Source organism: Cronobacter sakazakii (assembly GCF_000982825.1).
GTDB lineage: Bacteria > Pseudomonadota > Gammaproteobacteria > Enterobacterales > Enterobacteriaceae > Cronobacter > Cronobacter sakazakii.
Genome location: NZ_CP011047.1, coordinates 2734793 through 2848853 on the forward strand (window position 1 = coordinate 2734793; position 114061 = coordinate 2848853).

The following is a 114061-nucleotide window of genomic DNA, read 5'->3' on the forward strand; positions in this document are numbered from 1 at the left end:
CGCTTAGTCGTAGTATCTAATCGTATCGCCCCGCCGGATGATAAAAAAAGCAGCGCCGGGGGCCTCGCGGTAGGGATACTGGGAGCGCTGAAAGCAGCAGGCGGCCTGTGGTTTGGCTGGAGCGGTGAAATCGGCAATGAGGATGCCCCGCTTAAAAAAGTCACTCGTGACAATATCACCTGGGCGTCATTCAATTTAAGCGAGCAGGATCACGACCAGTATTACAACCAGTTCTCCAACGGCGTGCTGTGGCCCGCGTTCCACTACCGTCTGGATCTGGTGAACTTCCAGCGCGAAGCGTGGGAAGGCTATCTGCGCGTTAACAGCCTGCTGGCGGATAAACTCAAACCGCTGATTGAGCCAGACGATAATCTGTGGATCCACGATTACCACCTGCTGCCGTTCGCAAGCGAACTGCGTAAGCGCGGCGTGAATAACCGCATCGGTTTCTTCCTGCATATTCCGTTCCCGACGCCGGAAATCTTCAACGCGCTGCCGACCAACACTGAACTTCTGGAGCAGCTGTGCGATTACGATCTGCTGGGCTTCCAGACGGAAAACGACCGCACCGCGTTCCTGGACTGCCTGGCGATGCAGACGCATTTTTCTACCAGCAGCGACGGGGAGCATACCGCGTACGGTAAAACCTTCCGCACGGAAGTCTATCCGATTGGTATTGAGCCTGAAGAGATTGCGCAGGCCTCCGCAGGCCCGCTGCCGCCGAAACTGGCGCAGCTTAAGGCTGAGCTTGCCAGCGTGAAGAATATCTTCTCTGTGGAGCGCCTCGACTACTCCAAAGGGCTGCCGGAGCGTTTCCAGGCGTTCGAGACGCTGCTGGAGAAATACCCGGAGCACCATGGCAAAATTCGTTATACCCAGATAGCGCCGACGTCGCGTGGCGATGTGCAGGCTTATCAGGATATTCGTCATCAGCTGGAAACGGAGGCAGGGCGTATTAACGGGAAATATGGCCAGCTCGGCTGGACGCCGCTCTATTACCTCAACCAGCACTTCGACCGTAAGCTGCTGATGAAGGTCTTCCGCTACTCTGACGTGGGCCTGGTGACGCCGCTGCGTGACGGGATGAACCTGGTGGCGAAAGAGTATGTCGCCGCGCAGGACCCGAAAAACCCGGGCGTGCTGGTGCTTTCACAGTTTGCGGGCGCTGCCAATGAGCTGACCGCCGCGCTGCTGGTTAACCCTTACGATCGCGACGATGTGGCGGCCGCCCTTGACCGGGCGCTGAAAATGCCGCTCGCGGAGCGTATCGCGCGCCACAGCGAGATGCTGGAGATTGTCCGTAAAAACGACATCAATCACTGGCAGGAGGCCTTTATTAAAGATCTAAAGCAGGTAACGCCACGTAGCCCTGAACGCGAGCTGCAAAACAAGGTGGCGACCTTCCCGAAACTGGCGTAATACGCCGTCTGCGCTTCCCGGGCGCTCGCCCGGGAACGTCATCCTAATCGAGCGCCACCAGCAGAAGATCGGTTTTGCTGGTGGCGACAATTTTTTTCGACAAACAGACCGCTTTACTGAACAGGTTGTGATTGTGATTGCCGCAGATCACGAGATCGATGTCATCTTTTTCACATATATCGCGAATATATTCTCCAGGCTCTCCGGTAGCGATTATGGTTTTATTAATCGGATATCCGGCCTTGCTTTTCAGGTCTTCCAGAAACGTTTTCGTCTCTTCAAACATGATGTCGCGCAAATTTTCGAGCATTGGCGCTGACATTTGATTAAAGAGTTCCGGATCCGTGGCGATAGTAATAAGAGAGATTTTGCCGTTGACGGGTTTAACGATAGAGACCGCGCGGGTGATAAGCCGGTAGCTTTCTGGTGTCACCGCCACGGCAACGAGTACATGGGAATAGCTCATAGTGATGTCCTTTCGCCAGAGAGAACTGCAGGAAGCAGCCATAATGAAATAGTACGACGTACACGCCCCGAAAGAATGTGAAGCCGCTTTAATAACGGTGAAACACGGCTTTTGAATACATTAGCTATTCTTATCAAAGGAATAATTTAACCATTATTTCCGTTCTGTAACATCTTGTAACATAAGCGCAGGATGCATCCTGACACCGCTTTATCCCCTTTTCGTTCAAAAATGCATCATTAGCATGCTTCTTATTATTTGACGTAACTCACTGTTTTAAATCGGTAAGTTGATTTAAGTACTCCCCGGATAGTACTGTTTCTTTTATAGTGACCACCCGTGATCACGTGATGTTAAATAGTTGCAAATGTAAAGTATGGCCGACTGCTACACCGTAGTTAAGGGTGAATAAATATTCGGAATTTTACGCATTGCCAGGCGTCTGTTTGGTTAATTTTTATACAAAAGAAAAGCAATCCTGATGGTTTTTTAGTGACTTTTTCCGAAAATATGTGATACTCGTCACACTTTTTCTAAAATCTTTTCACAAGCACGTTGTGTGAACGGTGTCCGCCGAGTACGATTTGCTCGATTTAGGAAAAATCTTAAGCAAGTGTAAGGAAATGATGAAAGGCGTGCACGGAGCCTGCCAGGGACAATCGAATTTGACGGGAACACTGTTCACCGACAAGTCTGGTTTCACCGATGCATTTTGGCCGTAACGATTTATTTTTTTACCGGGATTTGCCCGGCGACATCACGGGGTGCGGCTTCGCCGCGTTAAAATAATAGTTTGTTATTGGATGGGAAAAATGCATACATCCGAGTTGCTGAAACATATCTACGACATCAACCTGTCATATCTGTTACTTGCACAGCGTCTGATCAGTCAGGATAAAGCGTCTGCGATGTTTCGCCTGGGAATTAGCGAAGAGATGGCGTCCACACTGGGCGATCTGACTCTGCCGCAAATGGTGAAACTGGCTGAAACGAACCAGCTTGTCTGTCAGTTCCGTTTTCAGGATCATCAGTCGATCACGCGTTTAACACAAGAATCACGCGTTGACGATCTGCAACAGATCCACACCGGTATTCTGCTCTCTACGCGTCTGCTCAACGAAGCCAGCGGCACCGAAGACGTCGCCAGGAAGAAAAGGGCATAACGTATGACCGACAAGAGCATTGTTCAGGAAGCCCGTGATATCCAGCTCGCCATGGAACTCATTACCCTTGGCGCACGTTTACAGATGCTGGAAAGTGAAACGCAACTTAGCCGCGGTAGACTCATCAAACTTTATAAAGAGCTGCGGGGCAGCCCGCCGCCAAAAGGTATGTTGCCCTTTTCCACGGACTGGTTCATGACCTGGGAGCAGAACATCCACGCATCGATGTTCTGTAACGCCTGGCAGTATCTGCTACGCACCGGGTTGTGTTCAGGCGTTGACGCGGTTATCAAAGCGTACCGTCTGTACCTGGAGCAATGCCCGCAAGAAAACGAAGAAGGCCCGCTGCTGGCGCTTACCCGCGCCTGGACGCTGGTCCGTTTCGTGGACAGCGGAATGCTTGAATTATCGCGCTGCAACAGCTGCGGCGGTAATTTTGTTACTCATGCACACCAGCCGGTTGGCAGCTTCGCATGCAGCCTGTGCCAGCCACCGTCTCGCGCCGTAAAAAGACGTAAACTTTCGCGAGATGCTGCCGATATTATTCCACAACTGCTGGATGAACAGGTCGAACAGGCCGTTTAACCGGATAGGTGTGGAAAACCACTCCAGCAGCGGCCCAAAAGGCCGCTGCTTTTTTTTTCCTAACTGAAACCGGCAACGTTTTCTGCTCACCTGAACATCCTCGCCATAGCCAACAGCGGAAGGATGATGTCGTGCTGATTTTAATAGGTTACCTGGTCATTCTGGGAACGGTCTTCGGTGGTTACATGATTACCGGAGGAGAGCTTGGTGCACTCTATCAACCTGCTGAATTAATCATTATCGGCGGGGCGGGTGTGGGTGCGTTTATCGTCGGTAACAACGGGAAAGCCATCAAAGGCACGCTGAAGGCGCTGCCGCTGCTGTTTCGCCGTTCGAAATACACCAAAAGTATGTACATGGATCTGATGGCGCTGCTGTATCGCCTGATGACCAAATCGCGCCAGCAGGGCATGTTCTCGCTGGAGCGTGATATCGAGAACCCGAAAGAGAGCGAAATCTTCACCAGCTACCCGCGCATTCTGGCGGACAACACCATGCTGGAGTTCATCACCGATTATCTGCGTCTCATCATCAGCGGCAACATGAACACCTTTGAGATTGAAGCGCTGATGGACGAAGAGATCGAAACGCACGAAAGCGAGGCGGAAGTCCCGGCCAACAGCCTGGCGCTGATGGGCGACTCGCTCCCGGCGTTCGGGATCGTGGCGGCGGTAATGGGCGTGGTGCACGCGCTGGCGTCGGCTGACCGCCCGGCGGCAGAGCTCGGCGCGCTTATCGCTCACGCGATGGTGGGGACATTCCTCGGCATCCTGCTGGCTTACGGCTTCGTGTCGCCGCTTGCGACCGTGCTGCGCCAGAAGAGCGCCGAAACCACCAAAATGATGCAGTGCGTGAAAGTGACGCTGCTGTCGAGCCTTAACGGTTACGCGCCGCCTATCGCCGTAGAGTTTGGTCGTAAGACGCTCTACTCCAGCGAGCGTCCGTCCTTCACTGAGCTGGATGAACACGTTCGCGCGGTGAAATCGCCTAACCAGCAGCAGGTGACAGAAGACGCATGAAAAACAGCAACCACCCCGTCGTTATCGTAAAAAAGCGCAAGCATAAAGGCCACGGCGGCGGTTCGCACGGCTCGTGGAAAATCGCTTACGCCGACTTTATGACAGCCATGATGGCCTTCTTCCTGGTGATGTGGCTTATCTCCATCTCCAGCCCGAAGGAGCTGACGCAGATTGCGGAATATTTCCGCACGCCGCTGTCGGCCGCCATCACCGGCGGGCATCGCATCGCCGATAGCGAAAGCCCAATTCCGGGGGGTGGAGATGATGTCACGCAGTCGCAGGGCGAAGTAAAAAAACAAGAGCCGAATATCGACGAGCTGAAAAAACGCATGGAGCGTAACCGCCTGCAAAAACTGCGTGGCGATCTGGATCAGCTTATCGAAGCGGACCCGAAACTGCGTGCGCTGCGCCCGCATCTGCGCATCGATCTCGTGCAGGAAGGGCTGCGTATTCAGATTATCGACAGCCAGAACCGCCCGATGTTTAAAACCGGCAGTGCCGAAGTCGAGCCGTATATGCGCGACATCCTGCGCGCCATCGCGCCGGTGCTGAACGGGATACCGAATAAAGTGAGCCTGTCAGGCCACACCGATGACTTCCCGTACGCCAACGGCGAACGCGGCTACAGCAACTGGGAACTCTCGGCAGACCGCGCCAACGCGTCGCGTCGCGAGCTGGTTATCGGCGGGCTTGATGATGGCAAAGTTCTGCGCGTGGTGGGCATGGCCGCCACGATGCGCCTGGCGGAGAAAGGCGCGAATGAAGCCCTGAACCGCCGCATAAGTTTGCTGGTACTCAACAAGCAGTCGGAAGATGCCATCGTGCATGAAAATGCCGAAAGCGAAAATGAGTCACTGAGCGTATTACAACAACCGGGCGCCGTCCCCCCGGCCTCAAACCCAACACCGTCCCAACCGGTTACGAGGTGATAGCGTGAGTATGGATATTAGCGATTTTTATCAGACATTTTTCGATGAGGCTGACGAACTGTTGGCTGACATGGAGCAGCATTTGCTCGATCTGGTGCCCGAAGCACCCGATGCCGAACAGCTAAATGCCATATTCCGCGCCGCGCACTCCATCAAGGGTGGCGCGGGAACCTTTGGCTTCACCATCCTGCAGGAAACCACCCATCTGATGGAAAACCTGCTGGATGAAGCACGTCGGGGTGAAATGCAACTCAACACCGACATTATCAACCTGTTTTTGGAAACCAAAGATATTATGCAGGAACAGCTTGACGCTTATAAAAGCTCTTCGGAGCCGGACGCAGCCAGCTTTGAATACATCTGTCAGGCACTGCGCCAACTGGCGCTCGAAGCCAAAGGCGAAGCGCCTGCGGCGGCGGCGAAACTCTCTGTTGTTGAAACAGAAACTGCGGCACCTGCGGCCAGTGCACCCACGGATGGCGGCAAGCTGCGCATAAAGCTTGGCAAACTCAAAGGCAATGAAATCGAACTCCTGCAGGAAGAGCTCGGTAATCTCGGCGCCTTAAGCCAGATTGAAAAGGGCGCCGATCACCTGATCGCCACTCTTGAAACCAGCGCCAGCGCAGATGACATCACCGCGGTGCTCTGCTTTGTCATCGAAGGCGATCAGATTGAGTTCCTGCCGCTGCCTGCCGCTGATGAAGCGCCTGCTGTCGCGGCCGCGCCGGTGGTGGAAGCCGCGCCTGCGCCTGCGCCTGTGGCCGCACCGGTCGCGAAAGCGCCTGCCGCCAGCGCCCCACGCGCCGAGCAGAACAAACCGGCCCGCGAAAAAGAAAACACCAGTATTCGTGTAGCGGTGGAGAAAGTTGACCAACTGATAAACCTGGTGGGCGAGCTGGTTATTACCCAGTCGATGCTCCAGCAGCGCTCCAATGAGCTTGACCCGGTCACCCACGGCGACCTGATCACCAGCATGAGTCAGTTACAACGTAACGCCCGCGATCTGCAGGAATCGGTCATGTCCATCCGTATGATGCCGATGGAATACGTCTTCAGCCGCTTCCCGCGTCTGGTGCGCGATCTGGCGAGCAAACTTGGCAAGCAGGTTGAACTGACCCTGCAGGGCAGCTCCACCGAACTCGATAAGAGCCTGATTGAACGCATTATCGACCCGTTAACGCACCTGGTGCGTAACAGCCTCGATCACGGTATCGAATCGCCGGAAAAACGCGCCGCTGCGGGTAAATCCCCGGTGGGCAACCTGATCCTCTCCGCAGAACATCAGGGCGGCAACATTTGCATTGAAGTGACCGACGACGGCGCTGGCCTCAACCGCGAGCGTATCCTTGCGAAAGCGATGTCTCAGGGCATGGCCGTCAGTGAAAGCATGACCGATGACGAAGTGGGCATGCTCATCTTCGCGCCGGGCTTCTCCACGGCAGAGCAGGTGACCGATGTTTCCGGTCGCGGCGTCGGCATGGACGTGGTGAAACGTAACATTCAGGAGATGGGCGGCCATGTTGAGATCGCCTCCCGTCAGGGCCAGGGCACGACGATTCGTATCCTGCTGCCGCTGACGCTGGCTATCCTCGATGGCATGTCGGTTAAGGTAAACGAAGAAGTCTTTATTCTGCCGTTGAACGCGGTCATGGAGTCGCTGCAGCCGCGTGAAGAAGATCTGCATCCGCTGGCAGGCGGCGAGCGCGTACTGGAAGTGCGTGGCGAATATCTGCCGCTGGTGGAGTTGTGGAAAGTCTTTGATGTGCAAGGGGCGAAAACCGAAGCGACGCAGGGCATTGTCGTTATCCTGCAAAGCGCCGGTCGCCGTTATGCACTGCTGGTCGATCAGCTGATTGGTCAGCACCAGGTCGTCGTGAAAAACCTTGAGAGTAACTATCGCAAGGTGCCGGGTATTTCGGCCGCCACGATCCTGGGCGATGGTAGCGTGGCGCTGATTGTTGATGTATCCGCGCTGCAAAGTTTAAACCGTGAGCAACGTCTGGCGCCGACCGCCGCCTGAAGCCACTATCGTAGAAAAGGTAAGTAATATGACCGGTATGAGCAACGTCACTAAACTGGCCGGCGAGCCGTCTGGCCAGGAGTTCCTGGTATTCACTCTGGGCGACGAAGAATATGGTATCGATATTCTGAAAGTGCAGGAGATCCGCGGTTACGATCAGGTAACCCGTATCGCCAACACGCCGTCTTTCATTAAAGGCGTCACCAACCTGCGCGGTGTTATCGTGCCTATCGTTGACCTGCGCGTGAAGTTTGAGCAGGGCGATGTGGAATATAATGAAAACACCGTGGTTATCGTACTGAACTTCGGCCAGCGCGTGGTCGGTATCGTGGTGGATGGCGTCTCTGACGTGCTGTCTCTCACGGCCGAGCAGATCCGCCCGGCACCGGAATTCGCTGTGACGCTCTCCACAGAATACCTGACAGGCCTCGGCGCTATTGGCGAACGCATGCTGATTCTGGTACACATTGAGAAGCTGCTCAACAGCGAAGAGATGGAGCTGATTGACAGCGCAACCGCCCGCGTGGCGTGACAACAAGAAAAGCAGTGGCACGGGGCGCGAAAGCGCCCCTTTTTTTCGCCTGTTCACAGGCGAAGGAGGAGCCTGACGACATCGCACCGACAGAGAAAAGAGCCGCACTACCCGCTAAGCAGGGGGGCTTATAATGTGACGTAAATCACATACCAATTAATATATCATTTACCGTTTACATTCTGAAACGTTCAATAAAACCTAACTGTCTGTAATAAAAGGTTTTTCCCTTCTCCTCAGACGCCTCGTTGATGTTTTTAACAACTTTTGTGATGTTTTGAAACATAAACTAAATTTCAGATTAGCGTCTCGTCTGACGCGCTGCGCTTTATGGCTAAGGCCACTTGCCCGGCCTGCCAGCGCGTCACTTCCGTTTTGAGTTTGAGGGGATCCACGATGAAAACACGTCTGTTAGCGGTTATCTTCGGTGCCGGTGTCATGCTGAGCGCGCCGGCAAGTTATGCGGTCACCAGCAGCGGGACCATCGGCGCAACCTTAACGCTGACTAATGGTTGCCTGATCAACGGCTCCCCAAGCCAGAACGGGATCAACTTCGGTACGCTGAACTTCGGGACCAGCCCGGCGACATTCTCCACGCTGACCACCCAGTTAACGGGCGCGGGCGGCGGCAACACCTTCTCCATTCAGTGCACCACGCCGGAATACACCGTGCAGATAACCGGCAGTACCAACCAGGCGCCGGGTACCGTTGTTGGCACGCCGGGCACGCCGGGGCGTTATCTGGTCAATACCACAAACACCGCGCAGGGCGTGGCGTACAGCCTCTACAGCGACAGTGCCTTCCAGAACGTGATCGCGAACAACGCCTCCATTCCGGCCGCGTCGACGACCGGTGGCGTGAGTAACTACACCATCTATGGCCGTATTCAGGGCGGCGGTAACAGCGTGACCGTCGTACCGGGCACCTACACCGACACCATTAACGTCAGCGTCACCTACTAAGCGTCAGCAGGGCCGCGATGAGGATGAAGGGCAACCGGCAGCGGTTGCCCCTGGGGAGCGCTGTGCGGCGCATTCTGTGGGGGACGGCTGGCCTGTTAGCGGTGAGCGGCAACGCGCAGGCCGTCACGACGCAGTCGTTTCAGGTAAGCGCCACTGTCGCCGCCGGGTGTTCGGTCACGACCGGCACGGGCGGCGTCATGGGATCGCTCAACTTCGGCACCCATACCGGCGTCGAAAGCACGCGCGTCAGTACCAGTTTTGTGCCGTCTTCCTCGTTATTGCTCGCCTGTACGCCAGGCGTGGCGCTCAGCATGAGCATCAACGGCGGCCAGAACTACGGCTCATCGGTGCGCAACATGGTGCGCGGCGGCGGTACCGAACGGGTGCCGTATCGTCTCTATACGTCGAGCTCGCTCAATGCGGCGAGTGAAATCGGCGTCAACCAGGCAGTTTCCATCGCCTACAGCAACAGCAATAATATTTCGCTGCCTCTCTTTGGCGCAGCGCAGCTCACGGGCTTTAGCCCCGCCGGCAGCTATACCGACACGCTGACGGTGACATTATCATGGTGATACAGGGAGAGCAGACATGATGCAGTGCGCAACGTCTCTCAGGCGGCTCGGACTGGCCGCCGCGTTTTGGCTGACCACAGGCAGCGCCTGGTCGGCCGGCAATATGCTTATCTGGCCCATCGATCCTTACCTCGCGCCCGGCGACAACGCGGCGGAGTTGTGGATTCAGAATCAGGGCGCCACGCCGATGACCATGCAGGTGCGCATTGTGCGCTGGCGGCAGGAGGGCGGCAACGAGCGCTACCAGCAGCAGCAGGATGTGGTGGCAAGCCCACCGATTGTACGTATCGACGGCGGTAAAAAGCAGCTCATCCGCCTGATAAGCCAGGCGCAGATCCCGACGGGCGTCGAGCAGGCGTACCGTATCGTGGTGGATGAGATCCCGCAGCCCACCGAGCCTGGCAAACCGCAGCTCGGCCTGAAACTGCAAATGCGCTATTCGATTCCGCTTTTCGCGTACGGCCAGGGCGTCGCCACCGAGCGCGCGGGCACGCATCACGCTTATTTACAGCCGGAAAATCTCTCCTGGCGGGTCGTCAGAGATAACGGCCAGCCCGCGATTGAAATTGCCAACCGGGATCAGATCCACGCGCGCATCAGCAAAGTGACGGTACAGCAGGGCGGCAAATCCCGCGTGCTGGCGGAAGGATTGCTGGGTTATGTGTTGCCAGGCCAGACGCGCATCTTTCCGCTGCCAGCGGGCGTGTCGCAGCCGACGCAGCTTAGCGCCTCCGTCAACGCCCGCGAGGGGACATGGCAGGCCGCCGCCCGGTGAGTCGTCGGGGGGTGATAATCAGCCTGCTGTGTGTCGTCTCTCCCGCCGTTTATGCGCTGGAAGGCGACGACGCGCTGCCGCCGCCGCCGGACGCGCAGGCCATTGACCGCCAGGCGGTGTTTCATCTGTCGGTGGTGGTCAACTATTACGATACCGGGCTGGTGGTGCCGGTAACGCGGCGCGGCGGCGCGATGTGGGTCTCGTCGGCCGATTTGCAGCGCGCCGGGCTGCCGGGCGATAAACTCCCGCAGGGCGAGGTTAACATTGATGCGCTTCCGCAGGTGAAAAGCCGCTACGACAGCACCGGGCAGTGGCTGTTGCTGACGGTACCGACCGACTGGGTGCCCGCGCGTACCGTGGCGCTCGGCGAGCAGGAGCGACGGGTGCGCCCGCGCGCCAGCAACGGGGCGGTGCTCAATTACGATTTTTACGCCAGCGACACCAATCACGGTCTGCGTCAGGCGTCGCTCTGGCACGAGATGCGTCTGTTTGGCAATGCGGCCTCGTTTTCCACGACCGGGGCGTTACGGGAAGTGTTCCGCGGTTATCCGGGGCAGGATGAAGGCTATATGCGCTACGACACCGTGTTTAACAGCACCAACGATGACAGCGCCTGGAGCTGGTCGCTGGGCGATGTTATCAGCGACAGCCTGAGCTGGAGCAACAGCGTGCGCATGGGCGGCATTTCGGTCGGTCGCGATTTCTCGCTGCGTCCCGATCTCATTACCTATCCGCTGCCCGCGTTCTCCGGCGAGGCGGCGGTGCCCACCACGGTAGACGTGTTTATCAACGGCTACCGCTCCGGCTCGACCGATCTCGCCCCCGGCCCCTTTACGCTCACCAATCTGCCTTATATTAACGGCTCGGGTGATGCGGTGCTGGTTACCACCGACGCCCTGGGCCGCCAGGTCTCCACTACGCTGCCGTTTTACGTGGCAAGCGAGCTGCTGAAACCGGGCTTAAGCGATGGCTCGTTCAGCGCGGGCGCGCTTCGCCGCAACTACGGCGTGAAAAATTTCGATTACGGCCCGGCGGCGGCAAGCGGCTCCTGGCGCTACGGGATGACGGATTTCTGGACGCTGGAAACCCACGGCGAAGCGGCGGAAAAGCTCAAGCTCGGCGGCGTCGGGTCGCTGGTGAAGCTCGGCCGCTTCGGTGTGGTCAACGGCGCGGGAAGCTGGAGCAAGATGCGCGATAACAGCGGCCAGCAGTGGAACTGGGGCTATCAGTACAACACGGCGGGTTTCAGCATTTCTACCCAGCAGACCCGCCGCACGCGCGGGTTCGGCAACCTGGCGCTCTACGATCAGCCCGTGCGCTACGATCAGTATCAGGAGCCTATCATCACCTTAAGCCGCTCCAGCGCCCAGTATGCGCTGACGCTTAATATGGGCGCGGCGGGCAGCGTCGGCGCGGCCTGGATTGACGTGCAGTCCTTTAACCGCGACCACACCCGGTTGCTGAACCTCTCGTGGAATAAAACGCTGTGGAACAGCAGCCTTTATCTGGCCGCGAGCCACGATTATGAAGGGCGCGACTGGACGTTCGCGCTCTCGCTGCAAATCCCGCTCGGCGAGCAGAGCTCGGTGGCGCTCAGTGCCGAGACCACGCCGGAGAGCGGCTCAACCCAGCGCGTTAACTTCAACCAGGCGATGCCAAGCGACGGCGGATTCAGCTGGAACCTCGCTTACGCCAGGCAGTCGCGCGATGACAACTATCAGCAGGCGACGCTCGGCTGGCGCAACAACCACATTGAGACGCAGGGCGGGATCTACGGCCAGACGAAAAACCTCACGCGCTGGGCTGAGGCCACCGGGTCTGTGGTGACGATGGACGGTGAACTGTTTGCGGCAAACCAAATCAACGACGCCTTCGCGGTGGTCAGCACTGACGGCCAGCCGGGTGTAACGGTGAACTTTGAAAACCAGCCGGTCGGGGAGACCGACGAGGAAGGCTATCTGCTGGTCAGCGGCGTAACGTCCTATTACCCGGCCACCTACAGCATCGACGCGCTGAATCTGCCTGCCGATACCCGCATCCGTGATACCGAACGGCGCATCGCGCTGCGGCGTAACAGCGGTTATCTGGTGACCTTCCCGATGGAGCAGGAGCGGGTGGCGAGCGTGATTTTGCATGACGAAAACGACCAGCCGCTGCCGGTATCAAGCCAGGTGTTTCGTGATGATCGCCCCACTGCGGTGGTGGGGTACGACGGTATCGCCTGGCTTGAGGATATTGGCGGGGTGAACCCGCTGCGCGTCACAAAACCCGATGGCAGCACTTGCCGCGTCACGCTGACGGTGAGCTCGTCACGCTCGCATCGTCTGGAAACCTATGGTCCGCTCATTTGTCGCGAGGGTACGCCATGATTCGTCTGCTGCTGATGATTCTCCTTGTTGTGGCAAGCCTGCCTGCGCTGGCGGATTGTCGCGTCAGCGGCACCGGCGCAGCCTACGGCAGCCAGACGTCATTTGTGATTAACAGCACCGTCCAGACCACAACGGCGACGCTGACGCTGGACTGCGACTCGGTGTTGAACGTGCTCAATAATGACTTCGTGACCCTGACGCTGACCGGCGCTACCACAACCGCCGGCACCCGCGCCACGCTCGGGCGTAGCGGTGATACCACCGACCGCATTCCCGTTCAGGTTTGCGCCCAGAGCGGCTGCCCGTCCGGCAGTGAGCTTGCCATTAACGGCAGCTACCGCTGGACCGGGCAGTCGCTTCTGAATCTCTTAACCAGTAAACGTTACACCTTCCCGATCTATATCCGCACGTTACAAGGGCAGAACGTCGCGGCGGGTGCCTATCAGGTGACGCTCAATTTCAGCGTGAACTACAGCATCTGCGCGGTCGGCATTGCGGTCTGCCTGACGCCGCAGAACGGCACGTCAACCTTCACAAGCCTGGTGACGCTCACCGTCACCAACGATTGCAGTACGATCACCGCGCCGAATCTGAATTTCGCCAGCGCGCCGCTGGTGAAAGACTTCGCGCCGGTGTCGCAAACCATCGCCATCACCTGCACCAAAGGCAGCACCTATACCGTTGGCATCAATAACGGCAACTATGCCGTAGGCAGCGTGCGCAATATGGCGAGCGGCACTAACCGTCTCAGCTATGAGATTTATAAAGGCAGCACCGCGAACCGCTGGGGCGTCAGCGGCACCGAACGCTGGGCCAGCGACACGCCCACGAGGTCAGCAGCGATGGCCTGCTGAAATCCTATCAATACACGGCGCGTATCCTTGCGACCCAGAACACGCCGCCCGCAGGCAGTTACACCGATACGCTGGTGGTGGACGTGGCGTTCTGAGTCCGCCGCCGACTAACGCAAATTTCCTTTACACTACGATAAAGTTCCCCCAGGCCATGCCGATAACCCCTTCAGGAACCAGAAGGAAGGTGTCGCATGTTGAATCGTATCCGCGTTGTCTCACTGTTGATGATGGTGCTGGTGGTCTTCGCACTGCTGCAATTCATTTCCGGTGGGATGTTTTTTTCGTCACTGAATGAAAACCAGCAAAGTTTCGCCGCGTCGCACCAGCTGCGACTGCAACAGGCGCAGCTCAACCAGTCGTGGAACCTGCTGCTGCAGACCCGCATCAACTTAAGCCGCTCAGCGGCGCGGATGATGATGAATGCGAACAACCAGCAGAGCAGCGCGAAAACCGATCTGCTCAACACGGCGAAAAAAGTGCTGGCTGAAGCGGATACCCACTTTAACGCCTTTAAAGCCGTGACGGTGGATGTAGCGGAGATTAACGCCGCCGCGGGCGACGTCGAGCAGAGCTATCGTGATTACTACCAGGCACTGAGCGAACTGGTGCAGTACCTGGAAACCGGCAACATGGACGCCTACTTCGCGCAGGCGACGCAGGGCAAACAGAACGCGCTGGAAAAAGCCGTTATGCGCTATGACGACGTCAACGTGCGTCTGGCACAGCAGGCCTGGGACGAGAGCCGTAGCGATTTCCGTGTGGCCCAGTGGCAGACCGGCATTCTGGCGGTTCTGGTGGTGCTGGTTATCGCGCTGGTGTGGTACGGCATCCGTCACGTTCTGCTCAAACCGCTGGCAGGGGTTATCCACCATATTCGCGAGATTGCGGGCGGCAACCTAACCGAAACCATTACGGTTACCGGGCGTAACGAGATGACGGAGCTTTCCGCGAGCGTTCAGCATATGCAACAGGCGCTGATCCAGACGGTAAGCACCGTGCGTGAAGGCACCGATGCGATTTACAGCGGCACCAGCGAAATCGCCGCGGGCAATACCGATCTCTCTTCACGTACCGAAGAGCAGGCGTCCGCGCTGGAGCAGACCGCCGCCAGTATGGAAGAGCTGACCGCGACGGTGAAACAGAACGCCGAAAACGCCCGTCAGGCATCGCAGCTGGCACTGAGCGCGTCGGAAACCGCGCAGCGCGGCGGCAAAGTGGTGGATGGCGTGGTTAACACCATGCATGACATCGCCGCCAGCTCGAAAAAGATTTCAGACATTACCAGCGTCATTGATGGCATCGCCTTCCAGACCAACATTCTGGCGCTGAACGCCGCCGTAGAAGCGGCGCGGGCAGGGGAGCAGGGCCGCGGGTTCGCGGTGGTGGCAGGCGAAGTGCGCAACCTCGCGAGCCGCAGCGCTCAGGCGGCCAAAGAGATTAAGGCGCTGATTGAAGATTCCGTTTCGCGCGTCGATTCCGGCTCCGTGCTGGTAGAAAGCGCGGGCGAAACGATGCAGGAGATTGTCGGGGCAGTTACGCGCGTCACCGACATTATGGGCGAGATAGCCTCTGCGTCCGATGAACAGAGCCGCGGCATCGATCAGGTGGCGCTGGCGGTTTCCGAAATGGATCGCGTGACGCAGCAAAACGCCTCGCTGGTGCAGCAGTCCGCCGCTGCCGCGAGCGCGCTGGAAGACCAGGCAAGCCGCCTGTCGCAGGCGGTCGCCGCCTTCCGTCTCGCGGCATCGCGTGCCAGCGTCCCGCGCAGCGTCCCGGCAACGGTGCCCGCGAGAACAGACCACGCGCCGATCGTACCGGCTAAACCTGCTGTCGCAGGCCAGGATAACTGGGAAACATTCTGAACAGATTCCGGCGTATGACCGGCTAAGGAAGCAGGCATGTTGTACCAAAGGGGAACGCTGTCGGAAGGGTTTTTGGGAAAAGCGCGCGGCGCGAAAGCATGGGACGTACTGCACAGCTCGTCCATGCAAACGAACAGAGTCGGATGCGTGATCCACGGCGCGTCCGAGAAGAAAAACGTTTCAGTCTTAAACCTTGAACACGGCTTTTGTAAGCGTAACAAGATGGCCGCACCCCCATAAGGGGTGCCAGTAACACTCTGACTGTGAAGAAGAAGGCAACATGACATCATCCATGCCTGCTGGGCAAACGTCATTATTAGTACAAATGACACAGCGCCTTGCGCTGTCCGACACCCACTTCCGTCGGATATGTCAATTGATATACCAGCGCGCCGGGATCGTGCTGGCCGAACATAAGCGGGACATGGTTTACAACCGTCTGGTTCGTCGTCTGCGCACGCTCGGGCTGGATGATTTCGGACGCTATCTCAGCATGCTGGAGGCCAATGCCAACAGCGCCGAGTGGCAGGCGTTTATCAACTCGCTGACCACCAACCTGACGGCGTTTTTCCGCGAGGCGCACCACTTCCCGGTGCTGGCGGAGCACGCGCGTAAGCGTTCGGGCGAGTACCGCGTCTGGAGCGCCGCGGCGTCGACGGGCGAGGAGCCTTACTCCATCGCCATTACGCTTGCCGATACGCTCGGCACCGCGCCTGGCCGCTGGAAAGTCTACGGCACGGATATCGATACCGAAGTGCTGCAAAAAGCACAGAGCGGAATTTACCGGCAGGAGGAGCTGAAAACCCTCTCGCCGCAGCAGATGCAACGCTATTTTATGCGCGGCACCGGGCCTCACCAGGGGCTGGTGCGCGTGCGTAACGAACTGGCGAACCAGATTGAGTTCGCCTCGCTGAACCTGCTTGATAAGCAGTACAACGTACCGGGGCCATTTGACGCGATTTTCTGCCGCAACGTGATGATTTATTTCGATAAAGAAACACAGCAGGAGATCCTCAAACGCTTTGTTCCGCTGCTGAAGCCAGGCGGTCTGCTGTTTGCAGGCCACTCGGAAAACTTCAGTAACCTCAGTCGGGAGTTCTCGCTGCGCGGTCAGACGGTGTATGCCCTGAGTAAGGAAAAAGAATGAGTAAAATCAGAGTGTTGTCAGTAGATGATTCGGCGCTGATGCGTCAAATCATGACCGAAATTATCAACAGCCACAGCGATATGGAGATGGTGGCGACGGCGCCGGACCCGCTGGTGGCGCGCGATCTGATTAAGCAGTTCAACCCGGATGTCTTAACGCTGGATGTTGAAATGCCGCGCATGGATGGCCTCGATTTCCTGGAAAAACTGATGCGTCTGCGTCCGATGCCGGTGGTCATGGTCTCTTCGCTGACGGGCAAAGGCTCTGAAGTGACGCTGCGCGCGCTGGAGCTGGGTGCGGTGGATTTCGTGACCAAGCCGCAGCTTGGCATTCGCGAAGGGATGCTGGCTTACAGCGAACTGATTGCCGATAAAGTGCGTACCGCCTCGCGTGCGCGGATTTCCGCCCGCCTGCCGGACGCGGTGCCGAAAACGCTGAAAGCAGGCCCGCTGTTGAGTTCGGAAAAACTGATTGCCATTGGTGCCTCCACGGGCGGCACCGAAGCGATTCGCCATGTGCTCCAGCCGCTGCCGCTCTCAAGCCCGGCAGTACTGATTACCCAGCACATGCCGCCTGGATTTACCCGTTCTTTCGCCGAGCGACTGAACAAGCTGTGCCAGATTAGCGTGAAAGAAGCCGAAGACGGCGAGCGCGTGCTGCCGGGCCATGCCTATATCGCGCCAGGCGATAAGCATATGGAGCTCGCGCGCAGCGGCGCTAACTACCAGATAAAAATCCACGACGGGCCGCCGGTTAACCGGCACCGTCCGGCCGTGGATGTGTTGTTTCACTCCGTAGCCAAACATGCGGGGCGCAACGCGGTGGGCGTGATCCTCACCGGGATGGGCAACGATGGCGCGGCGGGAATGCTGGCGATGCACCAGGCGGGCGCCTGGACCATCGCTCAAAACGAAGCGAGTTGTGTGGTGTTCGGCATGCCGCGTGAGGCCATCAATATGGGTGGCGTCAGCGAAGTCGTCGATCTAAGCCAGGTCAGCCAGCAGATGCTGGCGAAAATCAGTGCCGGACAGGCAATACGTATTTAACGAGGAGTACAGTTTTTATGGCGGATAAAGATCTCAAGTTTCTGGTTGTGGATGATTTCTCCACCATGCGCCGCATTGTACGTAACCTGCTCAAAGAGCTGGGTTTTAACAACGTAGAAGAAGCGGAAGATGGTGTGGATGCCCTCAACAAACTGCAGACCGGCGGTTTCGGTTTCGTGATTTCCGACTGGAACATGCCCAACATGGATGGTCTTGAGCTGCTCAAAACCATTCGCGCCGACGGTGCTATGGCGTCCATGCCGGTACTGATGGTGACGGCGGAAGCCAAGAAAGAGAACATCATCGCGGCAGCGCAGGCAGGCGCCAGCGGCTACGTGGTGAAACCGTTCACGGCGGCGACGCTTGAAGAAAAACTGAGCAAGATTTTCGAAAAACTCGGCATGTGAGGACAGGCAGATGACGGCATCGATAAAACCGACTGACGAGCATTCGACTGGCGACATTATTGTCCGTATCGGCAGTCTTACCCGCATGCTGCGTGACAGTCTGCGCGAGCTGGGGCTTGATCAGGCGATTGCGGAAGCGGCGGAAGCTATCCCGGACGCGCGCGACCGTCTGGATTACGTGGTGCAGATGACAGCGCAGGCCGCCGAACGCGCCCTGAACTGCGTCGAGGCTTCGCAGCCTCACCAGAACAAACTGGAAAGCGACGCGAAAGCGCTGAGCGGCCGCTGGGACGAATGGTTCGAAAACCCGATCGAACTGAGCGACGCGCGCGAACTCGTGACCGACACCCGCCAGTATCTGGCCGAGGTTCCGGACCATACGAGCTTCACCAACGCCCAGCTTCTGGAAATCATGATGGCACAGGATTTCCAGGATCTGACCGGTCAGGTGATCAAGCGCATGATGGATGTTATCCAGGAGATTGAGCGCCAGCTTCTGATGGTGCTGCTGGAGAACATGCCGGAGCCGAACGCGCGCGCCAAGCGCCCGAACGACAGCCTGCTCAACGGCCCGCAGCTGGACGCCACCGCCGCAGGCGTCGTGGCAAGCCAGGATCAGGTCGACGACCTGCTCGACAGTCTGGGGTTCTGATCCCCGCTAACCCTCCCTTCGGGGAGGGCAGTAAAGCGCGAAACAACCACCGGTTTTGCGCTTTTCTCTTCCCATTAGCTTTTCCCGCCTCTGGCATGCTAGCTGCGTAATAGTAGCTGCGAGAATCGAATCGTGTCAGACGATAGCGACGACAAAACAGAAGCCCCCACACCCCACCGACGAGAAAAGGCGCGAGAAGAAGGGCAGATCCCCCGTTCCCGTGAACTGACCTCCATGCTGATGCTGCTGGTTGGCGTCGCGGTGATTTGGGTAGGTGGTTCGCTGCTGGCACGTCAGCTGGCGGCCATGCTCTCTCACGGCCTCCATTTCGATCACAGCATTATTAACGACCCTAAACTTGTGGTCGGGCAGATCAGTTTTTTGATAAAGCAGGCGCTGATGGCGCTGGTCCCGCTGATTATGGGCGTGGTGATTGTGGCGCTGTTTGCCCCGATGCTGTTAGGTGGCCTGCTGTTTAACCCGAAAGCGGTGGCGTTTAAGCCAGAAAAACTGAACCCGTTGCCGGGCATCAAACGCATTTTTTCATCGCAGTCGCTGGCGGAGTTGCTGAAAGCCATTCTGAAGTCGGTCCTGGTGGGCATCGTGACGGGCTGTTTCCTCTGGTACAACTGGCCAGACATTATGCGTCTTATCAGCGAATCGCCGATAGCCGCCATGCGCAACGCCCTGAATCTGGTCGCGCTGTGCTGCATTCTTATCGTGATGGGCCTGGTGCCGATGGTGGGCTTTGACGTGTTCTGGCAGATAGTCAGCCACACCAAAAAATTACGCATGTCGCGCCAGGATATTCGCGATGAATTCAAGAACCAGGAAGGCGATCCGCACGTGAAAGGGCGCATTCGCCAGCAGCAGCGCGAAGCCGCCCGTCGCCGCATGATGGCGGACATACCGAAAGCCGACGTTATCGTCAACAACCCGACGCACTACTCGGTAGCGTTGCAGTATGACGAGAACAAGATGAGCGCCCCGAAAGTGGTGGCCAAAGGCGCAGGGCTGGTGGCGCTGCGTATTCGCGAAATTGGTAATGAACATCGAATTCCGATGCTGGAAGCGCCGCCGCTGGCGCGCGCGTTATACCGGCACGCGGAAATCGGTCAGCAGATCCCGGGGCAGCTTTACGCTGCCGTCGCGGAAGTGCTGGCATGGGTATGGCAACTCAAGCGCTGGCGTCTGGCTGGCGGCTTGATTCCGAAGAAACCTGAAAACCTTCCGGTGCCTGAGGCGCTGGATTTTTTGAACGAGAAGGACACTGATGGCTAATCTGGTGGCAATGCTGCGCCTGCCTGGCAATTTGAAATCGACCCAATGGCAGATACTCGCCGGGCCGGTTATCATCCTGATGATCCTGTCGATGATGGTGCTGCCATTACCGGCCTTCATCCTGGATTTGCTGTTCACCTTTAACATCGCGCTTTCCATTATGGTGCTGCTGGTGGCGATGTTCACCCAGCGCACGCTGGAATTCGCGGCGTTCCCGACCATTCTGCTGTTTACCACGTTGCTGCGTCTGGCGCTGAACATTGCGTCCACGCGTATCATTCTGATGGACGGCCACACGGGTGCGGCGGCGGCGGGGAAAGTGGTGGAGGCGTTCGGCCACTTCCTGGTCGGCGGCAACTTCGCCATCGGTATCGTGGTGTTCATCATTCTCGTCATCATTAACTTCATGGTTATCACCAAGGGTGCGGGGCGTATCGCGGAAGTGGGCGCGCGCTTTGTCCTTGACGGGATGCCAGGCAAACAGATGGCTATCGACGCCGACCTTAACGCCGGGCTTATCGGTGAAGAGGAAGCGAAAAAACGTCGTACTGAAGTGACCCAGGAAGCCGACTTTTACGGCTCGATGGACGGTGCGAGTAAGTTCGTGCGCGGTGACGCCGTCGCGGGCCTGCTGATTATGGCTATCAACATTATCGGCGGCCTGCTGGTGGGTGTGGTGCAGCACGGTATGCCGGTCGGCCAGGCGGCGGAGAGCTATACGCTTTTGACCATCGGTGACGGCCTGGTGGCACAGATCCCGGCGCTGGTGATTTCGACCGCAGCGGGCGTTATCGTGACCCGCGTCGCCACCGATCAGGACGTTGGCGAGCAGATGGTCGGCCAACTGTTCAATAACCCGCGCGTGATGGTGCTGAGCGCCGCCGTCCTCGGCCTGCTCGGTATGGTGCCAGGGATGCCTAACTTTGTGTTCCTGTTGTTTACCGCCGCGCTGCTGGGGCTCGCCTGGTGGATGCGTGGCCGCGAACAGCAGGCGCCAGCCGCGCCCGCGCCGGTTATCCAGCAGGATAATCCGCAGGCCGTGGAAGCGACCTGGAACGACGTGCAGCTGGAAGATTCGCTCGGGATGGAAGTGGGCTACCGCCTGATCCCGATGGTGGATATGCAGCAGGACGGCGAACTGCTGGGCCGCATCCGCAGTATCCGTAAGAAATTCGCGCAGGATCTCGGCTTTCTGCCGCCGGTGGTGCATATTCGCGACAACATGGATCTGCCGCCGGCTCGTTATCGTATTCTGATGAAAGGCGTGGAAATCGGCAGCGGTGAAGCCTATCCCGGCCGCTGGCTGGCGATTAACCCCGGCACCGCCGCAGGCTCTCTGCCGGGCGAGCCGACGGTCGATCCGGCGTTTGGTCTGGCCGCTATCTGGATTGAAAGCGCGCTGAAAGAGCAGGCGCAAATCCAGGGCTTTACGGTGGTTGAGGCCAGCACCGTGGTGGCAACGCACCTGAACCATCTGATCGCGCAATACTCCGCTGAGCTGTTTGGCCGTCAGGAAGCGCAGCAGCTTCTCGATCGCGTGAGCAAAGAGCTGCCGAAACTGACCGAAGATCTGGTGCCGGGCGTCGTGACGCTCACCACGCTGCATAAAGTGCTGCAAAACCTGCTTGCCGAGAAAGTGCCAATCCGCGATATGCGCACCATTCTGGAAACGCTCGCCGAGCACGCGCCGGTTCAGAACGATCCGAACGAACTGACCGCCGTGGTGCGCGTGGCGCTGGGCCGCGCGATTACCCAGCAGTGGTTCCCTGGCAACGACGAAGTGCAGGTGATTGGGCTTGATACGTCGCTTGAGCGTCTGCTGTTGCAGGCGTTGCAGGGCGGCGGTGGCCTGGAGCCTGGCCTTGCGGATCGCCTGCTTGAGCAGGCGCAAGAGGCGCTGTCGCGCCAGGAGATGCTCGGCGCGCCGCCAGTACTGCTGGTGAACCACGCGCTGCGTCCGCTGCTCGCGCGTTTCCTGCGCCGCAATCTGCCGCAGCTGGTGGTGCTCTCGAACCTTGAGCTCTCCGATAACCGCAATATCCGCATGACGTCCAGCATCGGAGGTAAATAATGCGCGCGCGCTTGTTAATGGCGTTGCTGACGCTGCCTGTGCTGGCGAACGCCGCAGGAGAGGGCGCCTGGCAGGCGAGCGCGATGGGGCCGGTTGTGAGCCAGCGCGGCATGGCGGCCTCGTCACCGCTGCTGGCACCGGATTCCCCGCCGCCGCAGGGCGTGATGACGGTCGTGGTCTGGCGCTATGAGCTGGCAGGCCCGACGCCCGCAGGCATGGTGGCGCGGCTCTGCTCGCAGACCCGCTGTGTGGACGTGGACGACCAGACCGGCACCACGCGCGCCTTTACCAACGTTTCCGCCGCCGAGCCGCTGCGCTTTATCTTTGAAGTGCCGGGCGGCGGCAGGCTGTGGCCGGCGCTGGAAGTGCGCAGCAGCCAGGTCATCGTCAATTACCGTTAACCATCTTCTGTAAAACGCGCCGCCGCGCGTTTTCTTTCTCCGGCCGTCCGATTTTTGGCGGCTGGCTCGCAGTTCTGAACTCCCGCTTTGAACACTTCGAAACGCTGTTTTATAAATCAGTGAAGCCGGTGGCGGCGCTCTTTGTATTTTTGCCAGTATTGCGTTTCAGGTGGCAGAAAAGGAAAGGTTTCCCACCCGCCATACTTTTACTTTAGCCCTGATAGCTCTGCGCCTGGCCGCAGGACTCCACATAAAAACACACAGGGTGACGGCGATGAAAACGCGTAAACCAGGACTGGCAAATTACCTTGCCTACGGGTCAGGAGACTTCCTCGGCGCAGGAACGACCGCCCTCACGGCAGCGTGGCTTCTCTATTTCTACACGACCTTCTGTGGCTTAAGCCCGATTGAGGCGACCTTCATTTTCGCGGCGGCGAGGGTCGCTGATGCGGTGGTCAGCCCGCTGATGGGTTTTCTTACTGACAACTTCGGCACCACCTGGCTCGGCCGCCGGTTTGGCCGCCGGAAATTCTTTATTCTGTTGGGTATTCCCTGTGTCTTTAGCTACTCGCTGATGTGGGTGGGGGATATGGGATTCTGGTACTACCTGCTCACCTACCTGCTGTTTGATATCGTCTACACCATGATTCTGGTGCCTTACGAGACGCTGGTGCCGGAAATGACCGACGATTTCAAACAGAAAACCAAATTCTCCGGCGCGCGTATTTCGATGGCCCAGATGTCCGCCATTCTGGCGTCGTTCCTGCCGGGCGTGCTGCTGACGCACTTCGGTAAAGACAATGCAGTCTCCTTCTTCTATGCAAGCCTGGTCTTCTCGGTGCTCTGCGCGATCATGCTGACGCTGGTGTGGATCTTCATCTGGGAGCGCCCGCGCGAAGAGTGGTCACAGGCCGCGCTGCGCGCCGAAGAAGAGAAGAAACACCTGACGCTCGGCCAGAGCCTGCGCCGTCTGGTGGTTGAACTCTCCTCCACGCTGCGTATCCGTATTTTCCGCCAGCATCTTGGCATGTATCTCGGCGGCTATATCGCCCAGGACGTCTTCAACGCGGTGTTTACTTACTACGTGGTGTTTGTGCTGATGCAGGAAGCGTCTGTCGCCTCTAATCTGCTCGGCACGATGGCGGTTTTCCAGTTTATCGCCGTTATCGCGATGATCCCGCTTTGCATCCGCTTCGGGCCTGCGCCGTCTTACCGCATGGTGGTGGTGCTGTTTGGCCTGAGCTCGCTCTCTTACGCGCTGCTCTATTACACCGGCATGAGCGATATTTACTCGCTGCTGTTGCTGGTCTCGGCGCTGGCGGGCCTCGGGCGCGGCGGCATTAACTATGTGCCGTGGAATACCTACACCTATATCGCCGATGTCGATGAAGTGGTCACCGGGCAGCGCCGCGAGGGCATTTTTGCGGGGATCATGACGCTCACCCGTAAAGCCTCGCAGGCGGGCGCGGTGATGCTGGTGGGAATTGTGATGCAGATGTCCGGGTTTGTCTCCGGTCAGAGCACCCAGGCACCCGCGGTGAGCCATACCATTCTGACCATTTTAAGCGTCGGCACGATAGCCGTGCTGGCCTGCGGTTTCCTGATTTCCCTGCGCTTTAAGCTCAACCTGAAAACCCACAGCATTCTGCGTGAAGAGACCGCGAAGATGCGCGCCAGCGGCCGTGTGATGCCGGAGAGCATCAGCCCCGCGAACCGCGCGACGGTCGAGATGCTGGCGGGCATGCCTTATGAAAGCCTGTGGGGGAATAACAACATTGGCTATCTGAACCGCAATAAGCCAGCTGCACCCCCGCTGAAAATGGTCACTCCCGAATTTGATACGACACAGAGGTTAAGTTAATGATTGTCTGGCCCGTAAAACACAGCCCGCTGCTGCGTCAGCCGGAGCGCTTCATTGCCCGTGATGAACTCAAGGCGATGATCCACAAAATTACCGACAACCTGATCAACATTAAAGATGAAACCGGGCAGTTCCTCCTGCGCCTTGATGACGGGCGCGTGATTGACACCAAAGGCTGGGCAGGCTGGGAGTGGACGCACGGGGTAGGGCTGTACGGCATCTATCAATATTACCGCCAGACCGGTGATGAGCGGATGCGCGCGGTGATTGACGACTGGTTCGCGGCGCGCTTTGCCGAAGGCGCCACCACTAAAAACGTCAACACGATGGCCCCGTTCCTGACGCTGGCGTACCGCTATGAAGAGACGCGCGACCCCGCGCTGTTACCCTGGCTTGAAACCTGGGCCGAATGGGCCATGTATGAAATGCCGCGCACCGACCAGGGCGGGATGCAGCACATCACGCTCGCTGAAGAGAATCATCAGCAGATGTGGGACGACACGCTGATGATGACGGTTCTGCCGCTCGCTAAAATCGGCAAGCTGCTCGGGCGTCAGGCGTACGTTGATGAGGCGATCTATCAGTTCCTGCTGCATGTGCAGAACCTGATGGACCGGAAAACCGGACTGTGGTTCCACGGCTGGAACTACGAAGGTTGCCATAATTTTGCGAACGCCCGCTGGGCGCGCGGCAATAGTTGGGTGACGATTGTTATCCCCGATTTTCTTGAGCTGATGGACTGGCCGGAGCAGCATCCGGTGCGCCGCTATCTGACGCAGGTGCTGGCGCGCCAGGCGGCGGCGCTTGCAGAGTGTCAGGATGAGAGCGGCTTGTGGCATACCCTTCTTGACGATCCCCGTTCCTACCTGGAGGCGTCCGCCACGGCCGGGTTCGCCTGCGGCCTGCTGAAGGCGGTGCGCAAGCGCTATATCGGCAAGGAGTACGGCCTGGTGGCGGAGAAGGCTATCAAAGGCGTAGTGGCGAACGTTTCGCCGCAGGGCGAGCTGTTGCAGGTATCGTTCGGCACCGGCATGGGAAGCGATCTCGACTTTTACCGGCAGATCCCGCTTACGTCGATGCCTTATGGTCAGGCAATGGCTATTCTGTGTCTGACGGAATACCTGCGCACTTATCTGTAACGATATGCGCCGCGTGCCAAATCCCGTCACGCGGCGTACATTTGATTGTTCTTACACTGCTTAAAATGTTTAATTCCGCACCGTCCCGCTCATCACGCTTATCGTATTAGCCGGAAAGCATTTAAGCTATTAGTATTAGCTTATTTATACAGTATGCCTCTTGTTATGGCTCTGATAATATTAATACCGCGCTTATCCAGCTAATATTATATTTTCAATATTAAATTCCTCCAAAAAAGTAATTCATTGTATCTTGTTTCTTTGTTGTCAGTCTTTAAAATGCCAGCCGCACTGCCATTATTGTTGGTTTATTTTTTACAGTAACAATAACCAGGTAAATCCAGCAATGTCGCTGCTATGACGCCGTGATTCTTTGCTATGCGCAAAGAGTATTATTTCGGATGTATTTTATAAATGCATTACGCGACATGTCGTTCTGTCGCCTTAATGTCTCTAAGGTATTAATCAGACATGAAGGTACGGTTTCGTCTGGCTACGCGGTTGCACAATTGATAATGCATTCGCATATCTGCCTGAATTCCGGAGTGCTGCCGGCAGGGATCACCGATCTGCGAAGCCGTTAATTCTGATGGATCATATAAATGAACCACTATCCTTTACCCCCACGGCCGGACGCTCAGATTAATGCGCTGATTAACGCCTTTCATTGTCACGGTACGATTAAAGAATATCCGCGCGGCTCGTGCCTGGCGCAAAATGAAGAGTCTGTAAATATTCTGTTGTCAGGCAGCCTTGCTCTGACGCGGGATTGGGATAACCTCATTTTCTTTGAAACGAATCGACCGAATATTTTTGGTATTTCATTGCAACCTAATAATGCCCGGTTTGAACATTTTTGATTAATAATAAAAGAAGACAGTCTTGTAAAAAGGATCAGTCGTGCTGATTTTCTTGCTGTTATTGAAGAGCAAAAACTCTGGAAGGAACTGAGTCATGTTATCTCGTTTTATTATCATGTTCTGCTCTGGAAAAATTACCATTTCTACGCCGCCGACTCGTATATGCTGGTGCGGAAATCACTCATTACGCTTGGCGAAATGCCGCTGGAGTCGCGCATCAATATAAACGCAAGCCAGTACATTACCAGTACCACCAATTTATCAAAAAGCTATGTGATGAAAGTCATTCAGGAGTTACGCAAAGGCGGGTATATCGAAATCCAGCGTGGCCGCTTGATCACCATCGGCAAGCTCCCGCAAAAATATTAAGCCGCTGCAAAGCGCTAATAAAAAGGCCCGTCAGTGACGGGCCTTTTTTACGCGTGAGAACGGGGTTTACATGCGTTCGACGGTTTCGATACCGAGCGTATCCAGACCGAGCTTCAGCGTTTTCGCGGTCAGCAGCGCCAGCTTCAGGCGGCTCTGGCGCAGCGCGTCGGTTTCAGCGGTGAGAATAGGGCAGTGCTCGTAGAAGCCGGAGAACAGACCCGCCAGATCGTAGAGATACGCGCACATAACGTGCGGCGTACCGTCACGAGCCACCACGCCCAGCGTCTCTTCGAACTGCAACAGGCGCGCGGCGAGCTGTGCTTCGCGGTCGTCCTGAATCACCACCGGTGCCGTCAGTTCACTCTCTTTAACGCCCGCTTTGCGGAAGACCGACAGCACGCGGGTATAGGCGTACTGCATATACGGCGCAGTGTTGCCTTCGAAGGCCAGCATGTTATCCCAGTCGAAAATGTAATCGGTGGTGCGGCTCTTCGAGAGATCCGCATACTTCACCGCGCCGATGCCGACGGCGTTCGCCAGTTTCTCCAGTTCGTCGGCCGGCATATCTGGGTTTTTGCCGGCAACCAGGCGACGTGCGCGATCCAGCGCTTCGTCCAGCAGTTCGGACAGCTTAATGGTGCCGCCCGCGCGGGTTTTAAACGGTTTGCCATCTTTGCCAAGCATCATGCCGAACATGTGGTGCTCCAGCGGGACAGATTCGGGCACGTAGCCCGCTTTACGCACGATGGTCCACGCCTGCATCAGATGCTGGTGCTGACGGGAGTCGATGTAGTAGAGCACGCGGTCGGCATGCAGCGTTTCGTAGCGGTACTTCGCGCAGGCGATATCGGTTGTGGTGTAGAGGTAGCCGCCATCCTTTTTCTGGATGATGACGCCCATCGGCTCGCCTTCTTTATTTTTGAACTCGTCCAGGAAGACCACGGTAGCGCCTTCGCTCTCCACCGCCAGACCTTTGGCTTTCAGATCGGCGACAATGCCAGGCAGCATCGGGTTGTAAAGGCTCTCGCCCATCACGTCGTCGCGCGTCAGGGTGACATTAAGACGCTGATAGGTTATCTGATTCTGCGTCATGGTGATGTCAACGAGCTTGCGCCACATCTCGCGGCAATATTCATCGCCGCCCTGCAGTTTCACCACGTAGCTGCGCGCGCGCTCGGCGAACGCTTCATCTTCGTCGTAATGCTTTTTGGCTTCGCGATAGAACCCTTCGAGATCCGAGAGCGCCATCTCGCCGGCATTTTCCTGCTGCTGTTTCTCAAGATAAGCAATCAGCATACCGAACTGGGTGCCCCAGTCGCCGACGTGGTTGGCGCGAATAACTTTGTGGCCGAGAAACTCCAGAGTACGAACGGACGCATCACCGATAATGGTGGAGCGAACGTGGCCCACGTGCATCTCTTTAGCAACGTTTGGTGCGGAGTAATCCACCACGATGGTCTGCGGCGCGCTGACTTTTTCCACGCCCGCGCGATCGGAGGCGACAGCCGCCTCGATGTTTTTCGCAAGGAATGCCGGATCGAGGAAAATATTGATAAAGCCAGGGCCTGCGATTTCGGTCTTCGCGGCGATCCCGGTGAGATCCAGATGGGCCAGTGCCTGCTCGGCGAATTGTCGCGGCGGCATGCCCAGTTTTTTCGCGATAGCCATCACGCCGTTAGCCTGATAGTCGCCGAACTGCGCTTTGGCTGACTGACGAACCTGCGGTTCGCAATCCGCAGGCGCACCTGCGGCAATCAGCGCCTGACTGACTTTTTCTGAGAGAAGAGCCTGAATATTCACCGGGATACCTTACGTTAATAACGCTGCCAGTCGAAGGCGGCAGCGTGCGGTCTTAAGAAAAAAGAGGGCAAAAGTATACTGCATTTAGGCGGCGGCGTCAGCACCGGCGGGCAGGGTGGTACGTGCTGGAGCGCGGGCGTCAAACAGGGTAGATTAGCGCCTTTGTCACCGTACGGGAAAAGCCAATGACCCACTGGCACACACCAGAAGAACTCCAGGATATCCGCGCGGATCTGCCGCGTTTTGAAGCGGCGTTACAGACGCTCGCCGGGCGTCTCGCGCTCGATATAAAAGGCCTGCACGCCGATCATATTTCGCTGCGCTGCCACCAGAACGCGACCGCCGAGCGCTGGCGTAAAGGGTTTGAGCAGTGCGGCACGCTGCTTAGCGAAAACATCATTAATGGCCGCCCCATCTGCCTTTTTCGCCTTGATGAGCCGGTCTGCGTCGGGCCGTGGCGCTTTACGATTGTCGAACTGCCGTGGCCTGGCGAAAAACGCTACCCGCATGAAGGCTGGGAACATATTGAAATCGTGCTGCCCGGCGCGCCGGAATCGCTCAACCAGCGCGCGCTGGCGCTGCTGGGCGACGAAGGGCTGATGGCACCGGATATTTCGGTGAAAACCAGTTCACCTGCAGGTGAGCATGAGCGGTTGCCGAACCCGACGCTCGCCGTCACCGACCGCATCGTCACCATCAAATTCCATCCGTATTCCATCGAAGAGATCGTCGCAAGCGAGCAGCAGTAACGGTTCGCTGTCACACACGGGGCCAGACTGGCGCAAAGTCTGGCCCCTTTTTTTGTCTATAGTATTCAGGGGACCATTTCCCGCACGCCCCCGCATGAAGAGTAAGGAGAGACCCGACGCCTGTTTTCGACCCGATGGGAGAGACTCATGCAACAAACCGTAAAACGTACCGATCTCTGGATTAACCGTGATGAGCCTGGGCTGCGCCGCTCCCTGCTTATCCATCGCTCCGCCGAGGAGCTGTTTGATTTATGGCGCGCGCCGTCTACCCTGCCACGCATCATGGGACATTTCGCCCACATTACCATTCTCAGCAACACCGCGTCCCACTGGGCCGTGCGAATGCCGCTTGGCAAAACCGTTGAGTGGGATGCCTATATCACCGATGAAGAGCGCGGCCATTACATCAGCTGGGCGTCTGAGAAAAAGGCCACCGTGCCGAACGCCGGCAGGCTGACGTTTCGTCATATCTCCGAGGAGCGCGGCACGGAAGTGACGCTTTCGCTGCATTTCGATCCTCCCGGCGGCTTTTTTGGCGAGTGGTTGTCGAAAAAAATCGATCTGGTGCCGGAGGCGATGCTGAGCCAGGCGCTGCGGCGTTTTAAAAGCCTCGCCGAGACGGGCGAAATCGCGACCAATAAACCGCAACCGGCGGGCCGTCACGGCGGTATGGACAAGGTGGAGGAATAACCGATGCGAGCACTCTGCTGGAACGGCGTCAACGATCTGCGCGTCGAGACCGTGGGCGATCCGACTATCGTCAATCCGCATGATGTGATCCTTAAAGTGGGCCTGACCACGACCTGCGGCTCCGATTTACACGTCATCGACGGACTTATTCCGAGCATGGAAGAGGGCGATATCCTCGGCCATGAATTTATGGGCGAAGTGGTGGAAGTGGGCCCGGAGGTGAAAAACATCCGCCGCGGCGACCGCGTCGTGGTGCCGTCGTTTATCTCGTGCGGCTCCTGCTGGTACTGTAATCACGGCCTGACTTCGTGTTGCGATAACACCAACCCGAACGCGCATCTGCAGGAAAAAATCCTCGGCTACCCGACGGCAGGAATTTACGCCTACAGCCATGCGTTCGGCGGCTATGCCGGGTCGCACGCCGAATATGTGCGTGTGCCGTTCGCCGATAACGACTGCTTTATCGTGCCGGAAAATGTCTCTGACGAGCAGGCACTGTTTCTCTCTGACGCCGCGCCGACAGGCTATATGGGCGCGGATTTTTGCAATATTCACCCCGGCGACACGGTGGCGGTATGGGGCTGCGGCGGTGTCGGGCTGATGGCGGCCCAGAGCGCGTTCCTGCTGGGCGCTGAAAGAGTCATTGCCATTGACCGTTTCCCGGAGCGGCTGGCGATGGCGCGCGACATCGTGGGTGCTATTCCGCTGGATTACACGAACGTGGATATTTACGAAGCGTTGCTTGAGATAACCGGCGGCCGCGGCCCGGACAGCTGCATTGACGCGGTTGGGATGGAGGCGCACGGCGAAGGGCTGGAATATGCCTATGACCGCACCAAACAGGCGCTCAAAATGCACACTGATATTGGCGCCGCGCTGCGTCAGGCGATCCGCGCCTGCCGAAAAGGCGGCACGCTCGCCATTCTCGGCGTTTACGGCATGATGGATAAATTCCCGCTCGGCGTGGCGATGAATAAAGGCTTAACCATTCGCACCGCCCAGCAGCACGGCCAGGCCTATATGAAACGCCTGCTGGATCACGCCTCCCGCGGCGAACTGCGCACCGATTTCCTCGCCACGCACCGTTTCTCGCTGGAAGACGCGCCGCGTGGCTATGAAATGTTTAAAAACAAAGAGGACGGCTGCGTGAGGGCGGTGTTTAAGCCCTGACGTTCGCCGCACTGACCGCCTGTGTCAGACGCGCAATGGCCGTCTCCAGCGTGGCGGCGGTGCAGCCGAAGTTAATCCGCACGTGTTGCGGCGCGCCGAAATCCGCGCCGGGGGAGAAGCCGAGCCCCTGGCGCTTAAAGAAGCGCGTCGGGTTCTCAACGCCAAGTCCGGACGCATCCACCCACGCCAGATACGTCGCCTCCGGCACTACCATCTCAAGCCCCGACAGCCCGCTAATGGCGGCGTATAGCCGGTCGCGGTTGCGGCGCAGATACGCAATTTGCTCAGTAAGCCACGGCTCACCGCCGCGCCATGCCGCTTCGGCGGCCGTCAGCGCCAGTACGTCCACATGCGGCACAATGCCTTCACGCGCGGCGCAAAAACGCTGGCGCAGCGCGGCATCCGGGATCACCGCCACCGACGCGCCAAGCCCGGCGATATTAAACGTTTTCGACGGCGACATCAGCGTGATGGAGCGCCGCGCGGCGTCCTCGCTGAGCGAGGCGAACGGGATATGCTGCACGCCGGGCGTGAGGATCAGATCGCAGTGGATTTCATCAGAACAGACGATAAGGTCATGCTCCTGCGCAAACGCGAGCTGCGCTTCGAGTTCGTCACGGCGGTATGCGGTGCCGCCAGGATTTTGCGGGTTACAGAGCATCAGGAGCTTTTCGCGCCCGGTAAGCTGCGGGCGCAGGCTTTCCAGATCCAGCACCAGCCGTTCGCCGCGCGGCTGCAACGGCGCGTTACGCTGCGCGCGACCGGCAAGGGCGGCGGATTTGCGAAACGGCGGGTAAATCGGCGTGGGCGCAACCGTGGTTTCTTCCGGCGAGGTAAACGCGCGCACCGAGAGATTAAGCCCCGCCACAATCCCTGGCAAAAAGACCAGCCACTCCGGTTCAACGCGCCACTGGTAGCGACGCTGGCACCATTCAATAAAGGCTTCAGCCAGCCCCTGCGGATGCGCGCCGTAGCCAAACACGCCGTGCTGCACGCGCGCTATCAGCGCATCCGTAATACAGGCGGGCGAGCGAAAATCGGTGTCGGCCACCCACATCGGCAATACCGATTCGTCATGGGCGTTCCACTTAATGCTGTCGCTGTGACGGCGGTTGATCTCTTCGTCGAAATTGAATGCCATGATACGTTGTCCTGCGGCTAAGGGGTTTTCAGACTAAGACGTTTGCCCACAGCTGACCACTACTTTCATTTACAGGGAGTTACCCATGGCGTTACTGGAAATCTGCTGTTACAGCCAGGCCTGCGCAATGACCGCACAGGCGGCGGGCGCTGACCGCATTGAGCTGTGTTCGGCGGTTAACGAGGGCGGCCTGACGCCGTCAGCGGGCGTGCTCAAAGGCGTGCGTGCGCAGATAACGATCCCCGTTCATCCTATCGTGCGCCCGCGCGGCGGCGATTTTTGCTACAACGAGAGCGAGTTTGCGGCGATGCTGGACGATATCGCGTTTATCCGTGAACTGGGCTTTCCGGGGCTTGTGACGGGCGTGCTGAATGAGGACGGCGGGGTGGATCTGGCCCGAATGCATAAAATAATGCGCGCCGCCGACGGCATGGCGGTGACATTTCATCGCGCCTTCGACATGTGCGCCAGCCCATTGAAAGCGCTGGAAGAATTAACCGATCTCGGCGTGGCGCGCATCCTCACTTCGGGCCAGCAGGCGAGCGCGGAAAAAGGAATTTCATTAATTACGGAACTAAAGCAGAAATCCCGTGCTCCAATCATTATGGCCGGTGCAGGGGTACGGCTTAGCAACCTCAACCTGTTCCTGGCGCAGGGGATAGACGAGCTTCACAGCTCGGCGGGCATCCATGTAGCCTCTCCCATGCGTTATCGCAATACCGGCGTCTCGATGTCATCGGACGCAAGCGTTGACGAATACTCCCGTTACCAGGTGGATGGCGACGCGGTAGCCGCCATGAAGGCGGCGCTTACGTCAGTGCAATGATTTTTGCCCTCAGTTTTTACCGCGCATCATGTCGCCCAATATGATGCTTGCTCGTACCAGGCCCCGGTCTTTTGCCGGGGCTTTTTTTATGCCCACGCGCTCCTACCAAATCTGGTCACTGTCTTGTCTTTACCGGGCCGCTCAGAGAAGATGCCACGCATCGTCAGCGTCTTTCGCAGACCTGTAAAGGGAGAGCAGGATGATCGTCGGCATCGATCTCGGTACCACCAATAGCCTCGCTGCCGTCTGGCAGGAGGGCAATCCGCGGCTTATCGCTAACGCGCTGGGCGAATGTCTCACGCCGAGCGTCGTCGGCCTTGATGACGAAGGGCGCGTGCTGGTCGGCAAAGCCGCCCGCGAGCGTCTGCACACGCATCCGCATCTCACCACCGCACTTTTCAAACGGCATATGGGCACCGCCTGGACCGTCCGGCTCGGGGGCAAACTGTTCCGCGCTGAAGAACTCTCGGCGCTGGTTTTAAAAAGCCTGAAAGAAGATATCGAGCGCGCCTGCGGCGAGACGGTCACCGAAGCGGTGATAAGCGTGCCGGCGTATTTCAGCGATGCCCAGCGTAAAGCCACGCGTGTCGCGGGCGAACTGGCCGGGCTTCACGTTGAAAAACTGATTAATGAACCGACCGCGGCGGCGCTGGCTTACGGCCTGCATCGCGGCGCAGAAGAGGGCACCTTTCTGGTGTTCGATCTCGGCGGCGGCACGTTTGACGTTTCGGTGCTGGAGCTGTTCGAAGGCGTGATGGAAGTACGCGCCAGCGCCGGCGATAACTTTCTCGGCGGCGAAGATTTCGATCAGGCGCTGATTGACGCCTTCGTGGCGCGCCAGATGGTGGCAGGCGGCCTGCCCGACCCGGCGGCGCACACGCATGCCCTGCGTCGCGAGGCCGAGCGGGTGCGCCATGCGCTTGGCGATCGCCCTGTCGCCACTTTTACGCTGCGTGCTGAAGACCAGACCTGGAGCCAGGACTTTCATCAGGGCGAGCTGAACGATATTTTCGCGCCGCTCCTTACCCGCCTGCGCCTGCCCATTGAGCGCGCGCTGCGCGATGCCCGCATTCGCGTTGCGGATCTTGACGAGATCCTGCTGGTCGGCGGTGCGAGCCGTATGCCTCTGGTACGCCGCCTGGCCGCCGGGCTGTTTGGCCGCTTCCCGTCGGTGTCGATAAATCCTGACGAGGCGGTCGCGCTTGGTGCGGCCGTGCAGGCGGCGCTGAAAAAACGCGACGCGGCGCTGGAAGAAGTGGTGCTGACGGATGTCTGCCCTTATACGCTTGGCATTGAAACCGTCAAAGCCTTTGGCCGTCATCTTGACGACGGTCACTATCTGCCGGTGATTGAGCGCAACGTGGTGGTGCCGGTGAGCCGGGTAAAAACAGTCTGTACGCTTGCCGATAATCAGACGATGGTAGAGTTTACGCTTTACCAGGGCGAAAGCCGTCTGGTGAAAGACAACATTGCGCTTGGCAAAATGCGCGTGCCGGTGCCGCCGAGACCGGCGGGCGAGGTGTCGCTGGACGTGCGGTTCACCTATGACATCAACGGTATTCTGGAAGCCGAAGTCACGGTACCGCTCACCGGCGAGCGCCATCAGCTCATTATAGAAAACAACCCTGGCATGCTAACGCCGCAAGAGATTGCCGAACGGCTGGCGCAACTGAGCGCGCTGAAAATTCACCCGCGCGAACGCCAGCCCAACACGCATCTGATGGCGCGTCTCGACCGACTGTATCAGGAGACCACTGGCGAGATACGCGAGGAGATTAGCTATCTCGGGGCGCGCTTCCAGCAGGCGCTGGAGAGCCAGGACGACGCGCGCATCGATAAAGCCCGTCAGGAAATAACGCAGCAGGCAACGCAATCGAAGCCGGGATGTGGCTTTTCTGATGCGCGCACTGGAGATCCTCGGGCTTGAGCCCGGCGCGGACGAGCGCGCCATCAAACGTGCCTACGCCAGGCTTCTGAAAGGGTGTCGCCCGGATGACGATCCGCAAGGCTTTCAGCAACTGCGAGATGCCTACGAAACGGCGCTGGAACAGGCGCGTCGCGGCGTGGCGGACGGCGATGACGACGCATTCGGCGATGACGATGAGCACGATGACGACAACGACATAGCGGCTGTCGCGCCAGACGCGTACAGGCAAATTGATGACCCGCTACAGGCGCAGCCTGTAAACGAGCCCGAACCTGCGCCAGCGGAAAGCGCGCCAGCACCTCCCGCACCGTTGTACACGCCGCCACGCACGACGGCGTTGCTCGACGGGTTAAACGAGGAAAATCTCAACGTCCGCTGGCTGGAGGCGCGCGCGATGGGGGAGTCGCGCGAATTTGAAGAGGCGGTCCTGACGCGCTGTCTGTGGCATCTCGCGCCTGACGAATACGCCTTCGTCGCACAGGCGCAGGCGTGCTTTGAGTGGCTGACGCCGGGCCAGCGCGTGGCGACTGACGAATCGCAGCAGAACCGGTTACGCCATGTGCTGCTCACCCCTTACGCCGAAGAGATGCGCGCGGTGCTGGAAGAGGGGAACGATGCCCGCTATCAGGCCTGCCTGCGCGCGCTGGCGAATTCCCCGTGGCTGCAAAGCTATGACGGACAGCGCCAGTTGCAGCGCCTTGCGCTGTCGCTGCTGGATGCGCAGCCTGAGTGGTCGCCAGAGCGCTTTGCCGCACTTTGCAGGCTGTTTCACTGGGATGAAACGCGCGGCGAGCGGCCAGATCTGCCGGACTTGTGGGCGCAGGTTATCGCCCGCGACGAAGAAGAAGCGCTTTTTGTTGAGCTTACGGCAAAGCGCGACGCGGCAGAGGACAGCCCGGCGCACCGGGCGGCGCAGATGGTATTGCGCGTGCAGGATGAAGACGCTCGTATGCTGGCCGGTCTCGATTACACCGATGAAGACTGGCAGGCCTGTGGCCGGCTCACCGACCAGCTGGAAATTGGCCATCCGGCGCTCATCCCGCGCTTTGCGGGCGCGGATATCCACGCGTGGCAACAGACGTACCACAAACTTAATGAAGCGCACGGACCGATGATGCGTAGCCTCTGGCTGGTTGGCATGATGATGGCGACGTTTGGCTGGATGCTGCCCGCGGTGTATGACGGCAGCATCACCCCGTTGGGCGTGGTGCTCCGTGTGCTGGTGGCGCCCGTGGTGGCAATGGTGGTGGGCATCTTCCCGCTGGTTTTATGGCGGGGACTGGCCCGGCCGTTCCTGGACAGAGACGCAGCGCTGAGCGAGCGGCTGCTGCCGCGGTTTATCTACTCCCGGCGGCGCAAGCGCTGGCGGCTGTTCGCGCATGTGATCCCGTTTTGCGTAGTGAGCGTCGTTATCGCGCTGGTCTGCGGCAGGCTGGCGATGTGGATTTTCGTGGTCGTGACGCTGCTGCTGGCCTGGACCGATCTCTGGCGTTATCCCGGCGCGCTGCGGCGGTTTCGCCAGAAACGTGCGCCTCTGCGCGGCGGACGTCTGAAGCTTGTCCTGCTGGCGCTGCTGTTTTTCGCCATCGTCACCGGCGTGCGCGCGTTGTTGCAAGCGTGATACTCAAAACGACCTGCGCTGCGATAGCCCGGCCTCGCCGGGCTGTTCGCTTTTCAGGCAACCGGCGTGCTGCCGCCTGGCTTATTTTGCGATTTATTTGCCAGACTTCTCAGGTAATTGTTTATGTTGAGGAGGAACTATGGGCTTACTGAATTTTGTAAAAGAAGCGGGCGAAAAAATCTGGGACAGCGTTTCCGGGCATAACGACGCGGCGGCACAGAACGCCAAAGTGCAGGAACACCTCAAGAAAACCGGTATTCCGGATGCCGATAAAGTTCAGGTGCAGGTGGATGACGGCAAAGCGACCGTGACCGGGCAAGGCTTAAGCCAGGAAGCGAAAGAGAAAATCCTGGTGGCCGTCGGCAACATCGCGGGCATCGGGCATGTCGATGACAACGTCGCGGTGGCGACCCCGGCACCGGAAAGCCAGTTCTACACGGTGAAAAAAGGCGACACCCTCAGCGCTATCTCGAAAGAAGTTTATGGCGATGCGAATCAATACCCTAAAATCTTTGAAGCCAATAAACCGATGCTGACCAGCCCGGAAAAAATCTATCCGGGCCAGGTGTTGCGTATTCCGAAGTAAAAAACGTCTCCCGCACGTCAGGTGCGGGAGAATACATCAGGGTTTGCGTGCAACCAGCACGGCGCGCAGCGGGGCGGGGTAGCCTTCGCGGGTTTTGGTGGCGTCATGGGGATCGAGGAAATCCGCCAGCGACTCCGTTTCCATCCAGGCGGTGCGGCGCTGCTCTTCCACCGTCGTGACCGAGAAATCGGCGATTTTCACATCCACAAAACCGCACTTCTCCAGCCAGTTTTTCAGCGCGGGCGCGGAGGGAATAAAGTAGACGTTGCGCATCTGGGCGTAGCGCTCGCCCGGTACCAGCACGGTGTTTTCATCGCCTTCCACCACCAGCGTTTCCAGCACCAGTTCGCCGTCTTTCACCAGCTGATCTTTAAGCTGCCAGAGGTGCTCCAGTGGCGAGCGGCGGTGGTAAAGCACGCCCATCGAAAAGACGGTGTCGAACGCGTTCAGCGCGGGTATCTGCTCAATGCCAAGCGGCAGCACGTGGGCGCGATTGTCACCGCCTAAAAGCTTACGCACCGCCTCAAACTGGCACAGGAAAAGCTGCGTCGGGTCGATGCCGACCGCGAGCTGCGCGCCCGCGCCGACCATACGCCACAGGTGATAACCGCTGCCGCAGCCGACATCCAGAATGGTGCGCCCGGCAAGCGGCGTGATATGCGGCAGCACGCGGTCCCATTTGAGATCGGAGCGCCACTCGGTGTCGATGTCGATACCGTAGAGCGAGAACGGCCCTTTACGCCACGGCATCAGCGTGCGCAGCAGCTGTTCGATGCGCTTGCGCTGGCCATCGCTGAGCGGCTCAGCACGCTGCGCGCTGACGCTGTGCAGCAGATCAAGCTGATCCGGCACCAGCGCAGGCAGATTATCGAGGGAATTTTTCCACTGCTTAAACTGGCCGTGCAGGGCGTCGCGCTGCCAGGCGGCGACCTGAGCGGGCAGCGTTTCCAGCCAGTGGGCAAGCGGCCCGCAGGCGATCTGCTGATAAAATTTGCCGAAATCGATCATGCCGCGCTCCCGCCTTTCACCGCCACCAGCGAGCCGAAGTTAAAGCACTGGAACCACAGTTCGCTGTGTTCAAACCCGGCCTTACGCAGGCGCGCTTTGTGGGTTTCCACGGAATCGGTAAGCATCACGTTTTCCAGCATGCTGCGCTTCTGGCTGATCTCCAGCTCGCTGTAGCCGTTCGCGCGTTTGAAATCGTGATGCATATTGAACAGCAGTTCGCCCAGCACGCTGTCTTCAAAGCTGAATTTCTCCGACAGCACCAGCGCGCCGCCAGGGTTCAGGCCCTGATAGATGTTATTGAGCAGCAGCTGGCGGTCGTCCGGGTTCAGGAACTGAAGCGTGAAGTTCAGCACCACCATAGAGGCGTTCTCAATGGTGATATTGCGGATATCGTCCTCAATCACCTCGACCGGCGTTTGCGCTTTGAACGCGTCAATATGGCGGCGGCAGCGCTCCACCATGGCGGGCGAATTATCCACCGCGATGATTTTGCAGCCGTCGTGATGCACGTTGCGGCGCACCGAGAGCGTGGCGGCGCCGAGCGAACAGCCGAGGTCGTAAACCTGGCTTGCGGGCTGGACAAAGCGCTCCGCCAGCATGCCAATCATAGAGATGATATTGGAGTAGCCCGGCACGGAACGCTGGATCATATCGGGGAAGACTTCAGCCACCCGCTCATCGAAAGTCCAGTCGCCCAGACGGGCGATGGGCGCGGAGAACAGCGTGTCGCGATTTGACATAGCGTAAATCCTGGGGAAAACGAAAGGGGCGTATTTTGCGCTAATGAAACGAGAAAACCAACTCCCAGGGCATATACCAGATGTTGGCCAGCACCATCATCAGCAGGGCGATATAGGTCGCGCTCATGCCGCTACGCCGCCAGCGCAACAGGCGATGATGATAGCCGTAGTAATGCATCAGACGACCAACCAGCAGCAACAGGCCGCAGACGTGCAGCATCCAGTTCTGCGCGCCGTTCATCTCCATAAACAGCAGCAGTAACAGGCCGATGGGCAGATACTCCACCGCGTTGCCGTGAATGCGGATAGCGCTTTGCAGCTCGCTGAAACCGCCATCGCCATAGGCGACGCGGTACTGCATGCGCAGACGAACCACATCGAAAGAGAACTTCATCAACAACAACGCACCCAGAACCGCATAAAGCGCGCTTACCATAGAAACTCCGTTTAACGCTGTTAATGGCGCCTTTATGATAGCGTGGCGCGGCCCGGTTGTCGCTGCCCTAAAAGAGGGTGTCCTGGTGCGGGATGGCGGGTGCGTCGCCAAGCGTCGGCAGCGCCTCGCGAAGCCCGGGCCAGAGCGTATGCACCAGCTCCGGCGCATGTTCGATATCCGGCGTGTGAAGAAAGAGATAAGGCGTCGTGGTCTGCTGCCACTGCGCGAGTTTGGCAAGCCAGACCACGAAAAATTCCGCGTTTTGCGCCATATCGTCGCTGCCGATAAATCGCACCATTGGATGCTGCGCCGTGACGAGCGCATGCACCGGCACTTTGGGTTTTTTCCGCTGCGCGTCGATGACCGCCGGGCTGTGCGGAAGGGCGGCATGTACCGGACGGCTGTCGAGCATCACGCGGTTAACGCCGCGCGCGATAAGCCCGCGGTTGAGCGACAACTCCGCCTCGCCTTTGGCGAAGAAATCGGGGTGGCGCACTTCCACGCCATACGTAAAGCTGCCCGGCAGAGCGTCGAGAAACGCCCATAACGCAGGCAGATCGCGCGGGCCGAACGCCGCGGGCAGTTGCAGCCAGTACTGGCCGATACGGCCTTCCAGCGGTGCCATGCGCGCGAAAAACTCGGCGGTTAAATCGTCGCAGTGGCGCAGCGCGGCGTTATGCGAAATGGTGGCCGGGAATTTAAAACAGAAGCGGAAATCATCGTGGGTCTGCGCGTGCCAGCGCTCGACGATCTCCGCCTTCGGCAGCGCGTACAGCGTGGTGTTGCCTTCGACACAGTTAAAGTGGCGGGCGTAATCCTCAAGCGATGTAATGCCAAGCCGCACCCATTTCGGGTGCGACCATTGCGGCAGACCAAGATAAATCATAGGGCTGCGAGGATCTCCTCAGTGGAACGCACCCGTCCGAGGCGCGGGAAAATATGCGTCATGCTGCCGTTGTGCTGGTCGGCGTCGGCGGCGGAGCAGGCGTCTTCGGCGACCACCAGCTCAAAGCCCATCTCCCAGGCGTTGCGCGCGGTGGATTCCACGCCGATGTTGGTGGAGATGCCGCACAGAATAATCGTCGTGATGCCGCGACGACGTAATTGTAGCTCCAGATCGGTGCCGTAGAAGGCGCCCCACTGGCGTTTGGTCACTTCGATGTCGGTGTCGCGTTTGCCAAGCGCCACCGGATAGTGCCACCACTCGTCCGGCAACGTATGCCCGGCAATCGGCGCGTCGACAGGCTGCTTCAACGCTTCACTGAAATCTTTCGACCAGCCGACACGCACCATGACGACCGGCGCGCCGACCGCGCGGCATTTCTCTGCAAGCCTTGCGGCGCGGGCCACAACGTCGTCGGCGCTGTGCGGGCCGCCGGCAAAGGGCAGGATCCCTTCCTGTAAATCAATGACCACCAGCGCGGTCGTCGCGGGATTAAGCGTTAACATAGATACTCCCCTTGATTGTTGGTTTTGGATGAGTACCTTACTGGCGTCGTGAGCCGGACGGTTGTCTATTTTTGTTAAATTTTGTGAGAAGCGCTAGTTTACGCATAGCAATCGCGCGGGCGCGCGGCTTCGGGCTTATCGCGGCGCGGAATTTCCAGTATAATAGCCCCCTTTTTTCATCCAGTAGTGACATTCAGCCAAAGCTGCGACAGTGGTGCCTGCAGGGCAGGCGACAAACGGCCTGCGGCTAAATTAAGGGATATCTCATGCGTACAGAATATTGCGGGCAGCTCAATCTGTCCCACGTCGGACAGCAAGTGACTCTGTGTGGTTGGGTCAACCGTCGTCGCGATCTCGGCAGTCTGATTTTTATCGACATGCGCGATCGTGAAGGCATCGTTCAGGTGTTTTTCGACCCGGATCGCGCCGACGCCTTCAGCCTCGCCTCTGAACTGCGTAATGAGTTCTGCATTCAAATCACCGGGACCGTGCGCGCGCGCGACGAGAAAAACGTCAACCGCGATATGGCGACCGGCGAAGTGGAAGTGTTCGCCACCGAACTGACCATCATCAACCGCGCCGAGCCGCTGCCGCTCGACTCCAATCAGGTCAACAGCGAAGAAGCGCGTCTGAAATACCGCTATCTCGACCTGCGTCGCCCGGAAATGGCCCAGCGCCTGAAAACCCGCGCGAAAATCACAAGCTTCGTGCGCCGCTTTATGGATGACCACGGCTTCCTCGACATCGAAACCCCGATGCTGACCAAAGCCACGCCGGAAGGCGCGCGCGACTATCTCGTGCCGTCTCGCGTGCATAAAGGCAAGTTCTACGCGCTGCCGCAGTCTCCGCAGCTTTTCAAACAGCTGCTGATGATGTCCGGCTTCGATCGCTACTATCAGATCGTTAAATGCTTCCGCGACGAAGACCTGCGCGCTGACCGTCAGCCTGAATTCACCCAGATCGACGTCGAAACCTCCTTCATGACCGCGCCGCAGGTGCGTGAAGTGATGGAAAAACTGATCCGTCAACTGTGGCTGGAAGTCAAAGGCGTGGATCTGGGCGAGTTCCCGGTCATGACCTTCGCCGAAGCCGAGCGCCGCTACGGCTCCGATAAACCGGATCTGCGTAACCCGATGGAGCTGGTGGACGTGGCCGATCTGCTGAAAACCGTAGAGTTCGCGGTTTTCGCAGGCCCGGCTAACGATCCGAAAGGCCGCGTCGCCGCGCTGCGCGTACCGGGCGGTGCCCAGCTCAGCCGCAAGCAGATTGACGACTACGGCAACTTCGTCAAAATTTACGGGGCTAAAGGGCTTGCGTATATCAAAGTCAACGAGCGCGCGAAGGGCCTCGACGGCATTAACAGCCCGGTCGCTAAATTCCTGAACGCGGAGATCGTTGAAGCTATCCTTGAGCGCACCGGCGCGCAGGATGGCGACATGATTTTCTTCGGCGCCGACAACAAAAAAGTGGTCGCCGACGCGCTGGGCGCGCTGCGCCTGAAGCTCGGTAAAGACCTGAGCCTGACCGACGAAGCCAAATGGGCGCCGCTGTGGGTTATCGACTTCCCGATGTTTGAAGACGACGGCGAAGGCGGCCTGAGCGCGATGCACCATCCGTTTACCGCGCCGAAAGACATGACCGCGGAAGAACTGAAAGCAGCGCCTGAAGACGCGGTGGCGAACGCCTACGATATGGTTATCAACGGTTATGAAGTGGGCGGCGGCTCGGTGCGTATCCACCGTGGCGAAATGCAGCAGACTGTGTTTGGCATTCTGGGCATCAATGAGCACGAGCAGCGCGAGAAGTTCGGCTTCCTGCTGGACGCGCTGAAATTCGGTACGCCGCCGCACGCGGGCCTGGCGTTCGGCCTTGACCGTCTGACCATGCTGCTGACCGGCACGGATAACATTCGCGATGTCATCGCCTTCCCGAAAACCACGGCGGCCGCCTGTCTGATGACCGAAGCGCCGAGCTTCGCGAACCCGACGGCGCTGGCTGAGCTGGGCATCGAAGTTGTGAAAAAAGCGTCGCCGGAGAATAAGTAATATGCATTATAAGCGCCCTGTTTCTGTGCTGGTGGTGATTTACGCCGAGGATACGAAACGGGTGCTCATGTTGCAGCGGCGCGACGATCCTGATTTCTGGCAGTCGGTCACCGGCAGCCTGGAAGAGGGGGAAACCGCGCCGCAGGCCGCCGCGCGCGAAGTAAAGGAAGAGGTCTCCATTGACGTTGCTTCAGAGCAACTGACCTTGATGGACTGTCAGCGCACGGTGGAGTTTGAAATTTTCAGTCATTTACGTCATCGCTATGCGCCGGGGATTATGCGTAATACGGAGTCCTGGTTCTGTCTGGCGCTGCCGACGGAGCGGGAGATCGTGTTCACTGAACACCTGACCTACCGCTGGGTGGACGCCCCCGAGGCGGCCGCGCTCACCAAGTCCTGGAGCAACCGGCAGGCGATTGAAGAATTTGTTATTAACGCCGCCTGAAAAGGCGCGCTTTCTGGAGATATTTTTATGGCAGGTCATAGTAAATGGGCCAACACCAAACACCGCAAAGCGGCACAGGATGCCAAACGCGGTAAAATCTTCACTAAAATTATTCGCGAGCTGGTGACCGCGGCGCGTCTGGGCGGCGGCGATCCGGGCTCTAACCCGCGTCTGCGCGCGGCTATCGATAAAGCGCTGTCCAATAACATGACGCGCGACACCCTGAACCGCGCTATCGCGCGCGGCGTTGGCGGTGACGAAGACGCGAACATGGAAACCATCATTTATGAAGGTTACGGCCCTGGCGGCACCGCGGTGATGGTGGAATGTCTCTCTGATAACCGTAACCGTACCGTTGCCGAAGTGCGTCACGCCTTCAGCAAATGCGGCGGCAACCTCGGCACCGATGGTTCCGTGGCGTACCTGTTCAGCAAAAAAGGCGTTATCTCCTTCGAAGCGGGCGACGAAGACACCATTATGGAAGCCGCGCTGGAAGCAGGCGCTGAAGATGTCGTGACCTATGACGATGGCGCTATCGACGTCTATACCGCCTGGGAAGAGATGGGCGCGGTACGTGACGCGCTGGAAGCGGCAGGGCTTAAAGCCGACAACGCGGAAGTCTCTATGATCCCGTCCACCAAAGCGGATATGGACGCGGAAACCGCGCCGAAACTGCTGCGTCTTATCGACATGCTGGAAGACTGCGACGACGTGCAGGAGGTTTACCACAACGGTGAGATCTCCGACGAGGTTGCGGCGACCCTGTGATACCCGCCATGTTTCAGACTGCGGGCGGCCACGTCCGCAGTCTGATATCTTCTTGTATTCCCGCAGGCTTTTTCTCAGGAGACGCGCCATGAGTATTATTCTGGGCATCGACCCGGGGTCGCGCGTCACCGGTTACGGCGTGATTCGCCAGACCGGACGTCAGCTGACCTATCTTGGCAGCGGCTGTATCCGCACCAGCGTCACGGATTTGCCTTCCCGCCTGAAGCTTATCTACGCGGGCGTCAGCGAAATCATCACGCAGTTTCGTCCTGACTATTTCGCCATCGAACAGGTCTTTATGGCAAAAAACGCCGATTCGGCGTTAAAACTCGGGCAGGCGCGCGGCGCGGCGATTGTCGCGGCGGTGAATCACGATCTGCCGGTGTTTGAGTACGCGGCGCGACAGGTGAAGCAAACGGTGGTGGGCATCGGCAGCGCTGAAAAAAGCCAGGTGCAGCATATGGTGCGCACGCTGCTGAAACTCTCCGCCAACCCGCAGGCGGATGCGGCGGATGCGCTCGCTATCGCTATTACCCATTGTCACGTCAGCCAGAACGCGACGCAGGTCAGCGAATCGCGCCTGAACCTGGCGCGCGGGCGGCTTCGTTAACGGTAACTGACGTTACCGTTCCTTTGCGAGACGTCTCGCAACTGTCAGTTCTCTCATCGCCACGGCGATTTCTCGACTGGATATCTGTCCAGCTTTTTTTATATTATAGCCAGCAACTTTCTTAAGCCCCACGCAGGAGCGCAACGTGATAGGCAGACTCAGAGGCATCGTACTGGAAAAACAGCCCCCGCTGGTGTTATTGGAGGCGGGCGGCGTCGGTTATGAAGTCCATATGCCGATGACCTGCTTTTATGAATTGCCGGAAACCGGCAAAGAGGCGGTGGTCTTCACCCATTTTGTCGTGCGTGAAGACGCGCAGTTACTGTTCGGCTTTAATAACAAACAAGAGCGCACGCTTTTTCGCGAGCTGATCAAGGTCAACGGCGTCGGCCCGAAGCTGGCGCTGGCGATCCTCTCCGGTATGTCGGCCCAGCAGTTCGTGAACGCGGTCGAGCGCGAAGAGCCTGCCGCGCTGGTCAAACTGCCGGGCATCGGCAAGAAAACCGCCGAACGTCTGGTGGTGGAGATGAAAGACCGCTTCAAAGGCCTGCATGGTGATCTCTTCACGCCAGCGGCGGATCTGGTGCTGACGTCGCCTGCAAGCCCAGCGGTGGATGACGCTGAGGCGGAAGCCGTTGCCGCGCTGGTGTCGCTGGGTTATAAACCTCAGGAAGCCAGCCGTATGGTCAGTAAAGTCGCACAGGCGGATGCGAGCAGCGAAACGCTGATTCGCGAAGCGCTGCGCGCGGCATTGTGAGGTAGAGGATGATTGAAGCAGACCGCCTGGTGGCGCCGGGCAGCGTTGTGGCAGAAGAGGTGGCCGATCGCGCCATTCGCCCCAAATTACTCGAAGAGTACATCGGCCAGCCGCAGGTGCGTTCCCAGATGGAGATTTTTATCCAGGCGGCGAAGCTGCGCGGCGATGCGCTCGATCATCTGCTGATTTTCGGCCCGCCGGGGCTTGGGAAAACCACGCTCGCCAATATCGTCGCCAACGAAATGGGCGTCAACCTGCGCACCACCTCCGGGCCGGTGCTGGAAAAGGCGGGCGATCTGGCGGCGATGCTCACCAACCTTGAGCCGCACGACGTTCTGTTTATCGATGAAATCCATCGTCTCTCGCCCGTGGTCGAAGAGGTGCTCTATCCGGCGATGGAAGATTACCAGCTCGATATCATGATTGGCGAAGGCCCGGCGGCGCGCTCGATCAAAATCGATTTACCGCCGTTTACGCTGATTGGCGCGACGACACGCGCCGGCTCGCTTACTTCACCGCTGCGCGACCGCTTCGGCATCGTGCAGCGCCTGGAGTTCTATCAGGTCGCTGATTTGCAGCATATTGTGAGCCGCAGCGCGCGCCATATGGGGCTTGAGATGAATGACGAAGCCTCGCTGGAAGTGGCGAAGCGTTCGCGCGGCACGCCGCGTATCGCTAACCGCCTGCTGCGTCGCGTGCGCGATTTCGCCGAGGTGCGCCACGACGGCGTTATCAATCAGCACGTAGCGTCTCAGGCGCTGGATATGCTTAATGTCGATGCCGAAGGCTTTGACTATATGGACCGCAAGCTGCTGCTGGCGGTGATCGACAAATTCTTTGGCGGCCCGGTGGGGCTCGACAACCTGGCGGCCGCTATCGGCGAAGAGCGCGAAACCATCGAAGATGTGCTGGAGCCCTTCCTCATTCAGCAGGGCTTTTTGCAGCGCACGCCGCGCGGAAGAATGGCAACCACCCGTGCGTGGAACCATTTCGGCATTACGCCGCCGCAGATGCCGTGACATCACTGGTGTGAGCGAAAGCCATGCATAAAAAAAGCGCCCTCAGGGCGCTTTTTTGTTAACCGGTTCACCGCGCAGCCCGCGTCAGGCCGGCGAACGCTTCGCCATGCTGAAAATAAACAGCAGCGCGGCGCACAGCACCACTGAAGGGCCAGCAGGCGTGTCGTAAAAGGCGGAGAACGTCAGACCGCCCGTGACCGCCACCATGCCAAGTCCGACCGCAATGCCCGCCATCTGCTCAGGCGTACGGGCAAAACGGCGCGCGGTTGCTGCCGGGATAATCAACAGTGACGTGATAATCAGCGCCCCGACAAACTTCATCGCCACGCCAATCGTCAGCGCCGTCACCATCATCAGCAGGATTTTGACGCGCTGTAACGGCACGCCGTCCACAAAGGCGAGATCGGGGCTGATGGTCATGGAGAGTAAATTTCGCCACTGCCAGCACAGCACGCCGAGCACGACGGCGACACCCAGCCCGACGGAGAGCAGATCGGCAGGCGTCACCGCCAGCAGATCGCCGAACAGGTAGGCCATTAAATCGACGCGGATATTGCCCATCAGGCTCACCACAACAAGACCGAGCGACAGCGCGCTGTGCGCCATAATGCCAAGCAGCGTGTCTATCGCCAGATGCGGGCGCTTCTCAAGCCAGACCAGCCCGCCCGCCAGCAGCAGCGTGACCACAATCACCGCGTAGAACGGGTTGACATCCAGCAGAAGCCCGAAAGCGACGCCGAGGAGCGAGGCATGCGCCAGCGTATCGCCAAAATAAGACATCCGACGCCAGACCACGAACGAGCCCAGCGGGCCTGCGGCGCAGGCCAGCAGCATACCAGCCATCCAGCCGGGAAGCAGAAGTTCAATCATAACGAGCCATTTCCCTTGCGCAGAATAATCCGTCCCTGCAAATCGTGACGGTGGTTATGGTGATGACGGTAAATTCCCAGCTGTTCTGCGCCGCGCGGGCCAAACATCGAGATAAATTCGGGGTGCATGGAAACCACTTCCGGCGTGCCGGAGCAGCAGATGTGATGATTCAGACACAACACTTCATCTGTTTTGGCCATCACCAGATGCAAATCGTGCGACACCATCAGCACGCCGCAATTGAGTTCATTACGCAACTGGTTGATTAAATCATACAGCGCCACCTGGCCGTTGACGTCCACGCCCTGGGTGGGTTCATCAAGCACCAGCAATTGCGGCGCATTCAGCAGCGCGCGCGCCAGCAGCACGCGCTGGGTTTCACCGCCGGAGAGTTTTTGCATCGGCGCGTCGATAAGATGCCCGGCCTGGACGCGCTTGAGCGCAGGCAGGATATCCGCTTTACGTGTGCCGGGGCGCAGACGCATGAAACGACTGACCGTGAGCGGCAGCGTGGCGTCGAGATGCAACTTTTGCGGCACATAACCGATGCGCAGCTGGCGCTCGCGCTTGATAACCCCTTCATCGGGTGCTACCAGCCCGAGAACCACTCTGACCAGCGTCGATTTTCCGGCACCATTCGGGCCAAGCAGCGTCAGGATGCGTCCGCCAGTGAGGGTTAAAGAAATGTCAGATAAAACGCGGCGTTGCCCGAAGGAGACGCTAACATTCTGAAGCGATACAAGATTAGTCATGGCAATTTAGTGATTGCAGAAGTTTTCGAATGTTATAATATCACACTTCCAACATTCATAACGATGATAAGTCGCATTATGTTACATAAAAATACGCTTCTTTGCGCTGCACTCAGTGCAGCAATCCTGGGTGGTGCAGCCAGCAGCGCTCAGGCCGCCGTAGTCGCTTCGCTTAAGCCGGTAGGCTTTATCGCTTCCGCCATCGCAGATGGCGTCACGCCTACCGAAGTTCTGCTGCCAGACGGTGCTTCAGAGCATGATTATGCGCTGCGTCCTTCCGATGTTAAACGCTTACAGAAAGCGGATTTAGTGGTCTGGATCGGGCCCGATATGGAAGCCTTTATGGATAAATCCGTGAAGGCGTTGCCGGCGCAAAAAAATCTGGCGCTAAGCGAGCTTGCGTCTGTGAAACCGCTTCTGATGAAAGGCGCTGATGATGACGATGATGATCATGACGAACATGCGCATCAGGGTGCAGAAAGTGACGAACATCACCATCATGGCGATTATAACATGCACATCTGGCTGTCGCCGGAAATCGCCCGGGCGTCGGCGGTTGCAATCCACGAAAAATTAGTGGAACTTATGCCGCAAAGCAAAGCCAAACTGGACGCCAACCTCCAGCGCTTCGAGGCCGAACTGGCCCGGACAGACAAACAGGTGGCGAACGAGCTGGCACCGCTGAAAGGGAAAGGATACTTCGTTTTTCATGACGCTTACGGCTATTACGAAAAACATTACGGCCTGACATCGCTCGGCCATTTTACCGTGAATCCCGAAATCCAGCCCGGTGCGCAGCGTTTACATGAAATAAGAACAGAGTTGGTTGAGCAAAAAGCCGAGTGCGTTTTTGCTGAGCCACAGTTCAGGCCGGCGGTGATTGAAGCCGTTGCCAGGGGTACGAAAGTTCGAATGGGAACGCTCGACCCGCTGGGAACGTCTGTCAGCCTGGGTAAGGACAGCTACATGCAGTTTCTGACTCAGTTATCTAACCAATATGCCAGCTGCCTGAAAGGAGATTAACGAGGAAGTGGATACGTGCAACAGATAGCCCGCTCTGTCGCCCTGGCATTTAACAACCTGCCACGACCCCATCGCGTTATGCTGGGGTCTCTTACAGTTCTCACACTCGCGGTCGCCGTCTGGCGGCCGTACATTTACCACCCCGAATCGGAATCAGCGCCCGTCGTAAAAACCATCGAGCTGCGCAAGAGCGAGATCCGCTCTCTGCTGCCGGAGGCGAGCGAACCTATCGATCAGGCCGCACCAGAAGATGACGAAGCTATCCCGCAGGATGAGCTTGACGATAAAACCGCCGGTGAAGCCGGGGTGCATGAATATGTGGTTTCCACTGGCGATACCTTAAGCAGCGTACTGAACCAGTACGGTATCGACATGGGGGATATCAGCCAGCTCGCGTCGGTCGATAAAGACCTGCGTAATCTGAAAATCGGTCAGCAGATCTCCTGGACGCTCACCGACAGCGGCGAGTTACAGCGCCTGACCTGGGAGATGTCGCGCCGCGAAACCCGCACCTATGACCGCACGCCTGCAGGCGGCTTCAAAATGAGTAGCGAAGTGCAGCAGGGCGACTGGGTGAACAACGTGCTGAAAGGCACCGTGGGCGGCAGCTTTGTTGCCAGCGCCAAAGAGGCGGGCCTCACCAGCGCGGAAATCAGCGCCGTCATCAAAGCGATGCAGTGGCAGATGGACTTCCGTAAGCTGAAAAAAGGCGATGAGTTCTCGGTGCTGATGTCGCGCGAAATGCTCGACGGCAAGCGTGAGCAGAGCCAGTTGCTCGGCGTTCGTCTGCGTTCCTCCGGCAAAGATTATTATGCGATCCGCGCCGAAGATGGCAAATTCTACGACCGCAACGGCTCAGGGCTTGCCAAAGGCTTTATGCGCTTCCCGACGTCGCGTCAGTTCCGCGTCTCATCGAATTTCAACCCGCGCCGTCTGAACCCGGTAACAGGGCGCGTGGCACCGCATAAAGGTGTCGATTTCGCGATGCCGCAGGGTACGCCGGTACTGGCGGTGGGCGATGGCGAAGTGGTGATGGCCAAGCGTAGCGGGGCGGCGGGCTATTATGTCGCTATCCGTCACGGCCGCACCTATACCACCCGCTATATGCACCTGAAAAAGCTGCTGGTGAAACCGGGCCAGAAAGTGAAACGCGGCGATCGCATCGCGCTTTCCGGTAACACCGGGCGTTCCACCGGCCCGCATCTCCATTATGAAATCTGGATCAACCAGCAGGCCGTTAACCCGCTGACCGCCAAGCTGCCGCGCTCTGAAGGCCTGACCGGCTCCGATCGCAGCGACTTCTTGGCGAAGGTCAAAGAAGTGGTGCCGCAACTGACGCTTGATTAAAAGCGCGGCAATTAACAGCCGGTGCCTTCGCGCGCCGGCTTTTTATTTTGTCTGGCGGTCCTGCCGCCGCTAAACTCCTTCATTATTTTCTCTTTTGATTACCTGGCTCTGGCCTGAGAACCGTCATGGACACAAAAAAAACAAAAAGTGAATACATTCCCGAATTCGAGCGCGCGTTCCTGCACCCGCGCTACTGGGGCGCCTGGCTCGGAATTGGCGCCTGTGCGGCACTCGCCCTGACGCCGCCGTCTTTTCGCGATCCGCTGCTCGGTAAACTCGGCCGGCTGGCGGGAAAATTCGGTAAAAGTGCCCGTCGTCGTGCCCGCATCAACCTGTTTTACTGCTTCCCTGAGCTCTCCGAGGCGCAACGCGAAGCGATTATCGATAATATGTTCGCCACCGCGCCGCAGGCGATGGTGTTTATGGCCGAACTGGCGCTGCGTGGCCCGGAAAAAGTCTTAAACCGCGTTGACTGGCACGGTGAAGCATTTCTTAACGAGCTGCTGGCGAACAGAGAAAATGTCATTTTGCTCGTTCCTCACGGCTGGGGCGTCGATATTCCGGCGATGCTGCTGGCCTCGCGCGGCGTGCGCATGGCGGCGATGTTCCATCATCAGGGTAACCGGCTGTTAGATTATGTCTGGAACACCGTGCGCAGGCGTTTTGGCGGGCGTTTACATCCCCGCCAGGACGGCATCAAACCGTTTATTAAATCGGTGCGCGAAGGCTACTGGGGTTACTATCTGCCGGATGAAGATCACGGACCGGAGCAGAGCGAATTTGTCGATTTCTTCGCAACCTATAAAGCAACGCTCCCGGCAGTGGGCCGCCTGATGAAAGTCTGTAACGCGCGAGTGATCCCGCTCTTCCCGGTTTATAACGCTAAAACGCACCGTCTTGATGTGCTGATACGTCCGCCAATGGATGATCTCGCAAACGCCGATGACGTGACGCTGGCGCGCCGTATGAACGAAGAGGTGGAACATTTCGTCGGCCCGCACCCTGAGCAATACACCTGGATCCTTAAACTTCTGAAAACGCGTAAAGCAGGCGAGACTGAGCCGTATCGCCGCAAAGATCTTTATCCGAAATAAAAAAGCCGCTCAGAGCGAACGGCTTAAATAGTGAGAAAAGGGGCATGGGCCCCTTTTTTTATGGCGTTTAGTCGACGGTCAGCACGCGTGTGGTGTTGGTGCTGCCGGTGGTGCCCATCATGTCACCCTGGGTAACGATAACCAGATCGCCAGTCACCAGATAGCCTTTGTCACGCAGCAGGTTAACGGCATCCTGCGCCGCCGCCACGCCGTCGTTGGCGCTGTCGAAATAAACCGGCGTCACGCCGCGATAAAGCGCGGTCAGGTTCAGGGTGCGCTCATGGCGGGACATCGCGAAAATCGGCAGGCCGGAGCTGATACGCGAGGTCATCAGCGCGGTGCGACCTGATTCAGTCATGGTGATAATCGCGCTTACGCCTTTCAGGTGGTTGGCCGCGTACATGGCCGACATCGCAATCGCTTCTTCAACGTTATCAAACTCCACATCCAGGCGGTGTTTAGAAACGTTGATGCTCGGGATTTTCTCCGCCCCGAGGCAGACGCGCGCCATCGCTGAAACGGTTTCTGCCGGGTACTGGCCTGCGGCGGTTTCCGCCGACAGCATCACGGCGTCGGTGCCGTCCAGCACAGCGTTCGCCACGTCCATGACTTCAGCACGGGTTGGCATCGGGTTGGTAATCATCGACTCCATCATCTGGGTCGCGGTGATGACGGCACGATTCAGCTTACGGGCACGACGAATAAGGGTTTTCTGGATGCCGACCAGCTCCGGATCGCCGATTTCAACGCCCAGGTCGCCACGCGCAACCATCACGACATCAGACGCCAGAATAATGTCATCCATCGCTTCGTTGCTGCATACCGCTTCGGCGCGCTCGACTTTGGCGCAAATTTTCGCGTCACAGCCCGCGTCGCGTGCGAGACGGCGAGCGTAGTTCAGATCTTCGCCGCAGCGCGGGAAGGAGACGGCCAGATAATCCACGCCGATTTTCGCCGCGGTGATGATGTCGGCTTTATCTTTTTCGGTCAGCGCTTCAGCGGAAAGCCCGCCACCCAGCTTGTTGATACCTTTGTTGTTCGACAACGGGCCGCCGACGGTGACTTCGGTGAAGACTTTCATGCCCTGGACTTCAAGGACTTTCAGCTGTACGCGGCCGTCGTCCAGCAGGAGGATATCGCCTGGCACCACGTCCGCCGGCAGGCCTTTATAGTCGATACCGACTTTTTCTTTATCGCCTTCGCCTTTGCCGAGGTTGGCGTCGAGCAGGAATTTATCGCCAATGTTGAGGAAAACTTTGCCTTCTTTAAAGGTAGAGACGCGAATTTTCGGCCCCTGTAAGTCGCCGAGAATAGCGACGTGACGTCCCAGTTTGGCCGCGATCTCGCGGACTTTATCAGCGCGAAGCTGATGATCTTCCGGCGTCCCGTGCGAGAAGTTCATACGCACTACGTTCGCGCCAGCGGCGATAATTTTTTCGAGGTTATTATCGCGGTCAGTAGCCGGGCCTAACGTGGTCACGATTTTGGTTCTGCGAAGCCGTCTGGACATGTATTACTCCGTTGACTGAAACAACTTTGGTGTTGCGTGAACATAAATTCGGCGCGGTGGCCTGTTTCGAATAGAGACACAAACCATAACCGAATGGCTTTGTAAGTTACAACTTTGTTATAAAAATGATTACTGGTCGTCAGAAACCAGTAAGCTCTTATCAAAACGCGATTCCTTGAGCGCTTCTTTGACTCGCTTCAAGTTATCCCGGAATTTTGCCCCGCGACGCAGCGTAAACCCCGTCGCCAGCACATCGATGACGGTCAGCTGCGCAAGCCGTGAAACCATCGGCATATAGATGTCGGTATCTTCCGGCACGTCCAGCAGCAGAGCGAGACTCGCTTCCCGGGCAAGCGGCGACCCACGAGAAGTGATTGCCAGCACCAGCGCGTCGTTGTCGCGGGCAAGACGCGCCAGCTCCACCAGACTTTTCGTGCGCCCGGTGTGAGAAATCAGCACCACCACGTCATCGGCGCCGCCATTCATGCAGCTCATACGCTGCACGACAATATCGTCGGAATAGACGACAGGTACATTAAAGCGAAAGAACTTATTCATCGCGTCGTGCGCCACGGCCGCCGACGATCCCAGGCCAAAAAACGCGATTTTCTTCGCCTGGGTGAGCATATCGACCGCCCGGTTCACTGTCGCCATATCGAGCGACTGGCGCACGTGATCGAGGCTTGCCATCGCCGATTCAAAAATTTTCGTGGTATAGGCTTCAACGCTGTCATCTTCATCGACATTGCGATTCACATACGGCGTGCCGTTGGCGAGACTCTGGGCCAGATGCAGTTTAAAATCAGGAAAGCCTTTGGTCTCAAGGCTCCGGCAGAAACGGTTGACGGTCGGCTCGCTGACGCCCGCTTCGCTTGCAAGCGTCGCGATACTCGAATGCATCGCCTGTGCAGGCGATTCCAGAATCACTTCAGCGACTTTGCGTTCAGATTTACTCAGATGTTCCAGTTGCGACTGGATCTTTTCCAGCATGTTCATTGCTAACATGAGACCCGCAGAGAGCGTCATTTCACACGATTGGGAAACGACGATGAGTTTTATCGAGAATATACTCCTGATAGTACAGGTGCAGGCTGGCTGAAAAAGACAATGTTGTTGTTTTTTTTCATAACATGATCGCGGTCTGATTTTGTTATGGCATCGGTGGCGGAAAAAGCGCCAGCCGGGCGCAGTGGGCCACTTTCAGAGCGATCGCCGGGTTGCATGATGCTTTAGTCATCAACGCCAGACGCTTAGGAGTATCCTGAAAGACCTAAAAGCAGTAGAGTGCAGTGTAAGAAAATTACAATGATGACCTGTCCCGACAGGGATTCCGAAACGAGGAGAAAGACATGGCGGTAACGCAAACAGCGCAGGCGTGCGACTTAGTGATTTTCGGCGCCAAAGGCGATCTGGCGCGCCGAAAACTGTTGCCTTCCCTGTATCAGCTGGAAAAAGCGGGCCAAATCCATCCGGATACCCGCATTCTGGGGGTAGGCCGCGCGGACTGGGATAAAGCAGCCTATACCAAAGTCGTCCGTGAAGCGCTTGAAACCTTCATGAAAGAAAAAATCGACGAAGCCCTCTGGAACACTTTAAGCGGCCGTCTCGATTTTTGTAATCTGGATGTCAACGACACCGCCGCGTTTACTCGTCTCGGCAAAATGCTGGATCAGAAAAACCGCGTCACCATTAACTACTTCGCCATGCCGCCAAGCACTTTTGGCGCGATTTGCGAAGGCCTGGGGGCGGCGAAACTTAACGCCAAACCGGCGCGTGTGGTAATGGAAAAACCGCTTGGCACCTCGCTTGAAACCTCCCGCGAGATCAACGACCAGGTCGGTAAATTCTTCGAAGAGTGCCAGGTCTACCGTATCGACCACTACCTCGGTAAAGAGACGGTGCTGAACCTGCTGGCGCTGCGCTTCGCGAACTCGCTGTTCGTCAACAACTGGGACAACCGCACTATCGATCACGTGGAAATCACCGTGGCCGAAGAAGTGGGCATCGAAGGCCGCTGGGGCTATTTCGATCAGGCGGGCCAGATGCGCGACATGATCCAGAACCACCTGCTGCAAATCCTCTGCATGATTGCGATGTCGCCGCCGTCTGACCTGACTGCCGACAGCATTCGCGACGAAAAAGTGAAAGTGCTGCGCTCGCTGCGCCGTATCGACCGCTCCAACGTGCGTGAGAAAACCGTGCGTGGCCAGTACACCGCGGGTTTCGCGCAGGGCAAAAAAGTGCCGGGTTATCTGGAAGAAGAGGGCGCTAACAAAACCAGCCATACGGAAACGTTTGTGGCTATCCGCGTGGATATCGACAACTGGCGCTGGGCGGGCGTGCCGTTCTACCTGCGTACCGGTAAACGTCTTCCGACCAAATGCTCTGAAGTCGTGGTCTATTTCAAAACGCCGGAGCTGAACCTGTTTAAAGACTCCTGGCAGGATCTGCCGCAGAACAAGCTCACTATCCGTCTGCAGCCAGACGAAGGCGTGGATATCCAGGTGCTGAACAAAGTGCCGGGGCTTGATCACAAGCACAACCTGCAAACCACCAAGCTGGATCTGAGCTACTCAGAGACCTTTAACGAAAGCCACCTGGCCGATGCCTACGAGCGCCTGTTGCTCGAAACCATGCGCGGTATTCAGGCGCTGTTCGTGCGTCGCGATGAAGTGGAAGAGGCCTGGAAATGGGTCGACTCCATCACCGAAGCCTGGGCGGCGGACAACGACGCGCCGAAACCGTATCAGGCCGGCACCTGGGGCCCTGTCGCCTCGGTCGCGATGATTACCCGCGATGGTCGTTCCTGGAACGAGTTCGAATAATCGACCGGTACGGAGGAGTGTTACTTTACCGGTAACATGATCCGAAACAGGTGTTGTGTAAAAAATTCTTTTTTAAAGCCCCGTCTGGATTCACCAGCGGGGCTTTTTTTATTACACTGGCTGAAGCGATTTTGCTCTTGTGAGGCGCGGCTGGCGCATATACGTGATAACCCCGCGGCGTTGCGCAACGCCTGAAAAGGCGGCCTCAGGCAGACATAACAGAGAGGACTTTTTATGCATCCTGAATTGTTACGGGTAACAAAACGTATTGCCGAACGCTCTCGTGCCACGCGAGAAGCTTATCTTGCCCGCATTGAGCAGGCGAAGAGCCAGACGGTCCATCGTGCGAGCCTCGCCTGCGGTAATCTGGCGCACGGCTTCGCCGCCTGCCAGCCGGATGACAAAGCGGCGCTGAAAAGCATGCTGCGTAACAATATCGGCATCATTACCTCCTATAACGACATGCTCTCCGCGCATCAGCCTTACGAAAATTATCCGCAGCAGATCCGCGAGGCGCTGCACAGCGTCGGCGCGGTGGCGCAGGTGGCGGGCGGTGTGCCTGCCATGTGCGATGGCGTGACGCAGGGGCAGGACGGTATGGAGCTGTCGCTGCTGAGCCGTGAAGTCATCGCGATGTCGGCGGCGGTGGGGCTCTCGCACAATATGTTTGACGGCGCGCTCTATCTCGGCGTGTGCGACAAAATCGTGCCGGGGCTGGTGATGGCGGCGCTCTCTTTCGGGCATCTGCCCGCCGTGTTTATCCCGTCCGGACCGATGTCGAGCGGTCTGCCGAACAAAGAGAAAGTGCGCATTCGCCAGCTTTATGCCGAAGGCAAAGTAGACCGCGCGGCGCTGCTGGAATCCGAAGCCGCGTCCTATCATGAGCCGGGCACCTGCACATTTTACGGCACCGCCAACACCAACCAGATGGTCATTGAATTTATGGGGATGCAGCTGCCGGGCTCCTCGTTTGTTCACCCGGACGCGCCGCTGCGCCACGCGCTGACCGCCGCGGCCGCGCGCCAGGTGACGCGCCTTACCGGCAACGGTAACGAGTGGATGCCGCTTGGCAAACTGGTGGATGAAAAAGTGGTGGTCAACGGTATCGTGGCGCTACTCGCCACCGGCGGTTCCACTAACCATACGATGCATCTGGTGGCGATGGCGCGCGCGGCGGGCATCATCATCAACTGGGATGACTTCTCCGAGATCTCAGACGTCGTGCCGCTGCTGGCGCGTCTCTACCCGAATGGCCCGGCGGATATCAACCATTTCCAGGCCGCGGGCGGCGTACCGGTGCTGATGCGCGAGCTGCTGAAAGGCGGTCTGCTGCATGAAGATGTCAATACCGTGGCGGGCTTTGGCCTTACGCGCTATACCCAGGAGCCGTGGCTCGATAATGGCGAACTCGCGTGGCGCGACGGGGCACAGGCTTCGCTGGATGACGCCATCATCGCCACTATCGATAAACCGTTCTCAAAGCATGGCGGCACCAAAGTGCTGAGCGGCAATCTGGGCCGCGCGGTGATGAAAACCTCTGCGGTGCCGGTGGAAAACCAGGTGGTGGAAGCGCCTGCCGTGGTGTTCGAAAGCCAGCACGACGTACTGCCTGCCTTTGAAGCCGGTCTGCTGGATCGCGACTGTGTGATAGTCGTGCGCCACCAGGGGCCAAAAGCGAACGGTATGCCAGAATTACATAAACTTATGCCGCCGCTTGGTGTATTATTGGACCGCTGTTTCAAAATTGCATTGGTCACGGACGGTCGCCTTTCCGGTGCCTCGGGGAAAGTGCCTTCGGCCATCCACGTGACGCCCGAAGCATACGACGGCGGGCTGCTCGCGAAAGTGCGCGACGGCGACCTCATTCGCGTCAACGGCCAGACCGGCGAACTGACGCTGCTGGTGGATGACGCCGAACTGGCGCAGCGTGAGCCGCACCATCCGGATCTCAGCGCCCAGCGCGTGGGAACGGGGCGCGAGCTGTTCGGCGCGCTGCGTGAAAACCTGTCCGGGGCCGAGCAGGGCGCGACCTGCATCGAATTTTAACTGTCAGGTGCGCACAGTCGCACCACACCCTTTTAAAAATGGCGGGAGAGATCCACAGATGAAAAACTGGAAAACGAGTGCCGAACAGATCCTGAAAAGCGGTCCGGTTGTGCCGGTGATTGTGATTAACAAGCTGGAGCACGCGGTCCCGATGGCGAAGGCGCTGCTGGCGGGCGGTGTGCGCGTGCTGGAAGTGACCCTGCGCACGCCGTGCGCGCTGGATGCTATCCGCGCTATCGCTAAAGAAGTGCCGGACGCCATCATCGGCGCGGGCACCGTGCTGAACGCGCAGCAGCTTAAAGACGTCACCGAGGCTGGCGCGCAGTTTGCTATCAGCCCGGGCCTCACCGAGCCGCTGCTGAAAGCCGCGACCGAAGGCACTATTCCGCTGATCCCGGGCATCAGCACCGTGTCTGAACTGATGCTGGGCATGGATTACGGCCTGAAAGAGTTCAAATTCTTCCCGGCGGAAGCCAATGGCGGCACCAAAGCGTTGCAGGCTATCGCAGGGCCGTTCTCCCAGGTGCGTTTCTGCCCGACCGGCGGCATTTCGCCTGCCAACTACCGTGACTACCTGGCGCTGAAAAGCGTGCTGTGCATCGGCGGCTCCTGGCTGGTGCCGGCGGACGCGATGGAAGCGGGCGACTGGGATCGTATTACCAAACTTGCCCGCGAAGCGGTGGAAGGCGCGCAGTAACTTTTTACGCGACCTGAAATGCAGCGCGCCGCCTTCACGGGCGGCGCGTTTTTTTATCCTTTAACGATCACGGCGGCGGCGGAGGCCTTCGCGCGCGCGATGGCGTCATCGACCGTCTCGCCTGTCGCGAGCGCCACGCCGAGGCGGCGTGAACCGTCGATTTCCGGCTTGCCGAAAAGGCGCAGTTGCAGACCGGCGCCCAGCGCCCCGGAGAGTTCGCCAAACTTCACGTCATCACTTTTCAGCGTTGGCAGGATCACTGCCGAAGCGGCCGGGCCGTACTGGCGAATGCCCCCGACCGGCAGGCCGAGAAACGCGCGCACATGCAGCGCAAACTCTGAAAGATCCTGCGAAATGAGCGTCACCATCCCGGTGTCGTGCGGGCGCGGCGACACTTCACTGAATATCACTTCATCGCCGCAGACAAACAGCTCCACGCCAAACAGGCCATAACCGCCGAGCGCCTCTACCACCTTCTGCGCAATCTCCTGCGCGCGCGCGAGCGCCACATCACTCATCTGCTGCGGCTGCCAGGATTCGCGGTAATCGCCATCTTCCTGGCGGTGGCCGATGGGCGCGCAGAAATGCACGCCGTCCACGGCGCTGATGGTCAGTAAGGTGATTTCAAAATCAAACTTCACCACGCCTTCAACGATGACTTTCCCCGCGCCTGCGCGTCCGCCCTGTTGCGCGTACTGCCAGGCGCTCTCCAGCATCTCTTCGCTGCGGATAAAGCTCTGGCCCTTGCCGGAAGAACTCATGACCGGTTTGACGATGCACGGCAGACCGATTTCCGCCACCGCTTCACGAAATTCCGCTTCGTTTTCGGCGAAGCGATAGGCGGAGGTCGGCAGGCCAAGCTCTTCAGCGGCGAGACGGCGAATACCTTCGCGGTTCATGGTGAGACGCGCGGCGCGGGCGGTGGGCACCACTCGCTGGCCTTGTTGTTCAAGCTCCACAAGCGCGTCGGTCGCGATGGCTTCAATCTCCGGCACAATGAAATCCGGCATCTCCTGCGCCACCAGTTTTTTCAGCGCCGCGCCGTCGAGCATATTGATAACGTGGCTGCGGTGCGCCACCTGCATGGCGGGCGCATCGGCGTAGCGGTCGACGGCGATCACTTCAATGCCCAGACGCTGGCACTCCAGCGCCACTTCTTTTCCGAGTTCTCCTGAGCCAAGCAGCATCACGCGGGTTGCTGACGGGCGCAGTGCGGTTCCTAACATAGCCATAGCGGTATTCCTGCTGTGTGAAATTCTGGCGGCAGTATATACGAAAACGTTTGCCTTGCGCATCGCGCGCCGTTTGCATTTCCCGTTTTACAGCGTTATACTGTATATAAATACAGTAACGGGAGTTGCAACATGGCGGTAGAAATCAAATACGTCGTAATCCGTGAGGGTGTGGAAAAAATGTCATTTGCCAGTAAGAAGGAAGCCGACGCCTGGGACAAAATGCTGGATTTAGCCGAAGCGCTGGAAGGCTGGCTGGGTCAGGCGCCTGTCGGTTTTGCGGAAGGTCAGGTTGAGCAACTGGCGTTGTGGATGGCGGAGCAGAAAGACAACCTTAGCACCATCGTGCGCACCGGTCGTCTGCCGCAGGAAACCAGCGAGCAGACTGACGGCACAGCCGAGGCTTCGACTGAAGAATCAGCTGAAAGCGAAGAGGGCACCGTCGCGCTGCATAGCGCGCGTAAACGCACCAAAGCGGCCTGATAGCTTTCTCTCTGTGTCGCTGGCGGGTTTACCTCGCCAGCGGTGCGGTGCCGCTTTGGCGCACCAGTGGCGTGTGCTGCGTTCGCAAAATGCGGGCGCGGTGGCTACAGGCGAATTCCTCTCTGTTATATTTTCCTGCGGTCTGCGGTCTGCGGTCTGCGGTCTGCGGTCTGCGGTCCAGGATATATAACGCAACGCTTTTCGCTCCTCTGCTGATATTCCCCTTCGTTTAATCCCTTCCTTTTGTGTGGTTCGCTTGCGCTTCGCTGGTTTTGTACCAGGCTTTTTTCATCACCCGTCTTCGGAGAAGTACGATGAAAAAAGCAGCAGGAGCCCTGATTTCTTTTTTGTTACTCACCGCGGCAAGCGCCGTACACGCTGACGATCCGCGTAAGGTGCATTTCCCTAAATGCGAAGCGATGACGGCGGAAGGCATTGCCGCGAGCGTGAAGCGCGACTATCTGCAAAACCGTATCGTGAAATGGGCGGACGACCAGAAAACGTTAGGGCAGGCCGATCCGGTCGCCTGGATCAACAGTAAAGAGATCGTCGGCAAAGACGATAAATGGACTGTTCCGCTGACCGTGCGCGGTAAAAATACCGACATTCACTATAAAGTGATGGTCGACTGCGCGGCAGGCGAGGCGCATTACCAGCACTGATCCTCTGCGGCCTTTTCCGGGGCCGCGTCTTTTCCCTTCCTTGCGGTTCCCCGACACATCTTGACGTCCGCTCGCTTACGCTTGGGTTATGACTCATCAGCGCAGAGGAACATAATGAGCAACTGGTTAACACAGCTTCAGTCGATGCTGGGGCAGAGCGGCGGCATGTCATCCGGTAAAACAGGTATTCAGGACGCGTTGCGCTCTAAAGGGTTGAGCAGCCTGATAACGCCCGGCGCGCTCGGCGGTCTCGCGGGCTTACTGGTCGCCAGTAAATCGTCGCGCAAGCTGCTCGCGAAATATGGCGGCGGCGCGCTGCTGGTGGGCGGCGGAGCCGTGGCGGGCACGGTGCTGTGGAACAAGTACAAAGATAAAATCCGCGCGGCGCACCAGGATGAGCCGCAATACGGGCAACAGCAGACGCCGCTGGATCGCCGCGCCGAGCGTCTTGTGCTGGCGCTGGTCTTCGCCGCCAAAAGCGACGGGCATATCGATGACAGTGAGCGTGCGGCCATTGAGCGTCAGCTAAGCGAAGCGGGCATTGAAGAGCAGGGGCGCGTGCTGGTGGAGCAGGCGATTAATCAGCCGCTCGACCCGATGCGCCTTGCCGCCGACGTGAAAAACGAAGAAGAGGCGCTGGAGCTCTATTTCCTGAGCTGTGCCGCAATAGACATCGATCACTTTATGGAACGCAGCTATCTGCAGGCGCTTGGCGACGCTCTTAAAATCCCGCAGGAGGTACGTGAAGAGATTGAGCGCGACATCCAGCAGGAGAAAAAAGCGCTGCCGGGATAAGCAGATAATGTCATAAACACGCATGTTTCGCTTGCAACGCGCGCGGGTTTTGCCACCCTTACAGGGTGTTAAACAAAAAGAACAGCGACATGCCACCGAAAGCGAAACAGATCCCCTACGCCATCTCACAGCATGGCGACACCCGCATCGACAACTATTACTGGCTGCGGGACGACACGCGCTCGCAGCCGGACGTGCTGGATTATTTACGCCAGGAGAATGACTACGGGCGACGCGTGATGTCCACGCAAAGCGCGCTGGAAGAGCGGCTGCTCTCTGAAATGGTCAGCCGTATTCCGCCGCGTGACGTCTCGGCACCTTACGTCAAAAATGGCTATCGCTACCGGCAGATTTACGACACCGGCTGCGAATACGCCATCTACCAGCGCCAGTCGGTTGTCCTTAGCGAGTGGGAAGCCTGGGAAGAACTGCTGGATGGCAATAAACGCGCCGCTCGCAGCGAATTCTATACGCTTGGCGGGATGGATATCGCGCCAGATAACACCGTGATGGCGGTGGCGGAGGATTTTCTGTCGCGCCGCCAGTACGGGCTGCGCTTTCGCAATCTCGAAACCGGGCAGTGGTACCCGGAAGTACTGGAGAATGTCTCGGCGAGTTTCGTCTGGGCGAACGACTCCCGCACGCTCTATTACGTGCGTAAACATCCGGTGACGCTGCTGCCGTACCAGATCTGGCGGCACACCCTCGACACCGCCGCCGATCAGGATGAGCTGGTTTATGAAGAAAAAGACGAAACGTTTTACGTCAGCCTCTACAAAACCACCTCGCAGAATTTTATTCTGATTTTCCTCGGCAGCGCCACCACGACAGAAGTGCTGTTAGTGAACGCCGATCTCCCGGACGCGCCGCCGCTCAGCTTTCTGCCGCGCCGTAAAGATCACGAATACAGCGTTGATCACTTCCAGCATATGTTTTACATCCGCTCCAACCGCGCCGGGAAAAACTTCGGCCTGTACCGCAGCCGCGTGCGCGACGAAGCGCGCTGGGAAGAGATAATCCCGGCACGCGAGAACGTAATGCTGGAGGGCTTTACGCTGTTTGCCGACTGGCTGGTGGTAGAGGAGCGCCAGCGTGGCCTCACCAGCCTGCGGCAAATCAACCGCAAAACGCATGAATCTACGGGCATCGCTTTTGACGATCCGGCATATGTCACCTGGGTTGCCTACAACCCGGAGCCGGAAACCTGCAAGTTGCGTTACGGCTACTCGTCAATGACGATGCCGGACACGCTCTTTGAACTGAACATGGAAACCGGCGAGCGCCGTGTGCTGAAGCAAACGGAAGTGGCGGGGTTTGACGCAGCCAATTACCGGAGCGAACACCTGTGGATCACCGCGCGCGACGGCGTCGAAGTGCCGGTGTCGCTTGTTTATCACAAAGACCATTTCCGCGAAGGGAAAAACCCGCTACTGGTGTACGGTTACGGCTCTTATGGCACCTGTATCGATGCCGATTTCAGCGCCAGCCGTTTGAGCCTGCTGGATCGCGGCTTCGTCTATGCCATTGCCCATGTGCGCGGCGGCGGTGAACTTGGCCAGCAGTGGTATGAAGAAGGCAAATTTCTGAAGAAGAAAAATACCTTCAACGATTATCTCGACGTGTGCGACGCGCTGCTGGCGCAGGGCTATGGCGATCCGGCGTACCTGTTTGGCATGGGCGGCAGTGCGGGCGGCATGCTGATGGGCACGGCGATTAACGAGCGTCCGGAGCTCTTTCGCGGCGTGATTGCGCAGGTGCCGTTTGTCGATGTCGTCACCACCATGCTCGACGAATCCATTCCGCTGACCACCGGTGAATTTGAGGAGTGGGGCAACCCGGCGGACAAGGAATACTATTTCTACATGAAAAGCTACAGCCCTTATGACTGCGTGAGCGCGCAGCGCTATCCGCACCTGCTGGTGACCACCGGCTTGCACGACTCGCAGGTGCAATACTGGGAACCAGCAAAATGGGTGGCGAAACTGCGCGAGCTGAAAACCGATGACAATTTGCTGCTGCTTTGTACCGATATGGATTCCGGTCACGGCGGGAAATCGGGGCGTTTTAAATCGTACGAGGGCGTGGCGATGGAATACGCGTTTCTGATTGGACTGGCCCAGGGCACGCTGCCGCCGGACCAGCTCGCGGATTAATCGTTATCGAGGTAGTGCTTTAACGTCAGACGTAAATCAGGGTTGAGCTGTTTGACGTTATTGAGCATCCAGCGCAGATACCCCGGATCGCGCCCGGCGATATCGGCCACCGGCTCGCCGCGGTATTTGCCAAACGGCAGCGTGGCGATAAGCTGCGGGCGGCCGGTGATATTCACCATCTCTTCTGGCGTCCAGCCGGAGACTTTCATTATCTCCAGCAGCAGCGCCGCGGTGATGTAGCAGTCGAACAGCGCGCGGTGATGATGCAGCCCCTCCGGCGTCTCAACCTGTAGCTTAAGCGATTTATACAGCCCCATATTGCTGTAGCGAATGCCTGGCCACAGGCGGCGCGCCAGCTTGACGGTGCAGATCCACTCGCCCGGCATTTCGGGCAGCACTTTGCGGTCAAAGCTGGCGTTATGCGCCACATACCATTGGCTGCCGTGATAGCGCGGGATCACCTCTTCGATATACGGTTTATCCGCGACCATCGCCTCGGTAATTTTATGTATCGCCATCGCCTGATGGCTGATAGGGCGGTCCGGGCGCACCAGATCGCTCATCGGGTTGACTATCGCGCCGTCGATGATGTCCACCGACGCCACTTCGACAACGCCGCCCTGCAGTCCGCAGGTTTCGGTATCAATAATCCGTAGCATATGCGCTCCGCCGGAAGGAAAAACAGACGCCCGCCGTTGTCAGATGGACCGGCGGGCAAGGCAGAAAGCCATTATTTCATTTTAGGCTCGTAAGGCAGGCGGGAGAGATTCACCGACGCCAGACGATGCGCGATAAGACGCTCGCGAAACCAGTCGCGCAGATGCTCAGGCTGTTCGCGCTCTACGGCTTCGGCGATAACCGGCATGTTGTAGCGCTCTTTAAACGCCACGCCGGACGCCGCCAGATCGACGTTCACTTTATCCATCTCTTCCTGCGGAAGAAGGGCAAGGTTCTGGTTCATGGTGTGCTCCTGTTAATCGCCGTGAAGGTACTGCGCCGCGCGCCGGATGACAAGCCTTATGTGGCGGGATGTGCCTTCCCGGCTCGACTTGCCATCAGCGCGAAGGTATTCTTGCGCCTGATTTATAATAAAAAGGAATGACTGATATGGCACTGTTTACCGCACGTTTTTGCCGTGCGCTGGCGCTGGTCGCCGCCGTCATGACCACGCCTGCCGTGTGGGCGCATGCGCATCTGAAAGCCCAGCAGCCTGCCGCGAACGCGACGGTTGACGCCTCGCCCGAAGCGCTAACCTTAACCTTTTCCGAAGGCATTGAGCCTGCGTTCAGCGGCGTGACGCTGACTGGCCCGAACGGCAAAAAAATGGCTACCGGCGCGGTCAAACGCGCGCCGAATGATGATAAACAGCTGGTGGCACCGCTTGCTGCACCCCTTGCGAGCGGTGAGTACCAGGTGCAGTGGCACGTGGTGTCGGTGGATGGTCATAAAACCAAAGGCAGCTACCGGTTTAGCGTGAAGTAACGCCGTGCTGGAAAGCGTTTATGTCGCGCTGCGTTTTGTCCATGTCGCCGCGCTGATGCTCGGCGCGGGCGGCGCGCTGTTCTGCACGTGGCTGGCACCTCCCGCGCTCGCAGAACCGCTGGTGCAGCGTCTACGCACGCTCTGGCGCTGCGCTGCGCTGGCGACGGCTCTCAGCGCCGTGGCGATTTTCGCGGCGCAGGCGGGGCTGATGGGCGATGGGGCGGCCGACAGCCTGCGCCCGGCTATCTGGCAGGCGATGTTATCGACGCGCTTTGGCGCGGTATGGCTGTGGCAAATCCTGCTGGCGCTGGTGACGCTGCCGTGTCTCTGCCTGGCATCACGGCGCGGCGGCCTGTTACTGTTACTCTTTTGCGCGCAGCTCGTGTTGCTCGCGGGCGTCGGGCATGGCGCGATGCACGAAGGGCTGACCGGCGCGCTCCAGCGGATTGGCTATGCGCTGCATGTGCTGTGTGCGGCCTGGTGGTTCGGCGGTCTCGTACCGCTCTTGATGCTGATGCGCCTGGCGAAAGAGGTCACATGGCGCGCCGACGCCATTACCGCCATGATGCGCTTTTCGCGCTACGGACACATCGCGGTAGCAGGTGTTATCGCGACAGGCATCGTTAACAGCGTGTTGATCCTCGGCATAGCATGGCCGTTACATAGCGGGTATGTGCGTCTGCTGGCGCTGAAAATCGCGCTGGTGGCGGTGATGGTGGCTATCGCGCTGATTAACCGTTATGTTCTGGTGCCGAAATTTTCACGTCAGGCGACGGCGCAGCGCCGGTTTATCCTGATGACAAAACTGGAAGTGGCGCTCGGTGCGCTGGTGTTGTTAAGCGTCAGCCTGTTCGCCACCTGGGAACCTTTCTAACTGGTGAGAAAATAATGAAGAAATCGCTGCTTGCGCTGCTGATGCTCTCCTGTTCCGGCATGGCTCTCGCCGCGCCGCAGATTATTACGGTAAGCCGTTATGAAATCGGCAAAGACAAATGGGCGTTCAACCGTGAAGAAGTGATGCTCGCGTGCCGTCCGGGCGATGCGCTGTTTGCGATTAACCCCAGCACGCTGATGCAGTATCCGCTCAATGACGTGGCTGAAAAACAGCTGGCGCAGGGCAAAGTCACCGGCCAGCCGATCTCGGTCATCCAGATTGATGACCCGGCGCATCCGGGGCAGAAGATGAGCCTGGCACCGTTTATCGAGCGCGCACAAAAACTCTGCTAATTTCCCGTCACGCATAAAAAAACCGCAACAGCCCGGCAGGGCGCGTTGCGGTTTTTCTTTTTTATGACGTTCTGACCGCTTTTTGCTGCGACTTTAGCCGCAAACTGGAAAAGCTGGTGTCGTCATCTATTCTTAAAAGGCAAGGCGACTGAGCCTGCATTAATGCCAACTTTTAGCGCACGGCTCTCTCCCAAGAGCCATTTCCCTGGACCGAATACAGGAATCGTATTCGGTCTTTTTTTATCCTTCGTTTATAAGTAATAAACTAAATCATCCTTAATAAATACCCTTTTATTTAAATATTATTGATTCAGACAGGTCTGAAGGGATCGAAAGTGGTTTTCAAGTCTTTTTGATCCAATAGGTTGTACTATTTTTAGGGGGGGGGAGTCGCTGTTCATTTCTGGGGGATTTAATTAGCATATACTGCCTTCTTTTATCAGAGGGATGCCAAAAAAGGAGAATAAAGTGAAGGAGTTAAGCGGAGCAGCTTGGGTTAATAAATTTCAGGGTAGTGCTTCCACTGAAACGTTAAGCTATCCATTTAGAACCAATGTTGAACAATTTTTGGCCGCTTTGCGGCAAGCTGGAGCAGTAGTAACTATAGCCGCTACGCTTCGCCCACCAGAAAGAGCTTATCTGATGCACTGGTGCTGGAAAATTAGCCGGGGACTGGTCAAAGCTTCCGATGTACCCCCAATGGCTGGCGTTGATATTGAATGGGATCATGGCAATGACGCTAAGAGTTTGCGTGAAGCGAATGCGATGGTCGCGGCCTATGGTATGAGTGGGTTGCATGTGGCTCCAGCGTTACAAAGCCGTCATACTGAAGGGAATGCGATTGATATGAACATTTCGTGGTCAGGCGATCTGCATATTATCGATAAAGATAATAACGCTGTCATTATCAGAACACCGCCGCGAGATGGAATGAATACAGAACTCCATCAGGTAGGCAGAAATTATAACGTGATAAAATATCATGGTGGTGCTCGGGACAAGCCTCACTGGTCATCTGATGGGAGATAACATGAAAAAAATAATGATGATGGTCGTCGCTTTTTTGCTGATAGAAGGATGTACCGCAGTACAGGCTGAACCCGTACAGCCTGATGTGAAAGCTTTTCAGGATAACGCTGATGAATGCCAGCACTTTGCTGGTGAGTGGGACAGCACGTTACCTAAAAGCCGCCAAAAGGAAATTGAGGCAGGCGTAGATAAATATTGTACAGCGGCGCGTCAGCAACAAGAGCAACTAAAGAAAAAATATAAGGGAAATCATCAGGTAGAACAAATAATTGCTGAGTACGATCTCTGAATGAGCGTACTCGCATAGTATTATTCGACTGGGTTTCTGAGGCGACATCCTATAACCGGGTGCCGCCAGTTAATGACTTCGCGTCAAGCCTTCAGCATAACGTTTATTCACGCTCTGGTTATGCTTGTTACTTTCTGCTCCCTTCTCAATATCAGTCAGGATTATCTCTGGATCATGAATTCATGATGATTAAGGTCATACCGTTCTTTCGCGAACGAACCGACCATCCCTTCCTTATGTGAACAGAAATTCCGCCCACTAAATCTGGTGGATTTGTGAAGGCGAACCGGTAGCAGGCTAAGGGATGAAGTATAGTAAAAGCAGGAAAACAAGGAGTTAATCCCGATGAATCCGTTTATCTATGTTTTTGGTCTCCTGCTGACGCTCGACGCGCTGCGTGAACTGGCCGGCGCCTCTTCTGTTATGGGGCTGTGGTAAACCGGCCTGCGCAAACATGCCTATTTATCGTGTTTGCGGCCAAACAACCAGAGCATAAAAATAGCCGCCACCACACAGCCAATAAAACTGACGATAGCTTCGTGAGTAAAAATGGTCACAGGACACCTCCCGACGTTGCTTGCTTTAAGCATAGAACATCCTTAGCCGGGTAAGCGTCTCTTTACGCATTAACGAGATAAACGCTGCCATTCATCTCTTTTTTAGTTACAACATACTTATGGCTGACACAACGGTTGCTGACAAACACCCACGCGAGCGCATCGCCTGGCAAGGCGCACTGCGCATCACGCTATGCCGTGCAGCGCTATACTTGCCTGATAACCAGAGGGGCAGGCGATGTATCAGCGAATCGACGGCGCGGCGTGGCGGCATATCTTTATTGTGGGCGATCTGCACGGTTGTCTGGAGGCGCTGGTCAGCGCGCTGAAGCGCGAGCGTTTCGACCCGCGCGTCGACGCGCTTATTTCTGTAGGTGATTTAATCGATCGCGGCCCGGATAGCCTGGGCTGCCTGCGGCTTATCGGCAAACGCTGGTTTTTCGCGGTGCGCGGCAATCATGAGGCGATGGCAGTCGAGGCGCTGGAATCCGGCGACAACGCGTTATGGGCAATGAACGGCGGAAGCTGGTATTTCGGGCTTTCTGAAAAGGAGAAGCATGAGGCGCAGGCGCAATTTGTCAGAGTGAGTGAACTGCCGCTGGTCATTGAGGTACAAAGTCATGACAGGGTGGGTAATGACTCCAACTTATTGATAGTGTTTTATGTTCAGATAATGCCCGATGACTTTGTCATGCAGCTCCACCGATTTTGAGAACGACAGCGACTTCCGTCCCAGCCGTGCCAGGTGCTGCCTCAGATTCAGGTTATGCCGCTCAATTCGCTGCGTATATCGCTTGCTGATTACGTGCAGCTTTCCCTTCAGGCGGGATTCATACAGCGGCCAGCCATCCGTCATCCATATCACCACGTCAAAGGGTGACAGCAGGCTCATAAGACGCCCCAGCGTCGCCATAGTGCGTTCACCGAATACGTGCGCAACAACCGTCTTCCGGAGCCTGTCATACGCGTAAAACAGCCAGCGCTGGCGCGATTTAGCCCCGACGTATCCCCACTGTTCGTCCATTTCCGCGCAGACGATGACGTCACTGCCCGGCTGTATGCGCGAGGTTACCGACTGCGGCCTGAGTTTTTTAAATGGCGGAAAATCGTGTTGAGGCCAACGCCCATAATGCGGGCGGTTGCCCGGCATCCAACGCCATTCATGGCCATATCAATGATTTTCTGGTGCGTACCGGGTTGAGAAGCGGTGTAAGTGAACTGCAGTTGCCATGTTTTACGGCAGTGAGAGCAGAGATAGCGCTGATGTCCGGCGGTGCTTTTGCCGTTACGCACCACCCCGTCAGTAGCTGAACAGGAGGGACAGCTGATAGAAACAGAAGCCACTGGAGCACCTCAAAAACACCATCATACACTAAATCAGTAAGTTGGCAGCATCACCGACAGGGTGATAGTGGTGGCGCACGCCGATTATCCGGCGTCGCGCTATATTTGGGGTCAGCCGCTCGATGAACAGGCGGTGGTGTGGAGCCGGGCGAGAGTAAACCGGGTATCGGCAGGTAAAGAAGAGCGCATTGAGCGCGCGGACGCGTGCTATTTCGGCCACACGCCGCTGCGCGAGCCGCTCACGTGCGGGAAACCTGCATTACATCGATACCGGCGCGGTCTTTGGTAATACGCTTACGCTGGTACGTGTGCAGTGATTAGAAATCGCTGTACTCACGCGCCGGGCGCCAGAAGCCATCGATAAAGTCTTCAACGGGGTAGCAGCCCCCGTGGCGCATCCGCTGTTCATCCATCACTTTCAGACATTGCTGTTCCGTATTAAACACATCCACGACGATGTCATCGCAACCCCCATCCAGATAACAAACAAATAAAACCAGAGCGAACATGGCGTCCTCTGTGTGACAACGTTTGTCATAAGTGTAGGAGAAGCGAGGGGGAAGGGAAAACCGAAGGTTCTGAATCGGGACGTGTAAATAAATAACCCGCCTTCAGCGACGGGTTCTTTTTGAATCAGGCAAGGCGCATGATCCAGGCATCAGCTTGTTGGTCGTAATGTTCGCGGTATAGCACGGAGTGTTCGCCGTTGAGCACGGCAGGAATGCTGGTTTCGGCATCCCAGGCATCAAGCTGCATGCAGAGATCCGGATCTGATTTGCAGGGAATGCTCAGCTTACGCTCGCCTGGCGAGTCGCCGTGCAGCTCTGCATCATCTATCTCGAAAGTGCCGATTTTTACGCTGGTTTTTGACATAACGTTCTCCCTCAGACAGTACACAGGTGGTATGACCAGTCAGGCCCCACCGTTAAGCGTAGTCAAAAGCGCAAGAAATGCCAAAAAATGCGTTGGTGTTTTTTTGCGCGCCTTAAACCGGCGCGCTGAACAAAACCCCGTCGCGTACCAGCTCGCGCGGATAACTGTTCTTCAGTCGGCTGCCCACTTTTTTCGCCAGACCCAGCGGCTGATGCTGGAAAGTGACAATTACGTCATCGGCGTCCGGCACCGTCTGCGGCCAGACATCGCGTCCGCGATACCACTCCTGAGCCTCTTCGGCAGACAACTCAAAGCCGAGCGGATTATCGCTTCCGGCCAGCGCGACGACGGCTTCGTGCTGCCAGCGGTACCCTTTATTATGGATCTCAGCCAGACGAATGCCAGTGCGGGAGAACCGCACTTTGCCGATGAACGGCGTAAAAGCTTGTGGGAAAAGCCAGATCTCTTTATCGCGTTGCCACAGCTCAAGCGTCTCGTCCCATTCGAGGCCGACTTTTCTGGCGGCGGCGATGACGGCCTGCGCTTCGCGGGTTTTCAGCGGCGTAAACGGGAATGCGCCCACTTTGTAGGTCGGCGCGGGCAGCGGCTCGACGCTCGCGGTTTTACGCAGACGCGCGACAAAAAAGCCTTCGCAGTCGTAAATCTGCGGAAAGACATGCAGAAAGCCTTCTTCGGTCAGCGCCGCATCGGCACCGGGGAAGAGGGCTTCAAGCGAGAGCACTTCCACCGCCTGCGGGTAGCGCGCCAGCAGCCAGTGCACCGTCTCCTGGTTCTCTTCGCGGTTCAGCGTGCAGGTGGAGTACACCAGCGTGCCGCCAGGCGCGAGCGCATGAAAAGCGCTGTCGATAAGTTCGCGCTGGGTGGCGGCAATTTCCTGATTGCTCTGCGGCGACCAGTTGCGCAGCGCATCCGGATCTTTTCTCACCACGCCTTCGCCGGAGCAGGGCGCATCCAGCAGAATGGCGTTAAACTGCTCCGGCAGCGCGGCACCAAAAACGCGACCGTCAAAATGAGTCAGGCCGACGTTGTGAATGCCGCAGCGGCTGATATTCGCGTGCAATACCTTGACGCGGCTGGCGGAATATTCGTTGGCGAGAATAAAGCCCTGGTTTTGCATCAGCGCGGCTATCTGGGTCGTTTTCGAGCCGGGCGCCGCCGCAACATCCATCACGCGCGCAGGCGTGTTGCCATCGGCGAACAGCGCCGCTACCGGCAGCATGGAGCTCGCTTCCTGAATATAAAACTGGCCGCTTAAGTGCTCGGCGGTGCTGCCAAGCGGCAACGCGTCTTCGTCATCGCGCTCGATCCAGAAACCTTCCGGGCACCACGGCACGGGCGTTAACTGCCAGCCGTAGGGCGCGACCTGCGCAAGGAAGTCTGCAACGCTGATTTTCAGCGTGTTGACGCGAATGCTGCGACGCAGCGGGCGCTGGCAGGCGGCGATGAAATCGTTCATCGCAAGCCCGGCGGGCATCGCTTCACGCATAACATCAAGAAAAGCCTCAGGAAGGCAGACAGAACCGAATTGCGCCACGGCGACACCTCAGCGGGCAGAAAAAGAGGGCGCGAAGTGTAACACAAACGCCCCGGCGTGACACCGGGGCGCAGGCGTTAACGGGGAAGGGCAGTGCCCCACTGACGCCACTCTTTCGGCTCACTGTCCTGCAACAGGAAGTGCTTGCCGGGCTGAGCTTTCGGCGCGAGCGGCGTTTCCGGTGGCGTGGCGAACGCAATACCGCCGCGGATGAACTGGTTAAACGTACCGGTTTTCACCACGCCGCCCACCAGACCGAAGTTCAGGCTGTAGCCCGAGGCGAGCCAGAAGACCGAGTTCTCGCGCACCAGATGCTGATAGCGCTTACTGATACGCATCGCGACCATCACGCGATCGGACATGCTGCCAAGCGACATCCCGGTTACCGTGCCCACTTCGATGCCGCGGAACAGCACCGGCGTGCCAATATTCAGCGACCCAGCCTCCGGCGCTTCAACAATAATGCTCAGGCCATCGAGATAGCGGGAATCGGTAATGGTCGCTTCCTGAAGCTCAAAGCTGCGACGCCCCGGCCCACGCCCCGGCTCCACGTTGATATAGGGTTGCAGGATGGTGTCGAGATTCTCGACGCCTGCCGCCGAAATTTGCGGCGTTACCACGGAGAACCGAGAACCCGCGCGCGCAAAGGTATTCACATATTCCGGATAGAGCACCGCCGTCGCCTGCACTTCGTTGCGATCGGTGATGAGCTTGAGCGATTCGATCTGGCCGATATTGATGCCGAGGTAGCGGATCGGCATGTCCGGCGCCAGCTTGCCAGCATCAAACGCGTGCAGCGTGATCTGGCTGCCCACCGCGCGGGCGGCGGTTTCTGACGGATAGAGCGTGCGCTTGTCTTTTTCGCCAAGACCGGCACCCGCACCGTTGAGATTATCGAAACTGATGGCACCTTTCAGCGCGCGGGATAGCGGGGAGGCCTGCACCGTCAGCCCGCTACCGTTGAGCTGCACTTTCGCGCCGCCTTCGGCCCAGAAGACGCTGTTTGGCGTAAGCAGCTTGCGATACTCCGGCTTGATATGCACTTCGATGTCAAACGCGTTGGCGCGCGGGCGCACGGTAATGACTTCACCCACTTCGAATTTGCGGTATAGCACTACGGAACCGGCCTGAACGTCGGGCAGGCTTTCGGCGGTGAGCGTCAGCGTCGTGGTCGGCATGTCGCTTAAGCTGTTTTCCACCGCTTTTTCCAGATTGGCGTAGAGCGGGTATTCGTTTTTCATCTCGCCTTTATCGCCCGGCAGCACGCGGATGCCGCCGCTCAGCCATTCGCTGGCGCTGGCGCCGAGAAACTCAACGCCGTCGAGGCCCACTTTCACATCCACGCGGCTGTTGACGACGAATTTGCTGTCGCCTTTGAGCAGCTCGCGGTACTGCGGATCAATCGCCACGGCGAAGCTGACGCCTTTGGTCGTCAGAGAACGCTCTAGCACCTGGCCAATCTGAATGCCGTGCAGGATCACCGGCTGGCCCGCGTCGATGCCGTAGCTCTCCGGCGCGTTCAGCGTCAGCGTCAGCACGCCCGGTTTTTGCAGCGGCGTTTTGTCATCCGGCAGGACGACGAAATGGTTGCGCGGCTGGCCTTCGCCCGGCACCAGCTCAAGCGTACTGCCGGTCAGCAGCGTGCTGATTTCGGGGTTATTGAGCGAGAGTTTCGGGCTGTGCATCTCAATGCGCGTACCGTCACGCAGCAGATTCACGACGCTCGGGTCGACCGTCAGCTCGCCGGTGACGGCGCCGCCAGGATTGAGATTAAGTTTGGTGAGCGTACCCACCTCAAGCCCCTGATACATCAGCGGCGTGGAGTTCTCTTTGAGCCCCTGACCACCGGGCAGATCAAGCTTCACCAGCACGCCGCGCTGGCTGTGGGCGAGATCTTCATACAGGCCGAAGGTGTCGTTCTGGTCGGCATGTGCGGAATCCGCGGGCGAGTCAAAGGCGATAGCCCCGTTGACCAGCGCCGCCAGGCTCTCCAGCTCCACTTTGGCACCGCTCAGCCCAATGTTGGTTTTCACGCCGGAGACGTTCCAGAAGCGGCTGCCTTTTTTCACCAGGTTGGTAAAACGCCGCTCGATGATAACGTCGATGGTGACGCCCTGTTTATCGGTGTTAATCGAGTAGTCATACACCCGGCCAACCGGGATTTTACGGTAATAGACCAGCGACCCGCTGTTCAGCGAACCAAGATCCGGGGCGTGCAGATGGATCATCAGCTCGCCGGTATTGAGGCGGTATTTCGGCTGGGTATCGAGCGCCCGGAAGTGGTCGCGCGGTTCGCCTTCACCCGGCATCATGCCGATATAGTTACCGCCCACCAGCGCGTCCAGCCCGGAAACGCCCGCCAGCGAGGCTTTCGGCGTGACGAGCCAGAACTGCGTCTGGTCGCGCAGGGCGTCTTTCATGTCATTCTTGATACTGACCGTCACCTCGATTTTATTCAGATCTTCGCTCAGGCGAATATCCTGTACGGTGCCGACTTCGACGCCCTGATAGCGCACCGGCGTGCGGCCGGCGACGATCCCGTCGGCGGACATAAAGTCGATAGTGACGGTGGTGCCTCGCTCTTCATACGTGGTCCAGAGAAGCCAGCCCGCTATCAGCAATGCGATAACGGGCAGGATCCAGAACGGAGAGATGCGACGTTTTGTTTTAATTCGCGCTTCAGTCTGTGAAGCGGGCGTTTCCTGACTCATGTGCGTCCCAAAGTAAGCGGCTGTCCAGCCATTCAACAGCAAGAATAGTCAAAATCACCGACGCGCCGAAATAAAACGCCGCCGGCCCCATGACAAACGACAACAGCTGGTCACGGTTGACCAGCGACATCGTAAGAGAAATCACAAACAGATCGAGCATTGACCAGCGGCCAATCCAGGCCACCAGACGTAACATCAGAATGCGCGCGCGCAGCCCCTGCTGACATTTAAAATGAATACTGACCAGCAGCGTCAGCAGCACCAGCACTTTGGTGAACGGCACCAGAATACTCGCAACAAACACCACGCCGGCCACCAGGATATTGCTCTGCGCCAGCGAGATTATCCCTGACATGATCGTATCTTCCTGGCGCGAACCGTTGATATAGATAATCGAGATAGGCAGCAGGTTGGCAGGCAGCAGAAACACCATTGAGGCGATGAGCGCCGCCCAGCATTTTTGCAAGCTCTGCCGACGGCGGCGGCGTAGCGGAATATGGCAGCGCGAACAGCGCCCGCGGTTATCCGGTACACCGGTGTAGTGACAACCCAGACAGACGCGCAGATCCTCGTGATAGCGCGTGGCGGGCCGTTGGGGATAAAAGCGCTCCCATAGCTCTTCAACATTGAGATGTATGAGCGTCAGTACGCTTAACACCACCAGCGCCACAAATGCCAGAAGCCCGATGCCCGGCTCAAGCCAGGCGTATTCTCGTACTTTAATAGACGCAACGCCGATGCCCACCAGATAGATATCGAGCATCACCCATTCGCGCAGCCGCTCCAGCATCAGCAGCACCGGACGCAGGTTCATACCCAGAATATTACCGAACCAGAGATAGGCGATGGCGGCGACCAGCGTCGCGGGCGCACCTACCGTGCAAAACAGCACCATGGCGGCGGTGATCGTGTCGCCCTGGCGCGTCATCTGCCAGATGCCCTGAAAAAGATTGGCGTCGATGCGTGTGCCAAGCAGGTACAGGCGCAGCAGCGGTTCGCTATAGGCGAATGGCATCAGCAGCAGCATGGTGATAGCCATCGCCGCCAGCCGGGTGAGTGACCAGTCGCGCCCGTCGCGAATTTTTGCGTCGCAGCGCGGGCAGTGCGCGGTCTGGTTAGACTTCACCACAGGCAGCATAAAAAGGATATCGCATTGTGGACAACGCTGATAATGTGCCATCGGCAACGGCTCGCCGATGGCGTGAATGTTCAGTTTTTTGCCAGGAGAAATCTGTTGAGTTTTGAGTGCCATGTGCGAAGCATGTTTTTATATGATTCTGTTATCGTAACTCATGAAATGATTAATCTTGAGCATGAGCGCATTTAATGCTTATTTTAGTAGGCTGGCAGAGTAAGTAAGACAACAAAGCGATCGGATTAATGAACAAAACACAATTTTACGCGGAACTCAATCGCGATTTTCACTCCCTTATGGCAGGGGAAACCAGTTTTCTCGCGACGCTCGCGAATACCAGCGCGCTGCTGTTCGAGCGCCTTGAAGGCGTGAACTGGGCAGGTTTCTACCTGCTGGAAGACAAGACGCTGGTGCTGGGGCCGTTCCAGGGCAAAATCGCCTGCGTGCGTATTCCTTACGGCCGCGGCGTCTGCGGTACGGCGGTCGCGACTGGCGAAGTGCAGCGCGTGGATGATGTGCATGCGTTCGACGGCCACATCGCCTGCGATGCGTCCAGCAACGCCGAAATCGTACTGCCGCTGCGCGCGGACGGCGAAATTATCGGCGTGCTGGATATCGACAGTACCGTCTTTAACCGCTTCGACGCTGACGACGAGCAGGGGCTGCGTACCCTCGTGGAACAGCTTGAAGCCGTTATCGCCGCCACCGACTTTAAAAAATTCTTTGCGCCAGTCGCATGATAAGCAACGGATAACGTGGCATTTACCGATGGCGTCATTATAATGACGCCTGTTCATGCCTGCGGCTTGTTGGCAACATCCGTTGTAATCAGGAAATTTCATGGAAAATCAACCTAAGTTGAATAGCAGTAAAGAAGTTATCGCCTTTCTGGCCGAACGTTTTCCGCAGTGTTTCAGTGCTGAAGGCGAAGCGCGTCCTCTGAAGATCGGCATTTTTCAGGATCTGGTAGAGCGTGTTGAGGGCGAAATGAACCTCAGCAAAACGCAACTTCGTTCCGCATTACGTCTTTATACGTCGAGCTGGCGCTATCTTTACGGCATCAAACCCGGTGCCACGCGTGTCGATCTCGACGGCAACCCGTGCGGCGTTCTGGAAGAACAGCACGTAGAACACGCCCGCAAGCAGCTTGAAGAAGCGAAAGCCCGCGTTCAGGCGCAGCGCGCCGAACAGCAGGCGAAAGCCCGCGTTCAGGCGCAGCGCGCCGAACAGCAGGCGAAAAAACGCGAAGCAGCAGGCGCTGAAGGCGAAGAGAACGGCGCAGAGCGTCGTGAACGTAAGCCGCGTCCGGCTCCGCGCCGCAAGGACAACGCCGAGCGTAAACCGCGCGCTGCGAAACCTGCCGCTGCCGCCAAACCATCGCGCCCTGCGCGCGAAGAGCGCCATACTCCGGTGTCTGACATTACGGCGCTCAGCGTCGGCCAGGCCATCAAGGTCAAAGCAGGCAATAACGCGATGGACGCCACCGTGCAGGAAATTACCAAAGATGGCGTCCGTGTACAGCTGACTTCTGGTATGTCGATGATTGTACGCGCAGAACATTTAGTGTTCTGAAACGGAGGTCAACCAGGGCATGAACACTTTTTTTAAGCTTACCACCGTCGCCGGCCTGCTGCTGATGGCGGGTCAGGCGTTGGCCGTGGATGACATTACCCGTCCTGACCAGATCCCGGTTCTCAAAGAAGAACCGCAGCATGCCACCGTTAGCGAGCGGGTGACCTCACGGTTCACCCGTTCTCACTATCGTCAGTTTGATCTTAACGAAGCCTTCTCCGCCAAAATCTTCGATCGCTACCTCAATCTGCTCGATTACAGCCATAACGTGCTGCTGGCGGGGGACGTTGAGAAATTCGCGAAGAAAAAAGGGGAGATCGGCGATGAACTGCGTAGCGGCAAGCTCGATGTGTTTTACGATCTCTATAATCTGGCACAGCAGCGCCGTTTCGAGCGTTATCAGTACGCGCTGAAAGTGCTGGAAAGACCGATGGATTTTACCGGTAACGATACGTTTGATATCGATCGCAGCAAGGCGCCCTGGCCTTCCAGCGAGGCGGAGCTGAATAAGCTCTGGGACGGCAAAGTCAAATATGACGAGCTGAGCCTGAAGCTGACCGGTAAAACCGATGCGGAAATCCGCGAAACGCTAACCAAGCGTTATAAATTCGCGATTCGCCGCCTGGCGCAAACCAACAGCGAAGATGTGTTCTCGCTGGCGATGACCGCGTTCGCGCATGAAATCGACCCGCATACCAACTATCTCTCACCGCGCAGCACCGAGCAGTTCAACACCGAAATGAGCCTCTCGCTTGAGGGCATTGGTGCCGTTCTGCAAATGGATGATGACTATACCGTCATTAATTCTATGGTGGCGGGCGGCCCGGCGGCGAAAAGCAAGGCGATTAGCGTTGGCGATCGCATTGTCGGTGTAGGCCAGGTCGGCCAGCAGATGCAGGATGTGATCGGCTGGCGTCTTGATGACGTCGTCGCGCTCATCAAAGGGCCAAAGGGCAGCAAAGTGCGCCTTGAAATTTTGCCTGCCGGTAAAGGTACCAAAACCCGCATTGTGACGCTGACGCGCGAGCGCATTCGTCTTGAAGATCGCGCCGTGAAGATGTCGGTGAAAAATGTCGGTAAAGAAAAAATCGGTGTGCTGGATATTCCTGGCTTCTACGTTGGCCTGACCGATGACGTGAAAGTGCAGCTCCAGAAGCTTGAGAAGCAGAACGTCGCGGGTGTCATCATCGATCTGCGTTCCAACGGCGGCGGTGCGTTGACGGAAGCGGTATCGCTCTCCGGTCTGTTTATTCCGTCCGGCCCGGTCGTGCAGGTGCGTGATAACAACGGCAAGGTCCGTGAAGATCGCGATACCGACGGTGTGGTCTATTACAAAGGCCCGCTGGTGGTGATGGTCGACCGTTTCAGCGCCTCGGCGTCTGAGATTTTCGCCGCCGCCATGCAGGATTACGGCCGTGCGCTGATTGTCGGCGAGCCAACCTTCGGGAAAGGCACCGTGCAGCAGTACCGTTCACTGAACCGTATTTACGATCAGATGCTGCGCCCGGAATGGCCAGCGCTGGGTTCCGTGCAGTACACCATCCAGAAATTCTACCGCGTCAATGGCGGCAGTACCCAGCGTAAAGGGGTCACGCCAGATATCATCATGCCAACCGGCAATGAAGAGACGGAAACCGGCGAGAAATTCGAGGATAACGCGCTGCCGTGGGATAGCATCAACGCCGCCACGTATGAAAAATCTGGCGACCTGAAGCCGTTCGGCCCTGAGCTTTTGAAAGATCACAACGACCGTATCGCGAAAGATCCGGAGTTCCAGTACATCATCAAGGATATTGCTCGTTATAACGCGATGAAAGATAAGCGCAACATTGTGTCGCTTAACTTTGCTCAGCGTGAAAAAGAGAACCATGAGGATGACGCAACCCGACTGGCGCGTATTAACGACCGTCTGAAGCGTGCCGGCAAACCGCCGCTGGCGAAGCTCGAGGATCTGCCGAAGGATTATCAGGAGCCCGATCCGTATCTCGATGAAACGGTGCATATCGCTCTTGACCTGGCGAAGATGACCAAAGAGAAAACGGCTCAGCCCGCTGACTCTCAGAAGTAAAATCCCCAACCGGCGTCCTCTGAGGCGCCGGTTTTTTATGTCGTGTTAATCCCCCGTCAGTGAAATGCTACAAAATGTAAAGTTTCGTATTTTTAGGGACTTGCCAGCCGTTGATGCTTGAAAACGGCGCGCGCGCCCCTACGATGTGTGTAATCGCATAATGCGTATTGTGAAACCGAGGTAAAAAGAAAATTATGATGCGAATTGCGCTTTTCCTGTTGACTAACCTGGCCGTTATGGTGGTGTTCGGTCTGGTGCTCAGCCTGACAGGGATCCAGTCAAGCAGCGTGACGGGCCTTCTGATCATGGCGCTGCTGTTTGGTTTTGGCGGCTCGATCGTTTCGCTGCTGATGTCCAAATGGATGGCGCTGAAATCGGTGGGTGGTGAAGTTATCGAAGCGCCGCGTAATGAAACAGAACGCTGGCTGATGGATACCGTGGCGCAGCAGTCGCGCCAGGCGGGTATCGCGATGCCGCAGGTGGCTATCTATCACGCGCCGGATATCAACGCCTTCGCAACAGGCGCTCGCCGCGATGCCTCGCTGGTAGCGGTAAGTACCGGCCTGTTGCAGAACATGAGCCGTGATGAAGCGGAAGCGGTTATCGCGCATGAAATCAGCCACATCGCCAACGGCGACATGGTCACTATGACCTTGATTCAGGGTGTGGTGAACACCTTTGTGATTTTCATTTCGCGCATCATTGCGCAGGTGGCGGCTGGTTTCCTCGGCGGCAACCGCGATGAAGGCGAAGAGAGCAACGGCAACCCGCTGATTTACTTCGCGGTCGCGACCGTGCTGGAACTGGTATTCGGTATCCTCGCGAGCATTATCACCATGTGGTTCTCGCGCTACCGCGAATTCCACGCTGACGCAGGCTCCGCTAAACTGGTGGGACGCGAGAAAATGATCGCCGCACTCCAGCGCCTGAAAACCAGCTATGAGCCGCAGGAAGCGAGCAGCATGATGGCGTTCTGCATCAATGGTAAATCAAAATCGCTGAGTGAACTGTTCATGACGCACCCGCCGCTCGATAAACGTATCGAAGCGCTGCGTAGCGGCGAATACCTGAAATAATTGCGTAAGCGATAGAAGACGAAAGCGCGCCTCGTGGCGCGCTTTTTTTTGGCGGTGCGGGCAGGGCGCTTTCGAGTGGTACGTTCATCTTAAGCGTTTGATCTGGTGCGAAAGATATATCCTGTGGCCCAATGCGGTTGGATGTCGCAGATTTATGATGTGCGCGCACAGATTCATTGCGGCACCGGCGCGCGGAATTTATAATAAAAACCGGTTCTGATTTTTATAAAACAAATGCGATCGAGGTGATCAATGGCAATCGCAGAATTAGATAAACAGCCTGACTCCGTCTCTTCGGTGCTCAAGGTCTTTGGTATCTTGCAGGCATTGGGTGAAGAGCGCGAAATTGGTATCACCGAATTGTCGCAGCGCGTCATGATGTCAAAAAGCACCGTTTACCGCTTTTTGCAGACGATGAAATCACTGGGTTATGTGGCTCAGGAAGGCGAGTCGGAAAAATATTCTCTGACGCTCAAGCTCTTTGAGCTTGGCGCGCGCGCATTGCAGAATGTCGACCTTATTCGTAGCGCAGATATCCAGATGCGCGAACTGTCGCGTCTGACAAAAGAGACCATTCACCTGGGCGCGCTGGATGAAGACAGCATTGTCTACATCCATAAAATCGACTCCATGTATAACCTGCGTATGTATTCGCGCATCGGTCGTCGTAACCCGCTCTACAGTACCGCTATCGGTAAAGTGCTGCTGGCCTGGCGCGACCGCGATGAAGTTCGACAGATCCTCGAAGGCGTCGAGTATAAGCGGAGTACCGATCGCACTATTGTCTCTACCGACGCGCTGCTGCCGGTACTGGATCAGGTTCGCGAGCAGGGATACGGCGAAGATAACGAAGAGCAGGAAGAAGGGCTGCGCTGCATCGCGGTGCCGGTATTCGACCGCTTTGGCGTGGTTATCGCGGGGCTGAGTATCTCTTTCCCGACGCTGCGTTTCTCCGAAGAACGCCTGCACGAGTATGTTGAGATCCTGCATACCTCCGCGCGGAAAATTTCCGCACAGATGGGGTATAACAACTATCCGTTCTGACAGACCCGTTCTGATGAAAAGCCGCAGCGAGCCTGCGGCTTTTTACTGCGTCTGATTAACCGTTGTCCACGACGGTTTCGCTTTTGCGCAGTACCGGACAGGCGGTAATGCCGATAAGTCCGCTGTCAGAATGAATGAACTGTGTGCTCACTACCTGTCTTGCCGTCAGGTAGCAACACTGTAATCCCAGTCCTGCAGCGTTCTCGTGGCTACCAATTAATATCCCATAACCGCTGAAAAGCAGCGCAACCCAGGCCACCACTAAAAGTGCGGCAATACGAATCAAATAGCGCATTACGGCTCCGTTTGTTAACGTTCAGGCATACAGCCTGCCGTGGCTGCCGCTGCGTCACAAGGAGAGGATTCCGTATTCCGTGAGTTAACGTTACAGTGATATTTGGTTTAAGGTTTCCGTGATAATTTGGCCCCGTAGATGCCGTAACGGAGAAGGTAGTGAAAAAATTCAGATGGGCTATTTTGCTGGCCGTGCTGGTGGCCTGTTTATTGTTGTGGATGCAGACGCTCAATGTGATGTGCGATCAGGACGTTCAGTTTTTCAGCGGCATTTGTACTATCAATAAGTTCATTCCCTGGTAACGCGTCACTCAGGCGATGCCCTTGCGCCGCCGCGGTGGTAAGATAGCGCGTTTCCCTGAGGTGGTTAGCATGAACGACATTATCAATTCTGGTGCTTTAAATTTCGCCGCCCTGGCGATTTCTCTCTTTGGTGCCATCGTGGCGCTGGTGGCCTGGTTCTTTATCAATCGCGCAAGCGTGCGCGCAAACCAGCAGGTCGAACTGCTGGAAGCGCTGCTTGAACAGGAAAAGCGTCAGACCGCACTGTTGCGTCGTCTGTGTGAGGCGAACGAGCCGGAGGCGCAGACGCCTGCGGCATCTGCTGACGCAACACAGGATGACGATGACGGTTTCGTCCGCCTTGTGGCTGAACGTTAACCATCAACGCCCCGGAGGTGATGGGCATGGTCTGGAAGAACCCCTGGTACGACCCTACAAAAGCGCATCACCGCCCGGACGGGTTTTGCAACACGCGTGAAGTCGGGCATCAGCCCGGCGATTTGCGCCGCTGGCAGGATGAACGTAAAGCGCAGGGGCTGCCGCATCCGCCTGCTGGCGGGTACGACGCGTTTATCCGCCAGTGGTGGCAGCCTGCAGTTATTGACGGCGTCGAAGACGGCGTCTGGTGGCTCGGCCATGCCACGCTGCTGCTGCGTCTTAACGGTCGCTATTTGCTCACCGATCCGCTTTTCTCCCGCCGGGCTTCGCCCGTGAATTTCTATGGCCCCGTTCGTAAAACGCCGCTACCGCTGGAGCTTGCCCGCCTGCCGCGCATCGACGCGGTGCTGATTTCCCATAATCATTACGATCATCTGGACAACAGCACGGTCCGCCGCCTTGCGAAACGTTTTCCTGATGCGGCGTTTTTTGTGCCGCTGGGGCTGAAGGCATGGTTTGTGAAACGCGGCATCCGCAACGTCACAGAATTTGACTGGTGGGGCAATCAGTCTCTGGAAGAGCTGAACATCACTGCCGTTCCGGCACAGCACTGGAGCATGCGCACACCGTGGGACCGAAACCGCTCGCTATGGTGCGGCTGGGTGATTGAAAGCGCTACGCAGCGTTTCTGGTTTAGCGGTGACAGCGGTTATACGCCTGAACTGCTTGAAATCCCGCGCCGCCTCGGGCCGCTCACGGGCGCGGCCATTCCCATTGGTGCCTACGCGCCGCGCTGGTTTATGGCGCCGCATCATATGGATCCGCAACAGGCGGTCGGACTCTGGCAGGATACAGGTCGCCCTCTTGCCATTCCTATACATTGGGGCGTTTTTGAACTGGCTGATGAATCGCTGGATACGCCGCCTGCCGAGCTGATAAACGCGCTTGCTGAACGTGGCGAAAAAGCGGAAATGTTTGCGCCGCGCCGTATCGGGCAATATTTATCGCTGGCTGCAAATAAACGCTGATTAAGAATATATCTGATTGGTTATATTTGCTTCTGTCAGGATGATTTATTAAACGCTTTGCTTATTCCCGCTGCCTCTTTTTGAGGCAACTTTCATTAAAATGTCATTATTTTGGTGCAGGAGAAAATTGGCTTGTACAATTTCTTTTGATTTGTACATTATTTACTGCCTTCAGGCTGTAATAAAGCCTCGTTAAAATGAAGTTTAACCACATTTATGAATAAGCTTTTGCAGAAATAATAACAGCGCGAAAAATAATGCCTGTGCTTTCCCGCGTCGCCTGGACGAACCGAAGTTATTGAGCTACTGTTAAAAAGTGCATTCTGGCTTTATACCAGATACCGGGCGGTGAAGTGACCCTTACAGGGCTTCGCGGGCCCATTCTGTGCTTTATTGTCAGGGACATAGCGTTCTGTTGAGGAATCTGTGCGACAGATCGTGCAGCGTATAAAAATGGCTTGCCATTGTTTACGTTGTGTGTGATAACAAGTTTTGGGTTAAACGAGGTACAGTTCTGTTTATGTGTGGCATTTTCAGTAAAGAAGTCCTGAGTAAACACGTTGTCGTTGAATACCGCTTCTCTGCCGAACCTTATTTTAGTGCCTCAAGCAGTAATGTCTCAGTTTTATCTAAGTCAGCGCCCGCGGGCGAACAAAACAATTGAAGGAATTTGCGAAATGGCAAAGATTAAAGGTCAAGTTAAGTGGTTCAACGAATCTAAAGGTTTTGGTTTCATTACTCCTGCTGACGGCAGCAAAGATGTGTTCGTACACTTCTCTGCAATCCAGGGTAATGGTTTCAAAACTCTGGCCGAAGGCCAGAACGTTGAGTTCGAGATTCAGGACGGTCAGAAAGGTCCGGCAGCTGTTAACGTAGTTGCTATCTAATCGCACTTAAACTGACCCGGTGCCTTGTTTCACCGGCCAGCTATTTTAAAGCCCCGCCCACTGGCGGGGCTTTTTCATGTCTGAGGCGCATCAGCGTTTCCCCGACTGCCGAATCACGTTACACTTCGCGTTTTGCGCTGTTTCGGAGTCCGCATGTCTTTTATTTGCCCCCTTTGCCATTTGCCGCTGGAGCCGCAGGCCAACAGCTTTCGCTGTGCCAGTCATCATCAGTTTGATATCGCAAAGGAAGGGTACGTGAATCTTCTTCCGGTGCAGCATAAGCGCTCGCGGGATCCGGGCGACAGTATCGAAATGATGCAGGCGCGCCGCGCGTTTCTCGACGCCGGTCACTACGCGCCGCTTCGCGAGCGCACCGCGCAATTGTTGAATGAGCGCCTGCCGCAAAGCGGTGCCACGCTGCTGGATATTGGCTGCGGGGAAGGGTATTACACCAGCGCGTTTGCCGCGCTCGCGACCACCCACGGCGGGCAGAGTTTTGGGCTTGATGTATCAAAAAGCGCCATCCGTTTTGCCGCGAAGCGTTATACGGATATCTCGTTTTGCGTCGCCTCCAGCCACCGGTTGCCGTTCCCGGATGCCTTTTTCGATGCGGTAGTGCGCATTTACGCGCCCTGCAAGGCCGAAGAGCTGGCGCGTGTGGTGAAACCCCGTGGCGTGGTGGTGACCGTCACGCCTGGCCCGCGTCATCTTATCCAGCTCAAAGGGCTTATTTATGATGAAGTGCGGCTGCATGCGCTGAATGAAGAATCGCTGCCCGGCTTTGCGCTCGCCGAAGAACAGGCGTTACGCTATGAGATGTGCCTGAATGGCGAAGAGGCGACGACGCTTTTACAGATGACGCCTTTCGCCTGGCGCGCCCGCCCGGAAGTATGGGCGGCGCTAAAAGAACAAACGGCGTTTGACTGTGAAACCGATTTTTGCCTGCGCGTCTGGCAGCGCGAGGCTTAACCCGCGAAATGGCTCCAGAGGATCTGGCAGCCGATACCGATAAGCACGACACCGCCCAGAATTTCCGCCCGCTTGCCAAGCAGCGGGCCGATAAAGCGGCCTACCATCATACCGAGCGTTGACATGATCAGCGTGGCGCAGCCGATGGCGAGCGCGGTTTTAATAATATCCACCTGCAGGAAGGCGAGTCCGACGCCAACTGCCATCGCGTCAAGGCTGGTGGCAAATGCGGTAGTCACCAGCAACCAGAAGCTGTGACGGCGAATTTTCTCGGGTGCTTCCTCACAGCCGCGCACGCCTTCAATAATCATTCTGCCCCCAAGAAACACCAGCAGCACAAACGCTATCCAGTGGTTCCAGGTCAGCACAAACTGTGTAGCGAGAAGGCCGAGCAACCAGCCAACCAGTGGCGTAATCGCTTCGATAACGCCAAAGATCAGCCCCGTGCGCAGCGCTTCAGAAAATTTGGGTTTATGGAGTGTGGCGCCTTTGCCGATGGAGGCCGCGAATGCGTCCATGGACATGCCGAAGGCGAGAAGCAGAGTTGCGGAAAGATTCATTGCACAGTCCTGACCGGGATCACCATATACACGCCGTCCGCCCCCAGTAAAAAGCGGCCGCGTGCCTATGGTCTCGCCTGACTGAAAGGGCTTCAGTCCGTACGCACCACGTTTTGCAACGAGTATGTTGATGCGTACATTTCCTTAAGGAAATTGGCTACTCCCCAATGACGGGCGCAACCTTACCATATTCCAGACGGCAAAGACAATAACTGGAGAATAACCTTTTGGTTATAAATGAGAATGGTTTTCGCTTAATGACAGGACGTGAACATCTTGTTAAGAATTAAGGCAAGGAACCGGGCAAAAATATAGCACGGGCTATAAGCATGGTTATTTTTTATTCGCAAAAATAGCCTGTGCTATATTTTTAATTTATTGATTATTAACCATAAAATGATAAATTCTCTCAAGATCGTCGATATTTTTTACCCGGATAAGCAAGCGACGTTTATCTAATTGCATCACCAGCACGCCGTCTTCCGATAAATTCATCGCTTTAATGTGGTTATATTTCACCCAGCCGCCAGCAAAGAAAAAGCCTTCACGCTTGAAGCGTATTTGCGGCTCTCTGATCCAGAAAAGATAAATGGCGAGTAATCCCAGCGCGCCCAACAGCCAGGTCGTGAGCAGGGCACCGTGCGATGCCACATTCTGCCAGATAAGGATGGCGACCAGACCGGTGAAAATCAGGCTGTCAGCACGTCCGCGTTTGAGCAAGGGCACACGCAGCAGCGTTTTCCCGTGTCGACGTTCAGTGCCCCACTGGTCATAAATGGCCCATCCCAGCAGCGCGATAATAAAAATGACCAGAACTCCATCAGTCAACGTCATGCCGTCTCCCTTAAATAAAAAAGCCGGGAGCCGCTGGCCCCCGGCGCATGATATTAACCGTTACTGGCCGAGCAGGCCGACCGCGTAACCGGCGATACCAATCACAAAGAACCCCACGATAATCCACAACGGGTTCACTTTTTTACGCAGCAACCACATGCAGGCGAAGGTCAGCAGCAGCGGCACCAGGCCCGGCATCAACTGATCAAGGATCGTCTGCACTGTCGTGACTTTCACCGCGCCGTTCTGGTCGGTAACACGCGATACGACGAGCGGAATGTTTACGTGCGTCCATTTGTTAACCAGCGCCCCCATCACAAACAGGCCGAGAATGGACGCCCCCTCGGTCAGTTTTTGCAGGAAGCCGCCGCCCATATCTTTCACGATATCGACGCCTTTGCGGTAGCCATACGCCACGCCGTAGTAACGTGTGGCAAGACGCACCAGGTTAAACAGCACAAAGAACAGCAGCGGGCCGAGCAGGCTGCCGCTCATGGCGATGCCCGCGCCAAGTGCTGCGAATACCGGTCGCACGGTGCCCCAGAAAATCGGGTCGCCGACGCCCGCGAGCGGACCCATCAGGCCCACTTTGATACCGTTAATCGCGCCGTCGTCGACCTCCGCGCCGTTCGCGCGTTGCTCTTCCATCGCCAGCGTCACGCCAAGCACTGGCGCTGCCACATAGGGATGCGTGTTAAAAAACTCCAGATGGCGTTTAATCGCCTGGCGACGCGCTTCGTTATTCTCCGGATAAAGGCGACGGATCGCCGGCACCATTGAGAAGCAGAAGCCAAGCGCCTGCATACGTTCAAAGTTCCACGATCCCTGGAAGAGGTTAGAGCGGATAAACACGCCGCGAACATCGCCCGGGGTCAGTTTTTTCTCACCAGTTGTTTTCGTCATATCAACCATGTCGCTCACCTGTTAATCCAGTTCGTTATCAAGATCGTTCGCGCCAGCAGTTTGCGCGGGTGCCGCTGCGGAGCGGTTATATTTCGGGCTCAGCTGGATATAGAGCACCGCCATAACAGCCCCGATAACGCCCAGCGCCACGAGGTTGAAGTTGGTGAACGCGGCGGTAACGAAACCGAGGTAGAAGAACGGCATCAGGTAGCCCGCGCGCATCATGTTGATGACCATCGCGTAACCGACCACCACAATCATGCCGCCCGCGATGTTAAGGCCGCCGGTCACGACTTCCGGGATAGCGCTAAGCATACTCTGCACTTCGCTGGTGCCGACGGAAATCGCCACGATGACGGCCGGAATAGCGATACGCATCGCCTGTAAGAAGAGGGATGAAACGTGGATCCAGGATAGCGCGGTGAGGTTGCCGTTTTGCGCCGCCTTATCCGCCGCGTGCTGGAAACCGACGGTAATAGTACGCACGATGATGGTCAGTACCTGGCCTGCCGCAGCCAGCGGGATAGCCAGCGCAATACCGGCGCCGATGCTCTGGTGCCCGGCGATAACCAGAATGGTTGAGATAATCGACGCCAGCGCGGCGTCAGGCGCCACGGCGGCACCGATGTTCATCCAGCCGAGCGCTATCATTTCCAGCGTACCGCCGATGATAATACCGGTTTTCATATCCCCCAGTACGGCCCCGACCAGGGTACAGGCCACCAGCGGGCGGTGGAACTGAAATTCATCAAGCACCGATTCCATACCCGCGATACAGGCGACGATGAACACCAGCACAATCTGAAGAGTGGTAATCTCCATTGTACTTCTCCTGTGATATCAAACTTACGTGTAAAAACTGAGTAATCGTTAAGCTGCAATGCTGCTATTTCGTGGCTTTGCTGATTAAATCCATCATTTTTAAACGGGGATCGTTTGAGACTTTACGCACTTCCAGCTCAATGCCGCGCGCGTTAAGTTTCTTAAAGGCCTCAATATCTTTCTCATCGACAGACACCGCGTTGTTCACCTGGGTTTTGCCCTGGCGATAGGCCATCCCACCGATATTGACAGAGGTGATTTTGACGCCGCCTTCCACGATGCGCTCAACATCGGTTGGGTTGGTAAACAGCAGCATCACGCGTTCGCCCGCATATTTCGGGTTGTTGTAAACGCGGATCATTTTGGCGACATCCACCACATGCGCGGTGACGCCAGGCGGAGCCACCTGAGTGAGCAGCGTTTTGCGCACGTTGTCGGCGGCGACTTCATCGCTCACCACGATAATGCGCGAAACGTTGGTCTCTTTGGTCCAGCGGGTGGCGACCTGGCCGTGGATCAGACGGTCGTCGATACGGGCAAGGCCGATGACCATATAGTCGTTCGGGCCCATGGGTTTAACAGGCGCCGCCGCTTTCGGGGCAGGTGCGGCGGGAGCCGCTTTTTCAACCGGTTTGGCTTTCAGGGCTTTTACGCCTTCGCGGCCCGTTTCAACGGCAATCGCGACCAGCTCATCGAAAGCCGGATCGTCATCGCGCGCCATTAAGGTTTCGACGAGCATCGGGATATTCACCCCGGCGACGACTTCATAGTGGGGCTTGTCCACCACAATGCGGCTCGCCGCGTTGAACGGACTGCCGCCCCAGGTATCAACCAGAAAGACAACGCCTTTGCTGGTGTCCAGTTTTTCGAGCTGTGCGTTATATTTTTCGATCAAGGTTTCCGCATTTTCGCCGGGAACGAAATCGATCCAACCGACATTTTCCTGCTCCCCCAACAGCATTTCCGCTGTTTTGAGCAGTTGTTCGGCCGCCCAGCCATGCGTGCCTATGACAATAGCAATGGTCACTTGCTACCTCCGTGGTTATTGTCAATGCCCTTACAGGCACCGCTAACAGTGATTCGCTTATCGAATCGATTCAGATAAGGATTTGTAAGCTTTCAGAACCTAAGCACGATTTATTTTAGAAGGCGAAAAAATAATGTATGTGATGAGCGTCAGTAATTTTGCCATCAAAACAAGGCATTCGGCGTATGCGCAAAATATGCGCGTTTTTTATGTCAGACCGATTGCAAATTCTGGTAAATCTTTGCCAAAGGCTATTACGCTTTGTTAATGTAGATTTCCGATTAACTAACAGGAGTAGCGGGCAGCAGCCCACCGTATGGACCGTCACCGACGTCTTTTCTTTACCAGGCTTTCATCAGCCGTCATCTCACAAGGCTTTCGCCTTAACGCTCTGATAAACCATGTCAAAGCGCCCGACATCGTTGGGGTGCCGTTTAGTCATTCCTTGCGCAGGAGCCTGTTATGGAATTCTTAATGGACCCCTCGATTTGGGTGGGCTTAGCAACGCTTGTGGTGCTGGAGATTGTTCTTGGCATCGACAACCTGGTGTTTATCGCCATTCTCGCGGACAAACTGCCGCCAAAGCAGCGCGATAAAGCACGTCTGATAGGTTTATCCCTGGCGCTGGTAATGCGTCTGGGGCTGTTGTCGTTGATCTCGTGGATGGTGACGCTCACCCGTCCGCTTTTCAGCGTGTGGGAGTTAAGTTTCTCCGGCCGCGATCTGATCATGCTTTTTGGGGGTCTGTTCCTCTTGTTTAAGGCGACGACAGAACTCCATGAGCGGCTGGAAAACCGCCAGCATAATGACAGTCACGGCAAAGGCTACGCCAGCTTCTGGGTCGTGGTGGCGCAGATTGTGGTGCTGGATGCCGTCTTCTCGCTGGATGCCGTGATCACGGCGGTGGGTATGGTGAACCATCTGCCGGTGATGATGGCCGCGGTGGTGATTGCCATGGGCGTGATGCTCCTCGCCTCGAAGCCGTTGACCAACTTCGTTAACGCGCATCCGACGGTTGTGGTGCTCTGTCTGAGCTTCCTGCTCATGATCGGCCTGAGTCTGGTGGCGGAAGGTTTCGGTTTCCATATTCCGAAAGGCTACCTCTACGCGGCGATTGGCTTCTCTATCATCATTGAGTTCTTCAACCAGGTGGCGCGCCGCAACTTCCTGAAGCACCAGTCGAACCTGCCGCTGCGCGCGCGTACGGCGGAGGCGATTCTGCGTCTGATGGGCAACCGTCGTCGCCCGGCCCCGGTCAGCGAAACCGAGCATCACACCGTAGTGCCGGTGCATGACGAGGCGTTTGCCGAAGAAGAGCGGTACATGATTAACGGCGTGCTGACGCTGGCGTCCCGCTCGCTTCGCAGCATCATGACGCCGCGTGGCGAGATAAGCTGGGTGGACGCCAACCGCAGCGTGGATGAAATTCGCGAGCAGTTATTGTCGTCGCCGCACAGCCTGTTTCCGGTGTGTCGCGGTGAGCTTGATGAAATCATCGGCGTGGTGCGTGCCAAAGAGCTGCTGGTAGCGCTGGAAGAGGGCGTTGACGTCGCGGCTATCGCCTCGGCGACCCCGGTGATTGTGGTGCCGGAAACGCTGGATCCTATCAACCTCCTCGGCGTGCTGCGCCGTGCTCGCGGCAGCTTTGTTATCGTCAATAACGAGTTTGGCGTGGTGCAGGGGCTCGTCACGCCGCTGGACGTGCTGGAGGCGATTGCCGGAGAATTCCCGGATGCCGACGAAACGCCGGAAATCGTTCACGACGGCGACGGCTGGCTGGTGAAAGGCTCGACCGATCTCCACGCGCTGCAACAGACGCTGGACCTTCCGTCACTGGTCAATGACGAAGAGGACATCGCGACGGTCGCCGGGCTGGTCATCGCCATTAACGGGCAGATCCCGCGCGTGGGCGACGAGCTGGCGATGCCGCCGCTGCGTATCACGATTGTTGAGGCGAACGCCTACCGTGTCGATCTCGTGCGCGTGGTCAAAGACACGCCAGCGCACGACGAAGAAGAGTAACGGTCAGACCATCGGCGCCGGATGTTGTCGGCGCCAGAACGGCGTACCCGGATGGGTGCGCCGTTGTTCCAGCCACTGCGGTAACGCGCTGAGCGGCATCGGATGCGCGAACAGATATCCCTGCAACACCGGCACGCCGAGGCGGCATAAATACGCGGCCTGTTCTTCGGTTTCCACGCCTTCCGCCACCAGTTCAATTTTCAGCCTTCTCGCCATCGCGATAATAATGTCTGTTACGGTCGAATTAACCGCGTCGGTGCCGATAGCGGCGGTGAAGCGTTTATCCATTTTCAGCACGTCCGGGCTGAGTGTTTCGAGATAAGAGAGCGAGCTCTGGCCCGTGCCAAAATCGTCAATCGCCAGCCTGACGCCAAGTTTGCGCAAATCATGCGCCACGCGGTAATCCACCTCCGGCAGCGAATCGCGCTCCGTGAGCTCCAGAAAGAGCGTCTGTACGGGGCAGTGCGGATACCAGTAGCGCTTTAGATCGTCAATAATCACGCCGTCATGAAAGTGGCTCGCGGCGATATTCACCCCAATATGAAAATCCGCAGATGCCGGAAAATAGTGGCGCTGCGCCGCGGTTTTCGTCAGCACATAGCGCGTCAGCGCGTTAATCATCCTGAGCTGTTCGGCAAGCGGTATAAACACGTCCGGTGCAATCGGCCCGAGGCGTGGATTATTCCAGCGCAGCAGCAACTCCACGCCCGTGCATTCGCCGGTTTTACCGCTCACCAGCGGCTGGCAATACACTTCAAACTCATTGTTGGCGATGCCGAGATTAATTTCCCACGAGAAGCTCATGCGTCTGGCGGTCGCAAGCCAGGCGATATAGCCGATCAGCAGGCTCAGTAGCACCGCGAGCGGCAACTGCACGGGGATATTTTTCAGCGCCAGTGCGTTTGCCGAAGGGCCAAGCAGCGTTACCGAGAACGGATACTGACTGGACGTTTGCTGGTATTGCGTCAGTCCGTCGAGGGCATGTGTCGTTTCTGTCAGCCCACGCCCGTACTCCAGATGCATGCCTGCGACATCAAACAGCACATGTTCAATGACGGGTGGGTCCGGGGCCAGCAGAAGGCTGGCGATAAATTCAATGTTAACCGACTGCAAGACGCCAGACTGGCCGTTGTCGATGGACGGTGTCCAGAGGATCAGGACAGGGCTGCCTTTGAGTAAAGAACTGTCGCGCGACAGACGCATCAGGGGTTTTGCCGCAGGTAAATGGGGTTGCAGCTGATGCACCGGCACGTTGCGTTCACCAAAAATACTTGAGCAATAAAGCGTACCGTCGCTCACCAGCGCAATGGTCCGCACCGTCTGGAGGCTGGCGGCCATTTCGCGCAACTGGCGATGCACCTGCTGACACGGCATACCGATAAGCGGCAGCAGCGCAGTGCGTGCGGCATCCAGCGGCACCAGCAACTCTTCCAGGGTTTCCACCGCATGGGCGGCGTAGCGCGTGGTTTCGTGCTGGTACTGTTTGCGGTCGGACAGATAGCGTATTCCCAGCGTGACGATTAACGTCAGCAGGGCGAGGGCAATACAGAGAATCAGCCGCCGACGGCGGTAAGCCCGAATAATACGCTGCGCTTTTTGCATAGGCTCTATCTCTCAGACTCATCTGAGTTATTAAGACGGAATGTTAAGAGTGTAGTGGGCGTTGACGCGACGGGAGGAATAAAAGGCGAGCGGGGATAAAAAAAGCGCCGCGGATGCGGCGCTTTAGGGCATTAATCGCACTGAACCTTGATGGCCAGGCCGCCACGTGACGTTTCACGGTATTTGGCGTTCATATCTTTGCCGGTTTCATACATCGTCTCGATGACTTTATCGAGCGAGACGCGCGGCTCGCTGGTGCGGCGCATCGCCATACGCGCGGCGTTAATCGCCTTCACGGAGGCAATCGCGTTACGCTCGATGCACGGCACCTGTACCTGGCCCGCGACCGGGTCACAGGTCAGGCCAAGGTTATGCTCCATACCGATTTCGGCTGCCACGCAAACCTGTTCCGGGCTCGCGCCCAGCAGCTCTGCAAGCCCTGCCGCGGCCATGGAGCAGGCAACGCCCACTTCACCCTGGCAACCCACTTCGGCACCGGAGATAGACGCGTTCATTTTATACAGCGCGCCGATAGCGCCCGCGGCAAGGAAGTAGCGGATGTAGATATCCGGACTGACCGATTCAATAAAGTGATCATAGTAGGCCAGAACTGCCGGTACGATACCGCATGCGCCGTTAGTCGGTGCGGTGACAACACGGCCGCCCGCCGCGTTCTCTTCGTTGACGGCGAGCGCAAACATATTCACCCAGTCGACCACGATCATCGGATCGTTGGAGAGTTTATCGCTGGAAACCAGCATACGGCGCAGTGCAGAGGCGCGACGCGGTACGCGCAGCGGGCCAGGGAGCACGCCTTCGGTATTCATACCGCGATCGATACAGGCGCGCATGGTCTGCCAGACGTCTGCAAAATAGTCTTCAATCTCTTTTTTGCTGTGCAGCGCCAGTTCGTTTTTCATCACCAGGCCGGAGAGCGACAGGCCGGTTTCTTTGCAATGCGCCAGCAGATCTTTAGCAGAGTGGAACGGATACGGCACGCTCACTTCGTTGCTGGCGGTTTTGCCGAAATGCTCTTCATCGACGATAAAGCCGCCGCCGATGGAGTAATAGGTTTTGCTGTAGATCTCTTTCTCGCCGCTGTAAGCGTGGATGGTCATGCCGTTTTCATGCAGCGGCAGATTGTCGCTCTGAAAACGCATCCCGTTATCTTTCGGGAAATCCACTTCGTGAGCGCCCTGCGCGAGCAGCAGGCGACCGCGGGTTTCAACATCACGGATAAATGCAGGTATGGCGTCGATATCCACCGTGGCGGGCTCATTACCTGCCAGACCCATAATAATGGCGATATCGGTATGGTGACCTTTGCCGGTCAATGAGAGCGAGCCGTAGACGTCCACCGCGACGCGGGTCACGTCCTGCAATAATCCTTTTTCGACCAGGTCATCGACGAACTGCTTCCCGGCCTTCATCGGACCTACCGTATGGGAAGAGGAGGGGCCAATGCCCACCTTAAACATGTCGAATATACTAATCACGTGGTAACTCCTGACAGAGTCATTTGCCCTGCAAATGACGGTGTGAAAACAGCGCATAGTGTAAAAGGTTATTGTGCTGCGCAGTTAACTATTCACATGAATTAAACTAATGAATAAGGCGAGGCCGCCTAATAAAGTGCTGCGGATCGCACTTTTCACCCACAATAATAGTCAGGGTTTCTCGCCGATTTGTAGCGCCAGCTCACGAATAATGCCTGCGGTCATGCCCCAGACAAAATAGTGCTGATACCAGGAGAGCCAGACGCGGTGATGATTGCCGCGCCGGTGGATGTCGAGCGGGTGATAGCGTCCGAGCCGCAGCGCTTCGGCAAGCGGCATCTCAAAGACCGCCGCCACTTCATCTTCACTGGCGTGATACGGCAAATCTGGCGGGATAATGCCCACCACGGGCGTTACCTGAAAACCGGTTACGCTGTCGACCGGCGGGAGCACGCCGATAACCTCGACTGCCTCGGGCGGGATAGCCACTTCTTCCTGCGCTTCACGCAGCGCCGCCGCGATTAGCGAGGCGTCCGTGTCATCCACCGCACCGCCGGGGAAGGCCACCTGGCCCGCGTGTTTGCGAAGCGTGGCGGCGCGCTTCGTCAACAGCAGGCCCGGCTCCGGGCGGCGCACCACCGGCACCAGTACGGCGGCCTGGCGCTGATTCAGACTGGAACGGCTCATCTGTGGGCGCAGAAGCTGGAAACGCGATAAAAACCGGTCGAGCGTCAGCGGGCTATTCTCCATCGTCACCTCTCTAATGCGTGCAGGATACGGTTAACTTTATCAAAAGTTTCCTGATATTCCGCCGCTTCTTCGCTGTCAGCCACGATGCCGCCGCCCGCTGAGCAGTAAAGCGCGCCGTTTTCCGCCGTCAGCGTGCGGATGGTAATGCTGGTGTCCATCGCGCCGCAGAAGCTGAGATAACCGATGCTCCCGCACCAGGCGTTGCGCCGCTGCGGCTCCAGCTCTTCGATAATTTCCATCGCCCGCACTTTGGGCGCACCGGTGATAGAGCCGCCAGGGAAACTCGCGCGCAGCAGATCGGTGGCGTGAAGCGATAGCGGCAGCGTCGCGGTAATGGTGCTGACCAGATGATGCACCGCCGGAAACGGCTCAACGACAAACAGCTCCGGCACTTTCACGCTGCCGGGCGTCGCCACGCGGCCAATGTCGTTACGCAGCAGATCGACAATCATCAGGTTTTCGGCGCGATCTTTAGGTGATTGCGCGAGCCGTAAAGCCTGGCGCGCATCTTCCTCAGGATCGGACAAACGCGGCAGCGTACCTTTAATGGGGCGCGTTTCAATAGCGCCGTTATGCAGACGGATAAACCGCTCCGGCGACAGGCTTAAAATCGCCTGTTCAGGCAGGCGCAGAAAAGCGCTGAACGGCGCGCGGTTCGCGGCATTCAGCGTTAAAAATGCCTGCCATTCGCTGCCTGCATAGTGCGCGCGAAACCGTTGCGCCAGATTGACCTGATAGCAGTCGCCGCTTCGCAGATACGCCTGCACCTGGCGGAATTTCTCGCCATATTCTTCGCGCGTCATGTTTGAACGCCACGGTGAGGTTAAGCGAAACGGTGCGGTCTCAACCGGCAGTTGTGCTTCAAGCCAGGCGAGACGCGCGCTGGCATCACCGTAGCAGAGCAGCGTCAGGCGCTCGCGATGGTGATCGGCTATCAGCGCCCAGTCATAGATGCCGACCGCCATATCCGGCGTGTTGAGATCGGCGCTGGCCTGTGAGGGCAGCCGCTCGAAGCGCCGCCCGAGATCGTAGCCAAACAGCCCGAGCGCGCCGCCCTGGAAGGGAAAATCCTCATCTGGTGCGGGTGAAAACGCAAAATGCGCCAGCGCAGCGTGCAGCAGACGCAGCGGATCGTCGTCGCTCTGCTGGCAACCCTCTGCGTCTTGCGTCATAGTGAGCGCCCCCCGCGTGGTCAGCGTGACGCGCGGGTCGGCAACCAGAATGTCGAAGCGGTTGTGGGCGTGCTCGGCAAAACCCGAGTGCAGCAGCATCGCCCACGGCTGATGTTGTAGCGCAGAAAAGGTCTGTTGCAGCGCATCGGCGCGCCAGGGCAGGAAGATCAGTTCAGGAGTCAGGTTCGTATTCATCAGGACGACAATTAACAACGGCGCAGGGCGTCTGGCGCCCGCACGCACGGCGTGGAATAATTGAACGCATCAATGTAACAGGAGTCAGCGATGTTTGCAGGTTTACCTTCTCTCACCCATGAACAGCAACAGCAAGCGGTTGAACGTATTCAGGAGCTGATGTCGCAGGGCATGAGCAGCGGCGAAGCCATCGCACAGGTGGCGCAGGAGATCCGCGCCACCCATCAGGGCGATCGCATCGTCGCGCGTTTTGAAGACGACGACGAAGAGGAATAAACGCACTTTTCCTGAAATAAAAAAGCGACAATTTTTTTGTCCCTGCTGACGTGTTATCGTGCGCAGCACGCATAATAACGTCAGATATCATCATACTTTGCGTCCCTGTCCGGCAGGGACGTTAAGCTTAGGGACAGAGCTTTATGGCCTTTACACCTCACACCCCACCCGCTTCACGGCTGAAACTCATCGCGACCGGCAAGGCGCTGCCGGAACACCTTATTACGTCCGCCGAACTTGATAGCCGCCTCGGCAAGCGCGAGGGGTATGTGGAGCGCCGCTCAGGCATTCTGCACCGCTACCATGCCGCAAATGATGACAGCCAGGCTGCGCTCGCCGCCGCCGCGCTGCATGACGCCTGCCAGCGTCACGCGATTAACCCCGACTCCATCGACCTGCTGATCTCCGCCTCGGCCATTGCCGTTCAGGCGCTGCCCTGTTCAGCGGTACACGTGATGAAAGCCGCAGGCTTACCGGCAGGCATGGCGGGGTTTGACATCAACAGCAGTTGCGTGAGTTTTATCAGCGCCATGCAGGTGGCGTCGGCGCTGTTAACCAGCGGCGCTTATCGCCGTATCGCGATTGTGTCGGCGGATATCGCCTCGCGCGGGATCGACTGGCAGCATGAAGAGTCGTCGCTTATTTTCGGCGACGGTGCCGCCTGCGCCATTTTGGAGGCGGGTGATGGTCGCTCTGGCATTCTGGCGATGAAAGCGGAAACTTACCCGCAGGGCAGTGAGCTGTGCGAGATCCGCGCCGGCGGCACGCGTAAAAACCCCCGCGCTGGGATGGAAGAGAGCGACTTTCTGTTCCATATGCAGGGCAAAGCGCTGTTCCGCCAGGCTTCGCTGCTGATTGACGGGTTCTGGCAGCGGCTGCTCGATGCCGCAGGGCTAACGCTTGATGACATCGCCACCGTGGTGCCGCACCAGGCGAGCCATTTGTCGCTCGAGCATATGCGCAAACGCCTGAAAGTGAAGCCGCAGGTGCTGGTGGATATCTACCGCCAGCACGGTAATCAGGTGGCGGCGTCGATTCCCACCGCGCTCCACGAAGCGTTTACCACCGGGCGCGTGAAGCCGGGCGAGCCGATAATGCTGGTCGGCACGGCCGCGGGATTAACGCTCGCCGGTATGGTGCTGCTGCCATGAAATATCTGGTAACGGGCGCCACCAGCGGGCTTGGGCGCAACGCGGTTGAGGCGCTGCTCGCGCAGGGCTGTGACGTGCGCGCGACCGGGCGTGACGAAAAAGCGGGCGCTGAGCTTACCGCGCTCGGCGCGCAATTCGTGCCGCTGGAGCTTGCGCAGGCCGACGACGCCCGCTGCGATGCATTGATGCAGGGCTGTGATGTGGTCTGGCACTGCGCGGCCAAATCGTCGCCGTGGGGCAGCGCGCAGGCGTTTCACGCGGTGAATGTCGCCGCCACCGAACGGCTGGCCTGTGCTGCGGCGCGGGCAAGCGTCACGCGTTTCATTCATATCTCCACACCTGCTATCTATTTCGATTTCCGCCATCATCACAATGTGGATGAAGCGTACCGGGCCGCCCGTTTCGCCTGCCATTACGCCAGCAGTAAATATGCGGCGGAGCAGGTCATTCAGGCGGCGGCAAGGCAATTTACGCACGTCACGTTTATTATTCTGCGCCCGCGCGGGCTGTTCGGCGCGCACGATCGCGTGATAATCCCGCGCCTGCTGCGCCAGCTTGAGGCCGACCGCGGCGTGCTGCGTCTGCCGCGCGGCGGCGAGGCGCTGCTCGATTTAACCTGGGTTGGCAATGTGGTGCATGCGATGCGTCTTGCCACCGACACGCCGGGGCTCATCTCCGGTGAAGCATTCAATATTACCAATCATGAACCGCAGCGGCTGGTGGAGATGCTGGGCAGCCTGCTCGGCGATGAGCTGCAGATCCGGTATCGGGTGGCGTCGGTGCCCTGGCCGCTGCTCTCGCTCGTGGCGCAGGGTATGGAAATCCACGGGCATCTCACCGGCACGGAACCGCGCCTGACGCGCTACAGCGCGGGCACCGTCAGTTTCGATATGACGTTAAGCCAGGAGAAGGCAATAACCCGGCTCGGCTATCGCCCGCCGGTGTCGCTGGCAGAAGGCGTGCGGCTTACCGGCGCCTGGCTGCGCGAAAGGAGAGGCTGAATGGCCACGATTACGACGTTTGAAACCGGCTACTGCACGCATTTAGGCTGCATCGCGCTAAAGGGCGCGGCATGGAAAACCTGTAAATTTCCGGCCCGCGCGAGCCTTATCGACGCGGGCGGCAAACGCTGGCTGTGGGATACCGGCTACGCCTCGTGGTTTGACGATTACACCCGCCGCGGGATCTATCAACTTTATCGACGCGTCACGCCGGTTTACTTTTCCCCGGAACAGTCGCTGGTGCGCCAGCTTGCGGAGAAAGGCTATTGCCCTGATGACATCGACGCGCTGATCCTCTCGCACTTTCACGCCGACCATATCGCCGGGCTGCGTGACTTCGCGGATAACCGCTTTATCTGCTCCGGCGAAGGCTGGGCGCAGACCCGCACGCTGCGTGGGTTTTCCGCGCTGCGTCAGGCGTTCGTGCCAGGGCTTATCCCGGAAAAGTTTGAAAGCGCGGTCAGCTTTATCGAGAGCTTTGAGCGCGTGGCGCTGCCCGCCGCACTCGCGCCGTTTGATACCGGCTTCCTGCTGCCAGGCAGCAACGGCGAGGTGTTGCTGGTGCCGTTGCCGGGCCACGCCGCCGGGCATATCGGCGCGTTTGTGCTGACGGACAACGGCTGGGTGCTGCTCGCCGCCGACGCCGCCTGGTCGCCGGTCAGCTACCGCGAACAGCGCGGCCCGTCGCGGCTCGCGAATCTGGTGATTGCCGATCCGGCTGCCGCCACGCGCACGCTCGATTTACTGCATCGGCTCTGGCGCGATGGCGGCGCGGAGATCCGTCTCGCGCACGAGGGCGATTTGTGAATAAGCTCGCCATGCTCTGGCACTATTTCCGTGTGAAGCGTCTGCGTTTTCAAAATCGCGCGGCGCTTGAGCGCTACCAGCAAAAACAGCTTGGGCGGTTTGCCGCGCGCGTGCTGGCGAAAAGCCCGTGGTTCAGGCGCTACCGTACGCTGCCGTTTGGCGAATGGCCGCTAATGGACAAAGCGCTGATGATGGCGCATTTCGATGAGATGAACACCGGCGGCCTGAAAGCGGCAGACGTGATGGCGTGCGCGCTCAAAAGTGAAAACGACCGCAATTTTACGCCGACGGTTGGGCGCTACAGCGTGGGGCTGTCGAGCGGCACATCCGGGCGGCGCGGGATTTTCGCGGTCAGCCCGCAGGAACAGGCGCTGTGGGCAGGCGCCATGCTCGCAAAAATGCTGCCAGACGGCCTCTTTGCAGGCGAGCGGGTGGCGCTCTTTTTGCGCGCCGACAATAACCTCTACCAGAGCGTGAACAGCCGCTGGCTGAGCCTCGGTTTTTACGATCTCTTTGAGCCCTTCGACGCCCTGCTTACACGGCTTGAAGCCGAATCGCCGTCGATTATCGTCGCACCTGCGCAGGTACTGCGCGCGCTCGCGCTGGCAGTCCAGGCAGGCGCTCTGAAGATTGCGCCAAAGAAAGTCATTTCCGTGGCAGAAGTGCTCGACGCGCAGGACAGCGCGCTGCTGAAAAGTATTTTTCCTGACGTCGGCGAAGTGTATCAGGCGACCGAAGGCTTTCTCGCCGCCACCTGTTCGCATGGCGTGCTGCACCTGAACGAAGCGTTTATCCATGTTGAAAAGGAGTGGCTGGATGCGCGTCGTTTTGTTCCGGTCATCACCGATTTTACGCGTACCACGCAGCCCATCGTGCGTTACCGGCTGGACGATGTGCTGGCGGTGCGCGATACGCCGTGCGCCTGCGGCGATCCGTCGCTGGCGCTGGCGCATATTGAAGGGCGACAGGACGATCAACTCCTGTTGCCGGACGGGCAGGGCGGCGAGCGGGTCATCTTTGGCGATCTCTGCAACCGCGCGCTGGCGCGCGTTCTGCCCTTCACGGCGGATTACCGGCTAATTCAGCACGGCGCGGAGCGCCTGACGCTTATCGTCGAGGCCGACGACGCACAGCGCGCGCAGGCGCAGGCCGCGCTAATGGCGCTTTTTGAACAACAGGGCGTGGCGTGCGATGTTCTTCGCTGGACGCTTTTAGCGCAGATTCCGCAAGCGGCCGCCGGGGCCAAGCGGCGGCGTATCGTGCGTGTAAGGGAGCGCGCATGAACGAAACGGCTTATCGCCTGAAATCTCTGCTGCTGGGGTGGGGAAGCGTTGGCATAGTCTATTCCACGACCGATCTGCTTCAGCGCGCCGGGCACAAACTACCGCCGTTGTGGTTCGACACGCTGCTGGATTTCACGCCCTCGGCCATCTGGCTTTATATGTCGTTTTTCCTGCTTGTTCCCGCGGGCTACTGGTTAACCCCGAGGGCAGAAGTGAAATGGCTGATGCGCGCCACGCAACTGGCGGCGCTGTTTGCCGGGGCTGTCTATCTGGCGTGGCCGACGACGATGGCCTATCCCGTCGTCAGCGGCGAGGGCATCAGCGCTGACGCGCTGCGTATTCTGCTGGCGGTGGATTCGCCGCAGAACTGTTTCCCGTCACTGCATATGGCGCTGACCCTGCTGATGGTCTGGGGCATCAGCAAACGCGGGCAGTGGGGCTATACCCTTGCCGCGGTGCTCTGGGGCGCGGCGATTAGCGTGTCGATTTTGCAGCTGCGACGCCATCTGTTTGTCGATTTGGTCGGCGGCGTCGCGCTTACGCTGCTGGCAGGCATGCTGGCGCGAAAAATGTTGTCTTACTGGATGATACAAAAGGAATTGAATCATGAATGAATTAACGTTACCCATCGTAGTGATGCTGGGGCTGGTCTTTGGTGAGGCGTTTTTGTTGAAATGGCGCGCACGTGCGCCGGTGAACTGGCGTGACATAGTGTTTAATGTCAACTCCGGGCAGATGGTGCTGTGGCTGTTCCGGGGGCTGGAAGTGCTGTGCTACAGCGTCATCTCCCGCAACGTAAACCTTGAGCTTTTTCAGGGAGCACCTGCGGTTGTGGTGTGGGGCTTTGCCTTTATCGCCTGGGATTTTGGGTTTTACTGGCTGCACCGGTTGCATCATGAATGGCCCTTACTCTGGGCCGTTCACAGCGTACACCATCACGGTGAACACTATAATCTCTCGCTCGGCGTGCGCAATTCCTGGTACTCATCGCTGACCTCAATCCCCTTTTTTATGCTGCTGGCCGTGGCGGGTGTGCCGCTGTCAGTGTTTCTTGCGGTCTCTGTGATTCACTACAGTATCCAGTTTTTTAACCACAACGCGTTCACCGGGCGACTCGGCTTTCTGGAGCGGTTGCTGGTCACGCCGTCGCATCATCGGGTTCACCACCTGTGCGAGCGCCGTTTTGCTGACACCAACTACGGCGGTACGTTGATCCTCTGGGATAAACTCTTCGGATCGTTTTGTCATACGCCACCGGCGCGGGATGAACATCAATATGGTGTAAAAGGCTATCGCGCCTCTGCCAATCCGCTGCGGGAAAGTAACGCGCCTTTTGCCCGCCTGCTTGGCTTTCGCCCTGCGCCGCACACGAAAGGCAGCGTCTGTCCTGCGCCATACATTATCGTTAGCGGTACGCTGCTGCTGTTTATTCCGGTTATCGGTTATATCCAGCGTTATGGCTATGGTTATGACGATATCGGCCGGGAACAAATGACGCTGTTTTTGCTGCTGGTGGCCGCGTCAGTGATGATGGGACTGATGAATGACGGGCATCGTGCAAGCCGCATCGGCTGGGCCGTCGTGACCGGCTTGATGCCGCTGTGTTGTCTGCATCTTTTTGGCTGGCAGGGGTTTATCTGGCAGCTAAGCCTGCCTGCACTGGCGCTGCACGGTCTGATAGTCCTGGCCATGCCTGCGATGCAAAAGAGGGCGCTACGCCATGACTAAAGCGCTTATCCCGTTACGCTTCAGCCCGGCAGCCGAAGGTGCGTTTCATCGCGCTCTCCAGCAGGAGGCATATGCTTATCTTCACGATCGCAACGACCACCGTTTTGCTGACCGTCCGGCGCGCATCAAAGCGCTTCTGATCCTGCTGGCAAGCATTGCATGCTATGCGCTGGCTCTGCAGTCCTCTGACGCGGTGTGGTTCATCGCCTGCTATGCGTCATTCGCCGTTTTGATGATGTGGCTGAATATTGATGTTAATCATGATGCCTCACACCTGACCTTTACTCGCCGCCGTTTCTGGAACGCGTTCATCAGCCGCGCGGTGACGCTTTCAACCGGTATTGAGCCTGTTTACTGGCGCACACGACACGTCAGTTATCATCATCGCTACGCGAATATTGAACACTACGATCTGGATACCGAAGAGAACGGGATTTTCCGCCAGACGCCGTTTCAGCGCTGGCGCAGGTGGATGCACTTTCAGCATCTCTACTGGCCGCTGGTGGCAGCCTTATCCCTGAGCTGGATAGGCCTTGTGTTTGACTGGGCCGACAGGCTGGGCCGCACGCCGCTGCATGCGGACCGGCTGCTGCCTGGCGTGAAAGGATGGAGCGCTTTTATCTTTAGTAAAATAGCGCATATCACGCTGATGCTGGGTGTACCGATCATCGCGGGGCATAACGTCTGGATGGTGGCGGGCATTTATCTGCTGACCCAGATGTGTACGTCGCTGCTGGTGGTCTTTTTGCTTCTCGGCACCCACTGGGCCGGAGCCACGTTTTATCAGGCTCCTCAGGACGGGGAGAAGCGAATGGCGCATGGCTGGTATCACCACAACTTCACCACCGCCTGCGACTGGCACACGCCACGGCGCTGGCTGGAGACATTTACCGGCGGGCTGAATTATCACCTGACGCACCATCTGTTCCCCGGCTGGCACCATCGCCACTATCCGGCGCTCGCGCGGATAGTGGCGCGGCTGGCACAGGAACATGGGTTGCCGTATCGCTGCATCAGCTATCGCGAACTCCGCGCCGCGCAGCGGGTATTTCTGGTTCAGATGGGCAACCCGCATGACGCGTAATTTGCCACCGCTGCGTGTGGAACGCCACGATCCCGCGCTGCATAAAGCGTTCCGTACGGCCTGTCAGCACTATCTGACGACGCAGCAGGAGCATCGCTTCGCCGATAAGGGCATGTGGGCGAAACTCGTTTTTCTCGCGCTCTGCTGCGCGGCCTGTTACCTGCTAAGCCTGACGTCATCGCATCTCACCGGTTTTGCGCTCTGGTATTTCGGTTTTATCTTTTTCGCCATGATGCTGGTGGTCAATGTGTTGCATGATGCCAGTCACAATGCATACTGCCGTTCCGGTGCGGCGAACGCCTGGCTTGGCCGTCTGGTGAGCGTTCCTCTGGGGCTTGATGCTGACAACTGGCAGGTACGGCATGTGCAGTTTCATCACCCGTATACCAATATTCAGGGGTACGACCCCGATATCGATGAAAACGGCGTCCTGTGCCAGACGCCGTTCCAGCGCCACAAGCCTTTTATGCGCGCACAGCATCTTTACTGGCCGCTGGTGGCCGCGCTGACCTTTCCCTGGTATGCGTGGTGGATGGACTGGCGCGACCGGTTGGGCGAAACGCCTTTTACGCGCCATTTACCTCACCAGGGCGCAGGTGGCGCACTCCTGTTTTTACTGCTGAAAGCCGCACATTTTTGGCTGGCGCTGGGGCTTCCGATGCTGCTTTTGGACGAAGCCATCACGTTTCCAGCTGTCCTTGCCGTTTACCTCATCAGCCAGATGCTGGTTTCGGCGCTGTTTGTGTCGCTGCTTATCGGAACGCACTGGGCGAAGGGCCATTTCTATCCTGCGCCGGCCGATAACGTGATGCCGCAGAGCGTCTATCACCATGCGTTTGCGACAACGTTTGACTGGCACATGCGGCCACGCCTGATGGGATACTGGCTCGGCGGTTTAAATCTCCACCTGACGCATCATCTCTTTCCTGACTGGAGCCACCGCCACTTTCCGGCGCTGAGCGCTATCATCGCCCAGGTCGCGAAAACACATGGGTTGTCATACCAGATACTCACGGTGAAAGATCTGCTGCGGCTGCAACGGCGGCATTTACTCAGAATGGGAAGAAAACCCGAAGAAACCGCCACCGGCGAACGGTGACGGCGGGGCTCAAACTGCGGCGATAATTTTGATTTCTACTTTATAGCGCGGGTTCATCAGGCGGGCCTGCACGGTGCAGCGTACCGGTGCGGAGCCTGCCACCACCCACTCCTCCCAGGCTTTATTCATCAGCGCGAAATCGTCGCCGTCGGCTAGGAAGATGGTGGCGTCGAGAATACGGGATTTATCGCTGCCCTGCGCGGTTAACAGCGTGTCGATTTGCGCCAGTGTATTGGTGGTTTGTTCGTAAGCGTCGCCGTCGAGATTTTCCGGCACGCCGGTGTAGTAAATCGTCTGGTTGTGAATCACCGCGTCAGACCAACGATCTGCGGGATCGATACGCACGATTGTCATCGCTTTTTCCTTTTCCTGTTCTGTTTAGCAGGGTGCAAGCCTGCCATAAAGCGCGAGCGCCGTCATCTGTTCGGCTGGCGTAAGCGTGGCCGCCCTGACATAATCACTGGCAATTTAACCAGGGGGCAGTGTGACAGACGATTTTGCAGCAGATGGCCAACTGGCCAACGCGATTCCCGGCTTTAAACCGCGCGAGCCGCAGCGTCAGATGGCGCAGGCGGTCAGCGCCGCCATTGAGGCCGCGACGCCTCTGGTGGTCGAGGCGGGTACCGGGACCGGGAAAACTTACGCCTATCTGGCGCCCGCGCTGCGTGCCGGTAAGAAAGTGATTATTTCCACCGGTTCGAAAGCGCTGCAGGATCAGCTCTACAGCCGCGATCTGCCGACCGTCGCCAAAGCGCTGGAATTCAAAGGCCGTCTGGCGCTCTTAAAAGGGCGCTCGAACTATTTATGCCTGGAGCGCCTGGAGCAACAGGCGCTGGCGGGCGGCGATCTGCCGGTTCAAACCTTAAGCGACGTTATCCAGCTGCGCGGCTGGGCCAACGAAACCGTCGATGGCGATATCAGCACCTGCGGGCGCGTGGCGGAAGACGCCCCCGTCTGGCCGCTGGTCACCAGCACCAACGATAACTGCCTTGGCACCGACTGCCCGCTCTACAAAGACTGCTTTGTGGTCAAAGCGCGCAAAAAGGCGATGGAAGCTGACGTCGTGGTGGTGAACCATCACCTGTTTCTCGCCGATATGGTGGTCAAAGAGAGCGGCTTTGCGGAGCTTATCCCGGAGGCTGAGGTGATTATCTTCGACGAAGCCCATCAGTTGCCGGATATCGCGAGTCAGTATTTCGGCCAGTCGCTCTCCAGCCGCCAGCTGCTTGACCTCGCAAGAGACATTATCATCGCCTATCGCACCGAGGTGAAAGATACCCAGCAGCTACAAAAGTGCGCCGACCGGCTGGCGCAAAGCACCCAGGATTTCAGGCTGCAGTTGGGCGACCCTGGCTTTCGCGGCAACCTGCGCGAACTGCTGGCGGACGCCTCCATCAGCCGCGCGTTGCTGCTGCTCGATGACGCGCTGGAGCTCTGCTACGACGTGGCGAAGCTGTCGCTTGGCCGCTCGGCGCTGCTGGACGCTGCTTTTGAGCGCGCCACGCTCTATCGCGCGCGTCTCAAACGCTTAAAAGAGATTAACCAGCCAGGCTACAGCTACTGGTATGAGTGCAACTCGCGCCACTTTACGCTGGCGCTCACGCCGCTGACCGTCGCGGATAAATTCCAGGACGTGATTGCGGAAAAGGGCGGCAGCTGGATTTTTACCTCCGCCACGCTCTCGGTGAATGACGACCTGCATCACTTCACGGAGCGGCTCGGCATTCACGAGGCAAAAACTCTTCTGCTGCCCAGTCCGTTCGACTATGCCCGCCAGGCGCTGCTCTGCGTGCCGCGAGGTCTGCCGCAGACTAACCAGCCGCAGGCCGGAAAAGCGCTGGCGCGGATGTTACAACCGCTGATTGAGGCCAACCAGGGCCGCTGTTTTATGCTTTGCACGTCGCACGCGATGATGCGCGAGCTGGCCGAGCAATTCCGCGCCACCATGACGCTGCCGGTGCTTTTGCAGGGTGAAACCAGCAAAAGCCAGCTGCTGGAGCAGTTTATCAGCGCGGGCAATGCGTTGCTGGTGGCGACAAGCAGCTTCTGGGAAGGGGTGGACGTGCGCGGCGACGCGCTGTCGCTGGTGATTATCGACAAACTGCCGTTCACCTCGCCGGACGATCCGCTGCTGAAAGCGCGGATGGAAGATTGTCGCCTGCGCGGCGGCGATCCGTTTGATGAAGTTCAGCTGCCGGAGGCGGTCATCACGCTCAAGCAGGGCGTCGGGCGTCTTATCCGCGACGTCGACGACCGCGGCGTGCTGGTGATTTGCGACAACCGCCTTGTGATGCGCCCCTACGGCGCGGTCTTTCTGAAAAGCCTGCCGCCGACGCCGCGCACCCGCGATATCGGCGAGGCGGCGCGCTTTCTCACCGACGCGGCGCGGCAGTAATTTATGCCAGACTGTGATAAGATGCGCCCCTTTTTGAACCACCACGACGCGTAAGAGTGTTATAGAACCATGCGAATTCTGGCTATTGATACCGCCACCGAGGCCTGTTCCGTCGCCTTGTGGGACAACGGTAAAACGTCCGCCCTTTTTGAACTCTGCCCGCGCGAGCACACCCAGCGTATTCTGCCGATGGTCAGTGAGATCCTCACCGAAAGCGGCGTTGCGCTGTCGGCGATGGACGCGCTGGCCTTTGGCCGCGGGCCGGGAAGCTTTACCGGCGTGCGAATCGGCATCGGCATCGCGCAGGGGCTGGCGCTTGGCGCAGAACTTCCGATGGTCGGCGTGTCGACGCTGATGACGATGGCGCAGGGCGCATGGCGCGTCAGCGGCGCGACCCGTGTGCTGGCGGCGATCGACGCCCGCATGGGCGAAGTTTACTGGGCCGAGTACCAGCGCGATGAGCAGGGCGTCTGGCACGGCGAAGAGACCGAAGCGGTACTCAAGCCCGACGCCGTCACGGAGCGCCTGAAGGCGCTTAACGGCGAGTGGGCGACGGTCGGCACCGGCTGGCAGGCGTGGCAGGATATGGCGAACGGCAGCGGACTTACGCTTACCGACGGCCAGGTAACGCTGCCGGCGGCGGAAGATATGTTGCCGCTGGCGTGCCGGTTGTTCGAACAACAGCGCGTTGTTGCGGTCGAACATGCAGAACCGGTCTATCTGCGCAACGAAGTGGCGTGGAAAAAACTGCCAGGCCGGGAATAACATCCCGACGCAAACCGCGGGCGGGTTTAAGGAGTCGCTTATGGTGGGTCAACAATCAATGGTGCGCAGTGGGCTTCTGGCGCTGAGCGTTTTGCTCGTCAGTGGGTGTGTCAGCGTTCCCGACGCGATTAAAGGCACCAGCCCGACGCCGCAGCAGGATCTGGTGCGCGTAATGAACGCGCCGGAGCTCTACATCGGCCAGGAGGCGCGCTTCGGCGGGCGAGTGGTCAATGTCGATAACGAGAAGGGCAAAACCCGCCTTGAGATAGCCACGCTGCCGCTCGATAGCGCGGCGCGGCCGCTGCTCGGCCAGCCGTCGCGCGGACGCATCTTTGCCGACGTTGGCGGCTTTCTCGACCCGGTGGACTTCCGTAATCAGCTCGTGACGGTGGTTGGCCCCATCACCGGTACGGCAGAAGGGAAAATCGGCGCCAGCCCGTACAAATTCATGGTAATGCAGGTGAACGGCTTCAAGCGCTGGCGCGTGACGCAGCAGGTGGTGATGCCGCCACAGCCTATCGATCCGTGGATGTGGGGACCGCGCCCCGGCTGGGGATATGGCTATGGCCCGTGGGGCTGGTATAATCCCGGCCCGGCTCAGGTTCAGACCGTAGTAACCGAGTAATTCATTGATTTAGTCAATAAAATAAACAGCGGCCCGTCCGCTGTTTATTTGTTTTATCGGTATAACAAAAATAATTAGTGACGCGCTTCGCAACCTTAAATCAGGCGAATTAATAAACTGGTACAATGAGTTAATATTATGTTAACGCCGTGTTTATTGTTTTGGGGTTGTGATGACGACGAATAATACATTCAGAGGTGACGCATTGAAGAAGGTTTGGCTTAACCGTTATCCGGCGGATGTTCCGGCGGAGATAAACCCGGACCGTTATCACTCCCTGGTGGATCTGTTTCAGCAATCCTGCACACGCTACGCCGATCAGCCCGCCTTCACCAACATGGGCGAGGTGATGACCTTCCGCAAGCTGGAAGAGCGCAGCCGCGCCTTCGCTGCCTGGCTGCAACAGGGCCTCGGCCTGCAAAAAGGCGATCGCGTGGCGCTGATGATGCCAAATCTCCTGCAATATCCGGTGGCGCTGTTCGGCATTCTGCGCGCCGGAATGATCGTCGTGAACGTCAACCCGCTCTACACGCCGCGCGAGCTGGAGCATCAGCTGAACGACAGCGGTGCCAGCGCCATCGTCATCGTTTCTAACTTTGCCCACACGCTGGAAAAAGTGGTCGATAAGACCCAGGTGAAACACGTCATTCTGACGCGCATGGGCGATCAGCTCTCCACCGCCAAAGGCACGCTGGTGAATTTTGTCGTGAAGTACGTGAAACGTCTGGTGCCGAAGTATCACCTGCCGGACGCTATTTCGTTTCGCAGCGCGCTGCATAACGGCTACCGCATGCAGTACATCAAGCCGGAAGTGACGCCAGACGATCTCGCTTTCCTGCAATATACCGGCGGTACTACGGGCGTGGCGAAAGGCGCGATGCTGACCCATCGCAACATGCTTGCTAACCTCGAACAAGTGCTCGGCACGTACGGCCCGCTGCTGCATCGCGGCAAAGAGCTGGTCATCACCGCGTTGCCGCTGTACCACATTTTCGCGCTCACCATGAACTGTCTGCTGTTTATTGAACTCGGCGGGCAGAACGTGCTGATTACCAACCCGCGCGATATTCCGGGGCTGGTCAAAGAGCTTGGCAAATATCCGTTTACCGCGATGACCGGCGTGAATACGCTGTTTAACGCGCTGCTGAATAACAAAGATTTCCATAAGCTCGATTTCTCCTCGCTGCACCTTTCGGCGGGCGGCGGGATGCCGGTGCATCAGGCGGTCGCGGAGCGCTGGGAAAAACTCACTGGTCAGTTCCTGCTGGAAGGCTACGGGCTTACCGAATGCTCGCCGCTGGTGAGCGTTAACCCGCACGATATCGACTACCACAGCGGCAGCATTGGCCTGCCGGTGCCGTCCACCGAAGTCAAACTGATTGACGACGAAGGCAACGAAGTGGCACCCGGTGAGCCTGGCGAGCTGTGCATTAAAGGCCCGCAGGTGATGCTGGGCTACTGGCAGCGCCCGGACGCCACCGATGAGATCCTTCAGGACGGCTGGCTGCGCACCGGTGATATCGCGGTGATGGACGAAGAGGGTTTCCTGCGTATCGTCGATCGCAAAAAAGATATGATTCTGGTCTCCGGATTTAACGTCTATCCGAATGAAATTGAAGATGTGGTAATGCAGCACAGCGGCGTGCAGGAAGTCGCGGCGGTGGGCATCCCGTCGGAAGCCAGCGGCGAGCTGGTGAAAATCTTCGTGGTGAAGAAAGAAGCGTCGCTTACGGAAGAAGCGCTGATTACCTTCTGTCGCCGTCACCTGACGGGCTATAAAGTGCCGAAGCAGGTGGAATTTCGCACCGAGCTGCCAAAATCCAACGTCGGGAAAATTTTACGACGAGAACTACGTGACGAAGCGCGCCGGGCGGGCGACAATACCGCCTGAGCTGCAATCACGTCGTCCTGACGCCGGTTCTACCGGCGTTTTTTATGGGCGCAGACAAAGAGAGAGCGATTTGAATTACCAGATGATTACCACCAATGACGCGCTGGCGACGCTGTGCGAGACCGCACGCACGCAGCGCGCCCTGGCGCTGGACACCGAATTTGTCCGTACCCGTACTTACTACCCACAGCTGGGGCTTATCCAGCTGTATGACGGCGAAAACGTCGCGCTTATCGATCCGCTGACCATCACCGACTGGGCGCCGTTCCAGGCGCTGTTGCAGGATCAGAACGTCACCAAGTTTCTCCACGCGGGCAGCGAAGATCTGGAAGTGTTCCAGAACGCGTTCGGCATGATGCCCGATCCGTTTATCGACACTCAAGTGCTGGCTTCGTTCGTTGGCCATCCGCTCTCCTGCGGTTTTGCGACGCTTGTGGAACATCACACCGGCGTGGTGCTGGATAAAAGCGAGTCGCGCACCGACTGGCTGGCGCGTCCGCTGACCGAGCGCCAGTGCGATTACGCGGCGGCGGATGTCTGGTATCTGCTGCCGATCGCCCACAAACTGATGGAACAGGTGCGCGAAGCCGGCTGGCTGACCGCCGCCATCAACGAATGCCGCCTGATGACCCAGCGCCGTGGCGAGGTGCTCGATCCTGATGAAGCCTGGCGTGAAATCACCAACGCCTGGCAACTGCGTCCGCGTCAGCTTGCGTGCCTGAAGCTGCTGGCAGGCTGGCGTCTGCGCAAAGCGCGCGAGCGCGATATGGCGGTGAATTTCGTGGTGCGTGAAGAAAACCTCTGGAAAGTGGCGCGCCATATGCCAAGCTCGCTTGGCGAGCTTGACGGCATGGGGCTTTCCGGCAGTGAAATCCGCTTCCACGGCAAGACGCTGCTGGCGCTGGTCTCGCAGGCGCAGGCGCTGCCGGAAGAGGCGCTGCCGGAGCCGCTCGCGAATCTGGTCGACATGCCGGGCTATCGCAAGGTGTTCAAAGAGATCAAAGCGCTGGTGCAGGAGACGAGCGAGGCGCACAAGATCAGCGCCGAGCTGATGGCCTCACGCCGCCAGATTAACCAGTTGCTGAACTGGCACTGGAAGCTGAAACCGCAGAATCAATTACCGGAATTAATCAGCGGCTGGCGCGGCGAGTTATTAAATGAATCATTAAAAACGCTGCTGGAAAATTATTAACGGCGTGACCTGTAATTATTTACAGGAAATGTGAAGTTTACTGAAAATATATACAGTGAATTGACTGAAAAAATACCCCGGCATGCCGGGGTATTTTTTAGTGTTATTTTGTCTCTTCCGCTTCCGGTAAGGTGACATTAAGTTCGAGAATCGAAATATCGTCGCCTTTTTGTTCCAGCTGAACGGTGACCATTTCCGGATCAATCTGAACGTATTTGCAAATCACTTCCAGAATATCCCGCTTCAGCTGCGGTAAATAATGCGGTTCAGCATCGCTACGACGACGCTCAGCAACAATAATTTGTAAGCGCTCTTTGGCGATACTGGCGGTGTTCTTTTTTCTGGAGAGAAAAAAGTCGAGTAATGCCATAACTTATCCTCCGAACAGGCGTTTGAGGAAACCTTTCTTCTCTTCTTCAATGAAGCGGAAAGGACGTTCTTCTCCCATCAGGCGATCAACGGTATCGGCGTAGGCTTTGCCTGCGTCGGATGTGGCGTCAAGAATGACCGGCTCGCCCTGGTTAGAGGCGCGAAGCACAGACTGATCTTCCGGGATGACGCCCACCAGAGGAATACGCAGGATCTCCAGCACATCTTCCATGCTGAGCATATCGCCTTTGCTGACGCGGCCCGGGTTGTAGCGGGTCAGCAGCAGATGCTCTTTAATCGGCTCTTCGCCATTTTCGGCGCGGCGCGATTTGGAAGAGAGGATGCCCAGGATACGGTCGGAGTCGCGCACGGAGGAGACTTCCGGGTTAGTGGTAATGATGGCTTCGTCAGCAAAATAGAGTGCCATCAGCGCACCGGTTTCGATACCGGCAGGGGAGTCACAGACAATGAAGTCGAACTCCATCTTTTTCAGCTCATCCAGCACCTTTTCCACGCCTTCACGGGTCAGCGCGTCTTTGTCGCGGGTCTGCGAGGCAGGCAGGATATAGAGGCTTTCGGTGCGTTTATCGCGGATAAGCGCCTGATTCAGCGTGGCATCGCCCTGAATCACGTTCACAAAATCGTATACGACACGGCGTTCACAACCCATGATGAGATCAAGGTTACGCAGGCCGATATCGAAATCGATAACTACGGTCTTCTTTCCCTTCTGGGCCAGACCCGTAGCGATGGCCGCGCTGGAGGTGGTTTTGCCAACGCCCCCTTTACCTGATGTAACTACAATAATGCGTGCCATAAAGGAATTCCTTGTTAAAAGGGCTTAATTTAATGGTTGAACCGTCAGCGCGCCGTCGGCCAGTCGCAGGCGTGCCGCTTTGTTGTAAAACTCGGCCGGGATTTGATCGCTCAGCCAGTAAACCCCGGCGATGGAAACCAGCTCCGCCGCGAGATTCGTTGAAAATATTTGTGCTTCTTTATCGCCGCCGGCACCGGCGAGGGCGCGCCCGCGCATGGTGCCGTAGACGTGAATATTGCCATCGGCGATAAGCTCCGCGCCCGCGCTGACGTGACTTGTGACCACCAGATCGGCACCCGGCGCGTAGATCCGCTGGCCGGAACGCACCGGCAGATCGATTAACCGGGTACGCAGCGC

112 protein-coding genes, 4 pseudogenes and 1 riboswitch (3 of these 117 running past the window's edge) are annotated in these 114061 nt (G+C 57.7%); of the genes and pseudogenes, 81 read left to right on the forward strand and 35 right to left on the reverse strand.

Annotated features, from left to right (window positions below):
- On the forward strand, positions 1-20 hold the 3' end of the coding sequence (gene otsB, locus CSK29544_RS13060) for a trehalose-phosphatase (RefSeq protein WP_007850904.1). 781 nt of this gene lie to the left of the window's left edge; the window shows 20 of its 801 coding nt (coding positions 782-801); its start codon lies beyond the left edge, outside the window; it ends in the stop codon at positions 18-20.
- Positions 1-1419, forward strand: partial view of an alpha,alpha-trehalose-phosphate synthase gene (gene otsA / locus CSK29544_RS13065; protein ID WP_007900814.1) — the 3' portion only. The gene continues 6 nt to the left of window position 1, outside the view; the window shows 1419 of its 1425 coding nt (coding positions 7-1425); its start codon lies off the left edge, out of view; the stop codon is at positions 1417-1419. The genes otsB and otsA overlap by 26 nt, the downstream gene beginning before the upstream one ends.
- A gap of 43 nt (positions 1420-1462) precedes the next feature.
- Here otsA and uspC read toward each other — a convergent pair whose 3' ends face one another.
- Positions 1463-1885 (reverse strand): universal stress protein UspC, encoded by a 423-nt coding sequence (gene uspC / locus CSK29544_RS13070; RefSeq protein ID WP_007868796.1) that lies wholly within the window; start codon positions 1883-1885, stop codon positions 1463-1465.
- A gap of 812 nt (positions 1886-2697) precedes the next feature.
- Here uspC and flhD point away from each other — a divergent pair.
- The 22 genes and pseudogenes from flhD to CSK29544_RS13185 all read left to right on the forward strand — a co-directional run bounded on the left by flhD (position 2698) and on the right by CSK29544_RS13185 (position 26762).
- Positions 2698-3048 (forward strand): flagellar transcriptional regulator FlhD, encoded by a 351-nt coding sequence (flhD, locus tag CSK29544_RS13075; RefSeq protein ID WP_004384886.1) that lies wholly within the window; start codon positions 2698-2700, stop codon positions 3046-3048.
- A gap of 3 nt (positions 3049-3051) precedes the next feature.
- Positions 3052-3633, forward strand: coding sequence for a flagellar transcriptional regulator FlhC (gene flhC / locus CSK29544_RS13080; RefSeq protein WP_004384887.1), 582 nt, complete (start codon positions 3052-3054; stop codon positions 3631-3633).
- Positions 3634-3764: 131 nt separating this feature from the next.
- On the forward strand, positions 3765-4652 hold the full coding sequence (motA, locus tag CSK29544_RS13085; protein WP_004384888.1) for a flagellar motor stator protein MotA: 888 nt from the start codon (positions 3765-3767) through the stop codon (positions 4650-4652).
- Positions 4649-5581 carry a flagellar motor protein MotB gene (motB, locus tag CSK29544_RS13090; RefSeq protein WP_007776016.1) on the forward strand — a complete coding sequence of 311 codons (933 nt, stop codon included), beginning with the start codon at positions 4649-4651 and terminating at the stop codon, positions 5579-5581. Before motA ends, motB begins: the two co-directional genes overlap by 4 nt.
- A gap of 10 nt (positions 5582-5591) precedes the next feature.
- Complete coding sequence (gene cheA, locus CSK29544_RS13095) at positions 5592-7601, forward strand: chemotaxis protein CheA (RefSeq protein WP_007900805.1); 2010 nt, start codon at positions 5592-5594, stop codon at positions 7599-7601.
- A 28-nt stretch (positions 7602-7629) separates the two neighbouring features.
- The gene (gene cheW, locus CSK29544_RS13100) at positions 7630-8133 is read left to right on the forward strand and encodes a chemotaxis protein CheW (protein ID WP_004384891.1); all 504 of its coding nucleotides are present in this window, start codon (positions 7630-7632) and stop codon (positions 8131-8133) included.
- A 396-nt stretch (positions 8134-8529) separates the two neighbouring features.
- The gene (locus CSK29544_RS13105) at positions 8530-9096 is read left to right on the forward strand and encodes a Csu type fimbrial protein (RefSeq protein ID WP_004384892.1); all 567 of its coding nucleotides are present in this window, start codon (positions 8530-8532) and stop codon (positions 9094-9096) included.
- A 62-nt stretch (positions 9097-9158) separates the two neighbouring features.
- Complete coding sequence (locus CSK29544_RS13110) at positions 9159-9668, forward strand: Csu type fimbrial protein (RefSeq protein ID WP_007900802.1); 510 nt, start codon at positions 9159-9161, stop codon at positions 9666-9668.
- 16 nt (positions 9669-9684) lie between these two features.
- Positions 9685-10443 carry a fimbrial biogenesis chaperone gene (locus tag CSK29544_RS13115; protein ID WP_007850878.1) on the forward strand — a complete coding sequence of 253 codons (759 nt, stop codon included), beginning with the start codon at positions 9685-9687 and terminating at the stop codon, positions 10441-10443.
- Positions 10422-12812, forward strand: a complete 2391-nt coding sequence (locus CSK29544_RS13120) for a fimbria/pilus outer membrane usher protein (protein WP_029039202.1) — start codon at positions 10422-10424, stop codon at positions 12810-12812. The genes CSK29544_RS13115 and CSK29544_RS13120 overlap by 22 nt, the downstream gene beginning before the upstream one ends.
- Positions 12809-13761, forward strand: a pseudogene (locus CSK29544_RS13125) (Csu type fimbrial protein). Before CSK29544_RS13120 ends, CSK29544_RS13125 begins: the two are co-directional and overlap by 4 nt.
- A 96-nt stretch (positions 13762-13857) precedes the next feature.
- The gene (tar, locus tag CSK29544_RS13130) at positions 13858-15528 is read left to right on the forward strand and encodes a methyl-accepting chemotaxis protein II (RefSeq protein WP_007900785.1); all 1671 of its coding nucleotides are present in this window, start codon (positions 13858-13860) and stop codon (positions 15526-15528) included.
- A 280-nt stretch (positions 15529-15808) separates the two neighbouring features.
- The gene (cheR, locus tag CSK29544_RS13140) at positions 15809-16675 is read left to right on the forward strand and encodes a protein-glutamate O-methyltransferase CheR (protein WP_004388324.1); all 867 of its coding nucleotides are present in this window, start codon (positions 15809-15811) and stop codon (positions 16673-16675) included.
- Complete coding sequence (locus CSK29544_RS13145) at positions 16672-17721, forward strand: protein-glutamate methylesterase/protein-glutamine glutaminase (RefSeq protein ID WP_004388325.1); 1050 nt, start codon at positions 16672-16674, stop codon at positions 17719-17721. Before cheR ends, CSK29544_RS13145 begins: the two co-directional genes overlap by 4 nt.
- Before the next feature lie 17 nt (positions 17722-17738).
- Positions 17739-18128, forward strand: coding sequence for a chemotaxis response regulator CheY (cheY, locus tag CSK29544_RS13150; protein ID WP_004388326.1), 390 nt, complete (start codon positions 17739-17741; stop codon positions 18126-18128).
- Positions 18129-18138: 10 nt separating this feature from the next.
- Positions 18139-18780, forward strand: a complete 642-nt coding sequence (cheZ, locus tag CSK29544_RS13155; protein ID WP_004388327.1) for a protein phosphatase CheZ — start codon at positions 18139-18141, stop codon at positions 18778-18780.
- A 132-nt stretch (positions 18781-18912) separates the two neighbouring features.
- Positions 18913-20061, forward strand: coding sequence for a flagellar biosynthesis protein FlhB (gene flhB / locus CSK29544_RS13160; protein ID WP_015386598.1), 1149 nt, complete (start codon positions 18913-18915; stop codon positions 20059-20061).
- Positions 20054-22132: a flagellar biosynthesis protein FlhA gene (flhA, locus tag CSK29544_RS13165; RefSeq protein ID WP_004387398.1), complete on the forward strand. Its 2079-nt coding sequence runs from the start codon at positions 20054-20056 to the stop codon at positions 22130-22132. The genes flhB and flhA overlap by 8 nt, the downstream gene beginning before the upstream one ends.
- On the forward strand, positions 22132-22533 hold the full coding sequence (gene flhE, locus CSK29544_RS13170; RefSeq protein WP_007900770.1) for a flagellar protein FlhE: 402 nt from the start codon (positions 22132-22134) through the stop codon (positions 22531-22533). The genes flhA and flhE overlap by 1 nt, the downstream gene beginning before the upstream one ends.
- Before the next feature lie 274 nt (positions 22534-22807).
- On the forward strand, positions 22808-24394 hold the full coding sequence (locus CSK29544_RS13175) for an MFS transporter (protein ID WP_029039200.1): 1587 nt from the start codon (positions 22808-22810) through the stop codon (positions 24392-24394).
- A complete protein-coding gene (bglB, locus tag CSK29544_RS13180; protein WP_007900764.1) occupies positions 24394-25533 on the forward strand; it encodes a beta-galactosidase BglB in 1140 nt (379 codons plus the stop codon). The genes CSK29544_RS13175 and bglB overlap by 1 nt, the downstream gene beginning before the upstream one ends.
- A 602-nt stretch (positions 25534-26135) precedes the next feature.
- A pseudogene (locus CSK29544_RS13185) lies at positions 26136-26762 on the forward strand (helix-turn-helix domain-containing protein).
- Between the two features lie 66 nt (positions 26763-26828).
- Here the strand turns inward: CSK29544_RS13185 and argS are convergent.
- Positions 26829-28562, reverse strand: a complete 1734-nt coding sequence (gene argS / locus CSK29544_RS13190) for an arginine--tRNA ligase (protein ID WP_004387403.1) — start codon at positions 28560-28562, stop codon at positions 26829-26831.
- A 185-nt stretch (positions 28563-28747) separates the two neighbouring features.
- On the opposite strand from argS, the gene CSK29544_RS13195 reads away from it, so the two are divergent.
- The 3 genes from CSK29544_RS13195 to CSK29544_RS13205 all read left to right on the forward strand — a co-directional run bounded on the left by CSK29544_RS13195 (position 28748) and on the right by CSK29544_RS13205 (position 31171).
- On the forward strand, positions 28748-29311 hold the full coding sequence (locus tag CSK29544_RS13195) for a VOC family protein (protein WP_007900757.1): 564 nt from the start codon (positions 28748-28750) through the stop codon (positions 29309-29311).
- A gap of 147 nt (positions 29312-29458) precedes the next feature.
- Positions 29459-30001 (forward strand): SRPBCC family protein, encoded by a 543-nt coding sequence (locus tag CSK29544_RS13200; RefSeq protein ID WP_007900753.1) that lies wholly within the window; start codon positions 29459-29461, stop codon positions 29999-30001.
- Positions 30002-30004: 3 nt separating this feature from the next.
- On the forward strand, positions 30005-31171 hold the full coding sequence (locus tag CSK29544_RS13205) for a zinc-dependent alcohol dehydrogenase (protein ID WP_007900750.1): 1167 nt from the start codon (positions 30005-30007) through the stop codon (positions 31169-31171).
- On the opposite strand, the gene CSK29544_RS13210 is transcribed toward CSK29544_RS13205, so the two are convergent.
- A complete protein-coding gene (locus CSK29544_RS13210; protein ID WP_029039199.1) occupies positions 31161-32312 on the reverse strand; it encodes a MalY/PatB family protein in 1152 nt (383 codons plus the stop codon). The two genes, CSK29544_RS13205 and CSK29544_RS13210, sit on opposite strands and share 11 nt — an antisense overlap.
- 85 nt (positions 32313-32397) lie before the next feature.
- Between CSK29544_RS13210 and cutC the strand changes: the two genes are divergently transcribed.
- From cutC to lysM, 4 genes are all read left to right on the forward strand, one after another.
- Positions 32398-33138: a copper homeostasis protein CutC gene (gene cutC, locus CSK29544_RS13215; RefSeq protein ID WP_007900746.1), complete on the forward strand. Its 741-nt coding sequence runs from the start codon at positions 32398-32400 to the stop codon at positions 33136-33138.
- Positions 33139-33337: 199 nt separating this feature from the next.
- Positions 33338-35065: an Hsp70 family protein gene (locus tag CSK29544_RS13220; RefSeq protein ID WP_007900745.1), complete on the forward strand. Its 1728-nt coding sequence runs from the start codon at positions 33338-33340 to the stop codon at positions 35063-35065.
- On the forward strand, positions 35037-36686 hold the full coding sequence (locus CSK29544_RS13225) for a J domain-containing protein (protein ID WP_029039198.1): 1650 nt from the start codon (positions 35037-35039) through the stop codon (positions 36684-36686). The genes CSK29544_RS13220 and CSK29544_RS13225 overlap by 29 nt, the downstream gene beginning before the upstream one ends.
- A gap of 139 nt (positions 36687-36825) precedes the next feature.
- Positions 36826-37272 (forward strand): peptidoglycan-binding protein LysM, encoded by a 447-nt coding sequence (gene lysM / locus CSK29544_RS13230; protein ID WP_004386298.1) that lies wholly within the window; start codon positions 36826-36828, stop codon positions 37270-37272.
- Positions 37273-37308: 36 nt separating this feature from the next.
- Here lysM and cmoB read toward each other — a convergent pair whose 3' ends face one another.
- The 5 genes from cmoB to CSK29544_RS13255 form a co-directional block, all read right to left on the reverse strand.
- Positions 37309-38280 carry a tRNA 5-methoxyuridine(34)/uridine 5-oxyacetic acid(34) synthase CmoB gene (gene cmoB / locus CSK29544_RS13235; protein WP_029039197.1) on the reverse strand — a complete coding sequence of 324 codons (972 nt, stop codon included), beginning with the start codon at positions 38278-38280 and terminating at the stop codon, positions 37309-37311.
- Positions 38277-39020, reverse strand: a complete 744-nt coding sequence (cmoA, locus tag CSK29544_RS13240) for a carboxy-S-adenosyl-L-methionine synthase CmoA (RefSeq protein ID WP_007900732.1) — start codon at positions 39018-39020, stop codon at positions 38277-38279. The genes cmoB and cmoA overlap by 4 nt, the downstream gene beginning before the upstream one ends.
- A 40-nt stretch (positions 39021-39060) precedes the next feature.
- The gene (locus CSK29544_RS13245) at positions 39061-39456 is read right to left on the reverse strand and encodes an MAPEG family protein (RefSeq protein ID WP_004386301.1); all 396 of its coding nucleotides are present in this window, start codon (positions 39454-39456) and stop codon (positions 39061-39063) included.
- Between the two features lie 67 nt (positions 39457-39523).
- Entirely contained in the window at positions 39524-40342 is an 819-nt protein-coding gene (locus CSK29544_RS13250; RefSeq protein WP_007900730.1) for a DUF72 domain-containing protein, read from the reverse strand.
- Positions 40339-40905, reverse strand: a complete 567-nt coding sequence (locus tag CSK29544_RS13255; protein ID WP_004386303.1) for a hydrolase — start codon at positions 40903-40905, stop codon at positions 40339-40341. The genes CSK29544_RS13250 and CSK29544_RS13255 overlap by 4 nt, the downstream gene beginning before the upstream one ends.
- A gap of 266 nt (positions 40906-41171) precedes the next feature.
- Between CSK29544_RS13255 and aspS the strand changes: the two genes are divergently transcribed.
- The 6 genes from aspS to ruvB all read left to right on the forward strand — a co-directional run bounded on the left by aspS (position 41172) and on the right by ruvB (position 46549).
- Positions 41172-42950, forward strand: coding sequence for an aspartate--tRNA ligase (aspS, locus tag CSK29544_RS13260; RefSeq protein ID WP_007900728.1), 1779 nt, complete (start codon positions 41172-41174; stop codon positions 42948-42950).
- Between the two features lies 1 nt (position 42951).
- Positions 42952-43395, forward strand: coding sequence for a dihydroneopterin triphosphate diphosphatase (gene nudB, locus CSK29544_RS13265; RefSeq protein ID WP_007900726.1), 444 nt, complete (start codon positions 42952-42954; stop codon positions 43393-43395).
- A gap of 27 nt (positions 43396-43422) precedes the next feature.
- A complete protein-coding gene (locus CSK29544_RS13270; RefSeq protein WP_004384823.1) occupies positions 43423-44163 on the forward strand; it encodes a YebC/PmpR family DNA-binding transcriptional regulator in 741 nt (246 codons plus the stop codon).
- 88 nt (positions 44164-44251) lie between these two features.
- On the forward strand, positions 44252-44773 hold the full coding sequence (gene ruvC / locus CSK29544_RS13275; protein ID WP_007900724.1) for a crossover junction endodeoxyribonuclease RuvC: 522 nt from the start codon (positions 44252-44254) through the stop codon (positions 44771-44773).
- Positions 44774-44918: 145 nt separating this feature from the next.
- The gene (gene ruvA / locus CSK29544_RS13280) at positions 44919-45530 is read left to right on the forward strand and encodes a Holliday junction branch migration protein RuvA (RefSeq protein WP_004384824.1); all 612 of its coding nucleotides are present in this window, start codon (positions 44919-44921) and stop codon (positions 45528-45530) included.
- Positions 45531-45538: 8 nt separating this feature from the next.
- Positions 45539-46549, forward strand: coding sequence for a Holliday junction branch migration DNA helicase RuvB (gene ruvB / locus CSK29544_RS13285; RefSeq protein WP_004384825.1), 1011 nt, complete (start codon positions 45539-45541; stop codon positions 46547-46549).
- A gap of 84 nt (positions 46550-46633) precedes the next feature.
- Here ruvB and znuB read toward each other — a convergent pair whose 3' ends face one another.
- The gene (znuB, locus tag CSK29544_RS13290; RefSeq protein ID WP_007900722.1) at positions 46634-47419 is read right to left on the reverse strand and encodes a zinc ABC transporter permease subunit ZnuB; all 786 of its coding nucleotides are present in this window, start codon (positions 47417-47419) and stop codon (positions 46634-46636) included.
- A complete protein-coding gene (znuC, locus tag CSK29544_RS13295; protein ID WP_007868653.1) occupies positions 47416-48171 on the reverse strand; it encodes a zinc ABC transporter ATP-binding protein ZnuC in 756 nt (251 codons plus the stop codon). The genes znuB and znuC overlap by 4 nt, the downstream gene beginning before the upstream one ends.
- A gap of 78 nt (positions 48172-48249) precedes the next feature.
- On the opposite strand from znuC, the gene znuA reads away from it, so the two are divergent.
- The 3 genes from znuA (at position 48250) to lpxM (ending at position 51635) form a co-directional block, all read left to right on the forward strand.
- Positions 48250-49194, forward strand: a complete 945-nt coding sequence (gene znuA, locus CSK29544_RS13300; RefSeq protein WP_038860116.1) for a zinc ABC transporter substrate-binding protein ZnuA — start codon at positions 48250-48252, stop codon at positions 49192-49194.
- A gap of 15 nt (positions 49195-49209) precedes the next feature.
- Positions 49210-50541, forward strand: a complete 1332-nt coding sequence (gene mepM / locus CSK29544_RS13305) for a murein DD-endopeptidase MepM (protein ID WP_007850827.1) — start codon at positions 49210-49212, stop codon at positions 50539-50541.
- A 125-nt stretch (positions 50542-50666) separates the two neighbouring features.
- Positions 50667-51635: a lauroyl-Kdo(2)-lipid IV(A) myristoyltransferase gene (lpxM, locus tag CSK29544_RS13310; RefSeq protein ID WP_007900717.1), complete on the forward strand. Its 969-nt coding sequence runs from the start codon at positions 50667-50669 to the stop codon at positions 51633-51635.
- A 67-nt stretch (positions 51636-51702) separates the two neighbouring features.
- On the opposite strand, the gene pyk is transcribed toward lpxM, so the two are convergent.
- Entirely contained in the window at positions 51703-53145 is a 1443-nt protein-coding gene (pyk, locus tag CSK29544_RS13315; protein WP_007868646.1) for a pyruvate kinase, read from the reverse strand.
- A gap of 129 nt (positions 53146-53274) precedes the next feature.
- Positions 53275-54141, reverse strand: coding sequence for a MurR/RpiR family transcriptional regulator (locus CSK29544_RS13320; RefSeq protein WP_004384831.1), 867 nt, complete (start codon positions 54139-54141; stop codon positions 53275-53277).
- A 353-nt stretch (positions 54142-54494) separates the two neighbouring features.
- Between CSK29544_RS13320 and zwf the strand changes: the two genes are divergently transcribed.
- The 3 genes from zwf to CSK29544_RS13335 all read left to right on the forward strand — a co-directional run bounded on the left by zwf (position 54495) and on the right by CSK29544_RS13335 (position 58713).
- The gene (gene zwf / locus CSK29544_RS13325; RefSeq protein ID WP_007900706.1) at positions 54495-55970 is read left to right on the forward strand and encodes a glucose-6-phosphate dehydrogenase; all 1476 of its coding nucleotides are present in this window, start codon (positions 54495-54497) and stop codon (positions 55968-55970) included.
- Between the two features lie 234 nt (positions 55971-56204).
- On the forward strand, positions 56205-58016 hold the full coding sequence (gene edd / locus CSK29544_RS13330) for a phosphogluconate dehydratase (RefSeq protein WP_007868644.1): 1812 nt from the start codon (positions 56205-56207) through the stop codon (positions 58014-58016).
- A gap of 58 nt (positions 58017-58074) precedes the next feature.
- Complete coding sequence (locus tag CSK29544_RS13335) at positions 58075-58713, forward strand: bifunctional 4-hydroxy-2-oxoglutarate aldolase/2-dehydro-3-deoxy-phosphogluconate aldolase (protein ID WP_007900699.1); 639 nt, start codon at positions 58075-58077, stop codon at positions 58711-58713.
- 53 nt (positions 58714-58766) lie between these two features.
- Here CSK29544_RS13335 and purT read toward each other — a convergent pair whose 3' ends face one another.
- The gene (gene purT / locus CSK29544_RS13340) at positions 58767-59945 is read right to left on the reverse strand and encodes a formate-dependent phosphoribosylglycinamide formyltransferase (protein ID WP_029039195.1); all 1179 of its coding nucleotides are present in this window, start codon (positions 59943-59945) and stop codon (positions 58767-58769) included.
- A 132-nt stretch (positions 59946-60077) separates the two neighbouring features.
- On the opposite strand from purT, the gene CSK29544_RS13345 reads away from it, so the two are divergent.
- The 4 genes from CSK29544_RS13345 to ptrB all read left to right on the forward strand — a co-directional run bounded on the left by CSK29544_RS13345 (position 60078) and on the right by ptrB (position 64038).
- Entirely contained in the window at positions 60078-60428 is a 351-nt protein-coding gene (locus CSK29544_RS13345; protein WP_004386660.1) for a YebG family protein, read from the forward strand.
- A 314-nt stretch (positions 60429-60742) separates the two neighbouring features.
- Positions 60743-61090: a protein YebF gene (yebF, locus tag CSK29544_RS13350; RefSeq protein ID WP_007900694.1), complete on the forward strand. Its 348-nt coding sequence runs from the start codon at positions 60743-60745 to the stop codon at positions 61088-61090.
- 114 nt (positions 61091-61204) lie between these two features.
- Positions 61205-61885 (forward strand): tellurite resistance TerB family protein, encoded by a 681-nt coding sequence (locus CSK29544_RS13355; RefSeq protein ID WP_007900690.1) that lies wholly within the window; start codon positions 61205-61207, stop codon positions 61883-61885.
- A gap of 89 nt (positions 61886-61974) precedes the next feature.
- A complete protein-coding gene (ptrB, locus tag CSK29544_RS13360) occupies positions 61975-64038 on the forward strand; it encodes an oligopeptidase B (RefSeq protein WP_007900686.1) in 2064 nt (687 codons plus the stop codon).
- Here the strand turns inward: ptrB and exoX are convergent.
- Together exoX and CSK29544_RS13370 are read right to left on the reverse strand one after the other, a co-directional pair.
- Complete coding sequence (gene exoX / locus CSK29544_RS13365; RefSeq protein ID WP_007775901.1) at positions 64035-64697, reverse strand: exodeoxyribonuclease X; 663 nt, start codon at positions 64695-64697, stop codon at positions 64035-64037. The two genes, ptrB and exoX, sit on opposite strands and share 4 nt — an antisense overlap.
- Positions 64698-64768: 71 nt before the next feature.
- Entirely contained in the window at positions 64769-64999 is a 231-nt protein-coding gene (locus CSK29544_RS13370; RefSeq protein WP_007698883.1) for a DNA polymerase III subunit theta, read from the reverse strand.
- 146 nt (positions 65000-65145) lie between these two features.
- On the opposite strand from CSK29544_RS13370, the gene yobA reads away from it, so the two are divergent.
- The 7 genes and pseudogenes from yobA to CSK29544_RS13395 form a co-directional block, all read left to right on the forward strand.
- On the forward strand, positions 65146-65520 hold the full coding sequence (gene yobA / locus CSK29544_RS13375) for a CopC domain-containing protein YobA (protein WP_007900668.1): 375 nt from the start codon (positions 65146-65148) through the stop codon (positions 65518-65520).
- Between the two features lie 4 nt (positions 65521-65524).
- Positions 65525-66394, forward strand: a complete 870-nt coding sequence (copD, locus tag CSK29544_RS13380) for a copper homeostasis membrane protein CopD (protein WP_007900666.1) — start codon at positions 65525-65527, stop codon at positions 66392-66394.
- 14 nt (positions 66395-66408) lie between these two features.
- Positions 66409-66747 (forward strand): YebY family protein, encoded by a 339-nt coding sequence (locus tag CSK29544_RS13385; RefSeq protein WP_004386669.1) that lies wholly within the window; start codon positions 66409-66411, stop codon positions 66745-66747.
- Between the two features lie 468 nt (positions 66748-67215).
- Positions 67216-67776 carry a hypothetical protein gene (locus CSK29544_RS24300; protein ID WP_032968251.1) on the forward strand — a complete coding sequence of 187 codons (561 nt, stop codon included), beginning with the start codon at positions 67216-67218 and terminating at the stop codon, positions 67774-67776.
- On the forward strand, positions 67730-68065 hold the full coding sequence (locus CSK29544_RS13390) for a hypothetical protein (RefSeq protein ID WP_004386671.1): 336 nt from the start codon (positions 67730-67732) through the stop codon (positions 68063-68065). Before CSK29544_RS24300 ends, CSK29544_RS13390 begins: the two co-directional genes overlap by 47 nt.
- 345 nt (positions 68066-68410) lie before the next feature.
- A complete protein-coding gene (locus CSK29544_RS24755) occupies positions 68411-68503 on the forward strand; it encodes a KPN_01571 family protein (protein WP_004386672.1) in 93 nt (30 codons plus the stop codon).
- A 357-nt stretch (positions 68504-68860) separates the two neighbouring features.
- Positions 68861-69253, forward strand: a pseudogene (locus CSK29544_RS13395) (metallophosphoesterase); the annotation flags it as partial.
- A 15-nt stretch (positions 69254-69268) separates the two neighbouring features.
- Here the strand turns inward: CSK29544_RS13395 and CSK29544_RS23000 are convergent.
- A protein-coding gene (locus CSK29544_RS23000; RefSeq protein ID WP_095033700.1) for an IS1-like element IS1B family transposase occupies positions 69269-69966 on the reverse strand; the annotation gives its coding sequence in 2 pieces (ribosomal slippage) (positions 69269-69717 and positions 69717-69966; 699 coding nt in all).
- Between the two features lie 55 nt (positions 69967-70021).
- Here CSK29544_RS23000 and CSK29544_RS25220 point away from each other — a divergent pair.
- A pseudogene (locus CSK29544_RS25220) lies at positions 70022-70283 on the forward strand (metallophosphoesterase family protein); the annotation flags it as partial.
- On the opposite strand, the gene CSK29544_RS13410 reads toward CSK29544_RS25220, so the two are convergent.
- The 5 genes from CSK29544_RS13410 to yebS all read right to left on the reverse strand — a co-directional run bounded on the left by CSK29544_RS13410 (position 70284) and on the right by yebS (position 76357).
- Positions 70284-70475: a YdfD/YebW family protein gene (locus CSK29544_RS13410; RefSeq protein ID WP_004386675.1), complete on the reverse strand. Its 192-nt coding sequence runs from the start codon at positions 70473-70475 to the stop codon at positions 70284-70286.
- A 124-nt stretch (positions 70476-70599) separates the two neighbouring features.
- Entirely contained in the window at positions 70600-70839 is a 240-nt protein-coding gene (locus CSK29544_RS13415) for a YebV family protein (RefSeq protein WP_004386676.1), read from the reverse strand.
- Between the two features lie 112 nt (positions 70840-70951).
- Positions 70952-72346, reverse strand: coding sequence for a 16S rRNA (cytosine(1407)-C(5))-methyltransferase RsmF (gene rsmF / locus CSK29544_RS13420; protein ID WP_216668553.1), 1395 nt, complete (start codon positions 72344-72346; stop codon positions 70952-70954).
- Between the two features lie 125 nt (positions 72347-72471).
- Positions 72472-75105: a PqiB family protein gene (locus tag CSK29544_RS13425; RefSeq protein ID WP_007888005.1), complete on the reverse strand. Its 2634-nt coding sequence runs from the start codon at positions 75103-75105 to the stop codon at positions 72472-72474.
- Entirely contained in the window at positions 75074-76357 is a 1284-nt protein-coding gene (gene yebS, locus CSK29544_RS13430; protein WP_029039128.1) for a membrane integrity lipid transport subunit YebS, read from the reverse strand. The genes CSK29544_RS13425 and yebS overlap by 32 nt, the downstream gene beginning before the upstream one ends.
- Positions 76358-76485: 128 nt before the next feature.
- Between yebS and msrC the strand changes: the two genes are divergently transcribed.
- The 5 genes from msrC (at position 76486) to kdgR (ending at position 82000) form a co-directional block, all read left to right on the forward strand.
- A complete protein-coding gene (gene msrC / locus CSK29544_RS13435) occupies positions 76486-76980 on the forward strand; it encodes a free L-methionine (R)-S-oxide reductase MsrC (protein ID WP_004386680.1) in 495 nt (164 codons plus the stop codon).
- Positions 76981-77080: 100 nt separating this feature from the next.
- Positions 77081-77812 (forward strand): RNA chaperone ProQ, encoded by a 732-nt coding sequence (gene proQ / locus CSK29544_RS13440; RefSeq protein ID WP_029039129.1) that lies wholly within the window; start codon positions 77081-77083, stop codon positions 77810-77812.
- A 19-nt stretch (positions 77813-77831) separates the two neighbouring features.
- The gene (prc, locus tag CSK29544_RS13445; protein ID WP_029039130.1) at positions 77832-79880 is read left to right on the forward strand and encodes a carboxy terminal-processing peptidase; all 2049 of its coding nucleotides are present in this window, start codon (positions 77832-77834) and stop codon (positions 79878-79880) included.
- Positions 79881-80074: 194 nt separating this feature from the next.
- Positions 80075-80956 (forward strand): protease HtpX, encoded by an 882-nt coding sequence (gene htpX, locus CSK29544_RS13450; protein WP_004386682.1) that lies wholly within the window; start codon positions 80075-80077, stop codon positions 80954-80956.
- A gap of 252 nt (positions 80957-81208) precedes the next feature.
- A complete protein-coding gene (kdgR, locus tag CSK29544_RS13455) occupies positions 81209-82000 on the forward strand; it encodes a DNA-binding transcriptional regulator KdgR (protein ID WP_029039131.1) in 792 nt (263 codons plus the stop codon).
- Positions 82001-82055: 55 nt separating this feature from the next.
- On the opposite strand, the gene CSK29544_RS13460 is transcribed toward kdgR, so the two are convergent.
- Positions 82056-82295: a YobH family protein gene (locus tag CSK29544_RS13460; RefSeq protein ID WP_007888026.1), complete on the reverse strand. Its 240-nt coding sequence runs from the start codon at positions 82293-82295 to the stop codon at positions 82056-82058.
- A gap of 158 nt (positions 82296-82453) precedes the next feature.
- On the opposite strand from CSK29544_RS13460, the gene mgrB reads away from it, so the two are divergent.
- From mgrB to rlmA, 6 genes are all read left to right on the forward strand, one after another.
- A complete protein-coding gene (mgrB, locus tag CSK29544_RS13465) occupies positions 82454-82597 on the forward strand; it encodes a PhoP/PhoQ regulatory lipoprotein MgrB (protein ID WP_004386685.1) in 144 nt (47 codons plus the stop codon).
- A 69-nt stretch (positions 82598-82666) separates the two neighbouring features.
- Positions 82667-82954: a YebO family protein gene (locus CSK29544_RS13470; protein WP_004386686.1), complete on the forward strand. Its 288-nt coding sequence runs from the start codon at positions 82667-82669 to the stop codon at positions 82952-82954.
- A gap of 20 nt (positions 82955-82974) precedes the next feature.
- Positions 82975-83982, forward strand: a complete 1008-nt coding sequence (locus tag CSK29544_RS13475) for an MBL fold metallo-hydrolase (protein ID WP_007888029.1) — start codon at positions 82975-82977, stop codon at positions 83980-83982.
- Positions 83983-84502: 520 nt separating this feature from the next.
- Positions 84503-84646: a DUF2627 domain-containing protein gene (locus CSK29544_RS23005; RefSeq protein WP_007698789.1), complete on the forward strand. Its 144-nt coding sequence runs from the start codon at positions 84503-84505 to the stop codon at positions 84644-84646.
- Positions 84647-84659: 13 nt separating this feature from the next.
- Positions 84660-84869 (forward strand): transcription antiterminator/RNA stability regulator CspE, encoded by a 210-nt coding sequence (cspE, locus tag CSK29544_RS13480; RefSeq protein ID WP_004386688.1) that lies wholly within the window; start codon positions 84660-84662, stop codon positions 84867-84869.
- Between the two features lie 153 nt (positions 84870-85022).
- Complete coding sequence (gene rlmA, locus CSK29544_RS13485) at positions 85023-85838, forward strand: 23S rRNA (guanine(745)-N(1))-methyltransferase (protein ID WP_029039132.1); 816 nt, start codon at positions 85023-85025, stop codon at positions 85836-85838.
- On the opposite strand, the gene mntP is transcribed toward rlmA, so the two are convergent.
- From mntP to manX, 5 genes are all read right to left on the reverse strand, one after another.
- A complete protein-coding gene (gene mntP / locus CSK29544_RS13490; protein WP_007868564.1) occupies positions 85835-86398 on the reverse strand; it encodes a manganese efflux pump MntP in 564 nt (187 codons plus the stop codon). The two genes, rlmA and mntP, sit on opposite strands and share 4 nt — an antisense overlap.
- A gap of 5 nt (positions 86399-86403) precedes the next feature.
- A riboswitch (yybP-ykoY riboswitch) is annotated at positions 86404-86576 on the reverse strand.
- A gap of 197 nt (positions 86577-86773) precedes the next feature.
- Positions 86774-87232 carry a DUF986 family protein gene (locus CSK29544_RS13495; RefSeq protein ID WP_007888034.1) on the reverse strand — a complete coding sequence of 153 codons (459 nt, stop codon included), beginning with the start codon at positions 87230-87232 and terminating at the stop codon, positions 86774-86776.
- Between the two features lie 60 nt (positions 87233-87292).
- Complete coding sequence (locus CSK29544_RS13500) at positions 87293-88144, reverse strand: PTS mannose transporter subunit IID (protein ID WP_038860106.1); 852 nt, start codon at positions 88142-88144, stop codon at positions 87293-87295.
- A 12-nt stretch (positions 88145-88156) separates the two neighbouring features.
- Positions 88157-88957, reverse strand: a complete 801-nt coding sequence (locus CSK29544_RS13505) for a PTS mannose/fructose/sorbose transporter subunit IIC (RefSeq protein ID WP_004386694.1) — start codon at positions 88955-88957, stop codon at positions 88157-88159.
- 64 nt (positions 88958-89021) lie between these two features.
- Positions 89022-89984 carry a PTS mannose transporter subunit IIAB gene (manX, locus tag CSK29544_RS13510; protein ID WP_007868556.1) on the reverse strand — a complete coding sequence of 321 codons (963 nt, stop codon included), beginning with the start codon at positions 89982-89984 and terminating at the stop codon, positions 89022-89024.
- Between the two features lie 462 nt (positions 89985-90446).
- Between manX and yoaE the strand changes: the two genes are divergently transcribed.
- Positions 90447-92006 (forward strand): CNNM family cation transport protein YoaE, encoded by a 1560-nt coding sequence (gene yoaE / locus CSK29544_RS13515; protein ID WP_007888037.1) that lies wholly within the window; start codon positions 90447-90449, stop codon positions 92004-92006.
- A gap of 3 nt (positions 92007-92009) precedes the next feature.
- Here the strand turns inward: yoaE and pdeD are convergent, their stop codons facing one another.
- The 4 genes from pdeD to pabB form a co-directional block, all read right to left on the reverse strand.
- Positions 92010-93608 carry a cyclic di-3',5'-guanosine monophosphate phosphodiesterase PdeD gene (pdeD, locus tag CSK29544_RS13520; RefSeq protein ID WP_007888038.1) on the reverse strand — a complete coding sequence of 533 codons (1599 nt, stop codon included), beginning with the start codon at positions 93606-93608 and terminating at the stop codon, positions 92010-92012.
- Positions 93609-93739: 131 nt separating this feature from the next.
- Complete coding sequence (sdaA, locus tag CSK29544_RS13525; RefSeq protein WP_004387270.1) at positions 93740-95104, reverse strand: L-serine ammonia-lyase; 1365 nt, start codon at positions 95102-95104, stop codon at positions 93740-93742.
- A 171-nt stretch (positions 95105-95275) separates the two neighbouring features.
- Positions 95276-95854: a CoA pyrophosphatase gene (locus CSK29544_RS13530; protein ID WP_007888039.1), complete on the reverse strand. Its 579-nt coding sequence runs from the start codon at positions 95852-95854 to the stop codon at positions 95276-95278.
- A 2-nt stretch (positions 95855-95856) separates the two neighbouring features.
- Positions 95857-97221: an aminodeoxychorismate synthase component 1 gene (pabB, locus tag CSK29544_RS13535; RefSeq protein ID WP_029039134.1), complete on the reverse strand. Its 1365-nt coding sequence runs from the start codon at positions 97219-97221 to the stop codon at positions 95857-95859.
- Between the two features lie 90 nt (positions 97222-97311).
- On the opposite strand from pabB, the gene CSK29544_RS13540 reads away from it, so the two are divergent.
- The 9 genes from CSK29544_RS13540 (at position 97312) to CSK29544_RS13580 (ending at position 105650) form a co-directional block, all read left to right on the forward strand.
- A complete protein-coding gene (locus CSK29544_RS13540; protein ID WP_004384963.1) occupies positions 97312-97497 on the forward strand; it encodes a YoaH family protein in 186 nt (61 codons plus the stop codon).
- Positions 97498-97640: 143 nt separating this feature from the next.
- On the forward strand, positions 97641-98648 hold the full coding sequence (locus CSK29544_RS13545) for a 3-oxoacyl-[acyl-carrier-protein] synthase III C-terminal domain-containing protein (protein WP_007888048.1): 1008 nt from the start codon (positions 97641-97643) through the stop codon (positions 98646-98648).
- Positions 98645-99649: an NAD-dependent epimerase/dehydratase family protein gene (locus CSK29544_RS13550; protein WP_007888049.1), complete on the forward strand. Its 1005-nt coding sequence runs from the start codon at positions 98645-98647 to the stop codon at positions 99647-99649. Before CSK29544_RS13545 ends, CSK29544_RS13550 begins: the two co-directional genes overlap by 4 nt.
- On the forward strand, positions 99650-100456 hold the full coding sequence (locus tag CSK29544_RS13555; RefSeq protein WP_007888050.1) for an MBL fold metallo-hydrolase: 807 nt from the start codon (positions 99650-99652) through the stop codon (positions 100454-100456). It begins immediately after the preceding gene.
- Complete coding sequence (locus tag CSK29544_RS13560; protein WP_029039135.1) at positions 100453-101739, forward strand: F390 synthetase-related protein; 1287 nt, start codon at positions 100453-100455, stop codon at positions 101737-101739. Before CSK29544_RS13555 ends, CSK29544_RS13560 begins: the two co-directional genes overlap by 4 nt.
- Positions 101736-102353: a phosphatase PAP2 family protein gene (locus CSK29544_RS13565; protein ID WP_007888052.1), complete on the forward strand. Its 618-nt coding sequence runs from the start codon at positions 101736-101738 to the stop codon at positions 102351-102353. The genes CSK29544_RS13560 and CSK29544_RS13565 overlap by 4 nt, the downstream gene beginning before the upstream one ends.
- Positions 102346-103467, forward strand: a complete 1122-nt coding sequence (locus CSK29544_RS13570; RefSeq protein WP_007888053.1) for a sterol desaturase family protein — start codon at positions 102346-102348, stop codon at positions 103465-103467. Before CSK29544_RS13565 ends, CSK29544_RS13570 begins: the two co-directional genes overlap by 8 nt.
- Positions 103460-104551, forward strand: a complete 1092-nt coding sequence (locus CSK29544_RS13575; protein ID WP_007888054.1) for a fatty acid desaturase family protein — start codon at positions 103460-103462, stop codon at positions 104549-104551. The genes CSK29544_RS13570 and CSK29544_RS13575 overlap by 8 nt, the downstream gene beginning before the upstream one ends.
- Positions 104541-105650 (forward strand): acyl-CoA desaturase, encoded by a 1110-nt coding sequence (locus tag CSK29544_RS13580; RefSeq protein ID WP_029039136.1) that lies wholly within the window; start codon positions 104541-104543, stop codon positions 105648-105650. The genes CSK29544_RS13575 and CSK29544_RS13580 overlap by 11 nt, the downstream gene beginning before the upstream one ends.
- A 9-nt stretch (positions 105651-105659) precedes the next feature.
- On the opposite strand, the gene CSK29544_RS13585 is transcribed toward CSK29544_RS13580, so the two are convergent.
- A complete protein-coding gene (locus tag CSK29544_RS13585; RefSeq protein ID WP_007888057.1) occupies positions 105660-106004 on the reverse strand; it encodes a RidA family protein in 345 nt (114 codons plus the stop codon).
- Between the two features lie 130 nt (positions 106005-106134).
- Between CSK29544_RS13585 and yoaA the strand changes: the two genes are divergently transcribed.
- From yoaA to rnd, 5 genes are all read left to right on the forward strand, one after another.
- Positions 106135-108045, forward strand: a complete 1911-nt coding sequence (gene yoaA, locus CSK29544_RS13590; RefSeq protein ID WP_007888058.1) for a DNA repair helicase YoaA — start codon at positions 106135-106137, stop codon at positions 108043-108045.
- Positions 108046-108114: 69 nt separating this feature from the next.
- Positions 108115-108810, forward strand: coding sequence for a tRNA (adenosine(37)-N6)-threonylcarbamoyltransferase complex dimerization subunit type 1 TsaB (gene tsaB / locus CSK29544_RS13595; RefSeq protein ID WP_007888062.1), 696 nt, complete (start codon positions 108115-108117; stop codon positions 108808-108810).
- 40 nt (positions 108811-108850) lie between these two features.
- Positions 108851-109435, forward strand: a complete 585-nt coding sequence (locus tag CSK29544_RS13600; RefSeq protein ID WP_007888065.1) for a Slp family lipoprotein — start codon at positions 108851-108853, stop codon at positions 109433-109435.
- A 205-nt stretch (positions 109436-109640) separates the two neighbouring features.
- A complete protein-coding gene (fadD, locus tag CSK29544_RS13605) occupies positions 109641-111326 on the forward strand; it encodes a long-chain-fatty-acid--CoA ligase FadD (RefSeq protein ID WP_007888067.1) in 1686 nt (561 codons plus the stop codon).
- A gap of 82 nt (positions 111327-111408) precedes the next feature.
- Positions 111409-112518 (forward strand): ribonuclease D, encoded by a 1110-nt coding sequence (rnd, locus tag CSK29544_RS13610; RefSeq protein WP_032975212.1) that lies wholly within the window; start codon positions 111409-111411, stop codon positions 112516-112518.
- A gap of 103 nt (positions 112519-112621) precedes the next feature.
- Here rnd and minE read toward each other — a convergent pair whose 3' ends face one another.
- The 3 genes in view from minE to minC are tightly spaced (at most 24 nt apart) and all read right to left on the reverse strand, a layout consistent with a single transcriptional unit that may run on beyond the window.
- The gene (minE, locus tag CSK29544_RS13615) at positions 112622-112888 is read right to left on the reverse strand and encodes a cell division topological specificity factor MinE (RefSeq protein ID WP_004384978.1); all 267 of its coding nucleotides are present in this window, start codon (positions 112886-112888) and stop codon (positions 112622-112624) included.
- Positions 112889-112891: 3 nt separating this feature from the next.
- Positions 112892-113704, reverse strand: coding sequence for a septum site-determining protein MinD (minD, locus tag CSK29544_RS13620; protein ID WP_004384979.1), 813 nt, complete (start codon positions 113702-113704; stop codon positions 112892-112894).
- A 24-nt stretch (positions 113705-113728) separates the two neighbouring features.
- Positions 113729-114061: the 3' end of a septum site-determining protein MinC gene (gene minC / locus CSK29544_RS13625; protein ID WP_004384980.1), read on the reverse strand. 360 nt of this gene lie beyond the right edge of the window; the window shows 333 of its 693 coding nt (coding positions 361-693); its start codon lies off the right edge, out of view; the stop codon is at positions 113729-113731.

Bases quoted from the DNA above. Each gene is read 5' to 3' on its own strand.
- uspC (WP_007868796.1), bottom strand. From the start codon at position 1,885: ATGAGCTATTCCCATGTACTCGTTGCCGTGGCGGTGACACCAGAAAGC.
- flhD (WP_004384886.1), top strand. From the start codon at position 2,698: ATGCATACATCCGAGTTGCTGAAACATATCTACGACATCAACCTGTCA.
- flhC (WP_004384887.1), top strand. From the start codon at position 3,052: ATGACCGACAAGAGCATTGTTCAGGAAGCCCGTGATATCCAGCTCGCC.
- motB (WP_007776016.1), top strand. From the start codon at position 4,649: ATGAAAAACAGCAACCACCCCGTCGTTATCGTAAAAAAGCGCAAGCAT.
- cheA (WP_007900805.1), top strand. From the start codon at position 5,592: ATGGATATTAGCGATTTTTATCAGACATTTTTCGATGAGGCTGACGAA.
- cheW (WP_004384891.1), top strand. From the start codon at position 7,630: ATGACCGGTATGAGCAACGTCACTAAACTGGCCGGCGAGCCGTCTGGC.
- CSK29544_RS13105 (WP_004384892.1), top strand. From the start codon at position 8,530: ATGAAAACACGTCTGTTAGCGGTTATCTTCGGTGCCGGTGTCATGCTG.
- CSK29544_RS13115 (WP_007850878.1), top strand. From the start codon at position 9,685: ATGATGCAGTGCGCAACGTCTCTCAGGCGGCTCGGACTGGCCGCCGCG.
- CSK29544_RS13120 (WP_029039202.1), top strand. From the start codon at position 10,422: ATGGCAGGCCGCCGCCCGGTGAGTCGTCGGGGGGTGATAATCAGCCTG.
- tar (WP_007900785.1), top strand. From the start codon at position 13,858: ATGTTGAATCGTATCCGCGTTGTCTCACTGTTGATGATGGTGCTGGTG.
- cheR (WP_004388324.1), top strand. From the start codon at position 15,809: ATGACATCATCCATGCCTGCTGGGCAAACGTCATTATTAGTACAAATG.
- CSK29544_RS13145 (WP_004388325.1), top strand. From the start codon at position 16,672: ATGAGTAAAATCAGAGTGTTGTCAGTAGATGATTCGGCGCTGATGCGT.
- cheY (WP_004388326.1), top strand. From the start codon at position 17,739: ATGGCGGATAAAGATCTCAAGTTTCTGGTTGTGGATGATTTCTCCACC.
- cheZ (WP_004388327.1), top strand. From the start codon at position 18,139: ATGACGGCATCGATAAAACCGACTGACGAGCATTCGACTGGCGACATT.
- flhA (WP_004387398.1), top strand. From the start codon at position 20,054: ATGGCTAATCTGGTGGCAATGCTGCGCCTGCCTGGCAATTTGAAATCG.
- flhE (WP_007900770.1), top strand. From the start codon at position 22,132: ATGCGCGCGCGCTTGTTAATGGCGTTGCTGACGCTGCCTGTGCTGGCG.
- CSK29544_RS13175 (WP_029039200.1), top strand. From the start codon at position 22,808: ATGAAAACGCGTAAACCAGGACTGGCAAATTACCTTGCCTACGGGTCA.
- bglB (WP_007900764.1), top strand. From the start codon at position 24,394: ATGATTGTCTGGCCCGTAAAACACAGCCCGCTGCTGCGTCAGCCGGAG.
- CSK29544_RS13195 (WP_007900757.1), top strand. From the start codon at position 28,748: ATGACCCACTGGCACACACCAGAAGAACTCCAGGATATCCGCGCGGAT.
- CSK29544_RS13200 (WP_007900753.1), top strand. From the start codon at position 29,459: ATGCAACAAACCGTAAAACGTACCGATCTCTGGATTAACCGTGATGAG.
- CSK29544_RS13205 (WP_007900750.1), top strand. From the start codon at position 30,005: ATGCGAGCACTCTGCTGGAACGGCGTCAACGATCTGCGCGTCGAGACC.
- CSK29544_RS13210 (WP_029039199.1), bottom strand. From the start codon at position 32,312: ATGGCATTCAATTTCGACGAAGAGATCAACCGCCGTCACAGCGACAGC.
- cutC (WP_007900746.1), top strand. From the start codon at position 32,398: ATGGCGTTACTGGAAATCTGCTGTTACAGCCAGGCCTGCGCAATGACC.
- CSK29544_RS13220 (WP_007900745.1), top strand. From the start codon at position 33,338: ATGATCGTCGGCATCGATCTCGGTACCACCAATAGCCTCGCTGCCGTC.
- CSK29544_RS13225 (WP_029039198.1), top strand. From the start codon at position 35,037: ATGCGCGCACTGGAGATCCTCGGGCTTGAGCCCGGCGCGGACGAGCGC.
- lysM (WP_004386298.1), top strand. From the start codon at position 36,826: ATGGGCTTACTGAATTTTGTAAAAGAAGCGGGCGAAAAAATCTGGGAC.
- cmoB (WP_029039197.1), bottom strand. From the start codon at position 38,280: ATGATCGATTTCGGCAAATTTTATCAGCAGATCGCCTGCGGGCCGCTT.
- cmoA (WP_007900732.1), bottom strand. From the start codon at position 39,020: ATGTCAAATCGCGACACGCTGTTCTCCGCGCCCATCGCCCGTCTGGGC.
- CSK29544_RS13245 (WP_004386301.1), bottom strand. From the start codon at position 39,456: ATGGTAAGCGCGCTTTATGCGGTTCTGGGTGCGTTGTTGTTGATGAAG.
- CSK29544_RS13250 (WP_007900730.1), bottom strand. From the start codon at position 40,342: ATGATTTATCTTGGTCTGCCGCAATGGTCGCACCCGAAATGGGTGCGG.
- CSK29544_RS13255 (WP_004386303.1), bottom strand. From the start codon at position 40,905: ATGTTAACGCTTAATCCCGCGACGACCGCGCTGGTGGTCATTGATTTA.
- aspS (WP_007900728.1), top strand. From the start codon at position 41,172: ATGCGTACAGAATATTGCGGGCAGCTCAATCTGTCCCACGTCGGACAG.
- nudB (WP_007900726.1), top strand. From the start codon at position 42,952: ATGCATTATAAGCGCCCTGTTTCTGTGCTGGTGGTGATTTACGCCGAG.
- CSK29544_RS13270 (WP_004384823.1), top strand. From the start codon at position 43,423: ATGGCAGGTCATAGTAAATGGGCCAACACCAAACACCGCAAAGCGGCA.
- ruvC (WP_007900724.1), top strand. From the start codon at position 44,252: ATGAGTATTATTCTGGGCATCGACCCGGGGTCGCGCGTCACCGGTTAC.
- ruvB (WP_004384825.1), top strand. From the start codon at position 45,539: ATGATTGAAGCAGACCGCCTGGTGGCGCCGGGCAGCGTTGTGGCAGAA.
- znuB (WP_007900722.1), bottom strand. From the start codon at position 47,419: ATGATTGAACTTCTGCTTCCCGGCTGGATGGCTGGTATGCTGCTGGCC.
- znuC (WP_007868653.1), bottom strand. From the start codon at position 48,171: ATGACTAATCTTGTATCGCTTCAGAATGTTAGCGTCTCCTTCGGGCAA.
- znuA (WP_038860116.1), top strand. From the start codon at position 48,250: ATGTTACATAAAAATACGCTTCTTTGCGCTGCACTCAGTGCAGCAATC.
- lpxM (WP_007900717.1), top strand. From the start codon at position 50,667: ATGGACACAAAAAAAACAAAAAGTGAATACATTCCCGAATTCGAGCGC.
- pyk (WP_007868646.1), bottom strand. From the start codon at position 53,145: ATGTCCAGACGGCTTCGCAGAACCAAAATCGTGACCACGTTAGGCCCG.
- CSK29544_RS13320 (WP_004384831.1), bottom strand. From the start codon at position 54,141: ATGAACATGCTGGAAAAGATCCAGTCGCAACTGGAACATCTGAGTAAA.
- zwf (WP_007900706.1), top strand. From the start codon at position 54,495: ATGGCGGTAACGCAAACAGCGCAGGCGTGCGACTTAGTGATTTTCGGC.
- edd (WP_007868644.1), top strand. From the start codon at position 56,205: ATGCATCCTGAATTGTTACGGGTAACAAAACGTATTGCCGAACGCTCT.
- CSK29544_RS13335 (WP_007900699.1), top strand. From the start codon at position 58,075: ATGAAAAACTGGAAAACGAGTGCCGAACAGATCCTGAAAAGCGGTCCG.
- purT (WP_029039195.1), bottom strand. From the start codon at position 59,945: ATGGCTATGTTAGGAACCGCACTGCGCCCGTCAGCAACCCGCGTGATG.
- CSK29544_RS13345 (WP_004386660.1), top strand. From the start codon at position 60,078: ATGGCGGTAGAAATCAAATACGTCGTAATCCGTGAGGGTGTGGAAAAA.
- yebF (WP_007900694.1), top strand. From the start codon at position 60,743: ATGAAAAAAGCAGCAGGAGCCCTGATTTCTTTTTTGTTACTCACCGCG.
- CSK29544_RS13355 (WP_007900690.1), top strand. From the start codon at position 61,205: ATGAGCAACTGGTTAACACAGCTTCAGTCGATGCTGGGGCAGAGCGGC.
- ptrB (WP_007900686.1), top strand. From the start codon at position 61,975: ATGCCACCGAAAGCGAAACAGATCCCCTACGCCATCTCACAGCATGGC.
- exoX (WP_007775901.1), bottom strand. From the start codon at position 64,697: ATGCTACGGATTATTGATACCGAAACCTGCGGACTGCAGGGCGGCGTT.
- CSK29544_RS13370 (WP_007698883.1), bottom strand. From the start codon at position 64,999: ATGAACCAGAACCTTGCCCTTCTTCCGCAGGAAGAGATGGATAAAGTG.
- yobA (WP_007900668.1), top strand. From the start codon at position 65,146: ATGGCACTGTTTACCGCACGTTTTTGCCGTGCGCTGGCGCTGGTCGCC.
- CSK29544_RS13385 (WP_004386669.1), top strand. From the start codon at position 66,409: ATGAAGAAATCGCTGCTTGCGCTGCTGATGCTCTCCTGTTCCGGCATG.
- CSK29544_RS13390 (WP_004386671.1), top strand. From the start codon at position 67,730: ATGGTGGTGCTCGGGACAAGCCTCACTGGTCATCTGATGGGAGATAAC.
- CSK29544_RS24755 (WP_004386672.1), top strand. From the start codon at position 68,411: ATGAATCCGTTTATCTATGTTTTTGGTCTCCTGCTGACGCTCGACGCG.
- CSK29544_RS13410 (WP_004386675.1), bottom strand. From the start codon at position 70,475: ATGTTCGCTCTGGTTTTATTTGTTTGTTATCTGGATGGGGGTTGCGAT.
- CSK29544_RS13415 (WP_004386676.1), bottom strand. From the start codon at position 70,839: ATGTCAAAAACCAGCGTAAAAATCGGCACTTTCGAGATAGATGATGCA.
- rsmF (WP_216668553.1), bottom strand. From the start codon at position 72,346: ATGCGTGAAGCGATGCCCGCCGGGCTTGCGATGAACGATTTCATCGCC.
- CSK29544_RS13425 (WP_007888005.1), bottom strand. From the start codon at position 75,105: ATGAGTCAGGAAACGCCCGCTTCACAGACTGAAGCGCGAATTAAAACA.
- yebS (WP_029039128.1), bottom strand. From the start codon at position 76,357: ATGGCACTCAAAACTCAACAGATTTCTCCTGGCAAAAAACTGAACATT.
- msrC (WP_004386680.1), top strand. From the start codon at position 76,486: ATGAACAAAACACAATTTTACGCGGAACTCAATCGCGATTTTCACTCC.
- proQ (WP_029039129.1), top strand. From the start codon at position 77,081: ATGGAAAATCAACCTAAGTTGAATAGCAGTAAAGAAGTTATCGCCTTT.
- prc (WP_029039130.1), top strand. From the start codon at position 77,832: ATGAACACTTTTTTTAAGCTTACCACCGTCGCCGGCCTGCTGCTGATG.
- htpX (WP_004386682.1), top strand. From the start codon at position 80,075: ATGATGCGAATTGCGCTTTTCCTGTTGACTAACCTGGCCGTTATGGTG.
- kdgR (WP_029039131.1), top strand. From the start codon at position 81,209: ATGGCAATCGCAGAATTAGATAAACAGCCTGACTCCGTCTCTTCGGTG.
- CSK29544_RS13460 (WP_007888026.1), bottom strand. From the start codon at position 82,295: ATGCGCTATTTGATTCGTATTGCCGCACTTTTAGTGGTGGCCTGGGTT.
- CSK29544_RS13470 (WP_004386686.1), top strand. From the start codon at position 82,667: ATGAACGACATTATCAATTCTGGTGCTTTAAATTTCGCCGCCCTGGCG.
- CSK29544_RS13475 (WP_007888029.1), top strand. From the start codon at position 82,975: ATGGGCATGGTCTGGAAGAACCCCTGGTACGACCCTACAAAAGCGCAT.
- CSK29544_RS23005 (WP_007698789.1), top strand. From the start codon at position 84,503: ATGTGTGGCATTTTCAGTAAAGAAGTCCTGAGTAAACACGTTGTCGTT.
- cspE (WP_004386688.1), top strand. From the start codon at position 84,660: ATGGCAAAGATTAAAGGTCAAGTTAAGTGGTTCAACGAATCTAAAGGT.
- rlmA (WP_029039132.1), top strand. From the start codon at position 85,023: ATGTCTTTTATTTGCCCCCTTTGCCATTTGCCGCTGGAGCCGCAGGCC.
- mntP (WP_007868564.1), bottom strand. From the start codon at position 86,398: ATGAATCTTTCCGCAACTCTGCTTCTCGCCTTCGGCATGTCCATGGAC.
- CSK29544_RS13495 (WP_007888034.1), bottom strand. From the start codon at position 87,232: ATGACGTTGACTGATGGAGTTCTGGTCATTTTTATTATCGCGCTGCTG.
- CSK29544_RS13500 (WP_038860106.1), bottom strand. From the start codon at position 88,144: ATGGTTGATATGACGAAAACAACTGGTGAGAAAAAACTGACCCCGGGC.
- CSK29544_RS13505 (WP_004386694.1), bottom strand. From the start codon at position 88,957: ATGGAGATTACCACTCTTCAGATTGTGCTGGTGTTCATCGTCGCCTGT.
- yoaE (WP_007888037.1), top strand. From the start codon at position 90,447: ATGGAATTCTTAATGGACCCCTCGATTTGGGTGGGCTTAGCAACGCTT.
- pdeD (WP_007888038.1), bottom strand. From the start codon at position 93,608: ATGCAAAAAGCGCAGCGTATTATTCGGGCTTACCGCCGTCGGCGGCTG.
- CSK29544_RS13530 (WP_007888039.1), bottom strand. From the start codon at position 95,854: ATGGAGAATAGCCCGCTGACGCTCGACCGGTTTTTATCGCGTTTCCAG.
- pabB (WP_029039134.1), bottom strand. From the start codon at position 97,221: ATGAATACGAACCTGACTCCTGAACTGATCTTCCTGCCCTGGCGCGCC.
- CSK29544_RS13540 (WP_004384963.1), top strand. From the start codon at position 97,312: ATGTTTGCAGGTTTACCTTCTCTCACCCATGAACAGCAACAGCAAGCG.
- CSK29544_RS13545 (WP_007888048.1), top strand. From the start codon at position 97,641: ATGGCCTTTACACCTCACACCCCACCCGCTTCACGGCTGAAACTCATC.
- CSK29544_RS13550 (WP_007888049.1), top strand. From the start codon at position 98,645: ATGAAATATCTGGTAACGGGCGCCACCAGCGGGCTTGGGCGCAACGCG.
- CSK29544_RS13555 (WP_007888050.1), top strand. From the start codon at position 99,650: ATGGCCACGATTACGACGTTTGAAACCGGCTACTGCACGCATTTAGGC.
- CSK29544_RS13565 (WP_007888052.1), top strand. From the start codon at position 101,736: ATGAACGAAACGGCTTATCGCCTGAAATCTCTGCTGCTGGGGTGGGGA.
- CSK29544_RS13570 (WP_007888053.1), top strand. From the start codon at position 102,346: ATGAATGAATTAACGTTACCCATCGTAGTGATGCTGGGGCTGGTCTTT.
- CSK29544_RS13575 (WP_007888054.1), top strand. From the start codon at position 103,460: ATGACTAAAGCGCTTATCCCGTTACGCTTCAGCCCGGCAGCCGAAGGT.
- CSK29544_RS13580 (WP_029039136.1), top strand. From the start codon at position 104,541: ATGACGCGTAATTTGCCACCGCTGCGTGTGGAACGCCACGATCCCGCG.
- CSK29544_RS13585 (WP_007888057.1), bottom strand. From the start codon at position 106,004: ATGACAATCGTGCGTATCGATCCCGCAGATCGTTGGTCTGACGCGGTG.
- tsaB (WP_007888062.1), top strand. From the start codon at position 108,115: ATGCGAATTCTGGCTATTGATACCGCCACCGAGGCCTGTTCCGTCGCC.
- CSK29544_RS13600 (WP_007888065.1), top strand. From the start codon at position 108,851: ATGGTGGGTCAACAATCAATGGTGCGCAGTGGGCTTCTGGCGCTGAGC.
- rnd (WP_032975212.1), top strand. From the start codon at position 111,409: ATGATTACCACCAATGACGCGCTGGCGACGCTGTGCGAGACCGCACGC.
- minE (WP_004384978.1), bottom strand. From the start codon at position 112,888: ATGGCATTACTCGACTTTTTTCTCTCCAGAAAAAAGAACACCGCCAGT.
- minD (WP_004384979.1), bottom strand. From the start codon at position 113,704: ATGGCACGCATTATTGTAGTTACATCAGGTAAAGGGGGCGTTGGCAAA.